Origin of the sequence: Pseudomonas sp. SWI7 (genome assembly GCF_006351945.1) — a bacterium.
GTDB lineage: Bacteria > Pseudomonadota > Gammaproteobacteria > Pseudomonadales > Pseudomonadaceae > Aquipseudomonas > Aquipseudomonas fulva.
In genome coordinates this window covers 3,373,141-3,487,352 of sequence record NZ_CP040930.1, presented here as the reverse complement: position 1 = coordinate 3,487,352, position 114,212 = coordinate 3,373,141, and the positions used below count along the sequence as shown (strand labels likewise).

The following is a 114,212-nucleotide window of genomic DNA, read 5'->3' as shown; positions in this document are numbered from 1 at the left end:
CGGCCTTTGCCCAGCCGGGCGAAGGTGGCGTCAAGCAGCTCGATGGAGGATTGGGCGCTGCGCGGCGGGGTGTCGCGGCCATCGAGGAAGGCGTGCAGGTAGATTTTTTCGGCACCACGCTGCGCAGCCAGCTCGGCCATGGCAACGAGGTGGTCCTGGTGGCTGTGAACGCCACCGTCGGACAGCAGGCCGAGAATGTGCACGGCCTTGCCAGCGCCCGCCGCCGCATCGACCGCACCCGTGAGCACCGGGTTGGTGAAGAACTCGCCGTCACGAATGGCCTTGGTGACGCGGGTGAAGTCCTGGTAAACGACGCGCCCGGCGCCCAGGTTCATGTGGCCGACCTCGGAGTTGCCCATCTGGCCATCCGGCAGGCCGACATCCATGCCCGAACCGGAAATCAGGCCGTGCGGCTGGGTAGCCTGCAAGCGGTCGTACACCGGCGTGTTGGCGGCGTGGATGGCATTGTATTCAGGGCTTTCGCTGTAACCGAAGCCGTCCAGGATGATCAGGACCAGGGGTTTGGGCGTGCTCGTCATCAATCAAACTCACGGTTGTTCAAAGATGATAAAGACACGCATTTTAGGGCAAATGCGCCGGGTATGGGCGAATAATCGTCCTCGAACCCGACCGGTGCACCCATGCGGCAATGTGTAACGGCGCTTGATCGGCGCTCCGGTCAGGCTTTGGTGGCACCGGGCTGGTGTGTATACTGGCCGGCATTTTCAATCGCGTGGAACACCCCAGATGGTTGCTAACCTGATTCAATTCGCGACAAACCACTACCTCCTGGTGGCGATCTTCGTCGTTCTGCTGGCGGCCTTGCTGGTCAACGAAATCCGCCGTGGCGGGCAGAGCCTGAGCAATGGGCAACTCACCGCCCTGGTCAACGCCGACAAAGGGCTGGTGATCGATATCCGCCCGGCCAAGGAATATGCTGCCGGTCACATCGTCGGTGCGCTCAGCATCCCCCAGGACAAGCTGGCCACCCGCATGACCGAGCTCGAAAAGCACAAGGACAAGACCCTGATCGTGGTGGACGCGATGGGTCAACATGCCGGCACCGTGTGCCGCGACCTGCTCAAGGCTGGTTACAACGCTGCCAAGCTCAGCGGTGGCGTTTCCAGCTGGAAAGCCGACAACCTGCCTTTGGTGAAGTGATATGAAGCCTGTCATCGTCTATTCCAGCGACTACTGCCCCTACTGCATGCGTGCCAAGTACCTGCTCCAAAGCAAGGGTGTGGCATTCCAGGAAATCAAGGTCGATGGCAAGCCGCAGGTTCGCGCTGAGATGACCCAGAAGGCCGGCCGCACCTCCGTGCCGCAGATCTGGATCGGCAGCACCCACGTCGGTGGCTGCGATGAACTGCATGCCCTGGAGGGCGCCGGTAAGCTCGACGCACTGCTGGCCGACTGATTTTTGCACTGCATTCCCAAACATTAGGATAAGGATCTGCCATGACTGACCAACAGACCACCGGCGCTGCTGCAGAAGACAACAGCCCTCAGTTCTCGATGCAGCGCATCTATGTGCGTGACTTGTCGTTCGAAGCCCCGAAAAGCCCGCAGATCTTCCGTCAAACCTGGGAGCCGAGCGTCGGGCTGGACCTGAACACCAAGCAGAAGGCCCTGGAAGGTGACTTCCACGAAGTGGTGCTGACCCTGTCGGTGACGGTCAAGAACGGTGACGAAGTCGCCTTCATCGCCGAAGTGCAACAGGCGGGTATCTTCCTGATCAAGAACCTGGATGCCGAGTCGATGAGCCACACCCTGGGTGCGTTCTGCCCGAACATCCTGTTCCCGTATGCTCGCGAAACCCTGGACAGCCTGGTGACCCGTGGTTCTTTCCCGGCCCTGATGCTGTCGCCGGTCAATTTCGACGCGCTGTATGCGCAAGAAATGCAGCGTATGCAGGAAGCCGGCGAAGCACCCACCGTGCAGTGATCGCCCGCTTCACCAAAAGCGCCCTCAGGGGCGCTTTTTGTTTGTCTGGCGTACAGCCCCACGCCGGCAGGCCCCGTAGGGCATTGCGCGGCTGCCTGACGCTAAGTCAGCTACCGGCAAACCCGTTCTGACGCCAGGCTTCGTATACCGTCACAGCTACCGTGTTGGACAGGTTCAGGCTCCGGCACCCGGGGCGCATGGGCAGTCGCAGTCGTTGTTCGGCGGGCAGGCTGTCCAGCACATCCGTCGGCAGGCCGCGGCTTTCGGGGCCAAACAGAAATGCGTCGCCAGGCTGGTAGGCCACTTCATGGAAAGGGTGCGAACCCTTGGTCGTGAAGGCGAAGAGCCTTGGCTGGCCCAGGCTTTCCAGGCAGTGCGCCAAGCTCGGGTGGCGCTTGAGCGTGGCATACTCGTGGTAATCGAGGCCTGCGCGGCGCAAGCGCTTGTCGTCCAGTTCGAAGCTGATGGGCTCGATCAAGTGCAGCGCGCATCCGCTGTTGGCGCACAGGCGAATGATGTTGCCCGTATTGGGTGGAATTTCGGGTTGAAAAAGGATGACGTGAAACATGCACGGCTCCAAGCATGAAGATGGTGAGAATTCTACCCCTGAACCGGACGTGCGATCGAAAGCCTTCCCCAGGGTGATGCTTTCACTGGCAATCGTGGGCGTGATGATCGGTTTGATGATTGGCCGTCTGACCGCGCCCGTGGAGCGCGAGCTGCAGCAGGTGAGCGTGGCGCAAGATGGGTTGGTGTTGTGGTTCAACGCAGAACCCAAGCTGCATGGGGAGAATGTGGAAGGTACCGTGGCGTTGCTGTTTCAGGCCAAGGGCCGCCCCCAGCGAGGGCAGTTGACCGTGCGTGGCAAGCCGGTCAGCTGGCGGGTGCAGGACAGCCAGGAGGGCCTGCTGTTGACGGTGGTGGCTGCGCGTACGCTGCAGGGCCACTGGTCCAGTGAAGAAGTGTCTGGACGCTGGCGGGTGCAGGTGGACCTGCGCGAATAAAAGAGGGGATTCCCGGCCTGCCTGTACCAAGGTCCCCGAAACGTGTGCGTGAGCGAATAAAAGAGGGGTCACCTGGCCTGCCTGTACCAGGGCCCCCGAAACGGATGTTATTTGTCCTGTTGCAGGTGCCGTGCCAACTTCTGAGCCCCGCTATAACAGGATGAAAAGGGGAAAACGGCCAGTGTTTGCGGCCATTTGTGCCTTCGGGCGGTGCGTCTGGCACAGAAACGGTGCAACCATGCGCCTAAATGAAAAAGGGCCGCGAAGCGGCCCTTTTCAGGTGTTCTGCAGTCGTCTACGCCTGGTGGTCTTCACCTTCCTCTTCATCACCACCGGCTACGTTCATGCCTAGTTCCTTGATCTTGCGCGTCAAAGTGTTGCGACCCCATCCCAGCAACAGTGCCGCATCTCGGCGCCGCCCGGCGGTGTGCTTGAGGGCCGTCTCGATCATGATGCGCTCGAAACTCGGAACGGCGCTGTCAAGCAGGCTGGTCTGCCCGCGCGCCAGTGCCTGGTCCGCCCACTGGCGCAGTGCTTGCTCCCAGTTGGTAACCGGTGCGGCATCCTGTGGCAGGTTCAACAACTCAGGTGGCAGGTCGCCGATCAATACCTCACGGCTCGAAGCCATTACCGTGATCCAGCGGCAGGTGTTTTCCATCTGTCGCACGTTGCCCGGCCATGGCAGGTTGCGGATGAACTCCTCGGTCTCTGGCTTGAGTACCTTGGGTTCTACCGATAGCTCCTGGGCCGCCCGGGCCAGGAAGTGGCGGGCAAGGGCGGGAATGTCTTCACGGCGGTCCGCCAACCGAGGGATATGAATGCGGATGACGTTCAGGCGATGGAACAAGTCCTCGCGGAACTTTCCGGCCTGCACCAGCGCTTCCAGGTTCTGATGGGTAGCAGCAATGATGCGCACGTCGACCTTGACCGGAATGTGGCCGCCTACGCGATAGAACTCGCCGTCGGCCAACACACGCAGCAGGCGCGTCTGGGTATCGGCCGGCATGTCGCCGATCTCATCGAGAAACAGCGTGCCGCCGTCCGCTTGTTCGAAGCGCCCTCGACGCAGGTTGGCCGCGCCGGTGAAAGCGCCTTTTTCATGGCCAAACAGCTCCGACTCCATCAGGTCCTTGGGGATCGCCGCCATGTTCAGGGCGATGAAGGGGGCGGCTGCGCGCGGGCTGTGCCGATGCAGCGCGTGGGCGACCAATTCCTTGCCCGTACCGGACTCGCCATTGATCAGCACGGTGATGTTGGAATGGCTCAGACGGCCGATGGCGCGGAACACCTCCTGCATCGCCGGTGCTTCACCGATGATTTCAGGGGTGCGCGCCAGGTTTTGTGGCACTTCCAACCCTTGCTGCTCCTGGGCGTGCTGGTTGGCACGCTTGACCAGGGCAACCGCTTCATCCACATCGAAAGGTTTGGGCAAGTACTCGAAAGCACCGCCCTGGTACGACGCCACGGCGCTGTCCAGGTCCGAGTGCGCGGTCATGATGATGACCGGCAGGCGCGGGTGCTGGTCGCGTATCTGCGCCAACAGCTCCAGGCCACTGGAGCCAGGCATGCGGATGTCGGAAATGATCACGTCAGGCTGCTGACGGGCCAGTCGGCCCATGACGCCCTCGGCGCTGTCGAAGCTCTGGGTGGTCATCCCTTCCTGTTGCAGGGCTTTTTCAAGGACCCAGCGAATGGAGCGATCATCGTCGACGATCCATACGGTTTCACTTCGGCTCATGAGGCGGTGGCTCCTTGTTCCAGGGGCAGATAGATAGAGAAGGCGGTGTGACCTGCGTGGCTTTCACACTCGATCAGCCCCTGGTGCTGACTGATGATGTTTTGGGTAATGGCCAGGCCCAGGCCGGTACCGTCCGGGCGACCACTGACCATGGGATAGAAAAGGGTGTCCTGCAGCTCGGCAGGGATGCCGGGGCCGTTGTCGATGATCTCGACGCGCGCCACCAGGCGATGGCGCACGTGACCGATGGTGAACTGGCGCAGTGCCCGGCTGCGCAAGGTGATGCGGCCCAGGCGCAGCTCATTTTGCGAGCTGATGGCCTGCATGGCGTTGCGCACGATGTTGAGCACAGCCTGGATCATCTGTTCGCGGTCGATCAGCACGTCCGGAAGGCTAGGGTCATAGTCACGCGCCAGGGTGATGCAGCCCTGGCTCTCGGCCTCCACCAGGCTGCATACCCGCTCCAGCACCTCATGGATGTTGGTCATGGCCAGCGACGGCAGCTTGTTCGAGCCCAGCATGCGATCGACCAGGTTACGCAGGCGGTCAGCTTCCTCGATGATCACGTTGGTGTAATCGCGCAAGCTCTCTTCGGGTAACTGACGCGCCAGCAATTGTGCTGCACCGCGGATGCCGCCCAAGGGGTTCTTGATCTCATGGGCCAAGCCGCGCACCAGCATCTTGGTGGTCTCCTGCTTGCTTAGCTGGGCTTCTTCCTTGGTGATGCGCAGGAGGCGATCGCGTGGGTGGACCTCCAGCAGCAGCAGGGTCTGGCTCAGGTGCAGGATCGGTGTAACGGCATAGTCCACCGTGATGGTCTGCCCCGTCAGCGAGGTCAACTGGGCTTCACGCTTGGTAAAGGGGTGTGCCTGCTCCACGGCCTGGCGCAGCGAGCTCAATGCTTCGGTGGATTCGGTGAACAGCTCGCTGATGAACTGCCCGTGGCTGCGCTGGCCACTGACGGCCAGCAGCATTTCGGCGGCCGGGTTCATGTATTCCAGCCGCAGCTCGGCGTTGAGCAGCAGCGTGGCCGTGGTCAGGTTGTCCAGAAGCAGACGGTGTTGCGCATCACTGATGGTCATGGTGCGGCGTCGACCTCTTTCGGTGCTTGCTGGCAAAGGAGCCGCGCTGTGCGCGACACATCCAGTGGTTGCTGTTGGTCTGGAAATGCAAGAAACAAACCAAGGCGCCGAAAAGAGGCAGATTCGACAGGATCCTGTAACTTTTCGCCCAGATTCGCACCAGAAGACGCTGCATTAACGTTTCAGGTGCTTCATTTTGGAATAAATAACGGTGCAACCAGGAAATTGCTGCACCATTTTGGAGCATAGGGCTTTTACGAGGGATCGCAAAGCTGGCCAGTTGCCCTGATCATGCCCTGCTTCATCAGCGGTGCATTTGGCCGGCTTGCAATAGCGCTAGCCACGCGCTGCGCACAGGCCCGCCCGTCCTGACGCCTGAATGCCGCAAGCTGTTCAAGCAATTGACTTTCGAGCCTGTCCAGCTGCGGGCGAATGACCGTTTGCAGGTCCTCCCGCAGGTGGTGCGGCGCTTGTCCTGCCAAGCGCCATTGGTGCAGCAGGGTGTACTGCACAAGCTTGTTGGCTTCCATCTGGTCGGCAAAAAAGGCTTCGGTATCGTGCGGGGCCAGGCCAAACACAGGTGCAGCCACCTGCACGCGCATCAGGACCTCTTGCTCGCGTTCAGTGGCTTGCACGGGTTGCCCTTTGTCCCACTTGTGCAAGGCAACGGCCTGCGCAATGGCCAGGCGCTGCTCAATGGTAGCTAACAACGGCTCAAGAGCAGGGTGTTGCGGTGCAGCAGCAGTGCAGCCAGTCAAGCTGAACGCTGTAAACAGACAAAGCAGTCGATTGCGCATACAGGGTGCCTCCTAGGGGTGGAGGTCTGATTCTGAGAGGGATGGGCAACGCACCGAGGTAGGTAACTTCCGAAATGCCTGAAGTCCAAAACGCAAACGGCCTCCCAAGGGAGGCCGTTTCGATCCAGTCATCGGCGCCAGGCGCCGATCAGATCAGCAGCTGTAGTACAGCTCGTATTCCAGCGGATGGACGAAGGTACGGACCTTGATTTCTTCTTCGCTCTTGAGCTCGATGAACGCGTCGATGAAATCATCGGAGAACACGCCGCCCTTGGTCAGGAACGCACGGCCCTTGTCCAGCTCTTCCAGGGCTTCCTTCAGGCTGCCGCACACCTGTGGGATGTCCTTGGCTTCTTCAGGCGGCAGGTCATACAGGTTTTTGTCGGCTGCATCGCCTGGGTGGATCTTGTTCTGGATGCCGTCCAGGCCAGCCATTAGCAAGGCCGCGAAGGCCAGGTACGGGTTAGCCGATGGGTCTGGGAAACGCGCCTCGATACGGCGGGCTTTCGGGCTGCCGACATAAGGGATACGGATCGAAGCCGAACGGTTGCGTGCCGAGTAGGCCAGCATCACGGGTGCCTCGAAACCTGGGACCAGACGCTTGTACGAGTTGGTCGACGGGTTGGTGAAGCCGTTCAGGGCCTTGCCGTGCTTGATGATGCCGCCGATGAAGTACAGGGCGGTGTCGGACAGGCCGGCATAGCCTTCACCTGCGAAGGTGTTCTTGCCGTCTTTCCAGATCGACATGTGCACGTGCATACCCGAGCCGTTGTCGCCGTACAGCGGCTTCGGCATGAAGGTAGCGGTGCGGCCGTAGGCGTCGGCAACGTTGTGCACGACGTACTTGAGGGCCTGGACTTCGTCGGCCTTCTTCACCAGGGTGTTGAACTTGACGCCGATTTCGTTCTGGCCGGCAGTGGCCACTTCATGGTGGTGCACTTCGACCAGCTGGCCCATCTCTTCCAGTGCGTTGCACATGGCAGTACGGATTTCGTGGTCGTGGTCGAATGGCGGTACTGGGAAGTAGCCACCTTTGACGCCTGGGCGGTGGCCTTTGTTGCCGCCTTCGATATCGGCACCGGTCATCCACGAGCCTTGCTCGGAGAAGATCTTGAACATCGAGCCGGAGATGTCCGACTGGAACTTCACTTCGTCGAAGATGAAGAACTCAGGCTCCGGGCCGGCGAACACGGTGTCACCGATGCCAGTGCTCTTGAGGTATTCCTCGGCGCGCTTGGCGATCGCACGTGGGTCACGGTCGTAGCCCTGCATGCTCGACGGGTCGACGATGTCACAGGTAATGATCAGCGTCGGCTCTTCGGTGAACGGGTCCAGAACGGCAGTCTCGTCTACCGGCATCAGGATCATGTCGGAGGCTTCGATGCCTTTCCAGCCAGCGATGGAGGAGCCGTCGAACATCTTGCCGACTTCGAAGAAGTCTTCGTCCAACGCATCACGCGCCGGCATGGTCACGTGGTGCTGAGTACCTTTGGTGTCCGTGAAACGCAGATCAATCCACTTGACGTCATGATCTTTGATGAGCTGAACCGACTTCGACATGTTGTCCTCCGGATGGTCTAGGGCACGGTTGGCCGCCGCCCTGGAAAAAGGGTGTTGCCGGGCGCGGATAGTCGGCCAAGCTTACCTGCCTCACAAGGGAGCAAATTGCATGCCAGTGCCCGAAAATGGCGAGGCCGGGACAGAAGGGGGCGTTTGTGGGCATCTGGCTGGGGCTGCAGGGAGAAATGTGCACCCTTACGATGCGATTTTTTTAATTGTCGCACCAATAAGGTGCATTGGGTCGAATGGCGTTGAATGGGATCGTACTCGACGTATGAGGCCGACTGGATGCAATGGGCCGTCTGTCCAAGATCGCGGATACCGCCTTCAAGCCCCGACGCGCGGTGTCTGAAGTTGGCTTCCTGCATTTTTCTGCAAGCTTCTGCTCAAAAGTTGGTCAAATCCTGAGCAATTTCCGATATAATTCGCGCCCCTCATTTTCGGCAGGCCCTGCGCGCGCTGTAAACCAATGAAACTTATCGTCAAAGTCTTCCCAGAGATCACCATCAAGAGCCGGCCGGTGCGCAAGCGCTTCATCCGTCAGCTCGCCAAGAACATCCGCAACGTGCTCAAGGATCTGGATCCTGAGCTCGTGGTCGATGGTGTCTGGGACAACCTCGAGGTAATCACCCGCATCGAGGACGAGAAGGTTCAGCGCGAGATCGTCGAGCGCCTGACCTGTACACCGGGTATTACCCACTTCCTGCAGGTCGAGGAGTACCCCCTGGGCGACTTCGACGACATCGTCGCCAAGTGCAAGCAGCACTTCGGCCACCTGCTGGCCGGCAAGCACTTTGCGGTGCGTTGCAAGCGCGGTGGGCACCACGACTTCACGTCGATGGACGTCGACCGCTACGTGGGCAGCCAGCTGCGCCAGCAGTGCGGTGCGGCCGGCATCACGTTGAAGAACCCGGAAGTGCTGGTACGCATCGAAATCCGCAACCAGCGCCTGTTCGTGATCCACAACCAGCACCAAGGGATTGGCGGCTACCCGCTGGGCGCCCTGGAGCAGACCCTGGTCCTGATGTCCGGCGGGTTCGACTCTACCGTGGCCGCCTACCAGATGATGCGTCGCGGCCTGATGACGCACTTCTGCTTCTTCAACCTCGGCGGACGTGCCCACGAACTGGGCGTGATGGAAGTGGCACACTTCCTTTGGAAGAAGTACGGCAGCAGCCAGCGCGTGCTGTTCATCAGCGTACCCTTCGAGGAAGTGGTCGGCGAGATCCTCAACAAGGTCGACAACAGCTACATGGGCGTCACCCTCAAGCGCATGATGCTCCGTGCCGCGGCGCGAATGGCCGAGCGCCTTGAGATCGACGCGCTGGTGACTGGCGAAGCCATATCCCAGGTATCCAGCCAGACCCTGCCGAACCTGTCGATCATCGACTCGGCCACCGACAAGCTGGTGCTGCGCCCTCTGCTGGCGACCCACAAGCAGGACATCATCGACCAGGCCAACGCCATCGGTACCGCCGATTTCGCCAAGCACATGCCCGAATACTGCGGCGTGATTTCGGTGAACCCGACTACCCATGCCAAGCGTCACCGCATGGAGCACGAAGAAAAGCAGTTCGAGATGCAGGTACTCGAGCGCGCCATCGAGCGCGCCAAGTTCATCTCCATCGACCATGTGATCGATGAGCTGGGCAAGGACATCGAGATCGAAGAAGTGGCCGAGGCATTGCCGGGCCAGATCGTCATCGATATCCGCCACCCCGACGCCCAGGAGGACGAGCCTCTGGCGATCGACGGTATCGAAGTCCAGGCGCTTCCGTTCTATGCCATCAACAGCAAGTTCAAGCACCTGGACCCCACGCGCCAGTACTTGCTGTATTGCGACAAAGGTGTGATGAGCCGTCTGCACGCACACCACCTGCTCAGTGAGGGACATGCCAATGTGCGTGTTTATCGTCCGGCATAAGACGCCAGGGCTGTATGGCGGCAGCATCCGCCATCGCCCTCCCGACCTGCGGGCCCGCTGAGCCTCAAACGTACTTATTCGCCGCCTACACTGGCGGCAACCGAATCCTCTGATCGAGATACAGTTGTGATCGAAAATCTGCGTAACATCGCCATCATCGCCCACGTTGACCATGGCAAAACCACCCTGGTAGACAAACTCCTGCGCCAGTCGGGCACGCTCGAGCGTAACGAGCTCAACGACGAGCGCGTGATGGACTCCAACGACCAGGAAAAAGAGCGCGGCATCACCATTCTGGCGAAGAACACCGCCATCAACTGGAACGGCTACCACATCAACATCGTCGACACCCCCGGCCACGCCGACTTCGGTGGCGAGGTTGAGCGTGTGATGTCGATGGTTGACTCCGTGCTGCTGCTGGTCGATGCCCAGGACGGCCCGATGCCACAGACCCGCTTCGTGACCAAGAAGGCCTTCGAAGCTGGCCTCAAGCCAATCGTGGTCATCAACAAGGTCGACCGCCCGGGCGCGCGTCCTGACTGGGTTCTGGACCAGATCTTCGATCTGTTCGACAACCTGGGCGCCACCGATGAGCAGCTGGACTTCAAAGTCGTCTACGCCTCGGCCCTGAACGGCATTGCCGGCCTGGACCACACCGACATGGCCGAAGACATGACCCCGCTGTACCAGTCGATCATCGACAACGTACCTGCGCCTTCGGTTGACCGTGACGGCCCGTTCCAGATGCAAATCTCGGCACTGGACTACAACAGCTTCCTGGGTGTGATCGGCGTTGGCCGCATCGCCCGTGGTCGCGTCAAGCCGAACACCCCGGTTGTCGCCATCGACACCAATGGCAAGAAGCGTAACGGCCGTATCCTCAAGCTGATGGGCCACCACGGTCTGCACCGCGTCGACGTTGAAGAAGCCCAGGCTGGCGACATCGTCTGCATCAGCGGTTTCGACGAGCTGTTCATCTCCGACACCCTGTGCGACCCAACCGCCGTCGAAGCGATGAAGCCACTGACCGTTGACGAGCCAACCGTGTCCATGACCTTCCAGGTCAACGACTCGCCGTTCTGCGGCAAGGAAGGCAAGTTCGTCACCAGCCGGAACATCAAGGACCGTCTGGACAAGGAACTGCTGTACAACGTAGCCCTGCGCGTTCAGGAAACCGATTCTCCTGACAAGTTCAAGGTATCGGGCCGTGGCGAGCTGCACCTGTCGGTGCTGATCGAAACCATGCGTCGCGAAGGCTTCGAGATGGCCGTGGGCCGTCCGGAAGTGATCATTCGTGAAGTCGACGGCGTCAAGCAAGAGCCGTTCGAAAACGTCACCATCGACATCCCTGAAGAATCCCAGGGCAAGGTCATGGAAGAGATGGGCCTGCGTAAGGGCGACCTGACCAACATGGTTCCGGATGGCAAGGGCCGTGTGCGCCTTGAGTACAACATCCCGGCCCGTGGCCTGATCGGCTTCCGTAACCAGTTCCTGACCCTGACCAACGGTGCAGGCATCCTGACCTCGATCTTCGATCGCTACGACACCATGAAGTCGGGCCAGATGTCCGGCCGTCTGAACGGTGTACTGGTGTCGGTCGAAACCGGCAAGGCCCTGACCTACTCCCTGGAAACCCTGCAAGCGCGCGGCAAGCTGTTCGTCGAGCACGGTCAGGAAATCTACGGTGGTCAGATCATCGGCCTGAACAGCCGCGACAACGACCTGGGTGTGAACCCGACCAAAGGCAAGAAGCTCGACAACATGCGTGCTTCGGGCAAAGACGAAGTCATCGCCCTGGTACCGCCAGTGCGTCACACCCTGGAACAGGCCCTGGAATTCATCCAGGACGACGAGCTGTGCGAAGTCACGCCGAAGTCGATCCGTCTGCGCAAAAAGATCCTGGACGAAGGCGAGCGTACCCGCGCTGCCAAGAAAGCCAAGAACTGAGTTAGCTCAGGCTGAATGAAAACGCCCCCGGTCGAAAGGCCGGGGGCGTTTTTGTTTGTCTGGCGACTCGTTGTCCTGTCGGTGGCCAGCTAGGCTCCAGCGGTATGCAAATACCGACAGGTTATCGACCCCATTGGGTCTTAGCGCCCAACCACCTTCGGCTTGTACGCACAATACCCCGGCCGTGGCCCGACCTTCGGATGGTTGCGGCAGGTGTCGGGGCGCTTGTCATAAATGGTGCACAGGCGGCTCTTACGATCCAGGTACATGCAATCGTCGTTGCTCATGCGCGTCAGGGTGAAGATGCCCGACTTCTGGTTGAAGCGCTCGATGATGCCTTCTTTCTGCAAACGCTTGGCCACGTTTTTAGGCGGCTCGTCTTTTTCGAATTCATCCACCACGCCGATGCGGATCAGGTCCTTGATCTTGACCTCCACCGGCAAGGTGCAGCAAGTTGAATGGCAGCCGCCGCACATGTGGCTGGCATAGCGCTGCCAAGTCTCCAGGCGGTCGACTTCGGCAGCGGCGATCAGGGTCGTTTTCATCGTTTTATGAGGCGGATCACGGTATAGGGCGCGCGATGATACCGGAATTGCTCAATTTATGAACAATTTTATGACCGGTTGCATGCGGCCACGCAAATACTCGAACACTGGTGATTGCGGCCGGTCGAAGCGTCTAGGCTCAACATTTGCTTTCTGCTCTTGTCCATTTGCCCCGAGGATGACGCATGTCCCAGGAACCCAAAGCGCGTGACGCTGAAGTCGCGGATTTTCGCGCTGCAGTGCTGGATAAACTTACCTATGCCGTCGGCAAGGACCCGGAGCATGCTTTCGACCATGACTGGTTCGAAGCCATCGCCCTGGCTGCGCGCGACCATATGGTCGATCACTGGATGGACCATACCCGGCAATCCTACCGACGCAGTCAGAAGCGGGTGTATTACCTCTCCCTGGAGTTCCTGATCGGTCGGCTGCTGTATGACAGCCTGAGCAACCTGGGCTTGCTGGACATCGCGCGCGACGCGCTGGATGGCCTGGACGTGGACCTGGAGCGCATTCGCCTGCTTGAGCCCGACGCGGCGCTGGGCAACGGCGGTTTGGGCCGGTTGGCAGCGTGCTTCATGGAAAGCATGTCAACGCTGGGCATTGCCGCGCATGGTTACGGTATCCGCTACGAGCACGGGCTGTTCCGGCAGGCCATGGTGGACGGTTGGCAGCAGGAACAGACGGAAAACTGGCTGGATTTCGGCAACCCGTGGGAATTCGAGCGGGCCGAAGTCATCTACCCCATCAGTTTTGGTGGCAGCGTCGAAACGGTCAGCGACACGCATGGCAACCAGCGCCAGGTGTGGTCTCCCAGCGAAACCGTCCGGGCGGTGGCGTACGACACGCCGGTCGTTGGCTGGAGAGGCTCCAGCGTCAATACCTTGCGCCTGTGGCGTGCACGGGCGCTGGAGGAACTGCACCTGGAGCGCTTCAACGCAGGGGACCACCTGGGCGCCGTTGCCGAGGTGGCGCGCGCCGAAAGCATCTCCCGCGTACTGTACCCGGCCGACAGTACCGAGGCTGGCCAGGAGCTGCGCCTGCGCCAGGAGTACTTCTTCGTGTCGGCATCGCTGCAAGACCTGCTGCGTCGGCACCTGAACATGCACGATAACTTGCTCAACCTGCCCGATGCGGCGGCTATCCAACTCAACGACACCCACCCCTCCATCGCCGTGGCCGAGCTGATGCGGTTGCTGGTCGACGAACATCAAATCCCCTGGGACACCGCCTGGGAAGTGACCGTGGGCACCTTGGCCTACACCAACCACACCTTGCTGCCCGAGGCCCTGGAAACCTGGCCGGTGGCCCTGATGGAGCGCATGCTGCCCAGGCACATGCAGATCATCTACCTGATCAACGCCTACCATATCGATTCGTTGCGTGCCAAAGGCATGCATGATTTCGACCTGCTGCGTGCCGTGTCCTTGATCGAAGAAGACAACGGCCGGCGGGTGCGCATGGGCAACCTGGCGTTCCTGGGCTCGCACAGCGTCAATGGCGTATCGGCGCTGCACAGCCAGTTGATGAAAAGCACGGTCTTTTCCGAGCTGCACAAGCTGTACCCCCAGCGGATCAACAACAAGACCAACGGCATCACCTTCCGCCGCTGGCTCTATCAGTCCAACCCCCAACTGACCGGCATGCTGGTGGAGGCGTTGGGCCCCGAGCTGCTGGACGACCCTGAGCGCCTGCTGACCGGGCTGGTTCCGTTCGCCGACAAAGCCAGTTTCTGCAAGCAGTTCGCAGCGCAGCGGCTGCACAGCAAGCGTGCATTGGCGAGCATCATCCAGGATCGCGTGGGCGTTACGGTGAACCCGGAAGCGATGTTCGACGTGCAGGTCAAGCGTATCCACGAGTACAAGCGGCAACTGCTCAACCTGCTGCACACCGTAGCGTTGTACCAGGCTATTCGCCACGACCCGGGTACGCACTGGGTACCCCGGGTCAAGATCTTCGCGGGCAAGGCAGCGGCCAGCTACCATCAGGCCAAACTCATCATCAAGCTGACCAACGACATCGCCCGGGTGGTCAACAACGATCCCACCGTGCGCGGCCTGCTCAAGGTCGTGTTCCTGCCCAATTACAACGTAAGCCTGGCCGAAAGCATCATCCCGGCGGCGGACCTTTCCGAGCAGATATCCACGGCCGGCTACGAGGCCTCGGGTACCAGCAACATGAAGTTCGGCCTCAATGGCGCCCTGACCATCGGCACCCTCGATGGCGCGAACGTGGAGATGAGCGAGCAGGTCGGCCCCGACAACATGTTCATCTTCGGCTTGACGGCGCAGCAAGTGGAAGCGCGCAAGCGCGCCGGCGATTTCGGCGCCTCGGCTGCCATCGCGGCCTCCGGGCGCTTGAACGACGTGTTGCAGGCCATCCGCAGTGGTGTGTTTTCCTCGGACGACCCTTCGCGTTACACCGGTCTGATCGATGGCCTGATTGGCTACGACCGCTTCATGGTCTGTGCCGATTTCGATGCCTACTGGGACGCTCAGCAGCGGGTGGAAGACCTGTGGCACAAGCCGCAGCAGTGGTGGCGCATGGCGGTGCTGAACACGGCACGCATGGGCTGGTTCTCATCGGACAGGACCATCCGCGAGTACGCGACCGAGATCTGGAAGGCGCTGGACTGACACAGGGCAGGCCAGGTGGGCACCGCCACCTGGCTCGTCGACGTTGCCAGCAGCAGCGATCACAGGCCGCCCGGCGCCAGCATGGGGCCGGGCAGCCCTGTGCCGACCGTCGGCCTGGCGAGCGCTGAACTCCCGATCCATTGTGCCGTCTGACAGCCGTGGCGAGTCTCATCGCTCGCTAGCCCGCCGCTCTCCCTGTAAACTGCGTGGGTTTTCCATCCCCAATCCTGTTGGAGCCATACATGTCCCGCGTTACCCTGAGTCGCTATCTGATTGAGCAGACCCGCAGCAACAATACCCCTGCCGATCTGCGCTTCCTGATCGAAGTGGTGGCGCGTGCGTGCAAGGAAATCAGCCATCACGTGTCCAAGGGCGCCCTTGGCGGTGTGCTGGGCAGCATGGGCACCGAAAACGTCCAGGGCGAAGTCCAGAAGAAGCTGGACGTCATCTCCAACGACATCCTGCTCGAAGCCAACGAATGGGGCGGTCACCTGGCCGGCATGGCGTCCGAGGAAATGGACAACGCCTACCAGATTCCGGGTCGCTACCCCAAAGGTGCCTACCTGCTGGTCTTCGACCCTCTCGACGGCTCCTCCAACATCGACGTCAACGTGTCGGTCGGTACCATCTTCTCGGTACTGCGTTGCCCTAACGAGTACCTGAGCCAGAACGAAACCCTGAACGAAAATGCCTTCCTGCAGCCGGGTACCGAGCAGGTTGCGGCCGGCTACGCCATCTATGGCCCGCAGACCATGCTGATTCTGACCCTGGGCAACGGCGTCAAGGGCTTCACCCTGGACCGCGAACTGGGTAGCTTCGTGCTGACCCACGAGAACATCAGCATTCCGGAAACCACCGCCGAATTCGCCATCAACATGTCCAACCAGCGTCACTGGGAAGCCCCGGTACAGCGCTACGTGGGCGAGCTGCTGGCAGGCGAGACCGGCCCGCTGAAAAAGAACTACAACATGCGTTGGATCGCCTCGATGGTGGCCGACGTACACCGTATCCTCACCCGTGGCGGCCTGTTCATGTACCCGCGCGATGCCCGTGAGCCGAGCAAGCCGGGCAAGCTGCGCCTGATGTACGAAGCCAACCCGATGTCGTTCATCATCGAACAGGCCGGTGGCGCGTCCACCAACGGCTACGACCGCATCCTCGACATTCAGCCAGAGAGCCTGCACCAGCGTGTGTCGGTGATCCTGGGCTCGAAGGAAGAGGTTGAGCGCGTCACCGCCTACCACAAGGAGTAAGTCATGCTCGCACCTTGGCAGCCTTTGCTGGAATGGTGGTTCGGTTGGGGCACCAGCGCCCAGGCCGTGGCTGACGAGAAGAGCGCCCAATGGTTCGGCAAGCATCACGACGCCGAGGCCCAGGCGCTGTTCGGTGAGCTTGTCGACCAGGCCTTGGCAGGTGGGCTCGACGAGTGGCAGCAGAGCCCTCAGGGCTGGCTTGGGCTTCTGCTACTGCTCGATCAGCTGCCACGCATGATCTACCGCGACACGCCACGTGCGTTCGAGGGTGATCGGCGTGCGCAAGTGGTCGCCCTGCAGGGGTTGCAGAAGGACTGGGATTATCAGTTGCTCCCGATCCAGCGGGTATTCGTGCTGCTGGTGCTCGAGCATGCCGAAGTGCTGGACTGGCAGAACATGTCCGTCGAGCGCTACCAGGTGCTGCTTGACGAGCAACCTGAAGCCAACCGTCGGTTGTTCGAAGGCTTCCTGGATTATGCCCAGCAACACCAGCGGGTAATCGAGCGGTTTGGCCGGTTCCCGCACCGCAACCTCGTGCTGGACCGGCCCAGTACCAGTGAAGAGATGGATTTTCTGCTCGAGCCGGGTTCCAGGTTCTGAAGCAGCGCTCTACGTCCAATGACTGAGGCCGCCCTCCATGGGCTAATGCGATTGACTTGACACCATTGGGACCGCACAGCGGCCCCATTAGTGTCTGCTGTTTCAGACCCGGCCCAGGCACCTAAAACCCCATATTGAACACACCAAGCCCCGGGCGGCTCATTCGAATAAGCCATTTTCCCGATCAGCGGTAGCGGTCTTGGGCAGGTCCAACAGGGAACCTGGGAGGCATTTTCCCGTCGAAGGGCACTGCAGGCCACTCGCCTGCTCCCTCGTTCAGGAGTGTCTTCATGTCGTTGCGTTCCCTCGCCCTGTTGTCGCTGTGTGTCGTGCTCGCCGCCTGCAGCAAGATCAATCAGGAAAACTATTCCAAACTCAAAGCCGGCATGAGCAAGGCCGAGGTCGAGCAATTGCTCGGCACGCCGACCGAGTGTTCTGGCGCCTTGGGCATGAGCAGTTGCACGTGGGGGGACGAGCGGAGCTTCATCAGCGTGCAGTACGCGTCGGACAAGGTCTTGATGTATTCGGGGCAGGGTCTCAAATGAGGGCTGCCGGGCTACTGTTGGGCCTGTGCCTGACCCTCTTGCTCGGCGGGTGCGCGGGGTCGATGAACGACCCGCTTGCACCGAAGACCGCGGGGCAGGTGGATCTCAAGCGTTACCAGGGCAAGTGGTACGAGCTTGCACGCTTGCCCATGCGCTATCAGGCCGGCTGCGAACAGTCGGAGGCCCATTACAACCTCAAACCCGACGGGTCATTCGGTTTGCTGAACCGCTGCCGCACCCTGGGTGACGAGTGGCTGCGTGCCGAAGGCCGTGCCTACATCGAGGCGCCAGGGCATACCGACAGGCTGTGGGTGGAATTCGACAACTGGTTCACACGCCTGGTCCCTGGCGTTGCCAGGGGCGAATACTGGATCTTGTATGTGGACGAGCGCTACCGCACCGCGGTTGTCGGCAGCCCGGACCGCAAGTACTTGTGGATTCTGTCACGCACGCCCAGCTTGCCGGCCTGGGAGCGCGAACACTTGCTGGCCAAGGCCCGCCAGCAGGGCTACGACACCAGCCGGTTGATCTGGCGAGCTTCCGACCAGCAGATCGTCAAGATGCACTGAGTGGGTTGCAGGCGTGGTGGGCGGAAGCGAACGTCATGCCTACCCGGGGCCTGCTGTAGCGCCTCAGCTCGAATCGCGGCCGCCGCTAAGCGGCCTTGATAGGGTCATCCCAAAAGCTGCCGCAGTACCTGAGCGAATGCCGCGCGGCTTTGCTCCTCTTGCAGATGATGGCCTTGGCGTACCACCCATTGGCCATTGACCATCACGTCGCGAACCTGCCGGTCACCGCCGGCAAACAGCCACCGATTGAGAATGCCATCACCGTCGGCCATGGCGATGTAGGGGTCCTGATCATCAAGCACCAGCCAGTCGGCGCGCTTGCCTACAGCCAGTTCGCCAATGGGCTGACCCAGCGCCTGTGCACCCCCTGCCCACGCAGCGTCGAGCAAGGTGCGCCCGACCATCGGTTGGTCGCGGCGATGCAAGCGGTTGCGTCGCTGGTCGCGCAGGCGCTGGCCGTACTCCAGCCAGCGCAGCTCTTCAACCACGCTTAGCGAGACATGGCTGTCCGAACCAATCCCCAGGCGCCCGCCCTGTGCCAGGTAGTCTGTGGCCGGGAAAATGCCGTCGCCCAGGTTGGCTTCGGTCGTCAGGCACAATCCCGCCACGGCGCCGCTGCGGGCCATGGCTGTCACTTCGTCCGGCTGGGCGTGTGTGGCGTGCACCAGGCACCAGCGCTCATCCACGGCCACGTGCTCATACAGCCATTGCAAGGGTCGCAGGCCGCTCCAGGCCAGGCAGTCATCGACTTCCCGTTGCTGCTCGGCAATATGAATGTGCACCGGGCATTTGCCGTCACTGGCCGCCAATACCTCGGCGATCTGCCCAGGCGTCACGGCCCGCAGCGAGTGAAAGCACAAGCCCAGCCCCTGCGCCGGTTGCGCGGCCAGCAGCGGCGCCAATTGCGCCTGCAAACGCAGGTAGTGATCGGTGGACTGGATGAACCGGCGCTGGCCATCGCTTGGCGTTTGGCCGCCAAACCCTGCATGGCTGTAGAGTACCGGCAGCAGGGTCAGGCCGATGCCGCTCTGCGTGGCCGCTGCGCTGATCCGACGAGACAACTCGGTCGGGTCTGCATACGCATTGCCTGCCTGGTCATGGTGCACGTAATGGAATTCCGCCACCGCGGTATAGCCCGCTTTGAGCATCTCGATGTAGAGCTGGCGGGCGATGACCTGCAGCTGCTCAGGCGTGATCTGCCCGACCAGCCGGTACATGAGGTCGCGCCAGGTCCAGAAGCTGTCATTGGGGTCGCCGACGACCTCGGCAAGCCCGGCCATGGCCCGCTGGAACGCGTGGGAGTGCACATTCGGCATACCGGGAAGTAGGGGGCCCGCCAGACGCTCTGCGCCGTCGGCGCAAGCGCCAGCTTCAATGCGTGTCAGGAACCCGTCCGTACCGACGTCTAAGCGCACGTCTCGGGCCCACCCCGTAGGCAACAAGGCGCGTTGGGCAAAATAGGCGGGCATTGCAGGCTCCTGTTCTTGTTAGCTTGTATATACATATACAGGCGTTTGCCTGCCGGGTAAACTCCGGCAAGCTAACGCTCATTTCTTATGCACAAGGATTTCTGGCCGTGCCGACACCTCCTGCCAACGCGCTGGTTGCCCCCATGGGCGAAGGCCCGGCGCCGCTGTACGCGCGGGTCAAACAGATGATCAAGCAGCACATCGACGACGGTAGCTGGCCGCCGCATCACCGTGTGCCCTCGGAAAGCGAACTGGTCAGCCAACTGGGCTTCAGCCGCATGACCATCAATCGCGCCCTGCGCGAGCTCACAGCCGAGGGGCTGTTGGTGCGCATGCAAGGTGTCGGCACCTTCGTAGCCGAGCCCAAAGGCCGCTCGGCGCTGTTCGAAGTGAACAACATCGCCGACGAAATCGCCGCACGCGGGCACCGGCATAGCTGTCAGGTCGTGGTGCTTGCCGAGGAAGCTGCAGGTTCCGAGCGAGCGCTGGCCTTGAACATGCGCGAAGGTCAGCGGGTATTTCATTCGCTGATCGTGCATTTCGAGAACGATACCCCGGTGCAGATCGAAGATCGATACGTCAATGCGGCCGTGGCGCCCGAATACCTTCTGCAGGACTTCACCCGTCAGACGCCTTATGCCTATCTGTCCCAGGTAGCTCCGCTGACAGAGGGCGAGCATGTGGTCGAGGCGATCCTGGCAGAGCCTGAAGAATGCCAGCTCCTGCAAATCGAACGCGGCGAGCCATGCCTGCTGATCCGCCGCCGTACCTGGTCCGGGCGCCAGCCGGTCACGGCCGCGCGCCTGATTCACCCCGGTTCGCGCCATCGCCTGGAAGGACGTTTTGGCAAATGAGCCGATTGCATGTGTTGCAGGCGCGGGACTATCCGCGCATGCCCTGGAAAAACGGCGCTGGCTTCACCGAGGAAATCGCCCGTGACCACGGCAAGGGCCTGGACGGTTTTGGCTGGCGCTTGTCGATTGCCGATATCCAGGCGTCGGGCGCCTTTTCGAGCTTCGCCGGCTACCAGCGGATCATCACCGTGCTGCAGGGCGATGGCATGCGTCTGTGGGTAGACGGCCAACTCAGCCGGCCGCTGCTGCCATTCGACGGGTTTGCCTTCGACGGCGCAAGCGAGGTCGATTGCCACCTTATCGGCGGGCCGATTCGTGATTTCAACCTCATCTATGCACCGCAGCGCTATCGGGCGCGCTTGCAGTGGCTGGAGGGTGTCAGCCGTCTGCACACCTCGGCCTCGACCGTACTGCTGTTTGCCGCCAGCCAAGCGGTAGAAGTGGCGGCGGGGCACCAGGTCCTGCAATTGGGGCGTCATGACTGCCTGCAACTGGAAGGTAACGAAGCGTTGCTGGCGTTGGACGTACAGGGGCAGTGCTGCCTGATCGAACTCGATCCCCGTTGAGCTGACCCTGGGCTGGCATCGCTTGCGGCGTCAAGGTCTGCGAATTTCACTTGTCCATGCTTGTACATACAAGTAAAGATGTGTTTGTATTGTTTCACGACACATCTGCTGCAGCCGACCGCAAAGGACATTCCCGTGACCGACAACAACAAATACCGTGACGTTGAAATCCGTGCCCCGCGTGGCAATACGCTCACTGCCAAAAGCTGGCTGACCGAAGCGCCACTGCGCATGTTGATGAACAACCTCGACCCGCAGGTCGCCGAGAACCCCAAGGAACTGGTGGTGTACGGTGGCATCGGCCGGGCCGCGCGCAACTGGGACTGCTACGACAAGATCGTCGAAACCCTGACCCGTCTGGAAGACGACGAAACCCTGCTGGTCCAGTCCGGCAAGCCGGTCGGCGTGTTCAAGACTCACAGCAACGCACCACGCGTGCTGATCGCCAACTCGAACTTGGTCCCTCACTGGGCCAGCTGGGAGCACTTCAACGAGCTGGACGCCAAAGGCCTGGCCATGTATGGCCAGATGACCGCTGGCAGCTGGATCTACATCGGCAGCCAGGGCATCGTCCAAGGCACTTACGAAACCTTCGTCGAGGCGGGTCGCCAGCACTACGGCGGCAGCCTCAAGGGCAAGTGGGTGCTGACCGCAGGTCTGGGTGGCATGGGTGGGGCCCAGCCACTGGCCGCGACCTTGGCCGGGGCTTGTTCGCTGAACATCGAGTGCCAGCAAAGCCGTATCGATTTCCGCCTGCAAACCCGCTACGTCGATGAGCAGGCCACTGACCTGGACGATGCCCTGGCGCGCATCGCCCGTTACACCGCCGAAGGCAAGGCCATTTCCATTGCCTTGCATGGCAATGCGGCCGACGTGTTGCCTGAGTTGGTCAGGCGCGGGGTGCGGCCAGACATGGTCACCGACCAGACCAGCGCGCATGACCCGCTCAATGGCTACCTGCCCGCCGGCTGGACGTGGGAGCAGTACCGCGACCGCGCCCAGACCGACCCGGTGGCCGTGGTCAAGGCTGCCAAGCAGTCGATGGCCGTGCATGTACAGGCCATGCTCGATTTTCAGCAGCAGGGCGTGCCCACCTTCGACTACGGCAACAACATTCGCCAGATGGCCAAGGAAGAAGGCGTGGCCAATGCGTTCGATTTCCCAGGTTTCGTGCCGGCTTACATCCGTCCACTGTTCTGCCGGGGCATCGGCCCCTTCCGCTGGGCAGCGTTGTCCGGCGAAGCCGAAGACATCTACAAGACCGATGCCAAGGTCAAGGAATTGATCCCCGACGACGCCCACCTGCACCGCTGGCTGGACATGGCCCGCGAGCGCATCAGCTTCCAAGGCTTGCCGGCCCGCATCTGTTGGGTAGGGCTGGGGCTGCGGGCCAAGCTGGGCCTGGCGTTCAACGAAATGGTGCGCAGTGGCGAGCTGTCGGCACCGATCGTGATCGGGCGCGACCATCTCGATTCGGGCTCGGTCGCCAGCCCCAACCGCGAAACCGAGGCCATGCGCGATGGCTCCGATGCGGTCTCCGACTGGCCATTGCTCAATGCCCTGCTCAATACCGCCAGCGGTGCCACCTGGGTGTCGCTGCACCATGGCGGCGGTGTCGGCATGGGCTTCTCCCAGCACTCGGGCATGGTCATCGTCTGTGACGGCAGCGACGAGGCGGCGGCTCGTATCGCTCGCGTGCTGGCCAATGACCCAGGCACCGGTGTCATGCGTCACGCCGATGCCGGTTACGCTATCGCCATTGAGTGCGCGCAAGCGCAGGGGCTGGACCTGCCGATGATCACCGGCTGATCACGCCCCTCTGCAACGCACCCCACAAGGGTGATACTCGACAACAAGAAGAGGCGGGCTGGCGCTGCCGGTCATGCCTCGCGAACTGGAGTAGCAACGTGACCGAACTTACCCTCAAGCCCGGCTGCCTGACCCTGGCGCAACTGCGCACTGTGCATGCAGGCCCTGTACGGCTTCAACTCGACGCCAGCGCCGGCCCGGCCATCGATGCCAGCGTGGCCTGCGTCGAGCAGATCATCGCGCAGGACCGTACCGCCTACGGCATCAACACCGGTTTCGGACTGCTGGCGTCGACCCGTATCGCCAGCCACGACCTGGAAAACCTGCAGCGTTCGCTGGTGCTGTCGCATGCCGCCGGGATCGGTGCGCCGCTCGATGACGCGCTGGTCCGATTGATCATGGTGCTGAAGATCAACAGCCTGAGCCGCGGCTTCTCCGGTATTCGCCGCAAGGTCATCGACGCGCTGATCGCGCTGGTCAACGCCGAGGTCTATCCCCACATCCCCCTCAAAGGCTCGGTCGGCGCCTCCGGTGACCTCGCGCCGCTGGCCCACATGTCCCTGGTACTGCTGGGCGAGGGCAAGGCGCGCTACAAGGGCCAGTGGCTTGCGGCTACCGAGGCCCTGGCCATCGCCGGTCTTGAGCCGTTGACCCTGGCCGCCAAAGAGGGGCTCGCCCTGCTCAATGGTACCCAGGCCTCCACGGCCTATGCCCTGCGCGGGCTGTTCCATGGCGAAGACCTGTTCGCCGCCGCGGTCACCTGCGGCGCGCTCAGCGTGGAAGCCGCCCTTGGTTCGCGCTCGCCCTTCGATGCCCGTATCCATGCGGTGCGCGGCCAGCGCGGACAGATCGACACCGCTGCCTGCTTCAGGGCCCTGCTGGGGGACACCAGCGAGGTATCGCTTTCGCACCAGAACTGCGACAAGGTCCAGGATCCTTACTCGCTGCGCTGCCAGCCACAAGTGATGGGCGCTTGCCTCACCCAACTGCGCCAGGCTGCCGAGGTACTCGGCGTCGAGGCCAATGCCGTGTCGGACAACCCTTTGGTGTTCGCCGCCGAAGGCGACGTGGTTTCCGGCGGTAACTTCCATGCCGAGCCGGTGGCGATGGCCGCCGACAACATCGCCCTGGCCATCGCCGAAATGGGCGCGTTGAGCGAGCGCCGCATCTCGCTGATGATGGACAAGCACATGTCCCAGTTGCCGCCCTTCCTGGTGGAGAACGGTGGGGTCAACTCGGGCTTCATGATCGCCCAGGTCACCGCCGCCGCACTGGCCAGCGAGAACAAGGCCCTGTCCCACCCGCACAGCGTCGACAGCCTGCCGACCTCCGCCAACCAGGAGGACCATGTCTCAATGGCCCCGGCTGCCGGCAAGCGCCTATGGGAAATGGCTGAAAATACCCGGGGCGTGCTGGCGATCGAGTGGTTGGGCGCCTGCCAGGGCCTGGACCTGCGCAAGGGGCTCAAGACCTCCGCCAGGCTCGAACAGGCGCGCCAGGCATTACGCCGTGAAGTGCCGCACTACGACCGCGACCGGTTCTTTGCACCGGACATCGAAAAGGCCGTGCACCTGCTGGCCGAAGGCAGCCTGACCGCGCTGTTGCCAGCGGGCGTGCTACCAAGTCTGTAATGCGCTCGGGGGCCTTTGGTGGCGGCCCCCGTATCTCACGACCACAAAAACAATTCAAGGACGTGACATGCAACCTGCACAAGGTCTCAAGCGCGGGCTGACTGCCCGCCACATTCGTTTCATGGCCCTCGGCTCTGCCATCGGTACCGGCCTGTTCTACGGCTCGGCATCGGCCATCCAGATGGCCGGCCCGGCGGTATTGCTGGCCTATCTGATCGGCGGCGCTGCGGTATTCATGGTCATGCGGGCATTGGGCGAAATGGCCGTACACAACCCCGTGGCCGGCTCATTCGGTCACTACGCCAGCACCTACCTGGGCCCCATGGCCGGCTTTATCCTCGGCTGGACCTATGCGTTCGAGATGGTCATCGTCGCCATCGCCGATGTGACGGCGTTCGGCATCTACATGGGCTTCTGGTTCCCAGAGGTCGCCCGTTGGACATGGGTGCTGGGCATCGTCTTGGTCATCGGTGCGCTCAACCTGTGCAACGTCAAGGTATTCGGCGAACTGGAATTCTGGCTGTCCTTGCTCAAGGTGGGCGCGATCGTGGCCATGATCCTGGCGGGCCTTGGCATCATGGTCTTCGGCTTCAGCCAGGTGGGCAGCGGGCAGGCCGTGGGCGTGGGCAACCTGTTCGAGCATGGCGGTTTCATGCCTAACGGTGTCGCCGGGTTGATCGCCTCGTTTGCCGTGGTCATGTTCGCCTTTGGCGGCATCGAGATCATCGGGGTGACCGCAGGCGAGGCCAAGGATCCGCAACGGGTAATTCCCAAGGCGATCAACGCCGTGCCCCTGCGCATCCTGCTGTTCTATGTGCTCACCCTGTTCGTGCTGATGTGCCTGTACCCCTGGCCGCAGATTGGCAGCCAGGGCAGCCCCTTCGTGCAGATCTTCAGCAATCTGGGGATCGGCTCTGCGGCTGCGGTGCTGAACGTGGTGGTGATCTCTGCGGCCGTTTCTGCCATCAACAGCGATATCTTCGGTGCGGGCCGCATGATGTATGGTCTGGCCCAGCAGGGGCATGCCCCCAAGGGCTTCAGCCGGCTGTCCAGGCATGGCGTGCCGTGGATGACGGTGGTGGTGATGGGGGCAGCACTGCTGGTCGGGGTACTGCTCAATTACCTGATCCCTGAAAACGTGTTTCTGCTGATCGCCTCGATCGCTACCTTCGCCACCGTCTGGGTCTGGCTGATGATCCTCATCACTCAGGTGGCGATGCGGCGGCGCATGAGCCGTGAGCAGATGGCCGAGCTCAAGTTCCCGGTACCGTTCTGGCCCTGGGGCCCGGCATTGGCCATCGCCTTCATGGTCTTCGTCTTCGGTGTGCTTGGCTATTTCCCGGACACCCAGGCGGCGTTGTTGGTCGGCATGGTCTGGCTGGTCTTTCTGGTGGCGTCCTACCTGTTGTGGTGCAAGCCGCGCACAGGGCAGGGCGCGTCGGTGGCCGAAGCCGCCGAGTTGCATCGCTAGCAAAGGAGAACCTGCATGAAAACCCTCTGGCAACACTGCCACGTGGCAACCATGGCCCAAGGCCGTTATTCGATCATCGAAGACGCCGCCATCGTGACCGGTGGTGGGCGGATCCTGTGGATCGGCCCACGTGCCGACTGGCAAGTCGAAGGGACCGAGCAGACGGTGGACCTGGGCGGCACTTGGGTGACCCCCGGGCTGATCGATTGCCACACGCACGCGGTATTCGGCGGCAACCGCAGCGGCGAGTTCGAACAGCGGCTGCAAGGTGTGAGCTATGCCGAGATCGCCGCGCAGGGCGGGGGCATTGCCAGCACCGTGAGGGCCACCCGCGCCGCCAGTGAAGACATGCTGTTCGCCAGCGCCCGGCAGCGCGTCCGGGCGTTGATGCGCGACGGTGTGACCACCCTGGAAATCAAGTCCGGTTACGGCCTGGACTTGGTCAACGAGCGCAAGATGCTGCGTGTAGCCCGGCGTCTGGGTGACGAGCTGGGTATCACGGTTCGGGCCACGTGCCTGGCGGCTCACGCCTTGCCGCCGGAATACGCCGAACGCAGCGACGACTTCATTGCCCACATCTGTGATGACATGCTGCCGGCATTGGCAGCAGAAGGGCTGGTGGATGCGGTGGACGCCTTCTGCGAACACCTGGCCTTCTCACCCGTCCAGGTTGAACGCCTGTTCATCAAGGCACAGCAACTGGGTTTGCCGGTCAAGCTGCACGCTGAACAATTGTCTTCCTTGCACGGCTCCAGCTTGGCCGCCCGCTACCAGGCACTGTCGGCCGATCACCTGGAATTCATGACAGAAGAAGATGCCGTGGCCATGGCAACGGCTGGCACCGTGGCCGTCTTGCTGCCCGGCGCGTTCTACTTTCTGCGCGAGACCCAAGTTCCGCCGATGGAGGCCCTGCGTCGGCACGGCGTGAAAATCGCCCTGGCCAGCGACCTGAACCCGGGCACCTCACCGGGCCTGTCACTGCGGCTGATGCTGAACATGGGCTGCACCTTGTTCCGCATGACGCCGGAAGAGGCCCTCGCCGGTGTCACCACCCATGCGGCGCAAGCGCTGGGCATGGGAAGCAGCCATGGCACTCTTGAAGCGGGCAAGGCCGCCGACTTCGTTGCCTGGCAAATAGAACGCCCTGCCGACCTGGCCTACTGGCTTGGCGGCGACCTGCCCAAGCGCGTCGTGCGCGGCGGCCATGAACTGGATATCTGAGCGAGGCGAGATGGACAAGGTACTGAGCTTTCACCAGGGTCAATTGCCGCTGTTGATCAGCATTCCCCATGCGGGCCTGAAGCTGACCCCGGCAGTGGCCGATGGCCTGGTCGATCAGGCGCGCAGCTTGCCCGACACGGACTGGCACATTCCCCGTCTGTACGATTTCGCCCAGGCGCTGGGCGCCAGTGTACTGACGGCCGAGTATTCGCGCTTCGTCATCGACCTCAATCGCCCAGAGGACGACAAGCCGCTGTATGCCGGGGCCACCACGGGGCTTTATCCGGACACGCTCTTTGAAGGTGAACCTTTGTTCAAGGAGGGGCTGGCGCCAAGCCCGGCAGAGCGCAAGCATTACCTTGAGCACATCTGGCACCCTTATCACAGGGCAATCAGGCATGAGCTGGCACGTTTGCGTGAGACGTTCGGCTATGCCCTGCTCTGGGACGCCCATTCCATCCGCTCGCACATTCCTCGGTTGTTCGACGGCAAGCTACCGGACTTCAACCTCGGGACCTTCAATGATGCGAGTTGCGACCCCAGCCTGGCCCAGCGGCTAACGCACGTCTGTCAACAGGCGCACGGTTACGATCATGCGCTCAATGGGCGCTTCAAGGGCGGGCACATCACCCGTCATTACGGCAACCCAGCCGCGCACGTTCACGCCGTCCAGCTCGAGCTTGCGCAAAGCACCTACATGCTAGAGCGTGAACCTTTCAGCTACCGTGAAGATTTGGCAGGCCCCACCCAGACGGTGCTCAAGCAGCTTCTGCAAGCACTGCTAGCCTGGGGTCAGGCGCATTATCGCAACTGAAGGCAATCGGCCAGGCAGCGCGGGGTATGCGCGCCGCCCGGTCAATCGTCAGCCTTTGGCGACCTCCTTGAGCGTGAGTTCGCGCAGCAGTGCCTGCTCCTCGAGTTCCCGATCCATCTGCAAGCCTTGTTGCAAGATGACCTCTTCCTGCAGCGGATGGCTGGTGTTGGCCAGTTCCAGTACCCGCTGGCGGTACCGGTTTTCAACCTCCTCGAACCGCTCGGCGTATTCACCGCGAAGGCGCTGGGTCCAGTCCTGGCTGGACAGCAGATAGTCGATGAACGCTTCGCTGTGTTCGCGCTTGCGCACGTGTTCGAGCACGCTCGAAAGCTCATCGGCCGCCAGGTTGGCAGCACTTCGGAAACGCATGCGGTCGGCGATGGGCAGCTCGAGTTCCTTGGCCAGTTCGCGGCGATAAGCCAGGCGCACCGAAACCAGATCCCCCGGTATCGAGCGGTGCTGGGCAAGGTGTTCGAGTTCCTCTACCCGGAACAGCTGCAACAGCCTTTGGCGCATCTGCTGCAGGCTATCTCCTGCATCGATCACGACACGTTGATGCATCAGGTACAACTCGATGTTGTTGAACGCCTGAAGCGCGCCGTCATGACAGGTTTGTGCGCCATTTTCGTCAGGCAGCGCCGCTACAGCGATGCTTTCCAGCAATGGCCGCTCGGTCGGGTTGCTGACCGCCGCGACCAGCATCAGTCGCACCCGTTCGCAGAACCTGCCCCGAGTAGCGGGCTCCACGTAAGGGGCTGCGTTTTGCAGACGGCCCACCAGGCGCAGCAAGTCACTGCCTGCAAGCGCGTCCCAGCATACCTGCAGGGATTCATTTTGCAGTGCATTTCCCAACATCCACGATTCCATCCGTGGGGTATCGTCACCGGACACCGGAAAGTGCGGGTGGTCCAGAGAGCCATCACTGGAACCATCGGTGAGCAGGTCGGTGGGAATGTCCAAGGCGAAGGAGAAGCTGTGATGGCTGTCGGAAAACGTGCGGACCCGCTGGATGGTTTCGGCTGGCAGCGGGTTGTCCAACAGGGACACAGAAGAAATCGGGATGGTGCTATCCAGGTTCGACAGGACACGGTCCGGCAGTTCGGTGATGTTGTTCGAACTGAGGTCGAGCAACTCGAGCGGCAGCAACAGGTCGCACCAGTGCGGCCAGCCCTGCAGGTCCATGTTGCTCAGCACCAGGGACTGGAGATTCGCTGCAAGCTGTGCAGGAACACGATTGATGGTGCCCACCCGGTTGCCCGAAAGGTCCAGCGAAGTAAGGTGGTTCAGGCGGCCAAAAATCTCGAACATAGGCTCATCGATTTCCAAACCCATGTTGCGCAACTCCAGGTACTCCAGCTCCGGCAAGCGCAGCAAGGCGGTAGGCAGTGTCGATTGCGGCGCTTGATGACCGTCTATGGTCAGGCGCGTGATACCCGGAAACCGACTGAGCAGCTCATCAAGCTGCGCAGTCGTGCCTCGCAAGCGGGTCAAGGCCAGGGCGCGAACACGCTCGCCAAAGAAGGGGGGCAGGCGCCTCGGGAAGTGCTCGATCGACACGTCTTCCAGATGCAGCCTGAGGTATCGATGGCCCTGTTCCTGATATGTCCAGAAATCATTGATCGCCGTTTCAATGCGTTGACGCTCGGCCAGGGCGGTTTGTGTCAGGGGGTTGCTGGAACTCGATGCCTGCGCCCAGCCCTCCAGCGCTTCTCGTACCTGCGAGCGCTCGGTGCGCAGGCGCGTGATTCCCTCGATAAGCGACGGCGGCTGGTCCACGCGAATACCAGAAGTGTCCAGCTGCTCGTTCATGAGCAAACGCTGCACGTGAATTTCGTTGATCGGGTTGCCTTCAAGGTTGATGACCGGCGGGAGTCGCAGTGATTCGGCTTCGTGCAGCAGGAACGATGGCAGCGTGAGCAGGTTATTGGCGCGCAGGGACAGCTCACCGATGCGGCTCAAGGCATCGCTGTCGATGCCCATCGGCCATTGCGACAGATGCATGCGGTCGAGCCCGAGGTAATCGAGTGTGAGCGCGTGGAAGCTCGGACGGTTGCCTTGTGCCAAGCGATTTCCGGAAAGGTCCAGATGACGCAGCTGCCGGGCACCGGTCAGCATGTCCAGGTCACTGGAGGACAAGGCAATGTTCTGGTTGGTCAGTACCAAGCGCTGCAGCTGTGGCAGGTTTTCCAGAATGGTGGGAATGCTGAATATGAATGCCGAGGGTGTTGCCCGCGGTGTGTAGGGCCGGTCAATTTCCAATGCCTGGAGTTGCGGCATCTGACGGAGCAGGCGTTGCAGCAAACGCTCGTTCTGCGCCCAGCTGGCCATCGCGCCTGAGGGCAGGTCATAGAGGGTCAGGCTGCGCACTCGCTGGTAGAAGAACTCGGGTAAGTTCAACGGAATATCGGCCAGAGAGATCAGCGCCAGGCGTAACACGGACGTGCTCCGGTCGCCTTCGTCCAACGCCGTGTCATACCAGAACTGCACGATAGCCTCGCGCAACGCATCGTAGTTGCGTGCTGCCGCATCGGTCGACGGCGAAATGGCCTCGCTCCAGTCATCGAGCCTGCTTTGCAGTTCGGTGCGCTGCTCGGCCAAACGTTGCAGGTGTTCGAAAATCTGCAGGCGCGTGCGGCCGCTGCTGGCCAGCGTATTGATCACCTGATCGGCAGAGCGGCCGGTACGCTGCGCCAGCTCCAATGCCTCGACCTCTGCAAGGAGCTGCGAATAAGAGACCGCATGGGCTTGCGGGCCACCGCCGCTCAGCGGATACCCCAGGCGGCCCTCGGCAAGGCGCATGGGTGACCGATAGCCGGGGCGCACCGGTCGCATGCCCAGGGCCCTGCGCAAGGCTGGGCGAGGCAGCAACGGACTTTCCTGCATCAGGTGCCGCAGGGCCGCAGCGTCAGCCGCGCCGAGTTGTGCCATGACGTCTGGCAGCGCCTCGTGAAGCGCGGTAAAGAGGTCCGGGTGTGCCGTTACCAACCGAGATGACTCGGCTTGATCCTGGACGATGTACCCTGCAGGGGCATGGATGATGGTTACGCAGGGGTTACCTTGCTTGGGGCCGATTGCCTCGGCTTGAGTGGGCCAGAACCCACCTCGCAGGATTTGTAGCCTGGTACCGGTAGGCCATTGCCTGAGTGTCGGCAAGGTATGCAGTACGAGTCGATCGCTGTCCCAGCTCTGAGCCCCTACCAGAAACAGCCCCTCGTAAGCCCGCGCCAGACGGACCTGTTGCAGATAAACACGAATTTCCTCGCTCAGGCGTAGCGGTACCCTACCGCTTGCCAGCAGGCCCCGTTCGTTGGCAGTCGCGCTGCGTACCAGCTCGTCGGCAATGGCGGCTGGAAGACCGGGGTATGCCCGCATGACCGGTTCGGCGTCGGGCAGCTGGGCCGATGCCATGCGCCTGTAGGCTCTGAAAAATTCGGTTGAGCGGTCTGCCGTGACGGGCAACTGGCTGATCGACTGGTCAAGCTTGAACCGCTGGAGGGTGTCTTGCAGCAACGCCGGCAATCGCTCGCTCTCCACCAGCGCCCTGCGCAAGGTATCTTCGTCCGTGTCACTGATCTGCAGCATCCGTTGCAGCGTCGGCTCATCGAAGTCAGCACTCAGGTGCCCCATTCGTTGCAACAAGGTCGAACCTGTCCAGGTAGCGGGGCGGTCGGTGACCTGTATCCACGCGCCAGCGCCGTTGTAGCGCAGCGGTGGCTGATAGCGATGCTCGCCCCGTGGGTGCTGCAGCCGGTATTGGCCAGTGTCGGCGTCTGACACGACCTGATACTGGCGACCCTGCAGCACCAGCCGTTGCTGACCCTCATGCAACAACAGGCCCTGCTCATCCGGTGCCAATGACTGTGGCAGTGGGTCCTGGATTTGATAGGGCGTCAGGTCAGGTTTCCACAGGCTAACCTGCCCATCAGGCATGTCCACGTCTTCCAGCTCTTCGATGAATGACGGGGTCTCGACGGGAATGCGCGCATCACCCGATTCGTCGTCGGGTTCTTCGACGATGGGTTCGTCGCCCCCTGGGATTTGCGGCGCGCCTTTGAGCGCATGGCCGGCAGCTGTCAGCGCAGCCATGACCGCCACGTTCTCGACGACATCGATCAGGTAGTCGTAAGCTGTGTCGCGCTCGTCTGCCTCCCAGGCTTCGATCCCCTCATACACCTCATGGGCCAGCTGGACGATGCCCACCAAAAGCATGGCCTCCCCAAGGCCAGGCACGAAGAAGCCGGCGATGTTCAATGCCAGCAACGCGCGCCCGGCAATGAGCTCGCGGTGAGCCTGGGCCGTACGCCGGTCCACGATCTGGGTTGGGACAGCGTGGAAGAGCACGTCCTGTTCATGACGTTCCACCTTGCGAAAGGCCATGAGCCCCTGGAACGCGTGGGTGAAAGGCGTTTGAACGGGGTAGAGCCTGGCATGTGGATCGCGTACGGGCTCGTGCAGGCCGCGGGTACTCCAGCCCGGTGGTGTCAGACGCGCTTGCAGGCGCTGTCTAACCATCCCCTTGTCGCGCTCGGGCACATGCTTGTCCAGGTAGCCCATGTCAGCCTGGAGCCGATCCCGCAGTGCGTCATGCATGGCCTGCGTATCGGCGAACGCCTTGAGGGGTGTTTCCTCGTCGTCGGGGATATACAGCGCAATGCGGCTATCGGCACCCGATTGCCTCTCGATGACCACTACTCCCGTCAGTACGCAGCCCCAGAGTTGCAGCTCGCTGAACCTGAACCCCGATGCGAGAGGATCCAGCTTTTGATCGAGCGGTACTTCCAGCGCGGCGGTGTAGAACGTCTCGCTGATATCGCCCTTCAAGCGAGCGTAGTGCAGGGACTGTCGCCAAGCCGATTCCTCCGCCCGCCCCAGTGTTTGATACACCTCCAGGGCCACCTCGTCCGCACTGCGGTCAGCCGTTGCGGCCGGGTAGTAGATCGCGTGTATCAGGTCGTGATATTTCCCACCAATGTCCAACGTCCGACACAGGTCGGCGAAGGCTTCTGCCGGGATGTCCAGTGCATTGGTGATAGGCACGGTGCCCATGAAACGCCGGTGGTCGAGAATCACCGATTTTTTCAGGAGCCCATCGGGTGCATCCATGCCACCTTCAACGGCGGCGGACGCCTCGAAGTTATGCAGGGCTGCCTGAAGCAGTGAACGGGTCGCCCGCTCCACGGCCTGCCGCCCGTCCAGGGCGTTGTGCTCCTCGATCAGGCGCGCGTCCACCAGGTAGCTCTTGTCGACATCGACCTGTAGACCAAAGCGTTCGGCAATGGCTTCGGTCAACGCCTTTCTGGCATAGATCTCCAGCTCTGCAACCTGCTCGAACAGCGCCGCGACCTGCGCTTGGTGCTGACGGTGCTGTGCGTGTTCGATGCTCCAGGCACGCGCGACGGCCGGTTGCTCCGTGATCGCTGACGCCAGCCAGGCAGGTGCCTGCCGCCAATTGCGCATGGCCTGGTGCGTGTGGGTCGGGCTTTTTTTCAGCCACTGGGGGATGCGCTTGGCAATGGTGGAGTAATGGACACCTTGTGAGGGTAGGGTGTCGCTGGTGGGTGTTGGCATTTAGCAGTCCTCTGCACGATGAGGTGAAGGACTCTGTAGGGCCGGGGAAGGAGAAAGGAGGTAGATATATCTGCCCGGCAACTGTACCGGGCCAGGCATGGAGTTGATGTACAAGCATGCTCTGCGCTCAATTCAGGTTTATGATGGCTCACGGTCGAACAACCTTCACACGGAGTGCGCAATGCAGACCCTCTACCCGCAGATCAAACCCTACGCCCGGCACGATCTGGCCGTGGAAGCGCCACACGTGCTGTACGTCGATGAAAGCGGCTCACCCGAAGGTTTGCCAGTGGTCTTCATTCACGGCGGCCCGGGTGCAGGCTGCGACGCCCAGAGCCGGTGCTATTTCGATCCCACCCTGTACCGCATTATCACCTTCGACCAGCGCGGCTGTGGCCGCTCCACCCCCCATGCCAGCCTGGAAAACAACACCACCTGGCACCTGGTGGAGGACATGGAGCGCATCCGTGAACACCTGGGTATCGACAAGTGGGTACTGTTCGGCGGCTCATGGGGCTCCACGCTCGCGCTGGCCTATGCCCAGACTCACCCCGAACGCGTGCATGGTCTGATCCTGCGCGGCATCTTCCTGTGCAGGCCCCAGGAGATACAGTGGTTCTACCAGGAAGGTGCCAGCCGCCTGTTCCCCGACTACTGGCAGGACTACATTGCGCCCATCCCACCGGAGGAGCGCGGCGATATGGTCAGCGCGTTCCACAAGCGCCTGACCGGCTCCGACCAGATTGCCCAGATGCACGCGGCCAAGGCATGGTCCACTTGGGAGGGCCGCACGGCCACACTGCGGCCCAACCCCCTGGTAGTGGACCGGTTCTCCGAGCCGCAGCGGGCCTTGTCCATCGCCCGCATCGAATGCCACTACTTCATGAACAACGCCTTCCTGGAGCCGAACCAGCTGGTGCGCGACCTGCCCAGCATCGCCCACCTGCCGGCGGTGATCGTGCACGGGCGCTACGACGTGATCTGCCCACTGGACAACGCTTGGGAACTGCACCAGGCGTGGCCGAACAGTGAACTGAAGGTCATTCGCGATGCCGGGCATGCCGCATCCGAGCCGGGCATTACCGATGCTCTGGTGCGCGCAGCCGACCAGATGGCCAGGCGCCTGCTCGACTTGCCACTGGAAGAAGCATGAAGGGCCTGTTGCAACGGGTGCGCAACGCGCGGGTGGAAGTGCAGGGCCAGGTCATCGGCGCTGTCGAGCAAGGCCTGCTGGTGCTGGTGGCCGTGGAGCCGGACGACACCCGCGAGCATGCTGACAAGCTGCTGCACAAGCTGTTGAACTACCGCGTGTTCAGCGATGAGCAGGGCAAGATGAACCTGTCGTTGAAAGAAGTGGGGGGCGGGCTGCTGCTGGTCTCGCAGTTCACATTGGCGGCCGACACCCGCAACGGCATGCGCCCCAGCTTTTCCACGGCGGCGCCGCCGGCCTTGGGCGCCGAGCTGTTCGACTACCTGGTGACGCAAGCCAGAGACCGCCACGCCGACGTCGCTACCGGTCAGTTCGGTGCCGACATGCAGGTCCACCTGGTCAATGATGGCCCTGTAACATTGCTGTTACAAATTTAAGGTTAAAAAAAGCCGCTTTCTTGAATAAATAAGCGGTTCTATACCATAAATAGTTGTTGCAGCCTGATGCGTTGTCACGCGACCTGCTGGATAATCGCGCGCTGCATGAGGCCTGCGTTCGCAGGTCCGTTTCACTCTGACTCGAGCATTGTCCGTAGCCGTTTGGGGAATCATTACGCCCTTACGGGGTCCGAACAGTGCTCGCCAACCCGGCATTTGTCGCTGGCCGTTGGTTTCATGATCTGTTTTCGGCGAGGGTTGCTCGTGATTGTTAGTCCCCAAAAAGCATCAAGAATCCCCGGCGTCAGGCTGCGCAAGGCGCTGATGGCCAGCATGGCAATCGTTGGCCTGATGAGCGCGGGCCAGCTGTGGGCATTCAATCTTGACGATGTTGCAGCCAAGGCAAAGGATCTGGCCGGCCAGAAGTACGAAGCGCCCAAAAGCAACCTGCCGGCCGTGTTCCGCGACATGAAGTTCGCGGACTACCAGAAGATCCACTTCCTGCAGGAAAAGGCCGAGTGGGCCAACGACAAGACACCGTTCAAGCTGTCGTTCTACCACCAGGGCATGCACTTCGATACGCCGGTGAAAATCAACGAAGTCACCGCCACCAAGGTCCAGGAAATCAAGTACGACCCGAGCCGCTTCGAGTTCGGCGACGTGCCGCATGATGCCGATGCCACCAAGAACCTGGGCTATGCGGGCTTCCGCGTGCTGTACCCGATCAACAAGGCCGACAAGCAGGACGAAATCATGACCCTGCTTGGCGCCAGTTATTTCCGCGTCGTGGGCAAGGGCCATGTGTATGGCCTGTCGGCCCGTGGCCTGGCCATCGACACGGCGCTGCCTTCGGGCGAAGAATTCCCACGGTTCACCGAGTTCTGGGTCGAGAAGCCGCAGCCGGCCGACAAGCACCTGGTGATCTACGCGCTGCTGGACTCCCCGCGCTCAACCGGCGCCTACAAGCTCACCCTGCGTCCGGGCAACGACACGGTCGTTGACGTGCAGTCGCGCGTGTACCTGCGCGATCATGTCAGCCGCCTGGGTGTCGCGCCGCTGACCAGCATGTACCTGTTCGGCCCGAACCAGCCGTCCAAGGTCCTCAACTACCGTCCTGCGCTGCACGATTCCGAAGGCCTGTCCATCCATGCCGGCAACGGCGAGTGGCTGTGGCGCCCGCTGAATAACCCCAAGCACCTGTCGGTCAGCAATTTCAGCGTCGAGAACCCGCGCGGCTTCGGTCTGATGCAGCGCCAGCGCGCCTTCAGCGACTATGAAGACCTGGATGATAACTACCAGAAGCGCCCAAGTGCCTGGATCGAACCCAAAGGCGACTGGGGCAAGGGCTCCGTCGACCTGGTGGAAATCCCGACGGCCGACGAAACCAACGACAACATCGTTGCTTTCTGGAGCCCGGAAAAGCTGCCCGAGCCTGGCGAGGCGGCCGAGTTCGCCTACCGCCTGCATTGGACCATCGACGAACCCAAGTTCCAGGCGCCTGAGTTGGGCTGGGTCAAGCAGACCCTGCGCTCCACTGGCGACGTCAAGCAGTCCAACCTGATCCGCCAGCCTGATGGCAGCGTGGCTTTCCTGGTCGACTTCGCGGGCCCGGCACTTGCCGCCCTGCCTGAAGACACCCCGGTGCGCAGCCAGATCAGCGTGGGCGACAACGGTGAGGTGGTCGAGAACAACCTGCGCTACAACCCTGAAACCAAGGGCTGGCGCCTGACGCTGCGTCTGAAGGTCAAAGAAGCCAACAAGTCTACCGAAATGCGTGCAGCGCTGGTGCGCGATGTGCCCGTAAAGGCTCCAGCGCCTGCCACGGACGCCAAGCAGGACAAGGCGTCTGCCAAGCATGCCAAGGCCGAGAAAACTGCCAAGGCCGAACAACCTGCCGCCGACGCGGCGCCCACCGCCGAGGCTGCGGCCACCACCGAAAAGGTGCTGACCGAAACCTGGACCTATCAGTTGCCTGCCGATGAGTAACTCGAGCCCAAAGCCGGTATCGCTTGGCGAGTACCTGGCCCACCTTCCAATGAGCGATGAGCAGCGCGCGGAACTGGCCAATTGCGCATCGTTCAGTGAGCTGCACCAGCGCCTGGCGGCCAACTCGCACGCCAGCCCAGCCGAGGCCGTGCAGGCCTCGGTGGGCTCGCGCCTGACGGTCGGCACCGCGGGTGAACTGGAAGAGGCCGAGATGCTCGGGGTGGACGGTAACGGGCGCCTGTGCCTGAAGATCGCGCCGCCCATCACGCGTACCAAGGTCGTTCCCGAGCCATGGCGTACCAACCTGCTGGTGCGGGTATGGCGGCGCCTGACCGGGCGTACCAACGCACCGCAGCCACCCAAGCGTGAGTTGCCGGCGGCCCGCTGGCGCACTGTCGGCTCGATCCGCCGATACATCCTGCTGGCGCTGATGATCGGGCAGACACTGGTCGCTGGCTGGTACATGAAGAGCATCCTGCCCTACCAGGGCTGGTCGTTCGTCGATCTGGACGAAATCTTCGCTCAGCCGATCTGGGATACGGTGGTGCAGGTATGGCCGTACGCCTTGCAGACGTCCATCCTGATTCTCTTCGGGATTCTGTTCTGCTGGGTGTCGGCCGGCTTCTGGACTGCCCTGATGGGCTTCCTTGAGCTGCTGACCGGGCGCGACAAGTACAAGATTTCCGGCAGCAGTGCCGGCAACGAACCCATCGCGCCCGATGCACGTACTGCGCTGGTCATGCCGATCTGCAACGAAGACGTGCCGCGGGTGTTTGCAGGCCTGCGTGCAACGTTCGAGTCGGTAGCAGCCAGCGGTAACCTGGACCGTTTCGACTTCTTTGTGCTCAGCGACACCAACGACACCGACATTGCCGTTGCCGAGCAGCAGGCATGGCTGGACGTGTGCCGTGAAACCAAGGGGTTCGGCCGTATCTTCTACCGCCGTCGCCGGCGTCGGGTGAAGCGCAAGAGTGGTAACCTCGACGACTTCTGCCGCCGCTGGGGCAGCGAATACAAGTACATGGTGGTGCTGGACGCCGACAGCGTCATGAGCGGCGAATGCCTGAGCAGCCTGGTGCGCCTGATGGAGGCCAACCCTGATGCCGGCATCATCCAGACCGGGCCCAAGGCGTCGGGCATGGATACCCTGTATGCGCGCATGCAGCAGTTCGCCACGCGCGTATACGGCCCATTGTTCACGGCCGGCCTGCACTTCTGGCAGCTGGGTGAGTCGCACTACTGGGGGCACAATGCGATCATTCGCATGAAGCCGTTCATCGAACACTGCGCATTGGCGCCATTGCCAGGCAAGGGTGCGTTCGCTGGGGCCATTCTTTCCCACGACTTCGTCGAAGCCGCGCTCATGCGCCGCGCCGGTTGGGGCGTATGGATCGCCTATGACTTGCCGGGCAGCTACGAAGAACTGCCGCCCAACCTGCTCGACGAACTCAAGCGCGACCGTCGCTGGTGCCATGGCAACCTGATGAACTTCCGGCTGTTCCTGGTCAAGGGCATGCACCCGGTGCACCGTGCCGTGTTCCTGACGGGTGTCATGTCCTACCTGTCTGCGCCGTTGTGGTTCCTGTTCCTGGTGCTGTCCACGGCGTTGCTGGCGACCAACACCCTGATGGAGCCCCAGTACTTCATCGAGCCGTACCAGCTGTATCCGCTGTGGCCTCAATGGCACCCGGAAAAAGCCGTGGCGTTGTTCTCCACCACCATCGTGCTGCTGTTCCTGCCCAAATTGCTCAGCGTCATCCTGATCTGGGCCAAGGGCGCAGTTGAGTACGGCGGGCGGATCAAGGTCACCTTGTCGATGCTCATGGAAATGCTGTTCTCCATGTTGCTGGCGCCGGTGCGCATGATCTTCCACACCCGCTTCGTGCTGGCCGCGTTCCTGGGCTGGGCCGCCACCTGGAACTCCCCGCAGCGCGACGACGATTCCACACCCTGGAGCGAAGCGGTCAAGCGTCATGGTCCGCAGACCTTGCTGGGCGTGGCATGGGCAGGTCTGGTAGCCTGGCTGAACCCCAGTTTCCTGTGGTGGCTGACGCCGATCGTGGGCTCGTTGATGCTGTCCATTCCGGTCTCGGTCATTTCCAGCCGTACCCGCCTGGGTCTGGCCGCCAAGGACGAGAAGCTGTTCCTGATTCCTGAGGAATACGCCACACCGCAGGAGCTGCTGGCCACGGACCAGTACACCCACGAGAATCGCTGGCACGCCCTGCGCGACGGTTTTGTGCGCGCGGTAGTGGACCCGCGGCAGAATGCTCTGGCGTGTGCCATGGCCACTGCCCGGCACGGTCAGGCAGCGCCCATCGAGGCCATGCGTGCCGAACGCATCGTCAAAGCTCTGGAAGTTGGCCCCCATGGACTCGACCTGGGCACGCGCCTGGCATTGCTGAGCGACCCCGTGGCGCTGACCCGCCTGCACGAGCAGGTATGGTCGCAGCAGCACGCGGCATGGATCGATGCCTGGCGCGCCTCGATCAAGGGCGACCCGCATTCACCGTTGTTGCCGCTGCATCCTGAACATGAGGGTCAACCGGCACTCGCAGGCTCCTGACCTGCGCCATTGGCGGGCCAGCCCGTTCCGACCTACCCTGCAGCCGACGTTTGCAGGGTAGCGCCGGACCGGGTTGGCCCGCGACGCTTTTGCCCTTCGGGCCGATTTAGGCCAACAAAGTCCCCCCCGATGCTATATCGCCAGCGCGCCATGCGTTAGCATCCCTCTCCGATAGCTCATGGCGGCCCGCACGGCCGTACCAATAAGAAAACGCGCTACTTCTACTTTCAGGGGACTTGGTGATGTTCAAGAAATACCTTTCGCGGCTGCTGGTGGGCATGACCGCTCTGGTGGCGGTGTCCGCCGCCCAGGCCGGGGCCATCGACGAGGCCGTCAAGCGTGGCACGCTGCGTGTGGGCATGGACCCGACCTACATGCCGTTCCAGATGACCAACAAGCGTGGCGAGATCATTGGTTTTGAGGTCGACATCCTCAAGGCCATGGCCAAGTCGATGGGCGTCAAGTTCGAAGCGGTATCCACCGCCTACGACGGCATCATCCCCGCCCTGCTGACTGACAAGTTCGACATGATCGGCAGCGGCATGACCTTGACCCAGGAGCGCAACCTGCGCCTGAACTTCAGCGAGCCTTTCATCGTCGTGGGCCAGACCCTGCTGATCCGCAAGGACCTGGCCGGCGAGATCAAGTCGTACAAGGACCTGAACAACGAGAAGTACCGCCTGACCTCCAAGCTGGGTACCACCGGCGAGATGGTGTCCAAGAAGCTGATCGGCAAAGCCAAGTACCACGGCTATGACAATGAGCAGGAAGCGGTCATGGATGTGGTCAACGGCAAGGCAGACGCCTTCGTCTATGACGCGCCGTACAACGTAGTGGCCGTTGAGAAGGCCGGTGCTGGCAAGCTGCTGTTCCTCGAAGAACCCTTCACCTACGAGCCGCTGGCCTTCGGCCTGAAGAAAGGCGACTACGACAGCATCAACTTCATCAACAATTTCCTGCACCAGATCAAGCATGACGGGACCTACGATCGTATTCACGACAAGTGGTTCAAGAACAAGGACTGGCTCAAGGACATGGAATAAAAGGCAACTTCAGGCCGCAAGCTGCAGGCCGTAGCCAGTGACCGACCTTGTGGGGTCGGCTACAGGCTGCGGCTTGTGGCTTGCGGCCTGCCGTTTTCCGGAGTATCCAAAGTGATCAAACACAAGAAGGCCCAGTGGCCCTGGCATGGGCTGACTGCACTGGTCCTGATAGGCCTGGCCGTCAGCCTGTACATGGCGACCTCGATGATTTCCTACGAGTGGCGCTGGAACCGCGTCCCTCAGTATTTCGCTTACCAAGCCGAAGACGTACAGCGCGCGACCGACTATGGCACCGTGCAGGAAATCGTCATCTCCGGTGATGAAGCCCGCGTCACCCTGAAGGATGAAAGCGGGGAGCTTCAGGTCCTGGACGTGGCCAAGGACAGCCTGCAACTGAGCCGCGGCGACGACGTGGCCGAAGGGGACCAGATTGGCGTGACCCGGCACTGGGCCGCAGGTCCACTGGCCTGGGGGTTGTGGACCACCCTGTGGATTTCGGTGGTGTCCGGTGCGCTGGGGCTGGTGATCGGGCTGGTGGCCGGCCTGTGCCGGTTGTCGACCAACCCGACGCTGCATGACCTGTCGACCGTGTATGTCGAACTGGTGCGCGGTACGCCGTTGCTGGTTCAGATCTTCATCTTCTACTTCTTCATCGGCACGGTCCTGAACCTGTCCCGCGAGTTCGCCGGTGTCGCCGCCCTGGCGCTGTTCACAGGCGCCTATGTGGCCGAAATCGTGCGTGCTGGCGTGCAGTCCATCGCCAAGGGGCAGAACGAAGCGGCGCGCTCGCTGGGCCTCAATGCCGGCCAGTCGATGCGTCACGTGATACTGCCCCAGGCATTCAAGCGTGTACTGCCGCCGCTGGCCGGTCAGTTCATCAGCCTGGTCAAGGACACGTCGCTGGTGTCGGTGATCGCCATTACCGAACTGACGAAAAGCGGACGGGAAGCCATCACCACCTCGTTCTCGACCTTCGAGATCTGGTTCTGCGTGGCAGGTTTGTACCTGCTGATCAACCTGCCGCTGTCGCACATTGCCAGCCGGCTCGAGCGGAGGCTTGCGCAAAGTGATTGAAGTCCGTGACCTGCTCAAGGTATTCGACACCCGTGGCCATGTGGTACGGGCGGTCGACAACGTCACCACGCACGTGGCAAAAGGCGAAGTGGTCGTGGTCCTCGGCCCTTCGGGCTCTGGCAAGTCGACCTTCTTGCGTTGCCTCAACGGCCTGGAGCATTTCGACGAGGGCCATGTGGCCATCGCCGGCCTGGATCTGGCGCACCCCAAGACCGACATCAACGCCTATCGCCGCGAAGTCGGCATGGTGTTCCAGCATTTCAACCTGTTCCCGCACATGACCGTGCTGGAAAACCTGTGCCTGGCGCAGAAGGTAGTGCGCAAGCGCAGCAAGGCCGACCGCGAGGCCAAGGCTCGGGCCTTGTTGCAAAAGGTGGGGATCGCGGAGAAAGCCAACGAGTATCCGTCACGGTTGTCGGGCGGTCAGCAGCAACGGGTCGCGATTGCCCGCGCGTTGGCCATGGACCCGAAAGTGATGCTGTTCGACGAGCCCACCTCGGCGCTGGACCCGGAAATGGTAGGGGAGGTGCTGGATGTGATGAAGACCCTGGCCCTGGAAGGCATGACCATGGTCTGCGTCACCCATGAAATGGGCTTTGCACGAGAAGTGGCCGACCGCGTGCTGTTCTTCGACCATGGCAAGCTGCTGGAAGACTCGCCGCCCGCGGAATTCTTTGCCGCACCGAAAGACCCACGTGCGCAGGCGTTTTTGCGGCAAGTGCTCTGAAAGTGAAGGCTACCCTCGCGCAGTGGGTAGCCTTCGGATTGTGCGCTACAGGGCTCCCAAACCAAGCGCTCAGATGTTGAACCGCCTTACCATCCCCCGCAGTTGCTGCCCCAACTGCTCCAGCTCACCACTCGATGCTGCAGTCTGTTCGCTGGCTGCACTGGTCTGATCGGACGCATCACGCACATTCAGCACGCTGCGATTGATCTGTTCGGCCACCACGCTCTGCTGTTCGCTGGCCGTGGCAATCTGCTGGTTCATGCCTTGGATGCTCGAGACCGTCCCTGTGATCTGGCTCAGCGCATCGCCTGCCCTGCGGCTTAACTCCACGCTTTGCTCTGTGAGGTTCTTGCTGCTGTCCAGCAAGCGCGTGACTTCGTCGGTGCCGTTGTGCAGGCTGTCGATCAGTTGACCGATTTCTTCGGTGGCGGTGGAAGTGCGCTGGGCCAGGCCGCGCACTTCATCGGCCACTACCGCGAAGCCCCGCCCGGCTTCACCCGCCCGCGCCGCCTCGATCGCGGCGTTGAGTGCCAGCAGGTTGGTCTGTTCGGAGACCGACTTGATCACGTCCAGAATACTGCCGATGCGCTGACTCTCGCCGGCCAGATGCTGCATGGCTGCCAGGCAATGGTCCATCTGCCCGGACAACTGTTCAATGCGGCCAATCGCTTCGGTCACCACCTGATCGCCCACCTGCGCCTGTTGGTCGGCATTGGTGGCGGCCATCGATGCCTGCTCTGCGTTCTGCGCCACCTCCTGGACCGTGGCGCTCATCTGGTTCATGGCAGTGGCAACCTGGTCGGTTTCTTCTCGCTGCTGGCTGATGCGCACCTTGGTGTCTTCGCTGCTGGAGGCCAGTTGCGACGCGGCTTGCGAGAGTTGCCCGACACCGTGGTCGATGCCGCCGATCAGTTCGCGCAAACTTATCGTCATCTCACGCATGCTGGCCTGGAGCTTGCCCATCTCGTCGCGGCGCTGCACCGGTTCGACCTGGCTCAGGTCCCCTTTGGCGATACGTGCCGCCACATCCAGGGTCTGGCGCAGCGGTTGGGTGATCTGCAATGTGATCAGCCACCCGGCGATCACACCGACCACTAGCGCCAGCAGCGCCACGGTGGTCAACAGCGAGCGGGCGGCCAGTGCTTCCCTGTCGCGTTGTTCGACTTTGCGCTTGCCAAGCTCCAGGCTCACCGAGCGCAACTCGTCTCCGCGGCGCTCCATCGTGTTTTGCAGTTGCTCGGCCTTGACGGCGACCTGGCGGTACTGGTCCAGGGTCGCGCGGTATCGGGCCAATTCGGTGCCTGGTTGCTCGATCACCGTGCGCGGCAGCCCGAGAGGCGCCAGGCCCTTGACCAGTTGAGCCAGGCTGGTACTTGCGGCCTCCAAGGCGCTTTCACCGACTTTGGCGAAGTCTTCGACAGGGGAGAAGGTGTAGGCCGGTACCAGGCTTTGCTGGTTGGCGCTCTCCACATGCCGGCTCAGTGTGTCCATCATGCCCAGCACGTTGGTCTGCTGCCCATCGGCAGGCATCTTCAACAGGGCCTGGGTTTCAAGTTCATCGATGGCCGTGCTGAGTTTCTGCCCCTGAACGAGCAGGGCCTGGCGCAAGGTGGTGCGGCTGTTGGCAGTGCGCTGCAGTTCGGCGAAGTCATCGCGCAATTGCTGCAGCAAACCCAGTTTTTCGGTCAGCATCTGCCGTGACTCTTCGACATTGCTGCGCTGCTGCAGCGTAGTCAGCATGTTGCTCAATTGCTCGAGGATGCGGCCGATCCGAGTCTTGCTCTGCTCATCGTCGAGCACACGGTACGTGATGCGCTCAGCGCGCAGGTCCTTGGTCAGGTCATTGATTTCGCCAATTTCACTCAGTTGCTGCGAACGAACGATGGCGCCGTCCAGGGCGCGCCAGCCACTGATCGTGGTGACCAGCGTGAGCAGCAGGACCACGGCGAAACCGAGGGCCAACTTGGCGGCGACGCTGATGTTGCCGAGCTTGCGGTTGAGGTAACCGAGCATGGGGATTCTCCGTGCAAGTGGAAGGAATGAAGAGCACGCGCAATGCGTGCAAGCCATCCCTGCCCATCGGCGGAGGACCTGTAGGACTTGACCTGAAACCCGCGTAGGAAAATTCGGACCATATGGTCAGATCTTTTACGGTTACATAAGCCTTTCGAGCGCAACCGCACGTCTTTCAAAGAGGCTGCGTGGCAGCCTCAGTCTGAATGCGCCGATTGACCGGCACTGTCATTGGTCGTGTCGACAGGCCTGCCCGTCAGAGCTTGAAACGCCTCACCAAACCCTGCAAATGAGTGCCTAGGCGTGCCAGCTCAACACTGGAGCTGGCAGTCTGTTCGCTGGCCGCCGAGGTCTGGTCGGAAATGTCCCGTACGTTGATCACGCTGCGGTTGATCTCTTCGGCCACCGCCGTCTGCTCCTCGGCTGCCGTGGCGATCTGCTGGTTCATCGCCTGGATGGAGGAGACGGTGCGGGTGATGTTTTCCAGCGAACTACCTGCACGGCGGGTCAGTTCGACGGTGCTGTCGGTGAGTTGCCGGCTGCTGTCCATCACGCTCGCTGCGCGCTGTGTGCCGCTTTGCAAACCGGCGATCAGTTCCTCGATCTCCTCGGTGGATTGCTGTGTGCGTTGTGCCAGGCTGCGCACCTCGTCAGCCACCACTGCAAACCCGCGCCCGGCTTCGCCTGCACGGGCCGCTTCGATCGCCGCGTTGAGCGCCAGCAGGTTGGTCTGCTGGGCCACCGACTTGATCACATCCAGTACGCTGCCGATCTTGTCGCTTTCACCCTTGAGCTGGCTCATGGCCTCGCTGGAGTTGGCCACCTCGCTGGCCAGCCGCTCAATCTGCGCCACCGCTTCGCTGACCACACGATCGCCCTCACGGGCCTGCTGGTCGGCCATGACGGCTGCTTCCGAGGCCTGCTCGGCGTTGCGTGCCACGTCGTGAACGGTCGCTGTCATCTGGTTCATCGCCGTGGCAACCTGGTCTGTCTCGACTTTCTGGTTGGTAACGCCTGCGCTGGTCTGCTCGGTCACCGCCGAGAGCTCTTCGGCGGCACTGGCAATCTGGGTTACACCATCGCCGATGCCGCCAATCAGCTCGCGCAGGCCTTGGGTCATGCGCTGCATGCTGGCCTGCAACTGGCCAAGCTCGTCTTTACGCAACGAAGGTTCATGCAGGGTGAGGTCGCCGTTGGCCACCCGTTCGGCTCCACGCAGCGCCTCGCGCAGCGGCAGGATGATCTGACGGGTGATCACCCAGGCCGCCAGCAGGCCCAGCAAGACGGCCAGGCCAGTGGCCAACCCCAGCAACGCTTTTGCCTGGGCAGCGGCGGTGTCACGCACCTGGGTCTGCGATGTGGTCATGGCCTGGCTGGTCTGCATCAAGGTCACGCCTTGATCGGCCATTTGCTGCAACGCCTGGGCGCTGGCGCTCTGCGCTTCGCCGAACTGCATCACGGCGTCGCGGTAGCCGCCCATGGCGGTACTGGCGTCGGTCAGGCCGGCGGCGAATTCGGCAGGCAGCTTGGCGGGCAGCCCTCGCAACTCGTCCAGCGCCTGGTCGATGGCCTTGAGTGCGGTCTGCTGATAATCGGCATTACCGCTGTAGGTGTAACCACGCACCTGGAATCGCGCTTGCTGGAGCAGGCTGTTGACGGTGACGGCATATTGGTACTGGGTGATATCGCCCGCTTGAAGCAGGCGCTGCTGAACGCGTCCTACCAGTTCGACTGCCTTGTCCGCGCTGTCCCCCAGCACGCCGCGGCTGGCCTCGCGTCGCACATTCGTCTGCTTGAGCTGCGCGAAGGCCTGCTGGTAGGCCGCTACTGCATCGCGCTGCTGTTCGAGTCGCTGGTGATCGGCGGGTTCGTCGATCTGGCCGAGCATCAGCTGAACCTGACGATCCAGAGTGCCAAGCGCCTTCTCCATCTCACCGATCGAGGCGTCGTCGCGCTGGCGCTCATAATGCTGACGTGCAATGCGCAGCTCCTGGGCGTACTGCTGGATGACCGAGATGTTGCCCAGCTTGTCACCCCTGGCTGTGATGCTGTTCATGCCGTGCCAACCGGTCAGGGTGATGATCAGCGTCAGCAGCAGTACCAGGCCAAAGCCCAGCGCCAGTTTGCGGGTTACACTCACGTTGCCCAAAAGCTGGGCTAACCATCGATTCATAGAAACTCCCTGGCGGCTTGGCAGCACGATTCGTTGTTGTTGCCAATGCCATCGGCCAGGGAAGCGGAAACTTGATGGGGAAAAGCTGACCAGGTCGTCAGAATATGCGTGAGAGCAAGGCCGTGACGGCCGTTTCCACACGCAGGATGCGCGCACCTAGCTGCACCGGGGCCAAACCCGCCTTGCCCAGCAGATCGACCTCGTAGGGGATCCACCCGCCTTCCGGGCCAATGGCCAAGGTGACTGGCTGTTCTACAGCGCGAGGGCAGGCAGGATAATCACCTGGGTGACCAACCAGCCCAAGGGTGCCTTCAGCGATGGCGGGCAGACGGTCCTCGACGAACGGCTTGAAGCGTTTTTCGATGATGACTTCCGGCAGCACCGTGTCACGTGCCTGCTCCAGCCCCAATATCAGGTTTTCACGGATGACGTCGGGCTGAAGGAAGGGGGTCTGCCAGAAGCTCTTTTCCACCTTGTAGCTGTTGAGCAGGATCAGGCGAGGCACCCCAAGGGTGGCGACGGTCTGGAACAGCCTGCGCAGCATCTTGGGCCGTGGCACCGCCAGCACCAGGGTCAACGGCAGCTTGGCCGGTGGCGCCTGGTCGAAGCTGACGTGAAGCTCGGCTTCATGACGCTCCAGGCGCTGCACCGTCGCCAGGCCCATTAGGCCGTTGATGCGGCCTACGCGCAGGGTGTCGCCGACGGCGACCCCGTGCACATCCTGCATATGGACGAAGCGCCGATCAGCCAATACGACGCGGTCGGCCGCGATGAAATCGGCCTCCTCCAGCAGCAGCAGGTTCACGACTGCGTCGCGGGTGGTTGGTCTTGATCATCGGCAGGCTGTTCGTCGCTGCCACGCTTGCGAATCAGGCTGCCGCACAGCACGCCGACCTCGAACAGCAGCCACATGGGGACGGCCAACAGGGTCTGGGAGAAGATGTCCGGAGGCGTCAGCACCATGCCGACCACGAAGCAGCCAATGATCACGTAGGGGCGGATCTTCTTCAGGTACTTCACATCGACCACGCCAATCCAGACCAACAGCACCACGGCCACCGGAATCTCGAAGGCCACGCCGAAGGCGAAGAACAGCGTCATCACGAAGTCCAGATAGCTGGCGATGTCGGTCATCATCGAGACGCCCTCGGGCGTTGCGCTGGCGAAGAAGCCGAAGATCAACGGGAAGACCAGGAAATAGGCAAAGGCCATGCCGGCGTAGAACAGCACGATGCTCGACATCAGCAGCGGTATGGCGATGCGCTTTTCATGGCGGTACAGGCCCGGCGCGATGAAACCCCAGATCTGCTGCAGAATGAAGGGGATCGCCAGGAACAGCGAAACGATCATGGTCAGCTTGAACGGCGTCAGGAAGGGCGAGGCCACGTCGGTGGCAATCATGGTCGCATTGGCGGGCAGATGATCACGCAGCGGCGCCGAGACCAGGGTGTAGATCTGCTGGGCGAAGGAAAACAGCCCGGCAAAGATCAGGAAGATGACGGCAACGCAACGCAGCAAGCGGGTGCGCAGTTCGGTCAAGTGCGAAACCAGCGGCATGGGCTGGTCGTGTTCCGGATTCTCGCTCATGGGGCTCGCGGCGGCTCGGGCGGTACGGGAGTAGGGTGCGCAGTGGCATCGGTTTCGGCTGATGTGGCTGGCAGGCCGGCAGGCGGCTGCACGGTTGCCGTGGTCACCGGAGGCTGGGCAGGCGGCGCATTGGGGTTGAGGATGCGCTTGGCCTGCTCTTCCATGTGCATGATGTGCTCGTTGTGCAGCTGGCGGCGGATGTCATCGGCGCCGATTTCACGCTCGACTTCCATCTTGATGCTGTTGAAGCTGCGTTTGAGCCGACCGATCCACAAGCCTGCCGTGCGGGCGGCGCCCGGCAGGCGCTCGGGGCCGAGCACCAGCAGGGCGACGAGGCCGACGAGCAGCAGCTCGCTGAAACTGATGCCGAACATAAGTCAGTCTTTCCGCTGCGGCTCTTGGACCGGTTGGGCCTGGCCTTCGATGGTGTGGCCCTGGCTGGCTTGGGCGGTGGTGTGCACCGGTTGCACAGGGGGTACGGGCTGGGCCGGAGGAGGGGTAGGTTCAGCTGGCTTGGTTTCCTCTTCGTTCATGGCCTTGCGAAAGCCCTTGATCGATTCGCCCAGGTCGCTGCCCAGGTTCTTCAGCTTCTTGGTGCCGAACACCAGCACGACCACGACCAGCAGGACGATCCAGTGTTTCCAGTCAAAGATACCCATTTCGTACTCCCGAAAATTGTGTGAAGGTCACCGGGCGTCAGCCCTGAACATACATCAGGCCGAAGGCTGGCGGGCGGCTTTTTCGTCATGGCCCGACAACCCGAAGCGCCGGTCGAGTTCATCGAGCACGGCCTGCGGGTGCTGACCCAGGGCGCTGAGCATCACCAGGCTGTGAAACCACAGGTCGGCCGTCTCATAGATGACGTCGCTGCAGTCCTTGCTAAGCGCAGCATCCTTGGCGGCAATGATGGTTTCGACCGACTCTTCGCCGAGCTTTTCCAGAATCTTGTTGAGGCCCTTGTGGTACAGACTGGCCACATAGGAGCTGTCCGGCGCTGCCTGCTTGCGTTCTTCGAGCACGGCGGCCAGCCGGTTGAGGGTGTCGCTCATGTCAGTGTCCTGCGTCGTAGATGGCGTGCGGGTCTTTCAGAACCGGGTCGACGGTGGCCCATTGGCCATTCGAATAGACGCGGTAGAAGCAGCTTTCCCGGCCGGTATGGCAGGCAATGTGGCCCACCTGTTCGACCATGAGGATGATCACGTCGGCGTCGCAGTCCAGGCGCATTTCGTGAAGCTTTTGCACATGGCCCGACTCCTCGCCCTTGCGCCACAGTTTGCCACGCGAGCGCGACCAATAGATGGCGCGTTGCTCAGCAGCGGTCAACGCCAGTGCTTCACGGTTCATCCACGCCATCATCAGCACGCGTCCGGTCTTGTGGTCCTGGGCGATGGCAGGCACCAGGCCATCGCTGTTCCACTTGATCTCGTCCAGCCAGTCTTTCATCGTCGACTCCAAAACGGGCCCGTCTGCGTCGCGGGCCTTTTGCGCTAGTGTGCCAGCCACGGGCGCGGCTGGCTATTGGCGCACGATCAGGTAAAGGCCTGCGGCCAGCATCAACCAGGCCGGCCACGCAGTGGCTGCCGCCAGGCTACCGGCCTGCAGGGCGACACCGCCCAGGATCACGCCCCCGCCCAGCAAGCCGGCACCGAGCAGGCGCAGGGCCCAATGATCGCCATGTCGGCGCTCGGGCATCTTGGGGTCGTGCAGGTGCGGTTGCGACAGGCGTTCGAGCAAGTCCCGGGTCATGTTGGCCAGGTGAGGCAACTGCTCAGCCTGGCTGTGCAGGTTGCCCAGCAACGCCTTGGGGCTCATGCGCTGACGCATCCAGCGCTCAAGATAAGGCTTGGCCGTGCTCCACAGGTCCAGCTCGGGGTACAGCTGACGCCCCAGGCCTTCGATGTTGAGCAGGGTCTTCTGCAGCAGCACCAGTTGAGGTTGCACTTCCATGTTGAAGCGGCGCGCGGTCTGGAACAGGCGCATCAGCACCTGGCCGAAGGAAATGTCCTTGAGGGGTTTTTCGAAGATCGGCTCGCACACGGTGCGAATGGCCGCTTCGAACTCATTGACCTTGGTATTGGCCGGCACCCAGCCCGAGTCGATGTGCAGCTGGGCGACGCGGCGATAGTCGCGCTTGAAGAAGGCAATCAGGTTGCGCGCGAGGTAATCCTGGTCTTCATCGGTAAGGCTGCCGACGATGCCGCAGTCGATGGCAATGTATTTGGGGCTCCACGGCTTGACCGTGCTCACGAAGATGTTGCCCGGGTGCATGTCGGCGTGGAAGAAGCTGTCGCGAAACACCTGCATGAAGAACACTTCGACGCCGCGTTCGGCCAGCATCTTCATGTCGGTGCGCTGATCGGCGAGGGTGGCCATGTCGGTCACCGGTACGCCATAGATACGCTCCATCACCAGCACTTTCGGCCGGCACCAGTCCCAGTAGACCTGGGGCACGTACATCAGCTCGGAATCCTCGAAATTGCGCCGCAGCTGGCTGGCATTGGCCGCCTCGCGAAGCAGGTCGAGTTCGTCGTAGATGGTTTTTTCGTAATCGCCGACAACGTCCACCGGGTGCAGGCGGCGTGCATCGGCAGAGATGCGTTCGGCGCCCTTGGCGATCAGGAACAGCCAGGCGATGTCGGCAGCGATGATCGGCTTGAGCCCCGGTCGGACCACCTTGACCACCACTTCTTCACCGCTTTTCAGGCGTGCAGCGTGCACTTGCGCCACCGATGCGGAGGCCAGGGGCTCCACGTCGAAGCGGCTGAACACCTCACTCACCTTGGCCCCAAGCTGGGCTTCGATCAGCGCCACGGCCTTCTGCGGATCGAACGGCGGTACGCGGTCCTGCAGCAGCATCAGTTCGTCGGCAATATCGGTGGGCAGCAAGTCGCGCCGGGTAGACAGCAGCTGGCCGAACTTGATGAAGATAGGCCCCAGGTCCTGCAGCGCCATGCGCAACCGCGCACCGCGGCTCAGCTCGGAGGCCCGACGCGGCAGCCAGCGCCACGGCAACAGCAGGCGCAGGCTCATCAACCACCAGGGCAGAGGGTAGTCGAACAGCAGGTCATCGAGCCGGTAGCGGATGACGACGCGCTGGATGCGGAAAAGGCGGCGGAAGGCGAGCAGCTTCATGCGTTATCGCTGGAATCAAGGGATCGGGAAAGGCGCAGGATGCGCGCCTCGAGGCGTTCTGTATCGACCTTCATGGCATCGAGTTCGCTGAAGGCGGCCTCGGCTTCGCGCTTGCCTACCAGCGTACGCGATTCTTCCGCCAGGTACTCGGACAGGCTCTGGCTCAAGCGCGCCAGGCCTTGGCGGGTCCAGCGGGTGCGCAGGCGAATGTGCCCTGCGATCAGGGACGTGGGCACCGGGCCCAGCCACTTCTGCAGCTCATGCTCCCAGTCCAGCTCGAGGTCCTGGAGAATGCCGAACAGATCGAGCAGGGCCGCGGTGTCGCCATGCAATTGCACCTGTGGGCTGTGCAGGACTGCTGTCTTGTCCCGCGACAACGCCAGGTGCGCCAGGCTCGCTGCCGGTGCACGCAGCCGACAGTCGACCTCGCCTTCCCAGGCACTGGCCAGCATCAGGCCCTGTTCGTCGGGCAGGATGAAGACCTGCATGGCCGGTTGGCGGCAGTCGATCTCGATGACCTTGCCTTCCAGCGCCGCCAGCCTTGGCAATGCCGTGCTGTCCATGCGCAGGACGCGGTTCAGGCCATGTTCGGCGCTGGCGAGCAGACCGGCCATGAGCATCAGGGCTTGATCCCCCGGTGCACGGCCACGATGCCGCTGGTCATGTTGTGGTAGGTCACCCGGTCGAACCCGGCTTGCACCATCATGGCCTTGAGGGTTTCCTGGTCAGGGTGCATGCGGATCGATTCGGCCAGGTAGCGGTAGCTCTCGGAGTCGTTGGTGATGAGCTTGCCGGCCAGGGGCATGAAGGCGAACGAATAGGCGTCGTAGGCCTTGGACATCAGCTTGTTGGTCGGCTTGGAGAACTCCAGCACCAGCAGGCGGCCGCCCGGCTTGAGCACGCGCAGCATGGAACGAATGGCGTCTTCCTTGTGGGTGACGTTGCGCAGGCCGAAGGCGATGGTCACGCAATCGAAATGGTTGTCCGGAAACGGCAGCTTCTCAGCGTCGGCCTGGACGAACTCGATGTTGCCGGCCACGCCACGGTCCAGCAGGCGGTCGCGGCCGACCTTGAGCATGGACTCGTTGATGTCGGCCAGCACCACGTGCCCGGTCGGGCCCACCAGGCGCGCGAACTTGGCTGCCAGGTCGCCCGTGCCGCCGGCGATGTCGAGCACACGGTTGCCGCTGCGAACGCCCGACAGCTCGATGGTGAAGCGCTTCCACAGGCGGTGCATGCCGCCGGACAGCACGTCGTTCATCAGGTCGTATTTGGCCGCCACCGAGTGGAACACTTCGGCGACTTTGCGCGCCTTCTGGCTCTCAGGCACGTCCTGGTAGCCAAAATGGGTCGTGGGTTCGGCGTGGTCGCCTTTGCGCTGGTCGTTCATATCGCTTCACCGAAATTAATTGACGCCATTCTAGGGCGAACGAGCGGATTTGTCTTGGCGGGGTGTACCGCCAGGCGGGGGCGGGCATAATGTCGATTATGTCTACATGTTCAGGAACACCCGCATGACCCAGATCAGCGTCGAACGCAAACACACCCTTGGGCGCGACGCCGCCCGTGCCAAGGCCCAGGCGCTGGTGGATCGCCTCAGCCGCGAGTATGACCTCAAGGCCTCATGGGATGGCGACCGCGTCGATGTGGCACGCAGCGGTGCGAACGGCAGCGTGCACATCGGCCAGGACAGCATCCGTGTCGATCTCAAGCTCGGCATGATGATGTCGATGATGAGCGGCACCATCAAGGGCGAAATCGAACGGGCGCTGGACAAGGCGCTTGCCTGAATCTGGACACCGGCCATTCGGCCCGGTTCGCCGGGTGATGGCGAACGGGGCGTTTCAGGTGGGCTCGGCAAGAAATTTCATGATGACCGGCGCGATGGCGTGCGGCCGGGTGATCAGAAACAGATGACCATCATCGATGATGTGCAGCTGCGCGTTGGGAATACGCCAGGCCAGCAGACGCATGTTCACCAGCGGAATCAACGGATCGTCATCCCCGGCCAGCACCAGGGTGGGCTGGCGGAGCTTGTGCAGCCAGTGGATGCTGGTCCAGCCAACTGCTGCGAACAGTTGCCAGTAATAACCCAGCTTGCCAGCCGAGCGTGCCGTGGCCGCGTGCTTTAGCGCCAGGTGCGGATCCCGGCGAAACCCGCCGCCATACACCAGCGGTGCGATGCGCATGACATGCGCCGGGTCTACGTACCGGCGGGGGCTGGCCATGCTCCACAGCACCTTGGGCTTGCCAGGCACCATCACCGCCCCTGCCGCCGTGGCGGCCAGGATGAGTTTTCGGCAGCGCTGCGGGTAGTCATGGGCGAATTGCTGAGCCAGCCCACCTCCCCACGACACACCGATGACGTTGACCTGGCCGTAATTTAGCGCGTCGAGCAGCCGAGCGGCGAGCCGGGCAAGCCCTGAAAACCGATAGGGCCGCTGCGGCGTGGATGAACCGCCCACACCCGGGGCATCGAAGGCGATGACCTGCAGGTCGGGGTCCAGTGCCTCGATGAACGGAAATATCAGCTCGAAGTTGGCCCCGATGCCGTTGAAGATCAGCAAGGGCGCCAGGGTCGACTGACCTGGCCGCACGACGGTACGGATGGACAGGCCATCGAGCTCGACCGTTTTGAACACGTAGGGTGACGGCATGCGCATGGCTCCTGGAGCAGGTAAACGCCTTGGCACCGCGCAGGTGGCCACGGCGCAGGGGTTCAACGCTGGTGCACGTAGCGGCCTGGCGCAGACTCGGCTGCAGGATGACTGGGGCACCCCAGGTGGCCCGGCGCCTCGATCAATGCCCCGGCCCGCTCGACCAGCCAGCCCTGCCAGTGCAGCCACCATGAATCGACATGCCTGACGGCGTCCTCTTGCCACGCCAGCGGATCGTCATGCTGGCCACCGCCGGCCTGAAAGCGCGCCTTCGGGTTGCCTGGCGGGTTGATGATGCTCTGGATGTGCCCGCTGTTGGAGAGCACGAACTCGACCTTGCCGCCGAACAGTCGCGCCGAGCGGTAGCAAGCCTGCCAGGGCGTAATATGGTCGGCATTGCCCGCCACGCTGAAGAGATCGCACTTGACCTGCTTGAGGTCGATGGCGGTACCGCAAACGGTGATGCCACCGGGACGGGTGAGCGGATTGCCCCTGTACATCTCGATCAGGTCGGCATGGAATGCGGCGGGCAAGCGCGTGGTGTCGTTGTTCCAGTACAGGATGTCGAACGCTGGCGGCTCGTTGCCGAGCAGGTAATTGTTGACCCAGTAGTTCCAGATCAGGTCGTTGGGACGCATCCAGGCAAACAGCCGGGCCAGATCGCTGCCCTCGAGCACCCCCGCCTGCTGGGATTGACGCTTGGCCGCATCCAGCGCCTGGTCGTCGACGAACAACGCCAGCGCGTTGTCGAGCGTGGCGTCCAGCACGCTGACCAGCAAGGTCAAGGCATTGACCTTGGTTTCATGGCGCGCCGCAAGGTGGCCCAGCAGCGCGGTGCAGGTGATGCCCCCTGAGCATGCACCGAGCATGTTCAGGGTCGCACTGCCGGTGATGCTCAGCACGGCGTCCACTGCCTCGCCCAGTGCTCGCACATAGGTGGACAAGTCCCAATCGCGCTGCGCCCTGGTCGGGTTGCGCCAGCTGACCATGAAGGTCTGTTGGCGGGCGTCCAGGCAGAAGCGCATCAGGCTTTTTTGCGGGCACAGATCAAAGATGTAGAACTTGTTGATCTGTGGGGGCACCACCAGTAATGGCCGTTCATGCACCTGCTCGGTGAGGGGGCTGTACTGGATCAATTCCAGCACCTCGTTACGGTACACGACCGCGCCGCGACTGCTGCCCAGGTCCTTGCCCACCTCGAAAGCATCCATGTTCACCTGGCGGGGCATGCCGCCGTTGTGGACCACATCCCTGGCCAGGTTCGACAGGCCATCAAGCACGCTTTTGCCGCCGGTCTCGAAGAAACGCTTGAGTGCGGCAGGATTGGACAGGTTGTTGGTAGGCGCCAATGCTTCGGTCATGAGCTGGATGACGAACTGCCCACGGCTGATGTCCTCAGGGGGCAGGTCACTGCTGCTGATCCACGCCTGGAGTTCGTTACGCCATGCCAGGTAGCCTTGCAGGTAGCGTCGGTAAAGCGGGTTCTGTGACCAGGTCGGGTCGCTGAAGCGGCGGTCATCGCTGGCAGGGGCGAGGCTCGATTTGCCCAGCACCACATTCTTCAGTTCGAGCCCGAAGGCAAGCGCGTGCTTGGCACTGTGCAAGGGCTGGCGTACGGCCTGGCGCAGCACGGTCTGGGCCGTGCCCAACAGGTCCTTGCGTTGAACGCCGACCATCGGGTTCAGGCCCGCGGCGCGTTGCGGGGCCTGCTGCTGATCTTCATTGTTTTTGTTACTCATCCGCGACGCTCCGTTGTCTGAGACGAGTACCGGCTGCCGAGGGGTGCACCGACGTGTCCCCGATACCGCTACTCGGGTAATCCGTGACCACGTCCTGCACTGCTACGGGCGATCAGGCGCCTGCCGCGCCATGCTGGTAAATGGCCACCTCTACTGGTTACCCGAGTTTCAGGCGCGAAGCAACCTGGCGCTGTCGTATGTTCCTTATCACTGTCAGTTGGGTCGGCATGGCGGGCGAAGGCGTTTGCCAGGAGAACAGTTAAAGCATCAGCTTGACCACGGATTCCGAAGGGTCTCGCGTCTTGCCGGCCTTGTGCAGTGCCTCAAGGTATTCGGCCCACAAGACGTCCTGACGCAGACACAACTGTTCCAGGTATTCCCAGGTGAACAGACCACTGTCATGGCCATCGTCGAAGGTGAGTTTCAGGGCGTATTGCCCAGCCGGTTCCAGCCCGACGAGGCCGACGTTGACCTTGCCAAACTGCAGGATGGGGTTGCCGTGCCCCTGGACTTCGGCCGAGGGGGAGTGCACGCGCAGGAATTCGGCGGGCAGGTGGTAGACCTCATCGGGCCCATAGGTGAGGCGCAGGGTCTTGGAGGCTTTGTGCAGGTTGATGGCGGTAGGCATGCGAGCCATGGGCGTGATCTCTGTTTGAGTTACACACCGCACGCTACCCGCTGCACGAAATGCTCGCCAGCTTCTTGAGCAAAAAACCTGTTTCGCCAGGCTGCAAGCGTCGCACGGGGCGCTTGCAGCCTGGCGCGGGCCCGTTACAGGATGTAGCGGGACAGGTCTTCGTTCTGGGCCAGCTCGCCCAGGTGGCTGTTCACATAGGCTGCGTCGATCTGGATCGGCGCTTCGTCATGGGCACTGGCCAGGTCGCCGGCGCTGAACGACACCTCTTCGAGCAGGCGCTCAAGCAAGGTGTGCAGGCGACGGGCACCGATGTTCTCGGTTTTCTCGTTGACCTGGTAGGCGATTTCGGCCAAACGCTTGATGCCATCCTCGACGAACTCGATGTTCAGCCCTTCGGTCTTGAGCAGTGCCTGGTACTGTTCGGTCAGCGAGGCATGCGGCTCGCGCAGGATGCGCTGGAAGTCTTCCGGGGTCAGGGCCTTGAGTTCCACGCGGATCGGCAGACGACCTTGCAGCTCAGGCACCAGGTCGCTCGGCTTGCTCAAGTGGAACGCGCCCGAGGCGATGAACAGGATGTGGTCGGTCTTGACCATGCCCAGCTTGGTGTTGACCGTGCAGCCTTCGATTAGCGGCAGCAGGTCGCGCTGTACACCCTCACGGGAGACATCGGCGCCGCCGACATTGCCGCGCTTAGCGACCTTGTCGATCTCATCGATGAACACGATGCCGTGCTGTTCGACCGCTTCCAGCGCCTTGGCCTTGAGCTCTTCTTCATTGACCAGGCGACCGGCTTCTTCGTCGCGCACCATTTTCAGCGCTTCGCGAACCTTCAGCTTGCGCGACTTGCGTTTGCCCTTGCCCATATTGGCGAACAGGCTCTGCAACTGGTTGGTCATTTCTTCCATGCCAGGGGGGGCGGCGATTTCGACGCCCACGGCATCGGCCACCTCGATTTCGATTTCCTTGTCGTCCAGCTGGCCTTCGCGCAGGCGCTTGCGGAACAGCTGGCGGGTATTGGAATCGGAACTGGTCTGGGCGGCTTCCTCGCTGAAGCTGCTGGCCCGTGCCGGTGGCAGCAGGGCGTCGAGGATGCGCTCTTCGGCGGCATCCTCGGCGCGGTGGCGCACACGGATGATTTCCTGCTCACGCAGCATCTTCAGAGCAGCGTCGGCCAGGTCGCGGATGATGGATTCCACATCGCGGCCCACATAGCCCACTTCAGTGAACTTGGTGGCTTCGACCTTGAGAAACGGGGCATTGGCCAGCTTGGCCAGGCGCCGGGCGATCTCGGTCTTGCCCACGCCGGTGGGGCCGATCATCAGGATGTTCTTGGGCGTCACTTCGGCGCGCAGCTCGGCAGGGAGCTGCATACGGCGCCAGCGGTTGCGCAGGGCGATGGCCACGGCGCGCTTGGCGTCGTCCTGGCCGATGATGTGACGGTTGAGCTCGTGGACGATCTCGCGGGGGGTCATGGACATGATCAATAGGGTCCTCGTACGAATGATTCAGCGTGGAAAAGCCCCGTCACCGAGACGGGGCGCCAAAGCAGCTGATCACTCGGCCAGGTCCTGCTCCTCGATGGTCAGGTTGTGGTTGGTGAACACGCAGATGTCACCGGCGATGTTCAGCGCGGTCTCGGCGATTTCGCGGGCCGAGAGGTCGGTCTTGTTCAGCAGTGCACGGGCTGCGGCCTGGGCGTAGGCGCCGCCGGAACCCATGGCGATCAGGCCGTCTTCGGGCTCGACCACGTCACCGTTGCCGGTGATGATCAGCGAGGCATCCTTGTTGGCCACCGCCAGCATGGCTTCGAGGCGGCTCAGGGAGCGGTCGGTACGCCATTCCTTGGCCAGTTCCACGGCCGCGCGGATCAGGTGGCCCTGGTGTTTCTCCAGTTGGCCTTCGAAGCGTTCGAACAGGGTGAAGGCATCGGCAGTGGCGCCGGCAAAGCCCGCGATGACCTGACCGTGGTACAGGCGACGCACTTTCTTGGCGTTGCCTTTCATCACGGTGTTGCCGAGGGATACCTGGCCGTCGCCGCCCATGACGACTTTGCCATTGCGGCGGACTGAAACGATGGTGGTCAAGGGAGAGTCTCCACGCAGCGGGGCGAAAATGCCTGTTGCAAACTCATATGGGGGTGCAGGACGGGATTTCAACCGCGGGGGATGAACGGTTCGAGGGGGGGCGGGTGCGGGATCAGTGACGGAGTATTGCCCAAATTCTGAGGAAACACTTTAGATGGGGTACGCAGCAGCCCAGGATTTAGGTTTCGTAGCCATTATCGTTGGGGCCGCTGCGTGGCCCTTAACAGCACGCTTTCAACGCCCCCCGATTGTAGGGGTGGTTTCGGTTGGTAAACGTGAACATGGCGGGGTTTATCGAACGGCTCAAAGCGTTAGGTCAGGCTCCGCTGCAACGCCTCGATAAACACCTCCTCAGCCCGGCTCAACCGCTGGTCCCGGTTCCACAACACGTGGATATCCACATCGGCAATTCCCTCCTCTGGCGGCAGCTTCCACAGCAACCCAGCCGCCACATCCGGCGCCACCACATGCTCGGGCAGGCAGCCGATGCCAAAGCCGGCGATCACCAATCGGCGCACCTCCTCCAAACTCGGCGATGACGCCACGATCCGCCCGGAAAATCCCTGCTGGTCGCGGAAGATGGTTAGCGGCGAGAGCATGCCGCCAATCTGGTCACTGGTGAAGCTGACGAAGTTCTCCCGCTGCAGATCGCCCTCGGTCTGACCGAAAAGGGCATGGTGCTTGCCGCAGAAAAACGCATAGCGCTGACGCAGGAACGGCCGTTGCTCCAGCCGTGGCTGTGGCCGGCGATTAAGGCTCAGACCTGCCGTAGCGGTCTTTTCCTGCAAGGCGGCAATGATGTCCGAGCTGCGCATTACGTCGATTTCCAGGTCCACCCGCGGGTGCTGACGGTGGAAGTCCGCGAGTAAGTGATCGAAGCGTTCGCTGACGATGCGGCTGATCATCAGCAAGCGCACCTTGCCCACCAGTTCGTCCGCCGGCTGCTCTAGCAGGCCGCCGATCTGTGACATCTGCCCATACACCTCGCCGGCCAGCTGGAACAGCTGTTCGCCCATGTCGGTGAGCACGAAACGCGGCCCGCGGCGAGCGATCAGCTGGCGGCCAAGCTGCTCCTCAAGACGCTTGAGCGCCTGGCTTACGGCCGGTTGGGTCAGGTGCAGGCGTGCGGCGGCGCGGCTGATGGACAACTCCTGGCCAATCACCCGGAAGGTGCGCAGCAGGTTCCAGTCGAGGCGGTCGTTGAGCAGGCGATCGGACATGGCAGGCTCGATGATAAGCAAGGCTAATAGTTCGAATAATAAATAGAAAATTGACTAATCATAGCCCCCAGACGATAAATCGCAGTCATCGAGACCTGTAGCACCGATAAAAAGCCAAGCGCCACAAGAGCGCCGCCGTGACCATCAACTCCTGCCATAAAAACAAGCAAAGGAGCCCCCCATGAAGCCCACCGCTTCGCCCCAGCCGCGCCGTGCCGCCGCCGCCGCGTTCATCGGCACCATGATCGAGTGGTACGACTTCTATATCTATGCCACCGCCGCCGCCTTGGTGTTCGGTGCCTTGTTCTTCCCCTCCGACGACAACCTGTTCAGCACCATGGCCGCGTTCGGTACCTTCGCCGTGGGCTTTTTCGCCCGGCCGCTGGGTGGCATCGTCTTTGGCCATGTGGGCGACCGCATCGGGCGCAAGAAGTCGCTGGTCATCACCCTGTTAATGATGGGTATCGTCACCGTGTGCATCGGCCTGCTGCCGACTTACGCGCAGATTGGTGCCGCCGCGCCGGTGCTGCTGATCATCCTGCGGGTGATCCAGGGCATCGCCGTGGGTGGCGAGTGGGGTGGCGCGGTGCTGATGGCCGGTGAACATGCGCCCAAGGGCCGGCGCAATTTCTTCGCCTCGTTCGCCCAGCTGGGCAGCCCGGCAGGCCTGATCCTGTCGCTGCTGGCCTTTGGCGCAGTGACCCGCCTACCCGAAGAAGACCTGATGAGCTGGGGCTGGCGCGTGCCGTTCCTGGCCAGCGCGCTGTTGCTGCTGGTGGGCCTGGCGATTCGCCTGGGGGTCAACGAGTCGCCCGAATTCCTCGCCAGCCGCGAGCAGGCGGCGAGGGCTCAGCGCAAGGAGCAGACGCCGGTACTGGAAGTGCTTCGCACCGCCTGGCGCCCGCTGCTGCTGTGCATCGGCGCCAACACCCTGGGCATTGCCGGGGTCTATTTCACCAACACTTTCATGATCAGCTACACCACCCAGCAACTGCACTTGGAGCGCTCGCTGATCCTCGAATGCCTGTTCTTCGTGGCGATCATTCAGTTCTGCGTGCAGCCGCTGGCGGCGTGGCTGTCGGAAAAGCTCGGCGCCACCCGCTTCCTGGCCTTGGTCGCGCTGCTGGCGATGGCCTCGCCGTACCCAATGTTCGTGCTGGTCAGCTCTGGCCAAGGCCCAATGATAGTGCTCGGCATCGCCTTGGCGGCGGCCTGCATGGCCTCGTTCTACGCGGTGATCGCGGGCTACGTCAGCGGCATGTTCGACACCCGCGTGCGTTACACCGCGATTTCCCTGGCCTACCAAGTGTGCGGCGCCCTCGCGGGTGGCCTGACACCGCTGATCGGCACCTGGCTGGCCCACACCTTTACCGGCCAATGGTGGCCGATGGCGGTGTTCTACAGCCTCATCGCCAGCATTTCGCTGGTCTGCGTGCTGGCCCTGGCACGCCAGTACGCCCGAAGTCAGCGCCTGGAACTGGCCTGATCGATTCCTCTGATTGTGGAGTACCCGCACATGTTGAAAAGCGATGGCGAACGCCTGTGGGCGAGCCTGATGGCCATGGCCGAAATCGGCGCCACCGCCCGCGGCGGCAGCTGCCGCCTGGCCCTGAGCGACGAAGACAAGGCAGGCCGTGAACTGTTCAGCCACTGGTGCCGCGAGGCCGGCCTGACGCTGAGCGGGGATGCCATCGGCAACCTGTTCGCCCGCCGCGCCGGTAGCGATCCGGCTGCTGCTCCGGTGATGATGGGCAGCCACCTCGACACTCAGCCCGAAGGCGGCCGCTTCGATGGCGTCTATGGCGTGCTGGCCGGCCTGGAGGTGGTGCGCCGCCTCAACGACCTGAACATTCAAACCCGCAAGCCGCTGGAGATTGCCGTCTGGACCAACGAGGAGGGCGCCCGCTTCACCCCGGCCATGTTCGGCTCGGCGGTGTTCACCGGCACCCTTGCGCTGGACCAGGCCCTAGCCATCCTTGATGCCGATGGCGTCAGTGTCGCCGACGAACTGCGGCGCACCGGCTACGCCGGCCAGCGCCCGCTGGGTGGCCAAGTGGATGCCTACTTCGAGGCGCATATCGAGCAAGGCCCGATCCTGGAAGACAACGCCAAGGCCATCGGCGTGGTTAGCGGTGGCCAGGCCATCCGCTGGCTGGATGTCACCGTCGAGGGCCTGGCCGCCCACGCTGGCACCACGCCGATGCCGCTGCGCAAGGACGCCCTGTACGGCGCTGCGCAGATGATCCAGGCGGTCGAGCAACTGGCTGCCGACTTCGCCCCGCAAGGCCTGACCACCGTCGGTGAACTGTCGATCGCCAAGTCCTCGCGCAACACCATCCCTGGCGTGCTGCGCTTCACCGTCGACCTGCGGCACCACCGCGACGAATCCATCGAGGCCATGGAGCGCGACCTGACCGTAAAGCTGCAGGCCATCGCCAGCCAGCGCGGCCTGCAGGTGCGCATCGAGCGCCATTGGGTCAGCCCTGCCACGCCATTCGACGCCGACTGTGTGGCGGCCGTGCAGCAGGCGGTGGACGGCCTTGGCTATGCCCAGCAATCCATCGTCAGCGGCGCCGGCCATGACGCCATCCTGCTGGCCCGCTACTGCCCGACAGCGATGGTGTTCATCCCCTGTGTCGGCGGCCTGAGCCACAACGAAGCTGAAGACGTGCTGCCCGAGGATGCCCGCCAGGGCGTTGATGTACTGCTCAATGCCGTGCTGGCCCGCGCCGGCCAAGTCGAACAAGGAGAAGCCTGATGCGTTGTTACTTCCACCCCGAACAGCTGCTGCACCATCCGCGCAGCTACTACTCGCGCGGTGCCATGCGCACCCCGCAGGAAGTCCCCGAACGTGCCCAGCGCCTCCTGCAGGCCGCCAAGGATCTTGGCTTCGACATCCGCCAGCCCGCCGATGCTGGCCTGGCGCCACTCAAGGCCGTGCATGGCGAGGCCTACCTGGCGTTCCTCGAAGAGGCCCACGCACGCTGGAAGGAGGTACCCGAGGACTGGGGCGACGAGGTCATGTCGAACATCTTCGTGCGTGAACCCAACGCCCTGCGCGGCATCCTCGCCCAGGCCGGGCGCTACCTGGCCGACGGTAGCTGCCCGGTGGGCGAGAACACTTGGCGCTCGGCGTACTGGTCGGCACAGAGTGCAGTGGCCGGGGCCCAGGCCATTCTCGATGGTGAGCCGGCGGCCTATGCGCTGTGCCGGCCGCCGGGGCACCATGCCCGGTTCGATGCGGCCGGTGGGTTCTGTTACATCAACAATGCTGCCGTGGCCGCCCAGGCCTTGCGCAGCCGTTACAGCCGGGTGGCGATTCTCGATACCGACATGCACCACGGGCAGGGGATTCAGGAAATCTTCTACGAGCGTAACGATGTGTTGTACGTGTCGACCCACGGTGACCCGACCAACTTCTATCCAGGGGTGGCCGGGTTCGAGGACGAGCGCGGAAGTGGCGCGGGGGAGGGGTACAACCTCAACCTGCCGATTGCCCATGGGGCCAGCGAGGCGGACTTCATGGCGCAGCTGGAGGTAGCGCTGGATGCGGTGAAGGGCTTTGGTGCCGAAGTGTTGGTGCTGTCGCTCGGGGTCGATATCTACGAGCTGGATCCGCAGAGCAAGGTGGCGGTGACGACTGAAGGGTTTGCCGCGTTGGGTGAGCGGATTCGGTCACTGCGGTTGCCGTGCCTGATTGTGCAGGAGGGGGGATATCACCTGGAGAGCCTGGAGGCGAATGCGCAGGCGTTTTTTGCGGGCACGGTTGACTGGCGGTAAGGATCAGCAGGGGCGTGGGCGCTGGCATGAGCGGCGTTACACCGGTAAAGGTATCGAGGCTACCTTCCGAAAAGCCATGTGGGTGAGTGCCCTGCATGGCGGCTTTTGCAGTTGTTGTAGAAACGGGGAGTTTTGTCCATGCATCAGCCCGTCTAGGTTTGACCGCGTCAGCAGTCAGCAAACAAGTGTCCAAGCTTGAGAACACCCTTTCAATTCGATTGCTGAAACGCAGTGCGCGTAGGTTGAAGGTTAATGCCGAGGGTGCGCGAAATATATTCGCACTGAAAAGAGTTGCTGGAATCTTCGGCCACTGTATTTAGGTTGAAGGAAAGCTTTCTCGAAAGCCCGCAAGGGCTTATTCGTATCGCGGTGTCCCGCTCATTGCATGGAAGATGTCATCAACCAATCCCGTGGTTTCTAGCGCAATCTCCGGATGTCAATGTTCAGCTCATTTCCAATGTGGGCGCGTCGGACTTCTTCTGTCCCTCAGGAGCGGTGAGCCATAACGGCTGTGCCAACGATACAAGCTGCGAAGCTGAAGCCCTAAACCGCCCCGCAGCCCGTTGACCGGCCTACCTCGCTCACGCCTCGTGACAGACGCGCCCATCGACCAACGTATAGCGCACAGCACCCGGCAGGCAGTGCCCGATGAACGGGCAGTTGTCGCCACGGGAGTACCAATGCTCACCCGCCACGGTCGAGGCCTGTGGATCGAATACCACCAGGTCAGCCGCTGCCCCCACCTGCAACTGGCCAGCCGGCAGCCGCATCGCTCCAGCAGGACCGCAGGTCAGGCGCGCCAGCAACGTGGGCAGGTCGAGCAAGCCATCCTGTACCAGCGTCATGGCCAATGGCAGCAACACTTCCACGCTGCTGATACCCGGCTCCGTGGCGCCGAACGGGGCCAGCTTGGCATCGCGCTCATGAGGCTGGTGATGGCTGGCGATCGCCTGGATCACGCCGGTTTTCACCGCCTCGCGCAGGCCATCGCGGTCGGCAGCGCTACGCAGTGGCGGTTGCACGTGGTACAGGCTGGAAAATTCACGCAGCGATTCGTCGGTCAGGATCAGCTGGTACAACGCGACATCGGCAGTCACCGGCAGGCCAAGGCTTTGCGCCTGGGCGATCAACCGGGCGCCACGGGCGCTGGTGATCTGGGTGAAGTGAGCGCGAACACCTGTCTGCTCCACCAGCAGCAGGTTGCGCGCCAAGGCCACGGTTTCGGCAGTTTCAGGGATGCCGGGCAAACCCAGGAAGCTGGCCATGGCCCCTTCGTGGGCAAGGCCGCCCTGGGCCAGGTCGCGGTCCTGGGAGTGGAACACCACCGTCAGGTCGAACGTGGCGGCGTACTCCAGCGCACGGGCCAAAGTGCGGTTGTTGGGTATTTCCTTAAGGCCATTGCCAAAAGCGACGCAGCCGGTGTCGCGCAGGCCTACCAGTTCGGCCAGCTGCTCCCCCTCCAGGCCCTTGGTCAGCGCACCGATCGGGTAGACCTTGCTGTTGCCCGCCTCGCGGGCGCGGTCCAGGATCAGCTCGGCCACTGCCGAGGTGTCCAGGGCCGGGCGGGTCTGCGGCGGGCAGCACAGGCTGGTCACGCCACCGGCCACGGCCGCGCGGGTCTCGCTGGCGATGGTGCCTTTGCGGCTGTAGCCGGGCTCGCGCAGCGACACGCCCAGGTCCACCAGGCCAGGGGCGACGACCAGGCCATCGGCCTGAAGGGTGCGGCTAGCAGCAAAGCCAGCGGGCGCGGCGCCCATGGCGGCAATGCGGCCACCCTCCAGGTGCAGGTCGGTGACCTGGTCAAGGCCGCTTTGAGGGTCGATGACCCGGGCGCCAAGAATGCTGATGCTCACTGGGCGATCTCCTGGTCGAGTTGACGTTGTACGTTTTGCCCGCTCATGGCCATGGACAACACGGCCATGCGCACGGCGATCCCGTAGGTAACCTGGTTCAGGATCACCGAATGCTTGCCATCGGCCACGGCCGATTCGATTTCCACCCCACGGTTGATCGGGCCGGGATGCATGACGATGGCGTCCGGCTTGGCGCCTGCCAGGCGGGCGGTGGTCAGGCCGAACAGACGGTAGAACTCGCCTTCGCTGGGCAGCAGGCCACCGGTCATGCGCTCACGTTGCAGGCGTAGCATGATCACCACGTCCACATCCTTGAGGCCTTCTGCCAGGTCGGTGTACACCTTCACGCCATACTGCTCGATGCCGACGGGGATCAGGGTTTTGGGGCCGATCACGCGAATGTCCGGGCAACCCAGCGCCTTGAGCGCCAGCATGTCCGAACGCGCCACGCGCGAATGAAGGATATCGCCGACGATGGCAACCGATAGGTTCTCGAAGCCGCCCTTGTGACGGCGAATGGTGAGCATGTCGAGCATGCCCTGGGTCGGGTGCGCATGGCGGCCATCACCGCCGTTGATCACGGCAACCTCCGGGCACACGTGCTCGGCAATGAAGTGCGCCGCGCCCGAATCCGAGTGGCGCACCACGAACATGTCGGCCGCCATGGCTTCAAGGTTGCGCAAGGTATCGAACAGCGTCTCGCCCTTGCTGGTCGAGGAGGTCGACACGTTCAGGCTGATCACGTCGGCCGACAGGCGCTGGGCGGCCAGCTCGAACGTGGTCCGGGTTCGGGTCGAGTTCTCGAAGAAGACGTTGCACACCGTCTTGCCACGCAGCAGCGGCACTTTCTTCACGGCGCGGGCGCCGACTTCCAGGAAGGAATCGGCAGTGTCGAGAATTTCGGTCAGCAGTTCGCGGGGCAAACCGTCAAGCGAAAGGAAATGGCGCAGCTGGCCCTGATCATTGAGCTGCAGCGGGCGCTTGGCGTCGATTGGCGTCATCGCGGGGGACTCTTAAAGGGCGGTAGCGGGGGCGAGGTCCTGGCGCTCGAGGGCGAGCGGCGTGGGTCCGGTCAATTTTACCCGTTCATGGGCCGCCAATGACAAGGTGGCGCCGAGCACATTCGGGCGGATGGGCAGCTCGCCTGCATCCAGGTCCAGCAGGCAGACCAGGGTGACGCTGGCCGGACGGCCATAGTCGAACAGTTCGTTGAGGGCGGCACGAATGGTTCGACCGCTCATCAGCACGTCGTCTACCAGCACCAGGTGCTGGCCTTCGATTTCGAACGGCAGCTCCGAGGGGCGCACCTGCGGGTGCAGGCCATTCTGGCTGAAGTCGTCTCGATAGAACGACACGTCAAGCGTACCCATGGGGCTGGTGTCGTCCATGGCCTGTTGCAACGCCTGGGCCACCCACACACCGCCGGTGCGAATGCCGATGTAGCGTGGCTCGGCGATGGCGCGGCGGGCCAGATGGGCGCGAAGGTCGACAGCCATCTGCCGGATCAGCGCGGCAGGATCAGGTAGGCTCATTGCAGGTTCCTCGGAAGGGTGCGCCGGAGGCATCCGGCCGCGAAGATGATCAGGTATTGGCCTCCAGCCAGCTTTGCAGCAGCAGGGCGGCGGCGATAGCGTCGACCGGGTTGTCCCGGTACGTGCCGCGCTGGCCGCCACGGGCCATGCGCTCACCCTTGGCCTCGAACGTGGTCAGGCGTTCGTCATGGGTATGCACCGGCAGGTTGAAGCGCCCATTGAGGCGGCGGGCGAATTTTTCGGCGCGGGCGCTCATGTCGCTGGGGGTGCCGTCCATGTTCAGCGGCAGGCCGACGACAATGGCGTCAGGTTTCCATTCGGCGATCAGGCGCTCGACCTGGGCCCAATCCGGCACGCCATTCTGGGCGCGCAGCGTACACAGTTCACGGGCCTGGCCGGTGACCGCCTGGCCGACGGCAACGCCAATCTGCTTGGTGCCATAGTCGAAGCCCAGCAGCAGCCGGGGTGCGGCAAGTGCGTCGGCCATCAGGCGTGGCCCGCTTGGCTGGTCAGCAGGTGAAGGTTGATGCCAAGGCTTGCGGCCGCCGCTTCCAGGCGCAGCTCGCTGGTCATGGCAAACAGGATATCCGGGTCGAACGCACAGTTGAGCCAGGCGTTATCGGCCAGTTCGGCCTCCAGCTGGCCCGCTTCCCAGCCGGCGTAGCCCAAGGTGATCAGGCTCTTTTCCGGGCCCACGCCTTCCGCGATGGCGAACAGCACGTCCTGGGACGTGGAGAGCGAGAGGCCCTGGAGTTCCACCGTGGCCTGGTAGCTGCACTCGCTGGTGTGCAGCACGAAGCCGCGGTCGGTCTGCACCGGGCCGCCTTGGTAGATGGGCACCTGCAGGGTGCTGGCCGACGGGGTTTCGTCCGGGCGCAACTGCTCGAGGATGTCGGCCAGGTTCAGTTCCTGCGGCTTGTTCACCACAAGCCCCATCGCGCCATGAGCATTGTGCTCGACGATGTACGTGAGGGTCTGGGCGAAGTTCGGGTCGGCCATGTGCGGCATGGCGATCAGGAACTGGTGCTTGAGGTAGCTCGGCGTGAGGTTCTTCATGGGGGATAGTGTGGCGCCACCCGGCCACAGCTGCAAGCGTGCCGGCTCAGTTGCTGGACAACCGATCGCCTCTGGCGAAGCGCCAGGTGCGGATGATTTCCAACCGGTCGTACTCGGCCAGGTCACCGGTGAACGGTGCGAACGGTGCAGCCAGGCGCACAATGCGCTGGGCCGCCTGGTCCAGCACGGGCTGACCGGAGGATTCGAGCACCAGCACTTCGTAGAGTGACCCGTCGCGGTTGATCGAGACCATCATGCGCAGGTTGCCGTAGATCTGCTGCCGGCGTGCCTCGTCCGGGTAGTTCAGGTTGCCCACGCGTTCGACTTTCTTGCGCCACTCCTCCTTGTACCAGGCGCCCTTGTCGCGCATGGTCGAGGCCGCATTCAGGCGATGGATACGCGGGCGCTTGGCATATTGCTGCTGCTCATTGGCAAGCTCGGCTTCAAGGCTGGCGATCTGGCTGGACAGCTGCGAGCTGTCGAACTCCCGCACGGGCGTGCTCGGCTTGGGCTGGGGCTTGCTTTCCCGGGGCTTGGGCTCGACCTTCTGGGCCTTGGGGGCCTTGGTCGCGACCGCCGACTTCTGTGGAGGCGGCGGTACCTCGGGCCTGGCGGCAGGAGGCGGCGTGATCTTGTTGATCTTGGTGTCCTGGAAAGGCGCAAGCTCGGTGGTCTTGGGCACGGCCTTCTTGTCCAGGGTGCCGCTGCCTTGCTGGTTGTCCTGCGCCTGGAAATCAGCCTTTTCCGGCGGCTTTTCGCTCTTGAACGTGGCCAGGGTGATGTCCATGGTGCGGCTGATCTGCGCCGGCTTGACCACGGTAAAGCCCACTCCGAGGATCAACGCCAGGTGCACCAGCGCCGCCAGAAACAGCGTGAAGCCCAGCCTGTCCACCGGGCGAACGCGGGGCGGCAACAGGTCGGCGGGGATGTCAGCGGGCAGCGTCATCAGGTATCCAGGGGCATCGTCGAGCTACAAACGGCACGCGACAGTCAGCAGAAGCACGGGGCGGCCGTGCCGGGCTTGCAGCCTGTCGCTTGCGGGTGAGCATGATACCCCACGCCAGCCCGTTACCGAATGTCCGTGGTCAACGCGCCTTGAGCTGGCGATCAATGGCATCCATCAGCTGGCCGCCGATGTCGGTGCCGTAGGCGGCGTCGATTTCGCGGATGCAGGTGGGGCTGGTCACGTTGATTTCGGTGAGGTAGTCGCCGATCACGTCCAGGCCGACGAACAGCAGGCCTTTCTCGCGCAGTGTCGGGCCCACCTGGGCCGCGATCCAGCGGTCGCGCTCGCTCAAGGGGCGTGCCTCGCCGCGACCACCGGCTGCCAGGTTGCCACGGGTTTCGCCGCTGGCCGGAATACGGGCCAGGCAGTAGTCGATCGGCTCGCCGTCGATCATCAGGATGCGTTTGTCACCGTCCTTGATCGCCGGCAGGTAGGCCTGGGCCATGATCTGTTGAGTGCCCAGCAGGGTCAGGGTTTCGAGGATCACCGACAGGTTTGGGTCGCCCGCCCGGTGACGGAAGATCGACGTGCCGCCCATGCCATCCAGGGGCTTGAGGATCACATCGCCATGCTCGGCGGCGAATGCGCGGATGATGTCCGGGCGGCGGCTGACCAGGGTAGGCGGGGTGCACTGCGGGAACAGCGTGGCGAACAGCTTTTCGTTGCAGTCACGCAGGCTCTGGGGGCGGTTGACCACCAGCACGCCTTCGCTTTCGGCCTGTTCGAGCAGGTAGGTGCTGTAGACGAATTCCAGGTCGAAAGGCGGGTCCTTGCGCATCAGGATCACGTCCAGTTCGGCCAGGGCGCTGTCCTGCTCCTCGCCCAGCTCGAACCAGCGGGCCGGGTCTGCGAACACCGTCAATGGGCGCATGCGCGCACGGGCCTTGCCTTCGCCTTGATACAGGTCGCGCTGCTCCATGTAGAACAGGCTCCAGCCGCGTGCCTGGGCAGCCAGCAGCATGGCCAGCGAACTGTCCTTCTTGTAGGAGATGGACGCAATAGGGTCCATGACAATGCCGAGGCGAACGCTCATGGGGTGGTTCCTCTTGGCGGCGTGGCCGCGATGGATCGAAAGAAAAGTGGCTCAGGGTGGCGCCGCCAACGCCGCCGGTCAAGGGGCGCGGCAGATGGAATGGCTACCCGGACTGTGCTAAAAATGCAGCTTCAAGCCTTTGGCTACACGCCTCAAGCGAAAAGCGGCCATGGGCCCATGGGGCTTTCCTGTCGCGTGCCGCTTGCACCATGCAGCTCAATTCCCCCGGGTAGGCGTCTATGGAACAACCCCTGAAAGTGATGGTGATCGACGATTCACGCACCATTCGCCGCACGGCGCAGATGCTGCTCAGTGAGGTGGGCTGCGAGGTCATCACTGCCAGCGATGGCTTCGATGCCCTGGCCAAGATCGTCGATCACAACCCGGCCGTGATCTTCGTCGATGTCTTGATGCCGCGCCTGGACGGCTACCAGACGTGCGCGGTGATCAAGCAGAACAGCACCTTCAAGGACGTCCCGGTGATTCTGTTGTCGTCGCGCGACGGTTTGTTCGACAAGGCCCGCGGGCGTGTGGTCGGTTCTGATCAGTTTCTGACCAAGCCGTTTACCAAGGAAGAACTGATCGAGGCAATACAGGCCCATGTGCCTGGGTTTGCCACAGCCCAACAAACAGCACCCTGACCGTGCCCTGCCCTGGCACGGTCTTACGAATCCTGATGGGGAACCAGTATGGCCCGCGTTCTGATTGTCGACGATTCGCCGACAGAAATGTATAAGTTGACCCAATGGCTGGAAAAGCACGGGCACGAGGTACTCAAGGCCAATAACGGCGCCGATGGCGTGGCCCTTGCCCGGCAAGAGAAGCCGGATGCAGTGCTCATGGACATCGTGATGCCAGGCATGAACGGCTTCCAGGCCACTCGCCAGCTCAGCAAGGACCCGGAGACCAAGGCCATTCCGGTCATTGTGGTGACCACCAAGGACCAGGAGACCGACCGCATCTGGGCGACGCGCCAGGGCGCACGTGACTTCCTGACCAAGCCCGTGGAAGAAGATGCGCTGGTGCAAAAGCTCCAAGAGGTGCTGGGGGCTTGACCACACGCCCGCAGGGGGCGTCGCTGACCGCCTTCGAACTGTTGCTGGATATCGATCGCCGCTGCCGGCTGCTGGTGGCCGACCAGCCAGCTTCGGGTGACAGGTTGCAGCAGTGGAGCGGCATCGGTTTTCGTGTAGCCGGGCAATGGTTCGTCGCCCCCATGGGCGAGGTGGCCGAAGTGCTGCGTGAGCCCCGCAGTAGCCGAGTACCCGGTGTACAACCCTGGGTATGCGGGGTGGCCAATCTGCGTGGCCGGCTACTGCCCGTGATGGACCTGGGCCGTTTCCTCGGCCTGGGCAGTGCCGTGCCAGGCAAGCAGCGCCGCGTCCTGGTGCTCGATCACGAGGCGCTTTTCGTTGGTCTGCTGGTGGACGAAGTGGTGGGCCTGCAGCACTTTGCTATCGACAGCCTGCAACCTGCGCTGCCAGTGACCGATGCTGCCGGGCCCTTCGTTCAGGGGCGCTTCGAACGCGACCACGACTACTGGGCGATCTTCAGCCCCTTTGCCCTGGCCCAGGCACCGGGCTTTCTCGATGTGGCGTTATAGGACCTTGCAAACGTGAACCAGCCTGCTCCCCCCGTCACCGCCACCACCGTGAGCCCCCGCACCCGCAGCATTGCGCAGATCACCGTGCTGTTCCTGATCCTGATCCTCTCGATCATTCTGCTGTTCGCCAATTTCGCCTACCTCAACACCCAGTCCAACTACGACAAGCAGTACATCGGCCATGCCGGCGAGCTGCGCGTGCTGTCCCAGCGCATTGCCAAGAACGCCACTGAAGCGGCTGCCGGCAAGGGTGTGGCCTTCAGGCTGCTGTCCGATGCGCGCAACGACTTCGAGCGTCGCTGGGGCTACCTGCGCGAAGGCGACAAGGCCACTGGCCTGCCCGCAGCGCCACCCTCGGTGCGCGAAGAAATGGAAGCGGTGCGCGATGACTGGGAGAGCCTGCGCAAGAGCACCGACACCATCCTGGCCAGCGAACAGACCGTGCTGTCCTTGCACCAGGTGGCGGCAACCCTGGCCGAAACCGTCCCGCAGTTGCAGGTCGAATACGAAAAAGTGGTCGAAATTCTGCTGCAAAGTGGCGCCCCGGCCAGCCAGGTCGCCGTGGCTCAGCGCCAACTGCTGTTGGCCGAACGTATCCTGGGGTCGGTCAATACCGTACTGGCCGGCGATGCGGCGGCGGCGCAGGCCGCCGATGCCTTCGGCCGTGATGCCGGCCGCTTCGGCCAGGTGCTCGAGGGCATGCTCAAGGGCGACGCTGGCATTGGCGTTACCCGTGTCGAGGACGCCGATGCCAGGGCGCGGCTGGCGGAAATCGCCGAGCTGTTCCAGTTCGTGGCCGGCTCGGTCGATGAAATTCTCGAAACCTCGCCGGAGCTGTTCCGGGTGCGGGAGGCGGCCGGCAGCATCTTCAGCCTGTCGCAGACCTTGCTCGAGGAAGCCTCGCACCTGGCCAACGGGTTCGAAAACCTGGCCAGCGGGCGCACGCTCGATACCGTTGGGGGGTATGCACTGGGCTTGTTGGCGCTGGCCTCGATCATCCTCATCGGCCTGGTCATGGTGCGCACCACCAACCGTCAGTTGCGTGAGACCGCCGAAAAGAACGAACGCAACCAGCAGGCGATCATGCGCCTGCTCGATGAAATCGAAGAGTTGGCAGATGGCGACCTGACGGTGACCGTGTCGGTGACCGAAGACTTCACCGGCGCCATTGCCGACTCCATCAACTATTCCGTTGACCAATTGCGCGACCTGGTCGCCACCATCAACCACAGCGCGGTGCAGGTCGCCTCGGCGGTGCAGGATACGCAGAACACGGCCCGCCAGTTGGCCAAGGCATCCGAGCAACAGGCCGAGCAGATCAGCGAGGCCTCCGAGGCAGTCGGGGACATGGTCGAGTCGATCGACCGTGTTTCGGCCCATGCCTACGAGTCGGCCAAGGTCGCCGAGCGGTCCGTGGCCATTGCCAACAAGGGCAATGAGGTGGTGCACAACACCATCGATGGCATGAACAACATTCGCGAGCAGATCCAGGACACCGCCAAGCGCATCAAGCGCCTGGGCGAATCGTCCCAGGAGATCGGCGATATCGTGAGCCTGATCGACGACATTGCCGACCAGACCAATATCCTGGCCTTGAACGCCGCGATCCAGGCCTCGCTGGCGGGTGAGGCAGGGCGGGGGTTCGCCGTGGTCGCGGACGAGGTCCAGCGCCTGGCCGAGCGCTCGTCCTCTGCCACGCGGCAGATCGAAGCCCTGGTGCGGACCATTCAGGCCGACACCAACGAAGCGGTCATTTCCATGGAACAGACCACGGCCGAAGTCGTGCGCGGCGCCAGGCTGGCGCAGGACGCCGGCGTGGCGCTGGCTGAGATCGAAGGGGTTTCGCAGAACCTTGCCGACCTTATCCACAGCATTTCCGATGCGGCCCAATTGCAGACGTCCTCGGCGGGGCAGATCTCACACACCATGGCCGTCATCCAGCAGATCACCGCCCAGACGTCCGCAGGTTCCAGCGCCACCGCCGACAGCATTCGTCACCTTGCGCGCATGGCCAGCGAGATGCGCCGTTCGGTCTCCGGATTCACCCTGCCGGCACCTGCCGAGCCCCATTGAGAAATGCCCATGTCCACGCCCATGCCCGGCCCCATTGCTGGCCCTGCCCGCCACGATACCGTGGGCCTGGCCTGGACCAAGGCTGCCCTGCTCGATTGCCTGGGGCAGGGGCGCCAGGCGCTGGAACGTTTTGCCGGCGAGCCTGAAGACCTGTCGTTACTCACCTTCGTGGCGGACAACCTGCACCAGGTACACGGTTGCCTGGTGATGCTGGAGTTGCCTGGGGCAACGCGCCTTGCCCAGGAGCTGGAGATGCTCGTGACCGACCTGGCCAACGGTAAGGTCACCCCGCGAGGCGACTGCCTGGGGGCGCTGTTCAAGGGCCTGGAGCTGTTGCCTTCCTACCTGGAACGTCTGCGCGGTGCACGCCATGACTTGCCACTGGTGATGTTGCCGCTCCTGAACCAGCTGCGTGCCTGCCGGGGCGCGGAACCGGTGGTTCATGGCCGCCTGCTCGGCAATGCAGGCCAGCGTCTGGCAGGTGCCCAGGACCTGGCGAACCTTGACGTGTCATTGGGCAACTGGCGCGAGCAGTTGCAGGCTGGGGAGGGCCGCGACGCGCTAAGGTCGGTAGTGGCGGCATTGTGTGACGACCTCATGCGCATCAAGGACCGCCTGGACCAGTTCGTGCGCAGCGACCGGCAGCACAATGAACAACTGGAGGTGTTGCTCGCGCCCCTGCGCCACGTGGCCGATACCCTGGCCGTGCTGGGTTTCCAGCAGCCGCGTCGGGTCATCATCGATCAAGTGATGACGCTGCAAGGGCTGGCCGAGGGCGATCGGGCCGTGGATGACGCGGTGCTGATGGATGTGGCGGGGGCCTTGTTGTACGTGGAAGCCACGCTCAACGGCATGGTCGGGCCACTCGAAGAAGGGGGGGAGCCAGGCCTGCCGGGCGCCGATGTCGCCGAGATTCGCCTGGTCGTGCTGCGAGAGTCGCTGAACGTGTTGCAGCAGGCCAAGGACCTGATGGGCGATTGCCTGGAGTCGGGCTGGCCCCGTCAGCACCTGCAGGCCTTGCCAGGCTTGCTCCAGCAGGTGCGCGGCGCCCTGGCCATGCTGATGTTGCCGGCCGCTGCCGAGGTGTTCGCGCGCTGCACGGTGTTTGTCCAGGGCTGGGTACAACAGGCGCAGGCCGACCCCTCGTCCGAGGAACTGACGCTGCTGGCCGAAGCCTTGAGCGCTGGCGAATGCTATCTACAATGGCGCGTGGCCGACCCACTGGCCGACGCTCAGCGCTTCATCGTCATGGCTCGCGAGCGCCTGGGGGCGTTGGGCGTGCACTGTTCCACCGTTGAAGAGCATGCCGATCTGGAAGAGGCGGATGGCCTTCAGGACGAATTGCGTGGCGTATTCATCGAAGAAGCCCAAGCATTGCTTCAGGACATTGAGCGGCACTGGTTGACTTGGCGTGCCGACCACCAGCAGCACAACGCGCTGATCGAAGTGCATAGGGCATTGCATACGCTCAAGGGCGCAGGCCGCCTGGTGCATGCCCAGGCGTTGGCAGAGCTGGCCTGGGCCGCCGAGCACTTGCTCAACCGTGTGCTTGCCGGCCGCAACGTGCTTGGTGCGGACGGGCAGATGGCGCTTGAGCAAGCGTTCGCGCAACTGCCCGAGGTGCTCGCCGACTTCGCCGCGGGGCACCTGCCGCATGTGAGCGCCGTACAGCAACTGGTGGGCCACCTGCATGCCCTTGCCGAGCGCGACCTGCCAGCCGCGGCCAGCGCGCAGGGGCTCGACCCGCAGTTACTGGACATCTTCCGTGGCGAGGCCCAAGGCCACCTGGCCAGCCTCGACGGGTTCCTGGCAAATGCCCAGCACGGCGTCCCTGTAGACGACGCCCTGCAGCGGGCCTTGCACACCCTCAAGGGCAGTGCGGCCATGGCCGGAGTTGTGCCCATCGCCGAACTTGCCACCGTGTTCGACCGACTGGTGCGCGAGTACAAGGCGCACGACCTGCTGCTCGATGAAACGGAGCTGCACTGGCTCAAGTCCGCCGCCTCGATGTTCGGGCAGGGCCTGGCGCAGTTATCCACCACCCCGTTCGAGCCACTGCCTGGTGCGGCCCAATTGATCGAGCAGGTCGAGTTGGCCATCGATACGCGCATCGCCGCCCTGGGCGGCGATGCGCATGCCTCGACCGGCAACGCCCGCGACCCGCAACAGGTCGCAGCTTTCCTGTCGCAAGCCATGGATCGTTTGCTGGACGCCGAGTCGTTGCTGGCCGACTGGCAGCGGCGCCCGGCTCAACGGGCGGCCTTGGAGACACTGCTCGATGACATGACCGAGCTTGCCCATGCCGCCCATTCGGCCGATCTGTGGCAGGTCGATGAGGTGTGCGAAGCCTTGCTGGACCTGTACGGTGCAGTGGAGGAGGGCAGCCTGCCTGCCGATGCGCAGTTCTTCACCCATGCCCAGCACGCCCACGAGGCGCTGCTGGACATGCTCGACGAGCTGGCTGCCGGCCAGGACGTCGTCCCGCGTACGCCGCTGGTGGCTCGCCTGCGCGAACTTCAGGGGCAAGGGCTTGCACCCGATGCCACCGGGCGCGTGGGCCTCGACAGCGTCACACCGCTGCACCCGGACATGGACGTGCAACTGATCGACACGCCAGCCCCAGACCTGGCCCTCGACCCCGCGCCAGTGCCGCCGTCACAAGCTCCGGAAAGCGCCGGGGAAGAGCTGATGGAGGTTTTCCTCGAAGAAAGCTCGGACATCGTCGAGAGCGCCGCTGCAGCGCTGGCGCGATGGCAGGCCGACCCGCGCAGCACGGTGGAGGTGGACAACCTGATGCGCGACCTGCACACCCTCAAAGGGGTGGCACGCATGGTCGAAATCGGCCCCATCGGTGACCTGGCCCATGAGCTGGAATTTTTGTACGAGTTGCTCGCGGCAGGGCGCCTGCCACCGAGCGGGGCCCTGTTCTCGCTGTTGCAGAACTGCCACGACCGCCTGGCGCACATGCTCGATGCGGTGCGCCTGGGGCAACCGCTGCACGCCGCCACGGCGCTGATCGATTACATCCGCAACTTCAGCAGCGCAGGCCTGACCGACAGCGCGGCCGGCACCAGCCCGGTCGAAACTGCCGCCAGCGAAGGTCCGGCAGTAACCCCCGAGCGAGTGCCGGGGGACATGGTCAAGGTCGATGCCGAATTGCTGGACGACCTGGGCAACCTGGCCGGTGAGCACTCGATCATCCGTGGACGCATCGAGCAGCAGGTCAATGACGCCCAGTTCACCCTCAACGAAATGGAAACCACGCTCGAGCGCATGCGTGACCAGCTGCTGCGCCTGGATATCGAAACTCAGGGGCGGATCTCCAGCCGCCAGCAGCTGGAAGGCGATGTCTATGAAGACTTCGACCCACTGGAAATGGACCGTCACTCCCAGCTGCAGCAGTTGTCGCGGGCGCTGTTCGAGTCGGCCTCGGACCTGCTGGACCTGAAGGAAACCATGGCCCAGCGCGCCCAGGAAGCCTACGGCCTGCTCCAGCAGCAGGCGCGGGTCAACAGCCAGTTGCAGGAGGGCCTGACGGCAACGTTGATGGTGCCTTTCGAACGCCTGGTGCCGCGCTTGCAGCGCGTGGTGCGGCAGGTGGCGAGCGAGCTGGGCAAGCAGGTCGAGCTGGTGGTGGGCAACGCCGAGGGCGAGCTGGACCGCAGTGTGCTGGAACGCATGGTGGCGCCGCTTGAACACATGTTGCGCAATGCCGTCGACCATGGCCTGGAAAGCCGCGAAGCCCGATTGGCTGCGGGTAAGCCTGAGCAGGGCACGATCCACCTGAACCTGCTGCACGAGGGGGCGGACATCGTCATCGAGATGACCGACGATGGCGCCGGCGTACCCCTACAAGCCGTCCGACTCAAGGCGATCAAGCGCGGCCTGCTCGACCCGCAGGCACAGCTGAGCGACCACGAGATACTGCAGTTCATCCTCAGGCCGGGCTTTTCCACGGCCGAAAAGATCACGCAGATCTCAGGGCGAGGCCTGGGCATGGACGTGGTCCACGAGGAGGTCAAGCAGTTGGGCGGCTCGATGACCATCGAGTCGGCCCAGGGCAAAGGGGCGCGTTTTCAGATTCGCCTGCCGTTCACGGTGTCGATCAACCGCGCGCTGATGGTGCACCTGGGCGACGAGCAGTACGCCATCCCGCTCAACACCATCGAAGGCATCGTGAGGGTACCGCCCGCTGAGCTGGCAGGTTGCTACGAGCAGGAGCCGCCGCGCTACACCTACGCAGGCCATCAGTACCAGCTGCGCTACCTGGGCGAGCTGGTGCAGGGCGCGCCGCGTCCTACGCTGCTGGGCCAGAGCGTGCCGCTGCCCTTGTTGCTGGTGCATTCACAGGAGCAGTCGTTCGCCATTCAGGTCGACAGCCTGTCGCCCAGCCGGGAGATCGTGGTCAAAAGCCTGGGCCCGCAGTTTGCGGCCGTTGCCGGCCTGTCGGGTGCAACGCTGCTGGGGGATGGGCGCGTCGTGTTGATTCTCGACCTGTTGGGGCAATTGCGTGGCCAGCAACGGCGGCTTGCTCGTTTGCCTGGAGGCACGCCGCGTGGGTTGCTGCCGGCAGCGACCCCGGACCGCACCTTGCTGGTGATGGTGGTAGACGATTCGGTCACGGTGCGCAAGGTCACCAGCCGCCTGCTTGAGCGCCATGGCATGAGCGTGATCACCGCCAAGGACGGGGTGGATGCCATGGCGGTGCTGGAAGGGCACCGGCCCGATGTGTTGCTGCTGGATATCGAAATGCCGCGCATGGACGGTTTCGAAGTGGCGACCCGCATTCGTCAGGACGCCCGCCTCAAGGCGCTGCCCATCATCATGATCACCTCGCGTACGGGGCACAAGCACCGCGACCGAGCCATGGCCATCGGGGTCAACGAATACCTCGGCAAGCCTTATCAGGAGTCGGTCTTGCTGCACAGCATACTCCGGTGGAGCCAGTCCCATGCTTGAACTGATAGCCGGGCAGCGCAGCAGCCTTACCGGGCTGTTGCTGCCATTGGGCGACCGTACGTTGGTGCTGCCCAATGTGGCCGTAGCCGAACTCAGTGGGCTGCGCAATGTAGCGTGTCAGCGCGGTGACCTGCCCTGGCACCTGGGCTGGGTCGACTGGCGCCAGCAGCGCTTGCCCCTGATCGGCTTCGAAGCGGCCTGTGACAGCCATACGCCCTGTGGAGAACGGGCCCGTGTGGTGGTGCTCAACGCACTGGGCGACACGGGGTTGCGTTACCTGGCCTTGTTGCTGCAAGACATACCGCGCTCGTGCAAGCTCGACAGCCAGCTCAACTACGTTGACGTGGCGTTGGCACCCCTTGAGTTGGCCGCTGTCCAGGTAGGGGATCAGGTGGCGCGCGTGCCTGACCTGGTCGGGCTCGAGCGCCTGGTCAGGGACGCACAGCGCAGCGGCAGGCTGCAAACGCCGGGTTAGAGCGTGCCGCCGGTACGCGTCGAGTGTCGTGGCTGAAACTAGCTGGGTTTCGAAAGGTCTTTAAGTGCATGTATTACGGTGAACGCTTCAATGCCTGGACCCACTTGGTGGGTGCGTTGCTGGCAGGCCTCGGTGCCCTCTGGCTGATCATCGGCGCCATCTTGCAGGGGGACCCCTGGAAGATCGTCAGTTTCTCCATCTACGGTGGCACGCTGCTGTTGCTGTACAGCATTTCCACGCTGTATCACAGCACGCGAGGGCGGGCGAAGGTGATCATGCGCAAGCTCGATCACCTCTCCATCTACCTGCTGATCGCCGGGAGCTACACGCCCTTCTGCCTGATCAGCCTGCGCGGGCCCTGGGGCTGGAGCCTGTTCGGCATCGTCTGGGGGCTGGCCGTACTGGGCATGTTGCAGGAAATCAAGCCCCGCTCCGAAGCACGCGTCTTGTCCATCGTGATCTACGCCGTGATGGGCTGGATCGTGCTGGTCGCGGTCAACCCGTTGCTGGAGGCGCTGGGTACGGCCGGTTTTGCCTGGTTGGCCGCAGGGGGCGTGTTCTACACCGTGGGCATCATATTTTTCGCATTCGACCGGCGCTTTCGCCACTGGCATGGCATCTGGCACCTGTTCGTGATTGCCGGCAGCCTGATGCATTTCGTGGCAGTGTCGCACTACGTGCGCTGATGAACCCAGCCTGTGAGCAGCCTCTGCTCCCCTGAGAAGGCTTAGAAATCGCCCCAGAGCTGTTGCGCCACCGAAAGGGCTACCACCGGCGCAGTTTCAGTGCGCAATACCCGCGGGCCAAGGCGCGCTGCATGAAAGCCCGCTGCCTTGGCCTGTTCGACCTCGGGTTCGCTCAAGCCGCCTTCGGGACCGATCAGAAAAGCCAGGCTTGCCGGTCTGGCATGGCTGACCAGCGGTTCGGCCACCGGGTGCAACACCAGCTTGAGCTGCGCCTGGGTTGCGGCCAGCCACTCAGTCAAGGTGATGGGTGGGTGGATGATCGGCAGGCTGGAGCGGCCACACTGTTCGCAGGCGCTGATCGCCACTTGCCGCCAGTGGGCCAGGCGTTTGTCGGCACGCTCGTCCTTCAGGCGCACCTCGCACCGCTCGCTGACGATCGGGGTGATTTCATTGGCGCCCAGCTCAGTGGCTTTCTGGATGGCCCAGTCCATACGCTCGCCCCGCGACAGCCCTTGACCCAGGTGCACCTGCAGGGGGGAATCGGCCTGGCCAGCGAATGCCTGGTCCAGGCTCACACGCACGGCCTTCTTGCCCACCTCCAGCAACTGCCCACGGTATTCCTGGCCGCTGCCGTCGAACAGCTGCACGGGGTCACCCGCCGCCATGCGCAATACGCGGCCGATGTAGTGGGCCTGTGCCTCGGGCAGGTCGTGTTCCCCAAGGCTCAGGGTAGCGTCGATGAAAAAGCGGGACAGTCTCATGGGTAAGCTCTGAAAAGGTAAGGACAACCGGAAGGCCCGCGCTGGCATGACGCATGCGCAGCGCAGGTTCCGGCGCGGTCGAAGGCCTGGCCTTCGCCCCGTAATCAGCCCGGATCGCGAAAATCCGGGTGGAAGGTGCTGGGCACCGTCACGCAGGTGCTGTCGCGGGTGGCGATGTCGATGCCTTCGCTGGCCACTTCGGCCAGGAAGTCGATCTGTTCGGGCGTGATGATATACGGTGGCAGGAAATACACCACACTGCCCAGCGGACGCAGCAGCGCGCCACGGGTCAGGGCATGCTCGAACACTTTAAGGCCGCGTCGCGCCTGCCAGGGGTAGGGCACTTTGCCGGCTTTGTCCTGGACCATTTCGATGGCCAGGACCATGCCGGTCTGGCGAATCTCGGCCACGTGGGCATGGTCGGCCAGATGCGCGGTGGCGGTGGCCATGCGCGTGGCCAGCGCCTTGTTGGCCTCGATCACGTTATCCTGCTCGAAGATGTCGAGGGTGGCCAATGCGGCCGCGCACGCCAGTGGGTTACCCGTGTAGCTGTGCGAATGCAGGAACGCGCGCAAGGTGCGGTAGTCGTCATAGAACGCCTGGTACACCTTGTCGGTGGTCAGGCAGGCGGCCAGGGGCAGATACCCCCCGGTCAGGGCCTTGGACAGGCACAGGAAGTCCGGGCGAATACCTGCCTGCTCGCAGGCGAACATCGTGCCCGTACGACCGAAGCCAACCGCGATCTCGTCATGGATCAGGTGCACGTCGTAGCGATCGCAGGCTTCGCGCAAAAGCTTGAGATAGACCGGATGGTACATGCGCATGCCGCCGGCGCCCTGGATCAACGGCTCGATGATGACCGCGCTGATCGAGGCATGATGCTCGGCCAAGGTCTGCTCCATGACTTGGAACAAGGTGCGCGAATGCGCCTCCCAACTGACGCCCTCCGGACGCAGGTAGCAATCGGGGCTTGGGACTTTCAGGGTGTCGAGCAGCAACGCCTTGTAGGTTTCGGTGAACAGCGGGACATCACCGACGGACATGGCCGCGATGGTTTCACCGTGATAGCTGTTGGTCAGGGTGACGAACCGCTTCTTGTCCGGCTTGCCGACGTTCTGCCAGTAGTGGAAGCTCATCTTCAGCGCCACTTCGATGCACGAGGAGCCATTGTCGGCGTAGAACACCCGGTCGAGCCCAGCCGGTGTCATGGCCACCAGGCGTTCGGACAGTTCGATCACAGGCTGGTGGCTAAAGCCTGCCAGAATCACGTGCTCAAGCTGGTCGACCTGCTCCTTGATGCGCTGATTGATACGCGGGTTGGCATGGCCGAACACGTTGACCCACCAGCTGCTCACGGCATCCAGGTAGCGCCGGCCCTCGAAATCCTCGAGCCACACGCCTTCCCCGCGCTTGATCGGTATCAGCGGCAGTTGCTCGTGGTCTTTCATCTGGGTGCAGGGGTGCCAGAGGACCTTGAGGTCGCGCTGCATCCACTGATCATTGAGGCCCATGAGCATTTCTCCTGGCTTGGCGGCGTGGGGGCGTAAGCCTAAGCAATGGCACGGGTGAGAACAACCCGCCAGAAAATGTCATTTAGCCAGACCACTTGATGTCACTACGCTGGCAGCCCTGGCAGCGGTGACGTATTCTAGCGCCTCTCTCGGGGCATCCCGCCTCTCTCTGTTTTCTGCAACCTTTGACTCGGAGTTCGCCAACATGGCTGCTGCTTGGGTGCGCCTGTGCGCGTTGGTATTGATTGGTGTTTCCAGCGGTGCCGCGCTGGCGAGTGACAAGATGCCCACGGCAATCGTCGTGGGTGGCGGCATGGCAGGCCTGACCGCAGCTTATGAGCTGCAGAACAAGGGCTGGCAGGTGACCTTGCTCGAAGCCAAGGCAGGCATGGGCGGCCGCTCGGGCCTGGCCACCAGCGAATGGATCGGCAATACCAAGGCGCAGCCTGTACTCAACCAGTACGTTGATCGCTTCAAGCTCGACACGCTGCCAGCGCCGGAATTCGTGCGCACCCCTGGCTACCTGATCGATGGCGAGTATTTCAGCGCCGCAGACCTGGCCCTCAAGCAGCAGGCCACGGCCGAAGCCCTCAAGCGCTACGAGAAAACCCTGGACGACCTGGCCCGTTCGATCGACGATCCGCTCAACCCCCAGGCGACCAGCACCCTGTTCGCCCTGGACCAGATCAACGTGTCCTCTTGGCTGGACAAGTTGCAGCTGCCTGCCACCGCCCGTCAGCTGGTCAACCAGCAGATCCGCAGCCGCTACGACGAGCCATCGCGCTTGTCGCTGTTGTATTTCGCCCAGCAGAACCGCGTCTACCGTGACGTGAGCGACCGTGACCTGCGTGCAGCGCGGCTTCCTGGCGGCAGCCCGGTGTTGGCGCAGGCATTCGTCAAGCAACTGAAGACCATCAAGACCGACTCGCCGGTAAGTGCAATCGTTCAGGACAAGGATGGCGTCACCGTGAAAGTCGGCAGCGTGGGTTATCGCGCCGATTACGTGGTGATGGCCGTGCCCCTGCGCGCACTGGCCAAGATCCAGATGACACCTGGCCTGGATAACCAGCATGTGGCGGCGCTCAAGGGCACCAACTACGGCTGGCGCGACCAGGTCATGCTCAAGTTCAAGAAACCGGTGTGGGAAAGCCGGGCGCGCATGTCGGGCGAGATCTTCAGCAATACCGGCCTGGGCATGTTGTGGATCGAGCCGGCCCTCAAGGGCGGTGCCAATGTGGTGATCAACCTTTCCGGCGACAACGCCCGCCTGCTGCAGGCCTTTGGCGACAAGCAAATGGTCGACCAGGTGCTCATTCGCCTGCACACCTTCTATCCTCAGGCCCGCGGCGCCTTCACTGGCTATGAAGTCAAGCGCTACAGCGCCGATGCCGGCACCGGGGGTGCCTACCTGGCCTATGGACCTGGCCAGATCAGCAAGTACTGGCGTCTTTGGGAGCGCCCGGTGCAACGCATCGCGTTTGCCGGTGAGCACACCGATGCCCTGTACCCAGGCACGCTTGAAGGCGCACTGCGTAGCGGTCAACGGGCTGCCGGCCAAGTGCAGGACCTGCTGGCCGGCAAGTCGTTCGACCCAGTCAAGGCCGTGCCGGCTGCCGCGACAGCCGCAGCAGGTGCGGCAGCGGCCAAGAGCAAGGGCAATTTCTTCACCAACCTCTTTGGCGGCGCGTCCAACAAAGACAAGGCAGGCGACCAAGCGCCGGCCAAGCCTGAGGCCCAATCGACCGACGCGACGGGTCAGAAGAAGCCAGGGTTCTTCGCTCGGCTGTTCGGCGCCAAGGAAACCCCAGCGCCAGAGCCTCAACCGGCGGCAAAGGCCGCTGACGTAGCACCTGTAGCACCCCCCGTCGCGCAGCCTGCAGCGCAAGCGCCACAACAGGCACCGGCCAGCCCGGCGCCCGCCGTCAAGGCAGCACCCACCAAGGCAGCAGCCACCAAGGCCGCCCCGGTCAAGCAGGCGCCGGCCCACAAGCCAGCGGCCAAATCGGCCCACAAGCCAGCTCACAAGCCTGCCGACAGCAAAAAAGCGGCTACCAAGCCGGCGCCAGCCAAGAAGCCTTTGACCGATAGCCAGGCCAAAGCGAGCTGATACCGCCGGCCTGCCCGGCACCGCCCCGGCGGCGCCTAACCGCAGGGCTCAGCCACTCGACTGAGCCCTGTGCCATGCGCATTGATCGAAGCGCTCGCTGCCTGATATCGGCGTTAACGTTTCCTTAATAGCCTTCTATGAAAATTGCTATCGGATTTGTTGATAATCCAAAGCAAGTTTTTCCGCTTTTATTCGATACGTTTGACGCTAGTCTTTGCATAGCTTTCACGGGGAAGAACGCCAACATGCAAGTGCGCAATTCATCTTCACGTTACGGCGCTGTCAGCATTCTCATGCACTGGGGCGTGGCGCTGACCGTCTTCAGTCTTTTCGGCCTCGGGTTGTGGATGGTCGGGCTCGACTACTATGACCCATGGCGCAAGGCCGGCCCAGACCTGCATAAAAGCATTGGTCTGATGCTGCTGGCGGTGATGCTGTTGCGCGTGCTGTGGCGTTTTGTGAGCCCGCCGCCGCCGGCACTTGCCAGTTATGGCCCGCTCACCCGATTGGGTGCCAAGCTGGGGCATCTGGCCCTGTACCTGGGGTTGTTCGCCGTGATGATTGCCGGTTACCTGATTTCCACCGCCGACGGCGTGGGGATCCCGGTGTTTGGCCTGTTCGAGGTGCCTGCCCTGGTCAGCAATCTGCCAGACCAGGCGGATCTGGCCGGTGTCATCCACCTGTGGCTGGCGTGGGGGGTGGCGGTTTTTGCGGGGTTGCATGCCCTGGCCGCACTCAAGCACCATTTCATCGACCGTGACGCGACCCTCATGCGTATGCTGGGCCGCAAAGCTTGACGCTCAACCTCAATCGCAAAGGAAGGAAGTAACGATGTTGAAAAAGACTTTTGCCGCTCTGGCGCTCGGTACTGCTCTGTTCTCCGCTGGCCAGGCCATGGCAGCCGAGTACAAGATCGACAAGGAAGGCCAGCACGCTTTCGTGGACTGGAAGATCAGCCACCTGGGCTACAGCTTCATTCACGGTACGTTCAAGGATTTCGACGGTAACTTCACGTGGGACAGTGCCAAGCCTGAAGCCAGCAAGATCAGTGTCGACCTGAAAACCGCCAGCCTGTGGTCGAACCACGCCGAGCGTGACAAGCACATTGCCAGCCCCGACTTCCTGGACGTTAAGAAGTATCCGGATGCCAAGTTCGTGTCCACCAGCGTCAAGTCCACCGGTGACAAGACCGCTGACGTCATGGGTGACCTGACCCTGCACGGCGTGACCAAGCCGGTGACTTTCAAGGCCACCTTCAACGGTGAAGGCAAGGACCCATGGGGCGGTGAGCGCGCTGGCTTCAATGCCACCACCACCTTGAACCTGAATGACTTCGGCATCAAAGGCCCAGGCCCAACCTCGCAGACGCTGGATCTGGATATCAGTGTCGAAGGCGTGAAGCAGAAGTAATACGTGTCAGCCGAATGAAAAACGGGGCCGCTTGCGGCCCCGTTTTCGTTTACGACCCCTTGCGGGTCAGCAGTGCCGGGCGTTCGCCCCGCGGACGGCTTGGTAGATCGTCCAACTGCTCGGGGGTCGGATAACGGTCCAGCTTGGATTCCTTGCGGATGATCACAGGCTGATGCTGTGGCTGGCGCGTGTTGCCTACGGCCGGTTCCTGGCGGGCAGCTGCGTCACGCGGTGGGCGACCACCACGCGCGCCGCCGTCACGACGAGCAGTGCCGCCATTATTGGCACGAGGCGGGCGTTTCTCACCACCGCCAGTACGGGGTTGACCGTTGTTGCGGCCTTGACCACCGGCATTGGTACGCGGCGTACCTCCTTGCGGTTGACTACCATTACCGGCTGGGCGACGGTTGCGGCCTTGGCCCTTGCCATTCTGGTACGGGCTCACGTAGTCAGCCCGGTTACCGAAGTTATCCACATCGTCATCCAGAAACTCTTCCGGATCGCGGTTGGGCTGCATGGCCGGAGGGGTCGCGTTGCTGGCCTGTTGCTGACGAGGCTTCTTGTCACGTGGCTTGCGCGGCTGTTGCTGCCTGTCGCCGGACTTTTCCTTGTCAGCGGGTTTGTCCGCAGCCTGCTGGCGGGTTTTGCCCTTGTCCTTGCCCTTATCCTTGCGGCCACCGTTGGCGTCCTTGCTGCCCTCGCCGCGGGCCTGCTGACCACGACCGCCACGGCCATTGGGCTGCTGGCGTTCGCGGACTTCAGGCTTCTCGGCCTCGACCTGGCTGGCATCGAAGCCCATCAGGTCGCCGTCAGCGATCTTCTGACGGGTCACGCGCTCGATACTCTTGAGCAGTTTCTCCTCGTCAGGTGCCACCAGGGAAATGGCCTCGCCAGAGCGACCGGCGCGGCCAGTACGGCCAATGCGGTGCACGTAATCTTCTTCGACGTTGGGCAGCTCGAAGTTGACGACGTGGGGCAGTTGGTCGATGTCCAGGCCACGGGCGGCGATGTCGGTGGCGACCAGCACGCGAATGTTGTTGGCCTTGAAGTCAGCCAAGGCCTTGGTGCGTGCGTTCTGGCTCTTGTTGCCATGGATGGCTGCGGCAGTCAGGCCGTGCTTTTCCAGGTACTCGGCCAGGCGGTTGGCGCCATGCTTGGTACGGGTGAAGACCAGTACCTGCTCCCACGCACCCAGGGTGATCAAGTGCGCCAGCAGGGCACGCTTGTGGCTGGCCGGCAGGCGGTAGACACGCTGCTCGATGCGCTCGACGGTGGTGTTTGGCGGGGTGACCTCGATGCGCTCCGGGTTGTGCAGGAGCTTGTCGGCAAGGTCAGTGATGTCCTTGGAGAACGTGGCCGAGAACAACAGGTTCTGGCGTTTGGCAGGCAGGCGGGCCAGCACTTTCTTTACGTCGTGGATGAAGCCCATGTCGAGCATGCGGTCAGCTTCATCCAATACCAGAATTTCTACATGGGCCAGGTCGACCTTGCCTTGACCGGCCAGATCGAGCAGGCGACCAGGGCAGGCAACCAGGACGTCGACGCCCTTGGCAATGGCCTGCACCTGCGGGTTCATGCCGACGCCGCCGAAGACGCACGCACTGACCAGCGGCAGGTCGCGGGCATACAGCTTGAAGCTGTCGTGCACCTGGGCCGCCAGTTCGCGGGTAGGGGTCAGTACCAGGACCCGTGGCTGACGGGGGCCATGGCGCTGGGATTTGTCCGGGTGACCTGCCGGGAACAGACGTTCGAGAATCGGCAGGGCGAAACCGCCGGTCTTACCGGTACCGGTCTGTGCGGCGACCATCAGGTCGCGGCCTTGCAACACGGCGGGAACTGCCCGCTGTTGCACGGGGGTCGGCTGGGTATAGCCCGCGGCTTCAATGGCGCGGACAAGAGCCTCGGAGAGACCGAGGGAAGCAAAGGACATGGGCAATCCTGTTCTCGTGTGGGCTGGGCCCGTAGGGATGTTCTGCCTGGCGCGACGGGCATCGGCATGATGCGATCGCGTCCGGTCCAGCTGGGCTTTCACTGCACATCCGGGAAACGGAGGGCTGACGCCAGAGTGCGTCGATGCCGATCGGGATGCCTGTTGCGAGGCCGAGCGTCCGGGCGTGAGCCGGGCGGGAAGGCCCGAGTATAACAGAGCTAGCGCGCTGTGCTGCTTTCCTGCTGCTCAACGGCGTTCGCAAGGTGCTCAGGGTCGTGTGTGTAGTGGTCCATGATGGCCGCGTAGGCCGGTTCCTGCTTGAATCGCCGCAGTTCCTCGGCAAAGGCCTGGGCCAGTACCTCACGCCCAGGCTTGCGGGCCAGGCCCAGGTACTGGGGCTGGCGACTGACGACAAGCGGCAAGGCTTCGATCTGCTGCTCCAGACCCATGAGCCGGATGACATGCAGGCCGACCCTGCGGTCGGTAATCGCAAGGTCTATGCGCCCCAGCGCCAGCTTGCCAAAGTTCGCTTCATGGGTCGGCGCCGCTTCGCGCTTGAAGAAGGTAGCCTCATTGAACGCCGCACTGTAGTTGTAGCCTGGCGAGGTGCCCACGGTCAGGCCGGCCAGCGCATCCAGGCTCGATACCTCATGGCGGCGAGCCTTGGTCTGGAACAGGATCAACTCGGCCGTGGACATGGGTTCCGGGACATACAGCAAATAAGGGTGGCGGGACTCGACCTGGAAGACATCCATGATGCCGTCGGCCTGGCCCTGCTCGATCATTGCCAGGCACCGCTTGAAGGGCATGAACTGCCATTGGACCTCGTACCCAAGACGACGCAATACCTCGGTCGTGACCTCGTAGTCGATGCCACGCGGCTGGCCGTTTTGCTGGTAGACATAGGGTGCCCAGTCATCGCTTACCAGGCGCAAGCGCTCGCCCAGCGCGAACGGGCTGAGGCAAAAAAGCAGCAGGATCCAGATCAGACGGGCGGAGATTGGCATGCCCGGAGATTACGCGCTCGGCCAGGTCAAGACCAGTGCCGGATTGGGCGAGGCAGGGCGCCGCAGGTGGGGCCTGCGACACGTGCGTATGAACCAGGCGCCGGTCAGCTACCAGCACGTGGTCCATCGGGCTTCAACGAGACGGCTGGAGGTTGTTCCAGATCGCCATGCTCGGTTCTGCCTGGTTCAAGGTGTAGAAGTGCAGGCTCGGTGCACCGCCTTGCAGCAGCTCCTCGCACATGCGGGTGATGACTTCTTCACCGAAGGCCTGGATGCTGGCCGTATCGTCCGCATAGGCTTCGAGCTGTTTGCGAATCCAGCGTGGAATTTCGGCGCCGCAAGCGTCGGAGAAACGCGCCAGCTTGCTGTAGTTGGTGATCGGCATGATGCCGGGCACCACGGGGATGTCCACGCCCAGCTTCTGGGCTCGCTCGACGAAGTAGAAGTAGCTGTCGGCGTTGAAGAAGTACTGGGTGATGGCGCTGTCGGCACCGGCCTTGACCTTGTGCGCGAAATTGGCCAGATCGGCTTCGAAGTTGCGTGCCTGTGGATGCATCTCGGGGTAGGCGGCGACTTCGAGGTGGAAATGGTCACCCGTTTCCTGACGGATGAACTCGACCAGGTCACTGGCATAACGCAGCTCGCCACTGGCCATGCCCATGCCCGAAGGCAGGTCACCGCGCAGTGCGACGATACGCTTGATGCCGACTTGCTTGTACTCGGCCAGCAGCGCGCGCAACTCGGCCTTGGTATCGCCTACGCACGAGAGGTGGGGCGCAGCCGGCACCTGCACTTGGCTTTCCAGCTGCAATACCGTGTTGAGCGTGCGGTCGCGGGTGGAACCGCCGGCGCCGTAGGTGCAGGAGAAGAAGTCAGGGTTGCAGGCGGCCAACTGGCGCGCCACGCCCATCAGCTTTTCATGACCTGCGTCGGTTTTGGTCGGGAAGAACTCGAAACTGTAACGGCGTTCTTGTGACATCACTCGTTCCTCTAACAGCAAGCCCAAAGCTGCAAGCTGCAAGTAGAAGCCAGGTCGGTGATGGCCGACCTGGCCTGGCATCGTTCACGTTTCTTTCAGGCGTGCACTTCAAGCGGCAATGCCACGGTCTGGCACTGCCTGGCGCTTGAAGCGTACCGATCAGTAACGGTAGGCGTCTGGCTTGAACGGGCCTTCAACGGTTACGCCGATGTAGTCGGCCTGCTGCTTGGTCAACTGGGTGACCACGCCGCCGAAACCGCGGACCATTTCCAGGGCCACTTCTTCGTCGAGCTTCTTGGGCAGCACTTCGACCGTCAGGCGCTCGGCTTTCTTCTCGGCCGACAGGTCGGCGTACTTCTGCTCGAACAGGAAGATCTGTGCCAGGACCTGGTTGGCGAAGGAGCCATCCATGATGCGGCTTGGGTGGCCAGTGGCATTGCCCAGGTTGACCAGGCGGCCTTCGGCCAGCAGGATCAGGTAGTCGTCGTTCTGAGGATCGAAGCTGCCGGCGCCGGTACGGTGGATCTTGTGCACCTGCGGCTTGACCTCTTCCCATGCCCAGTTCTTGCGCATGAAGGCCGTGTCGATTTCGTTGTCGAAGTGACCGATGTTGCAGACAACGGCACGCTTTTTCAGGGCCTTGAGCATGTTGGCGTCGCAGACGTTCACGTTACCGGTGGTGGTGACGATCAGGTCGATCTTGCCCAGCAGCGCCTTGTCGACACTGGCTTCGGTGCCATCGTTCAGGCCATCGAGGAAGGGCGATACCACTTCGAAACCGTCCATGCACGCCTGCATCGCGCAGATGGGGTCGACTTCGGTGACCTTGACGATCATGCCTTCCTGACGCAGCGACTGAGCCGAGCCCTTGCCCACGTCACCGTAGCCGATCACCAGGGCCTGCTTGCCCGACAGCAGGTGGTCGGTACCGCGCTTGATGGCATCGTTCAGGCTGTGACGGCAGCCGTACTTGTTGTCGTTCTTGCTCTTGGTGACCGAGTCGTTGACGTTGATGGCCGGAACCTTCAGCTCGCCTTTGGCCAGCATGTCCAGCAGGCGGTGCACGCCGGTGGTGGTTTCTTCGGTCACGCCGTGGACGCGCTCGAGCACCTGTGGGTACTTCTTGTGCAGCAGTTCGGTCAGGTCGCCACCGTCGTCCAGGACCATGTTGGCGTCCCAGGGCTGGCCGTCCTTGAGGATGGTCTGCTCCAGGCACCATTCGTATTCCTGCTCGGTTTCACCCTTCCAGGCGAAGACCGGGATACCGGCGGCTGCGATGGAGGCGGCGGCCTGGTCCTGGGTGGAGAAGATGTTGCACGACGACCAGCGCACTTCGGCACCCAGGGCGACCAGGGTTTCGATCAGCACGGCAGTCTGGATGGTCATGTGGATGCAGCCCAGGATCTTGGCACCCTTGAGCGGTTGCTCGGCTTGGTACTTGCGGCGCAGGCCCATCAGCGCAGGCATTTCCGATTCGGCGATGATGGTTTCGCGACGGCCCCAGGCGGCCAGGGAGATGTCGGCAACTTTGAAATCGGTAAAACCAGCAGGCATGTTTGCAGCGCTCATCAGAGCCTCCATTCGTAGTGTGCGAATGGGCGCCGTTGTGCGTTGAGCGTCCGCGGGAGCGGACAACGCCCCATCCGAGCCTGACAGGTCGAGCCTGCTGCAGCGCCCCTCGGACAGGTGGCGGGCATGGCGCCGCTGTGGACGGCCATGTAAAACGGCCACGATTATAGCCGGGTGCGGCACCATCCCCAAGGTTTTCTGTCGATTAATCGAGACGATAGTCGATGTTGGGTGGAGCGGCGCTGGCCGCTCTGCCATCATCGTTTTACGCAAGCCAGGATGCTCAGGAGTCCCGATGAACTTCCACACCCGCAAATGGGTTAAACCCGAAGACCTCAACCCCAACGGCACGCTGTTCGGTGGCAGCCTGCTGCGCTGGATCGACGAGGAAGCGGCCATCTATGCCATCGTGCAGCTGGGCAACCAGCGCGTGGTGACCAAGTACATGTCCGAAATCAATTTCGTCAGTGCCTCGCGCAAGGGCGACATCATCGAACTGGGCATCACCGCCACCGAGTTCGGCCGCACCTCGATCACGCTGCGCTGCGAAGTGCGCAACAAGATCACGCGCAAGAGCATCCTGACCGTCGAACGCATGGTCTTCGTGAACCTGGGCGAGGACGGGCTGCCTGCGCCCCACGGGCGTACCGAAATCAAGTACGTGCAGGACCAGTTCCCCGACTCCGCCGTGGAGTGACGGTCTGGGGGCTGCAGGGTGCAGCCCCGCTTCTTTCAGGGTTGTACGCTGACCCTGCGTACCACCTTGCCGATGCTCAGGCCCTGCACCAGGATCGAGGACAGCACCACGATGTAGGTGATCGACAGCAGCAGGTCACGCTCTTCACCCAAAGGCAACGACAGCGCCAGGGCTACCGATACTCCACCACGCAGGCCACCCCAGGTCAGCACCCGCACCGTGCCCTTGGGCACCGGGCGCCAACGCCGCAGCAACACGATGGCCGGCGCCACGGTCAGCAGGCGCGAGAGCAGCACGGCCAGCGCCAATACACTGCCGGCGGCCATGTGCAGCCAGTTGAAAGGCAGCAACAGCAGCTCCAGGCCGATCAACGCGAACAGCAGCGCGTTGAGCATATCGTCGATCAACTCCCAGAAACCGTCCATGTAGCGACGGGTCATGTCGTTCATCGCCAGGTTGCGCCCCAGGTTGCCGATGATCAGGCCCGCCACCACCATCGCGATAGGGGCCGAGACGTGCAACTCATAGCACATCGCCGAGCCACCGATCACCAGCGCCAGGGTCAGCATGACCTCGACCTGGTATTGCTCCACACTCTTGATCATGCGGTAGGTGGCGTAGCCGATCACACCGCCAAACAACACGCCACCGATGGCCTCGCGAACGAACAGCAGCGCCGTGTCGGCGACACTCGGGGTTTCACCGAGCTGGATGATGCCAAGCAGCACGGTGAAGACCACAACGGCAGTACCGTCGTTGAACAGCGACTCGCCGACGATGGTGGTCTTCAGGGGTTTAGGAGCATTGGCCGTACGCAGGGCGCCCAACACCGCAATCGGGTCGGTCGGCGAGATGAGCGCGCCGAACAGCAGGCAGTAGATCAGCGGCACCTGCCAGCCGAACATCGCGAACACCCAGTGCGACAGGTAGCCGATGACCACGGTGGCGATCAGCACGCCCACGGTCGCCAGCAGGCCGATGGGCCAGCGGTAGCTGCGCAGGTCGGACAAGTTCACGTGCAAGGCACCGGCGAACAGCAGGAACGCCAGCATCCAGTGCATCAGCAGGTCATTGAAGTCGATCTGGTTCATCAGCGCTTCGACGCGGGCTTCCAGGCCAGGAAAGCCGATCAGGCTCAATGCCTGAAGCATGAGCGAGAACAGCAAGGCCGTGACCATCACGCCGATCGCAGGTGGCAGGCCGATGAATCGGTAGTTCACATAGGTGAGAAGGGTGGTAAGGCAGATAAACGCGGCAACTAATTCAAGCATCCCGATTCCTGTAACAGTGGCTTCCAAGTCGTCACCCGAATGACTCGGGCAGCTCTTTGATGACCTGACGAGGGGTTCGGGGCACAGGGTTTGACCGATTTTGCATTAATCGTTCCCATTAGCGCCCTGCCAAAGGCGGTGGGCGGGCTGTAACAGGGGGTGGCGAGGCCGCTTCGTGATTGACGCGCTCACCTGGCCAGGGCTTATAGTCTGCGTCCGGTAACCCCTTGAGGACCCACCGCGTGTTGGCCACGTCTCTGGTGCTGATCGCTGCCTTGCTTCATGCGACCTGGAACACCCTGATCAAATTCAGCGGCGAGCGCCTGCTGGTCATTGCCAGCATGGACACGGTGGCCCTGGCCCTGGTGATGCCTGCGGTGGCTTTCGTGGACATCCCGCCTGCCGGTATCTGGCCCTGGTTGCTGGCTTCGGCGTTTGCCGAGCAGCTGTACCGCTGGCTGCTGATCAAGGCGTACTGCGTGGGTGACCTGGGCCTGGTCTACCCGCTGATGCGTGGGCTGTCGCCTCTGGTCGTACTGGCGCTGACCCTGGCGTTTGCCGGAGAACCCCTGAGCCAGCAGCAGATCATCGGCATTCTGCTGATTCCCTGTGGCATGGCCTGCCTGTTGTGGCAGGGCGGTGGCGGAGACCGGCTGCCGTGGTCGATGTTGCCGGTGGTGGCCCTGATCGGGCTGTGCATCGGGTGCTATACCTGGTTCGACGGTCAGGCCGTGCGCGAATGGGGCAAGCCATGGGACTACTTGGTGTGGCTGACGCTGCTCAGTGCCTGGCAATTCCCCGCGCTGGCCGCAGTGGCGCGACGGGCACCGTTCGTGCTGTTCTGGAAAACCCAGTGGCGGCTGGGCCTGGCCGTCGGCCTGTGCGTGCTGTTCAGTTATGCCCTGGTGCTCTGGGCGATGCACCTGGGGTCGGTGGCCGAGGCAGCGGCGCTGCGCGAGCTGAGCGTGATCCTTGTGGTGTTGCTGGGGATGCGCTACCTCAAAGAACCTTTCGGCGGGCCAAGACTCCTAGCTTGCGGGCTGGTACTGGCAGGTATGCTGGTAATGAAGCTCTGACCGACTGACAAACGAGGAATCCTGTCCATGACCGTTGCCCTGTGGTGCATCCTGATCGCGCTGATCCTGCCGCCGCTCTGTGCGCTGATCGCCAAGCTGGCGAGCGGCCGGTTCGGCTTGAAGCACAACCATGACCCGCGCGCCTTCCTCGATACCCTGTCGGGGCTGCCGCGCCGCGCGCACTCAGCCCAGCAGAACGGTTACGAAGCCTTTCCGGCATTCGCCGCCGCTGTGCTGGTGGCAGACATCGTCGGCAACGCCGAACAGGTGACCCAGGATGTGCTGGGTGTGATGTACATCACCAGTCGGCTGCTCTACATCATCTGCTACCTCGCCGACTGGGCGGCACTGCGCTCTCTGGTCTGGTTCGCTGGCCTTGCAATCATCGTGGCGTTCTTCGTGGTCTCGGCCTGACCGCATCGCCCGGTGCCGAGGCCCCCGTCACGGGACCTTGGGCACTTCAGGCAGCGGTTGGCCCTTGGGCCACAGCATCCAGATCTGGCCCTGCTGCTTCATGTTCCCGGCCAGGTCTCCGGCTGCCTGGCCGGTCCCCCAGAACAGGTCGGCGCGAACCTCGCCTGCGATAGCGCCCCCAGTGTCCTGGGCCGCGACCGGGCGCACAACGGGGCTGCCGTCCGGTCGGGTGGTCGATAGCCACAGCAGGCTGCCAAGCGGGATGACCTTGCGGTCGATAGCCACGCTGTAGCCCGCCGTCAGTGGAACGTTGAGCGAGCCACGTGGCCCTTCGTTGCTGTCGGGGCGCGTGCTGAAGAACACGTAGCTGGGGTTGCTGGCCAGCAATTCGGGAACCCGTGAAGGGTTGGACTGGGCCCACGCATGAATGGCGCCCATGCTCACGTCTTCTTTTTTCAGCTGCCCTTGCTCGACCAGCCAGCGCCCAATCGGACGATACGGATGACCGTTCTGGTCAGCGTAACCCAGGCGCAGCTGGCGCCCGTCCTCCAATTGGACGCGACCAGAGCCCTGGATCTGCAGGAACTGCAAGTCCATCGGGTCGGTCAGCCAGGCCAGTACCGGGGCCTTGGCGCCGTTGCGGTTGATGACCTCAGCAGTGTCGTAGGGCTTGAGCACGCGCCCTTCGAGGCGACCACGCAGGCGCTTGCCCTTGAGTTCGGGGTACACGCTGGCCAGGTCCACCGTGATCATGTCTTCGGGAGGGCCGTAGACCGCCACATCATAGGTGGCAGAGGGGGTCAGGCTGCCAGGGTAGACAGGTTCGTAATAGCCGGTGATCAAGCCGTTGGCACTGTTGTCAGCCGAACGCAGGCCATAGACCTCAAGGTTCTGCTCGAGAAAGATGCGCACCTGTGCAGCGCTTGCCGGCTGGCTCCCAGCGGCTTCACAGGTGGCCGCCCAGACCGGGTCGCGCTTGAGCTTTTCGCAGCCGCTGCGCCAGGCATAGAAACCGGCGAGCAGGTCTTCGTCGCTGACCGTGGGCAGGTCTTTCCAGGTACCAGGCGCGTAGGTTGCGATGGCGTGGGGCTCGGGCTTTGCCGTCTGGTCGTTGTCGCAGCCGGCCAGCAAGGCCAGTAGCGGGAGTGTCCAGGCCAGGTGGCGCAAGGCATGTTTCATCGGTGTATTCCTGTCATGGACGAACACGCGGTTCACCCTTGTTTTTTATGTGGCTATTGGTCTTTCGCCCATTGGCAGCGATACTGGCCGGCCCTTTTTCCAGGCATGGGTAGGCGAGATGTTTAAGCGGTTGGGCGTTGTGGTGCTTGCAGCATTGACCTTGGGTAGTGGCCTGACAGGTTGCGGGGGCGTTGACCCCAACTCGCCACTGGGCAAGCGCAAGGCCATCTTCAAGGACATGCTCAAGACAAGCGAGGACCTGGGCGGCATGTTGCGTGGTCGACTGCCGTTCGACGCCGGTCGCTTCGCCCAAGGGGCGGACACCCTGGATACGCTGTCTCACCAACCCTGGCAGCACTTTGCGCAGGTACCCGAGGGCGAAGGCAGCGCGGCGCGCCCCGAGGTGTGGCAACGGCAGGCCCGCTTTCAAGACCTGGCCCGGCAGCTGGAGGCAGCCACCGGAGCGCTGGTGCAAGCGACCCGCCAGCCGTCGCTGGACGCTGCGCAGTTGAAGGCACCCATGGACAAGGTCGAAAACGCATGCCGGGCGTGCCACAGCGAATTTCGTAACCATTGAATGACGCGGCAGGCGGCGGCTGGCCCGTGCGCCGCCTCAGGCGCTGGCCTCAGCGGTCAAGGTCGTCTACCGCGTCCTGCAGTTCCTTGCGGGACTCGGCGAGCTTGTCCTTGCGCTTGTTGATTTTTTCGGCGTCGCCTTTCTTCTCGGCCTTTTTCAGGTCCTTCTCCCGCTGGGCCACCTCATGGCGCGCATCGAGCACCTTCTGTTCACGCTCTTTGCGCAGGCTGGCCTCGGTGCAGTTGGCCACGCCACGCAAGGCCTCCTCCAGCCCGGCCGCCTGCGCGGCATTGCCGTGCTCACGGGCGATCTTGAGCTGGTTCTCGATCGCGCTGCGCTTGGCATCGCAACCGGTCAGGCCGGCATCGGGCGCGGCGGCCTGTGCAGCGCCTGCGCCCAGGCCCAAGGCCGCGAGCAGAAAAAGGGAAGAAAAGCGTTTCATGAAAAGCCTCCTGGACGGGGCAGGGCAACGAGAAAAATTCTGGATGGAAATCCTGCCTTGGTTTTGGCCATTTAGGAACCCTTGATAAGACTGGGCCGCTAAATCTCCGGCTTTTCCTACAGTTTTTTTGGTAAATAATCATTGCTCAGGCCTGAGCGGCTGCTCCGAGAACCCGTCTACACCTTGCCCGGCCAGATGTGACCCAATGGCTTGCACCTCGGCGCTGGCGAAGAATCGCGCAAGTTCGTCCGCCCGTTTCGAGCCGATGCCAGGCTGGGCTTGCCACTGCCCACGCGTCTGGGCAACCACCGTCGGCCAGTCACCGGGCAGCGCCACCCCCTTGCCGATAGGTGTCCCGATACCGCGAACCCATTGTGTGAATGGACGCAAGCGGGCCTGTTCGAAGGCGGCCAGCAACTGGGCTGCCCTCAGGGTGCTGATGCTTGGCACCTGTTGCAGGCGCCCGGCATCGAGCTCCAGCCAGTCGGTCATCGTCGAAACCAGGCCTGCCTCGACCAGTCGTCGCCAGGTGCCTGGGCCCGTTCCTGGCAGGGCCAGGCCTTGTTTGCCGGCCAGCCAGCTGAGGCGAGCGATGAACTGCTCATTACAGCCTTCTCCGGCACGCCAGCAGCTGTGGGCATGGTATTGGTCGACTGCCGGTGCAGTGACTGGCTGGCGCTCGACCGAGTAATGCACGATCTGGTCGAAACGGGGGATGGTCAGCCCTGCCAGGCTGATGGCTATCTGGTCGCCTGGACGAACGTCCAATGCCTGCCAGCGTGACAGCGAGCCCAGGCTGACACGGGTCACGCGTCGGTCATCGAGGGTCACCGGCTCGACGTGAACGATGGGGGTGACCTTACCTGTGCGTCCGATTTGGAAGCGCACCTCGCGCACCTGCGCCAATTTTTGTGCGTAGGGGTATTTCCAGGCTGCGATCCAGTACGGCGCCTTGGCCTGCCAGCGTTGGGCAGGCGGGCGTTCGCCCTGGCGCAGGATCACCCCATCGCTGGCGAAGGGTAGCGGCGTGCCGAACCAGTGGTCCCGCCACCGCGCAGCTTCTTCGGGGGTGTTTATCGCAACGCTGTAGCGCTGACTGTCCGCAAAGCCCAGTTGGGCCAGCTGCGACAGGCGCTCGGTTTGCTGTTCAGGCCCCTTGGGCCACTCCCAGACGAACAGACCGAGGCGGGCGCCTTGTTCCTCGTCGATCTGGTGGCGAGCGAGCAGGCCGGCGACCGTGCCACGGGCATTGAGGCCCCCTGCGCTTGCCTGTATGTGGCCTTCAAGGCGCAAGTAGAGCTCGCCTTGCAGCGACAGATCGAGCGGGCGGGGCAGCTGCCGGACAATCCCTTCGAGTTGTGGGATATGGCGGCTCCAATCGTGCCCCCGGACCCCGTCGCCTCGGCTGATCAACTGGGTCAGCCGGCCCTGGCGGTAGATCAGTGACACCGCCACGCCATCGACCTTTGGCTGTACCCACAGGTCGGTCTTGCCAGTCATCCAGCCGGCAACCCGCTGGAAGTCGGCCAGCTTCTGCACGCCGGTGTGCGGCACGGGATGGACGACCGGACCGCCCGCCCTGGCCAGCGGCGAGGCCTCGGTCGCAAGGCCAACGCAGCGCTGCAACATGGCCAGGTGATCGCGGCTCTGGTCATACAGCTCATCGGCCACCAGTGCCACGCCGTCACGGTGATAACGTTCGTCCCAATGGGCGAGCGTTGCGCTCAGTTGGGCGATCTGTGCGTGTGAGCGTGCCGGTGTCCAGTCCGGGCACGGGTTGGCCCAGGTCGGCGGCAGGTGCAACACCACCATGATCAGCAGCAATACGATTGGCATGGCCCGCTTCCTTGCGTGGCTTGAAGTGTGCCGAGCCTATGGGGTTTTCACGGTGTTCGCCTCGGGCGGTTTGTCAGGCGATATGTCACAAAAAAGCCCCTGCCGATTGCTCGGCAGGGGCTTTCGCTCAGCGCTGTAGGAAATTACAGGCCGGCAGCGTCACGCAGCGCTTCAGCGCGGTCAGTGCGTTCCCAAGTGAAGGTGGTGAAGGTGTCGTCACCCACGGTTTTCTGCTGCGGGGTGCGACCGAAGTGGCCGTAAGCAGCGGTTTCCTGGTACATCGGGTGCAGCAGGTCGAGCATGGTCGTAATGGCGTATGGACGCAGATCGAAGCACTCGCGCACCAGCTGGATGATCTTCTCGTCCGACACCTTGCCAGTGCCGAAGGTATTGATCGAGATGGAGGTCGGTTGGGCCACGCCGATGGCATACGAGACCTGGATCTCGCAGCGCTCGGCCAGGCCGGCGGCGACGATGTTCTTGGCCACGTAGCGGCCGGCATAGGCGGCGGAACGGTCGACCTTGGACGGGTCCTTGCCCGAGAACGCGCCGCCGCCGTGGCGGGCCATGCCACCGTAGGAGTCGACGATGATTTTGCGACCGGTCAGGCCGCAGTCACCGACCGGGCCGCCGATGATGAAGTTGCCCGTCGGGTTGATGTGGTACTGGGTACCTTTGTGCAGCAGTTCGGCAGGCAGCGTGTGCTTGACGATCAGCTCCATGACCGCTTCCTGCAGGTCTTTCTGCGACACCTCGGGGTTATGCTGGGTGGACAGCACCACCGCATCGATACCCACGACCTTGCCACCTTCGTAACGGCAGGTGACCTGCGACTTGGCATCCGGGCGCAGCCAGGGCAGCAGGCCGGACTTGCGTGCTTCGGCCTGACGCTCGACCAGGCGATGCGAGAAGCAGATCGGCGCTGGCATCAGCACTTCGGTCTCGTTGCTGGCGTAGCCGAACATCAGGCCCTGGTCACCGGCGCCTTGGTCTTCTGGCTTGGAACGGTCGACGCCTTGGGCAATGTCCACCGACTGCTTGCCGATGATGTTCATCACGGCGCAGGTGGCACCGTCAAAGCCGACGTCGGAGCTGTTGTAGCCGATGTCGATGATGACCTTGCGTACCAGGTCCTCGAGGTCGACCCAGGCCGAGGTGCTCACCTCGCCGGCAATGATCGCCACGCCGGTCTTGACCAGCGTTTCACAGGCGACGCGGGCGTACTTGTCCTGGGCGATGATCGCGTCCAGCACGGCGTCCGAAATCTGGTCGGCGATTTTGTCCGGATGCCCTTCGGACACGGACTCGGAGGTGAAAAGGGAGTATTCGCTCATCTCGAAGGTTCCTGAAATTTACCGATGGTGTATGTCGCCAGCCGTCCGCTGGAAATGGCGGACCTGGATCTGGAAACCGTTACGCAGGCCTACGTACAGGCTATCCCCGTGGGACAGGCCTGCCGCGTTGGCCCAGCGGGCCAAGTCGTCCTGTTCGAAGCCGAGCCACAGGTCGCCGCAGGCTTCCCGCGCCCACCCCTGGTCATGGCTGCACAATTCGGTGATCAACAGGCTGCCGCCTGCCTTCACCCGTTTGGCCAGCTGGCACAACGCCAGGGCCGGATCGCTGAAATGATGCAGGACCATGTTCAGCACAACGCAGTCGGCGACCACATCCGTTGCACCCAGTGCATCGGCCAACTGCAGGTTCACGTTGTCCAGCCCTTCGCGCTGACAGACCTGGCGGGCGAGTTCGAGCATGGTCGGGCTGTTGTCAAGCGCGGTAACCTGCGCAAAACGCCGAGCCAGGTCCGGAAGGAACCCCCCATCGCCGGGGCCGACCTCAAGCGCGCTGGCGCTTGGGTCGAAATGCAGCTTGTCGAGCAGCGCCAGCAGGCTCTCGCGATATTGCGGCAAGCCTGCGATCAGGTCCTGCTGGGCGCGAAAGCGCTCTTCCACGCGCAGGAAGAAGTCCTGGCTGGTTGCCGCGCGGCGCTGCTGCACCTGGGCGATGCGGCCTTGCACCTCGGCGGGCAAGGCCAGGTCATCGACCTCGTCGAGCAGCGCGGCGTGCAAGCGTCCGCCCAAGCGCAAGCTGTCGGGCAGGGCGCGGCGATAGAAAATGGCGTTGCCTTCCCGACGGGTGGCTACCAGGTCGGCCTGGGCCAGCACCTTGAGGTGGTGGCTCATGCCCGACTGGCCGATGTCGAAGATCTGCGCCAGCTCCAGCACGCCGAAGGAATCGTTGGCCAGGGCGCGCAGCACATTCAGGCGCAACTCGTCGCCACTGGCCTTGCACAGGGCGGCCAGTGCCTCGCGTTGTTCCGGTATTGCTTGCGCACGAAGGTTCATGGTGCGGGAGTCTAGACAGGCATCGTTGCCCTAGCAAGGCCTATATCAAAAAGTTTTGATATTGCAGGTCCGTTGCCCATTAGCCATTACCCTTGTGTTGCCATTGCGGTCGATGATCGGACCAATGCACGCCGCCTGCTGCTTAAATGTTTGCCCCAAGCGCCCCAGTGGGCGAAAATGGACGCCTTTTTCGTATCACCACCTATTCAAGCCCCCAGGAGATCAGCGATGCCCAGCCGTCGTGAACGTGCCAACGCCATTCGTGCCCTTAGCATGGATGCCGTGCAAAAGGCCAACAGCGGCCACCCCGGTGCCCCCATGGGCATGGCGGATATCGCCGAGGTTCTTTGGCGCGACTACCTCAAGCACAACCCGAGCAACCCGGCATTTCCCGATCGCGACCGCTTCGTGCTGTCCAACGGCCACGGTTCGATGCTTATCTATTCGCTGCTTCACCTGACCGGCTACGACCTGTCGATCGACGACCTCAAGAGCTTCCGTCAACTGCACAGCCGTACCCCTGGCCACCCGGAGCACGGTTACACCCCTGGCGTCGAGACCACCACCGGCCCGCTCGGCCAAGGCATCGCCAACGCCGTGGGCTTCGCCCTGGCCGAAAAAGTCATGGCGGCCCAGTTCAACCGTGACGGCCACACCATCGTCGACCACAACACCTATGTGTTCCTGGGCGATGGCTGCATGATGGAAGGCATTTCTCACGAAGTGGCCTCGCTGGCCGGTACCTTGGGGCTGAACAAGCTGGTTGCCTTCTACGACGACAACGGCATTTCCATCGACGGTGAAGTGCATGGCTGGTTCACCGACAACACCCCGGCGCGCTTCGAAGCCTACAACTGGCAGGTGATCCGCAACGTCAACGGCCACGACGCCGAAGAGATCAAGACGGCCATCGAGACCGCCCGCAAGAGCGACCGTCCGACCCTGATCTGCTGCAAGACCACCATCGGTTTCGGCTCGCCGAACAAGCAGGGCAAGGAAGAGTCCCACGGCGCGCCGCTGGGCAACGACGAAATTGCCCTTACCCGTCAGGCACTGGGCTGGAACCACGGTCCGTTCGAAATCCCCGCCGACATCTATGCCGAGTGGGACGCCAAGCAAGCCGGTGCCAAGGCCGAAGCCGAGTGGAACCAGCGTTTCGACGCCTACGCTCTGGCGCACCCGGAGCTGGCCGCAGAGTTCAAGCGCCGCATGGCCGGTGACCTGCCTGCCGATTTCAGCGAAAAGGCCCAGGCCTACATCGAGGAAGTGGCGGCCAAGGGCGAAACCATCGCCAGCCGCAAGGCCAGCCAGAATGCCCTGAACGCCTATGGCCCGATGTTGCCCGAGTTCCTCGGCGGTTCGGCGGACCTGGCCGGTTCCAACCTGACCCTGTGGAAGGGCTGCAAGGGCGTGGAAGCTGGCGATGCCAGCGGCAACTACGTGTTCTACGGCGTGCGTGAATTCGGCATGACCGCCATCATGAACGGCGTGGCCCTGCACGGCGGCCTGGTGCCTTACGGCGCGACGTTCCTGATGTTCATGGAATACGCCCGCAACGCCGTGCGCATGTCGGCGCTGATGAAGCAGCGCGTGATCCATGTCTACACCCACGACTCCATTGGCCTGGGCGAAGACGGCCCGACCCACCAGCCGATCGAGCAGCTGACCAGCCTGCGCACCACGCCGAACCTGGACACCTGGCGCCCGGCGGATGCCGTTGAGTCGGCCGTGGCCTGGAAGAACGCTCTGGAGCGCAAGGATGGTCCATCGGCGCTGATCTTCTCGCGCCAGAACCTGCAGCACCAGGCCCGCGATGCGCAGCAACTCGCTGCCATCAGCCGTGGCGGCTACGTGCTCAAGGATTGCGCTGGCGAGCCTGAGCTGATCCTGATCGCCACCGGCTCCGAAGTGGGCCTGGCCGTTCAGGCCTACGACAAGCTGACCGAGCAAGGCCGCAATGTACGCGTGGTGTCCATGCCGTCGACCAGCGTGTTCGATGCCCAGGATGCTGCCTACAAGCAGTCGGTGCTGCCACTGGAAGTCAGTGCCCGTATCGCCATCGAAGCGGCACATGCCGACTTCTGGTACAAGTACGTCGGCCTCGAAGGCCGCGTCATCGGCATGACCACCTACGGTGAGTCGGCGCCGGCCTCGGCACTGTTCGAAGAATTCGGCTTCACCCTGGAGAACATCCTCGGTACCGCCGAAGAGCTGCTGGAAGACTGATGTATCAGGGAGGGCAGGATGCCCTCCTGGTCGTGCGAGGGGAGGGCGTCGCCCTCCATCGCGCCATGAGGCCGCTTCCACAGGTACTGTCGCCAGCCACGGCGTAGTACCTGTGGAAGCGGCCTTGTGCCGCGATAGGCCGCCATGCGGCCTCGAAGCCATCACGCTTAGCGAGTCAACGAATGTCCCACTTGCGTCCCTATAAAGTTGCACTCAACGGTTATGGCCGTATCGGCCGCTGTGTTCTGCGCGCGCTGTTCGAGCGGGGCAGCAGGGCCGATTTCGAGATCGTCGCACTCAACGACTTGGCCGACCAGGCCAGCCTGGAATACCTCACCCGCTTCGACTCCACCCATGGGCGCTTTCCCGGCGAGGTCAAGGTCGATGGCGATTGCCTGCACATCAATGGCGATTGCGTGAAGGTGATGCGCAGCGCCACGCCCGAAGGCATCGACTGGGCGGCCCTGGACGTGGACCTGGTCCTGGAGTGTTCCGGCGCCTACAACACCCGTGCCGATGGCCAGCGCTTTCTCGAGGCCGGTGCGCCAAGGGTGCTGTTCTCCCAGCCCATGGCCAGCGAGGCTGACGTCGATGCCACGGTGGTGTACGGCATCAACCAGCACTGCCTGACCGGCATTGAGCGGCTGGTCTCCAATGCTTCGTGCACCACCAACTGCGGTGTACCGCTGCTGCGGGTGCTGGATCAGGCATTTGGCATCGACTATGTACAGATCACCACCATTCACTCGGCCATGAACGACCAGCCAGTGATCGACGCCTATCACCATGAAGACCTGCGCCGTACCCGTTCGGCGTTCCAGTCGGTGATTCCGGTGTCCACCGGCCTTGCGCGCGGCATCGAGCGTCTGCTCCCGGAACTTGCCGGGCGAATCCAGGCCAAAGCGGTACGCGTGCCGACGGTCAACGTCTCGTGCCTGGACATCACCTTGCAGACCGCTCGCGACACCACCGCAGCCGAGGTCAACAGGGTACTGCGCGAGGCGGCGCTGACCGGGCCGCTCAAGGGGCTGCTGGCCTACACCGAGCTGCCCCACGCCAGTTGTGATTTCAACCACGACCCGCATTCGGCCATCGTCGATGCCAGCCAGACCCGTGTATCAGGCCCGCGCCTGGTCAACCTGCTGGCCTGGTTCGACAACGAATGGGGGTTTGCAAACCGTATGCTCGACGTTGCCGGACATTTTCTGCACGTCGTCCACCCAACCCGCAACAAACAGCCCTGAAGGACCGCATTCATGACCGTGTTGAAGATGACCGACCTCGACCTGCAAGGTAAGCGCGTACTGATTCGCGAAGACCTGAACGTGCCTGTCAAGGACGGTGTGGTGACCAGCGATGCGCGCATCCAGGCAGCGCTGCCGACCATCAAGCTGGCCCTGGAGAAGGGTGCGGCGGTGATGGTCTGCTCGCACCTGGGCCGCCCCACCGAAGGTGAATTCTCTGCCGAGAACAGCCTTGAGCCGGTTGCCAAGTACCTGAGCAAGGCGCTGGGCCGCGACGTGCCGCTGGTGGGTGACTACCTGGGTGGCGTCGAGGTCAAGGCAGGCGAGCTGGTGCTGTTCGAGAACGTGCGCTTCAACAAGGGCGAGAAGAAGAACGCCGATGAGCTGGCCCAGCAGTACGCGGCGCTGTGCGATGTGTTCGTGATGGACGCCTTCGGCACGGCTCACCGCGCCGAGGGTTCCACCCACGGCGTTGCCAAGTTCGCCAAGGTCGCGGCGGCTGGCCCGTTGCTGGCAGCTGAGCTGGATGCCCTGGGCAAGGCGCTGAAGGCCCCGGCCAAGCCAATGGCCGCCATCGTCGCCGGCTCCAAGGTGTCCACCAAGCTGGACGTGCTCAACAGCCTGAGCTCGGTATGCGATCAGCTGATCGTCGGTGGCGGCATCGCCAACACCTTCCTGGCGGCTGCCGGGCACCCGGTCGGTAAGTCGCTGTACGAGCCCGATCTGGTCGAAACGGCCAAGGCCATTGCCGCCAAGGTCAGCGTGCCGCTGCCTGTCGATGTGGTGGTTGCCAAGGCCTTCGCCGAAGACGCCGAAGCGACCGTCAAGGCCATTGCCGATGTTGCGACCGACGACATGATCCTGGACATCGGTCCGCAGACCGCCGCCCAGTTCGCCGACTTGCTCAAGTCCTCCAAGACCATCCTGTGGAATGGCCCGGTTGGTGTATTCGAGTTCGATCAGTTCGGCAATGGCACCCAGGTGCTGGCCAAGGCAATCGCCGACAGCGCCGCGTTCTCCATCGCCGGTGGCGGTGATACCCTGGCAGCCATCGACAAATATGGCGTCAGCCAGGATATCTCCTACATTTCTACCGGTGGCGGCGCCTTCCTCGAGTTCGTCGAAGGCAAGGTTCTGCCAGCGGTGGCCATGCTCGAAGAGCGGGCCAAAGCCTGATGAACACGGCGCCTGGCAAAAGGAGTGGCCTGATGGCCAAGCAGTTGCCTGTGTTGCTGCTGGTCGGGCTGCTGAGCGCCTGCGCCGGCAGCCCGGATGCTCAGGACGACCCGGCGCAACCGCCCAAGGGCGGTTGCTATCAGTCCGAATGGCAAGCCGAAACCGTGCCAGTGATCAGCAAGCGCGTAGGCCCGGAAGGGCTGGAAAAGTACGACGAAGAGCACCAGCGCAAGGCGCCCGGCTGCCCTTGATCGGGCCGCTGGCAACCTGCAGGCCGGTTTGTGGTCTTGGAGAAGGGCCGTGTGCTGCCCATCGAGGTAACTGAATGAAAGCGCTCTTGGCCGTAATGGCCCTGGCGACACTGGCAGGATGTTCACTGCTGCAACCGGCGCAGACCGCGCCGGCGGACAACTGGACCCGGTGGGTCTGCGACACCCAGGCCGAAGTGCTGTGGCGGTTTGCCGACCCCCAGCGTGACCAGGTTGACGTACGCCTTGGCGGCGGCGACCAGGTGTACCGGCTCAAGGCCGAGCCCGGCGCCTCCGGCGCGCTGTACAGCGACGGCATGCTGGCGTTTCACACCAAGGGCGAAGAGGGCCTGGTGTACTGGGTGGCGACCAACGATCTGATAGGGCGGGGCTGCAAGGCACCGTGACTGGCCGGGCCGCTAGGTGGCCCACACTACTTGAACAGCAACTGCCCCTGCGGCAGGCTTGCACGAAACAACGACGCTTGTCGGGAGAGAGATACACAATGGCACTCATTAGCATGCGCCAGATGCTGGACCACGCCGCCGAGTTCGGTTATGGCGTACCGGCTTTCAACGTCAACAACCTTGAGCAGATGCGCGCCATCATGGAAGCGGCTGACAAGACCGACTCCCCTGTGATCGTCCAGGCCTCGGCCGGTGCGCGCAAGTACGCAGGTGCGCCGTTCCTGCGTCACCTGATCCTGGCGGCCATCGAAGAATTCCCGCACATCCCGGTGTGCATGCACCAGGACCACGGCACCAGCCCGGATGTCTGCCAGCGCTCCATCCAGCTGGGCTTCAGCTCGGTCATGATGGACGGCTCGCTCGGCGAAGACGGCAAGACCCCGACCGATTACGAATACAACGTGCGCGTCACCCAGCAGACCGTTGCCATGGCCCATGCCTGTGGTGTGTCGGTAGAAGGCGAACTGGGCTGCCTGGGCTCGCTGGAAACCGGCATGGCCGGTGAGGAAGACGGTATCGGTGCCGAAGGCGTGCTCGACCACAGCCAGATGCTGACCGACCCTGAAGAAGCTGCCGACTTCGTCAAGAAGACCCAGGTCGATGCCCTGGCCATCGCCATCGGCACCAGCCACGGTGCTTACAAGTTCACCAAGCCGCCTACCGGTGACGTGCTGGCCATCGACCGCATCAAGGAAATCCACAAGCGCATTCCCGACACCCACCTGGTGATGCACGGCTCCTCCTCGGTACCGCAGGAGTGGCTGGCGATCATCAACCAGTACGGCGGCGACATCAAGGAAACCTACGGTGTGCCGGTCGAGGAAATCGTCGAAGGCATCAAGTACGGCGTGCGCAAGGTCAACATCGACACCGACCTGCGTCTGGCGTCCACCGGTGCCATCCGTCGTCACATGGCCATGAACCCGAGCGAGTTCGACCCGCGCAAGTTCTTCGCTGAAACCGTAAAAGCCATGCGCGACGTGTGCATCGCCCGTTACGAAGCATTCGGCACTGCCGGCCATGCCTCGAAGATCAAGCCGATCTCCCTGGAAAGCATGTTCCAGCGCTACGCCAAAGGCGAGCTGGCCGCAAAAGTCAACTAAGCAAACCGGCCCCCGGAAAACCCGCAGCGATGCGGGTTTTTCGTTTCTGGCGGTGGCTGCGAAAGCGTTCTGCCATTGCATGTCACAGAATGTCAGCGAAACCGCGATCGGTCGGCTACCTTCAGTCAGTGGCTGATGGTTTTTGGCTTGTGATGCGTGCTATCAGCTCATGCCTGGGGTAAAACTGGATCCAACGGCCAGTTTGTAGTCGGTCATATAACAGAGATGCAGCATGGATGGCGCTCACCTTCAACTCATGCCACAGGATGGCAGCTCGGTGCTTCTGGTAGTCGACGATTACCCAGAGAACCTCATCAGTATGCAAGCCTTGTTGTCGCGCCAGGATTGGCTGGTGCTGACGGCAAGTTCGGGCCGAGAAGCCCTGAGCGCATTGCTGGAAAACGATGTCGACCTGGTTTTACTGGATGTGCACATGCCTGAGATGGACGGCTTCGAAGTCGCTCGCCTGATGCGCGGCAGCCAGCGAACCCAACTCACGCCCATCATCTTCCTGACAGCCAACGAGCAGTCCCAGGCCGCCGTGTTGAAAGGCTACGCCAACGGCGCCGTGGACTACATGTTCAAGCCGTTCGACCCGCGGATTCTCAAGCCCAAGGTGCAGGCCCTGCTCGACCAGCAGCGCAATCGGCGGCGCCTGCAGGCGCTGACCCGTGAACTCGACGAGGCCCGCGCCTTCAATGCATCGATTCTGGACAATGCGGCCGAGGGTATTCTGGTGGTGGATGCCGGGGGCATCATCCGCTTCGCCAACCCGGCTATCTGCTCCCTGCTGGCAACGCCTATCGAACAGTTGCAGAACGTCGATCTGCTGGGGCTGTTGCAGCTGAGCACGCCGAGTACGTGGCAGGATTCGACGTTCCACCAAAGCTATCTGGCCAGGCGCATCCACCGCATGCATGACGCCCAGTTGCGTCGCCCGAGCGGCGAGCTGCTGCCGGTGGCCCTGTCATGTGCGCCCCTGCCTGCCGAGCAACAGGCGATGGTGGTAACCGTGCTGGACATGTCGGCGGTGCACAACCTGCACCAACAGCTCGAATACCAAGCCATTACCGACCCGCTCACCGGTCTGCTCAATCGCCGTGGGTTCTACCAGGCGGCCGAAGGGGCGTTGCTGCGCAATGAGCGTTCGGACCGGGCGCAGGCCTTGATGTACATGGACCTCGATGGCTTCAAGCGTATCAACGACTCCCTTGGTCATGATGCCGGTGACCGGGTCCTGCGCTGGGTGGCCGAGCAACTCAAGGATTGCCTGGGCAGTGAAGCGCTGTTGGCACGCATGGGCGGGGACGAATTCACCGCGCTGTTCGACGGCTTGCCCTATGCCGAGCAAGCCGGGCGCTACGCCGAGCGGCTGCTCGAGCGCATTGCCATCAGCCATCAGATCGATGGGCTGGACGTGTGCCTGGGCGTGAGCATCGGTATCGCCACGTACCCTGACTGCGGTGGCAACGTAGAAGGCTTGCTGCGCGCAGCCGATGCGGCCATGTACGCTGCCAAGCAGGCAGGGCGCCAGCAGTATCGCTTCTACGACCAGGAGCTCAATGGCCGCGCCCGCTCCCGCCTGATGCTCGAAGACGGCGTGCGTACAGCCATCGAGCAGCAGGATTTCACCCTGGTGTACCAGCCGCAAGTGGCCTTCGCCGATGGTCGCCTGCGCGGCTTCGAAGCCCTGCTGCGTTGGCAGCACCCCAGCGTTGGCGATGTGCCGCCAGGCCTGTTCATCCCCCTGCTCGAGGAGGCGCGGCTGATCAACCGCCTGGCCGGCTGGATCTACGGTCAGAGTGCTGCCCAGCGCCAGGCCTGGTATCAACGCTTTGCGACCGACATCGTGTTGGGCATCAGCCTGAGCCGGGCCCAGTTCGTCTCGCCAAGCCTGGTCGAGGAGCTGCAACGGGTCATCCAGCGCTATGGCCTGCAGCCGGCGCACCTGGAAGTGGAAGTGGCCGAAACCTCGCTCATGTACAACATCGATGCGGCGGTCAAGCAGGTCGACCGGTTGCGTGCGCTGGGTGTGCGGGTGGCGTTGGACGATTTCGGCGCCGGTGACTGTTCGCTGCGCATGCTGCGCGATTTGCCCATCGACACCCTGAAACTCGATCGCCACCTGGTGGCGCGCTTGCCGGACGCGTCGACCGATGCGGCGCTGGCACGCAGCGTCATCGGGCTGTGTGCCGATTACGGGATCACCGTGATTGCCGAGGGCGTTGAAACCCAGGCTCAGGCTCAATGGCTTAAAGCCGCAGGCTGCGAATACGTTCAGGGCTTTCTGGTAGCGCACCCCATGACAGCTGCCGATGCCGGCAACTTCCCGGCAATTTTCCCCTGGCCTGATCCGCTGGCGGGTTAGAATTGGCGCTCGTTACGCCGACCGTACTGCCATGACCGTCCTACGCTACCTGCAAGCCTACCCACCGCACCTGCAACAGCAAGTGCGGCAGATGATCGACAGCGACCGCCTTGGCGAGTACCTGCACAAGCGCTATCCAGAGCGCCACGAGGTACAAAGCGACAAGGCCCTGTACGGCTACGTCCAGGAACTGCGCCAGCGTTTTCTGCGCAGTGCACCGCCGCTGGACAAGGTGCTGTTCGACAACCGCCTGGACCTGACCCACCGGGCGCTGGGCCTGAACACTGCTGTCTCTCGCGTGCAGGGCGGCAAACTCAAGGCCAAGAAGGAGATCCGCATCGCCTCGCTGTTCAAGGAGGCCGCGCCGCAATTTCTACGCATGATCGTGGTGCACGAGTTGGCGCATTTGCGCGAGCGTGACCACAACAAGGCGTTCTACCAGCTCTGTCAGCACATGGAGCCGGACTACCATCAACTGGAATTCGACCTGCGCGTCTACCTGACCTATCGGGAATTGCCGGGCAACGCTTGAGGACCCCGCAGCATGGAAGTGAGCAAGACAAAAAGCAGTTTCTACCGCCGTCTTTACGTCGCCTGGCTGATCGACAGCCAGACCGCTACCAGCGTGCCTGCGCTGATGCAGGCTACGGGCATGCCCCGGCGCACGGCCCAGGACACCCTTGCGGCGCTGGCCGATCTGGACATCGTCTGCACCTTCGAGCAGCAGGAAGGCGCGCGCAATCACGCAGGTCACTACCGTATACAGGACTGGGGGGCCATCGACCGGCAGTGGATCGAGCTTCACCTGAATCAGGTACGCCAGGTACTGGGTTATCCCTGACCTGTACCCGCTAAGGCCGCTGCAATAAAAATCGCAGGTTCGGCCAGAATAGAGGCTAGATGACACTATTGGCCGCTGCCCCGGCCAGAGCCTTTGTGTAAGCTCATTCGCAGTGTACGTTTCTTCACCGCACAAGGGCTTGGGCATGCGGCTGATGCTTTGTGTTCTCGGGTTACTGGCCACTGTCATGGTGCCCCCGGCCGCAGCCGCCGCCAAGCTGCGGCTGGTATCGGACCATTGGCCGCCCTTCACTGACGCCAGCATGCCTGGCGGCGGTTTGGCCATCAGCATCGTGACCACGGCGCTGACGCGGGCGGGCTACAGCAGCAGCTTCGAGGAGGCACCCTGGGCGCGGGCCCTGGCAGGCGTCGGTGACGGCCGTTACGACATACTGATCAACGCCTGGCACAACGACGCGCGCGCACGCATCGGGCAGTTTTCCAGCGCCTACCTGAGCAACCGCATCCGCCTGCTGCAGCGCAAGGACGCGGGCCTGCATTACGAGCACCTCTCGGACCTGTACCCCTACAGCATCGCCGTGGTGCGTGATTACGCCTACTCGAGCGCGTTCGACGGCAATACCCGCTTGCACAAGGTTGCGGTCAGTACCTTTTCGTCCGCCGTGCGCATGCTGGCGGCGGGGCGTGTAAGCCTGGCCGTGGAGGACGAGTACGTGGCCCGCTATCACCTGCAGCGCGAGCCGGACAATGTGCGTGACAAGGTAGAGCTGATGGAGCCTGTACTGGGCGAGAACCCGCTGCACATCCTGGTCAGCCTGAAGCATCCGGACCACCAGTCGATCGTCGCGCGCTTCGATGCGGCCATCGCCGCCATGAAGGCCGATGGCAGTTATGACCGGTTATTGCATCAGTATGGGTTCTAGGCGAGCGGGGTGGCGTTCCCAGGCGCCGGCTTGGCAGTGGCTTCGGATTTCAGCTTCGCAGCTGATCATGGCCGGTCCGCAGCGCCTGGAGATTTGCCCGTCTTCGTAGGCAAAGCAGGCTATTTACCCTCGCGCCAGACCTAATGCGAGGCGTCACCTGCCGAAGCATCCTTCTTGATCAAATGCGCCGCCAACGTGCGCAAAGGGGCCAACTGGCGGCAGATCAATGCCAGTTGCGTCTGTACCAGGCGCTGATGTTCATCCACCTCCTCGGGCATCTGTTCAAGAGCGGTGGCGAGCGCTTCTTCGGCATCACTGTGAATCGCTACCGGTGAACGCGCCGCCAGGCCATTGGCTATCTCCTCAAGGCTGTTCGCCAGGCGGCTGCCCGCATCCTCGATCAAGTGCTCCCGTGCCTCGGCCGGTAGGGCCGTGTCGCGGTGGGCGCCCAGTCCCGACAGGTAGCTGAGCAGGGTGTGCGACAGCACCAGGAAGCGGAAGCCCACATCGGCCTCCTTGCGAAAGTGGCCAGGCTCCATGAGCATGTTGGCCAGGGTCGTCGACAGCGCTGCATCGGCATTGTGGGCATTGCGCCGCGCCAGGCGATAGGCCAGGTCGTCGCGCTTGCCGTAGGCGTATTGCTGCATGATCTGGCGCAGGTATTCGCTGGCGCAGATCAGCGTGTTGGCCAGCGCCTTGTTCAAGCGACGGCCTTGCCAGTCGGGCAGGAACAGGAACACGGCAAGGATGGCGATCAGGCTCCCGATCAGGGTATCGAACAGCCTTGGCAGGAACAGCCCGTAGCCATCGCCGATCTGGTTGAAACAGAACAGCACCATCAGTGTGATCGCGGCCGTGGCCAGGGTGTAGCGCGTGGTCCGGTTGACGAAGAACACCACCCCCGCCACGACCGCGAACAGCGACTGGATGACCGGGTTGGGGAACAGGTCGAACAGCGCCCAGCCAACGGTCAGGCCTACGGCGGTGCCGATGATGCGCTGCACCAGTTTACGCCGGGTCGCCCCGTAGTTGGGTTGGCACACGAACAGGGTGGTGAGGATGATCCAGTAGCCCTGGGTTGGGTGGATCAGGTGCACCATGCCGTAACCGATGGACAGGGCCAGCGGCAGGCGCAGAGCATGGCGGAACAGCAGCGAGGTGGGCGTCAATTGCGTGCGCAGGCGCTTGCCCATGTCCTTGAGCGAGCGCGGCGAGCGGTCCAGCAGGCTGCTGTCGCTGGCATCGGCCAGGCTGTCGGGATTGCTTGCAGCACCGAGCAGGCGATCGAGCGTGGCCAGGTTGGCCGCCAGTGCACGCAATGAGCGCAGCAGCCCGCGCCAGGCCGGGTTGTTCTGGCCGCGCAGGTGTTCGAGCGAAGCGTTGAGGTCTTCGAGTGCCTCGGTAAAGCCGCTGGCCAGCACGAAAGGTTGTCGCAGCCGAATCGAGCGTGCCAGCTCCTGGCACGAGGCGCCTTGCTTGCGCAGCAGGCGCTGGCACCGGAACATCACATCGCTGTGGAAGAAGGCTTCGGCCAGTGCATTGTAGGGGTAGTGGGAGGCGCTGACCCGCTCATGGATATCCTGGGCCAGGAAGTAGAGTTTCAGGTAGCGGCTGACCTTGGAGTTGGGTTGGCTGTTGCCCACCCGGTGCAGGATGATTTCCTTCGCCGCATTGAGGGCCGCCACCACCTTGCCATTTTGCTGGGCCAGTTCAAGCCGACGTGCCTCGACGTCCAGGGTGCGGACAGGCTCGAACAGGCTGGCCTTGAGCTTGAGGTAGCTGCCCAGTTCGAAGAACAGTTTCGCCAGGCTTTGCTGCACCGGCTGGTTGGAAAACAATGCCTGCCACAGCACCGAGAGCAGCCCATACCAGGCCGCACCCGCCACCAGCAGCATGGGTTCGTGCCAGAAGTCCGTCACCTGCCCGCCGCGCTGGTCCACACCGATCATCGTGTACACCGCTGTGATCAGCGTTGCCGATGCGATGGCGCCGTAGCGCTCGCCCAAAGCGCCCAGCATGGTCAAGGCAAACGCTGCCAGGGCCAGGGCGCAGACGAAGATCAGGGGGTAGGGGAACAGCAGTTCGACCGCGAGCGCCGCGATGGCAAAACACACCAGGGTGACCGCCAGGGCGCTGAGGCGGCCTTGCCAGCTGTCATCGGTTTCAGCCAGGGCACTGGCGATGATGCCCAGAAACAGCGGGATCAACAGGGCCATTTCGTTCTGGTGCCAGCACAGGGCAAGGCTGCCGGTAAGGGCAATGGTCACCCGGATGCTGTAGCTGAACTTGTCCTGGCCCCACAGGCGACGCAATGAATGACGTAACGAGCTCGATGACATGATGGCCTGCCGGGCAGTGATCGTAGAAATACCGTAGCGATGAGCGGGCAGCCAGATGCCCCGCCACCCGCTATTGAGCACGTGCCAGCAAGAAGCGTTCCGTGCTGCGCGTTGGATTCTACCCTAGACGAACTGCGCCGCGGCGTTGGCCGATGCCCAGGCCCACTGGAAGTTGAAGCCGCCAAGGTGCCCCGTCACGTCCAGCACTTCACCGATGAAGTAAAGCCCCGGGCTCTTGAGCGACTCCATCGTCTTGGACGAGACCTCACGGGTGTCCACGCCGCCCAGGGTCACTTCGGCGGTGCGGTAGCCTTCGGTGCCGGCAGGCACCAGTTGCCAGCGTGCCAGCTTGTCGGCGATCAGGGCCAGTTCGGCCGG

General features: G+C 62.9%; 101 protein-coding genes, 2 pseudogenes and 1 riboswitch (2 of these 104 only partly in view). Of the genes and pseudogenes, 54 read left to right on the top strand and 49 right to left on the bottom strand.

From position 1 onward, the window contains the following. Window positions 1-539, bottom strand: the 5' end (the start) of a protein-coding gene (gpmI, locus tag FH041_RS15965) for a 2,3-bisphosphoglycerate-independent phosphoglycerate mutase (protein WP_027914078.1). The gene continues 997 nt to the left of window position 1, outside the view; only the first 539 of its 1,536 coding nucleotides appear in the window; it begins with the start codon at window positions 537-539; the stop codon falls past the left edge of the window. 208 nt (window positions 540-747) lie between these two features. Here gpmI and FH041_RS15960 point away from each other — a divergent pair, with 208 nt between their 5' ends. Genes FH041_RS15960 through secB form a run of 3 tightly spaced genes read left to right on the top strand, consistent with a single transcriptional unit; the run spans window position 748 to window position 1,944 of the window. After that, window positions 748-1,161, top strand: a complete 414-nt coding sequence (locus FH041_RS15960; RefSeq protein WP_023532978.1) for a rhodanese-like domain-containing protein — start codon at window positions 748-750, stop codon at window positions 1,159-1,161. A gap of 1 nt (window position 1,162) precedes the next feature. Further along, window positions 1,163-1,417 (top strand): glutaredoxin 3, encoded by a 255-nt coding sequence (gene grxC, locus FH041_RS15955; RefSeq protein WP_027914077.1) that lies wholly within the window; start codon window positions 1,163-1,165, stop codon window positions 1,415-1,417. A 41-nt stretch (window positions 1,418-1,458) separates the two neighbouring features. Continuing rightward, window positions 1,459-1,944, top strand: a complete 486-nt coding sequence (secB, locus tag FH041_RS15950; protein WP_023532907.1) for a protein-export chaperone SecB — start codon at window positions 1,459-1,461, stop codon at window positions 1,942-1,944. A 106-nt stretch (window positions 1,945-2,050) separates the two neighbouring features. On the opposite strand, the gene trmL is transcribed toward secB, so the two are convergent. Next, window positions 2,051-2,512 carry a tRNA (uridine(34)/cytosine(34)/5-carboxymethylaminomethyluridine(34)-2'-O)-methyltransferase TrmL gene (trmL, locus tag FH041_RS15945; RefSeq protein WP_027914076.1) on the bottom strand — a complete coding sequence of 154 codons (462 nt, stop codon included), beginning with the start codon at window positions 2,510-2,512 and terminating at the stop codon, window positions 2,051-2,053. On the opposite strand from trmL, the gene FH041_RS15940 reads away from it, so the two are divergent. Beyond that, a complete protein-coding gene (locus tag FH041_RS15940; RefSeq protein ID WP_140174846.1) occupies window positions 2,511-2,948 on the top strand; it encodes a hypothetical protein in 438 nt (145 codons plus the stop codon). The two genes, trmL and FH041_RS15940, sit on opposite strands and share 2 nt — an antisense overlap. A gap of 295 nt (window positions 2,949-3,243) precedes the next feature. Here the strand turns inward: FH041_RS15940 and ntrC are convergent, their stop codons facing one another. The 4 genes from ntrC to glnA form a co-directional block, all read right to left on the bottom strand. Continuing rightward, entirely contained in the window at window positions 3,244-4,686 is a 1,443-nt protein-coding gene (gene ntrC, locus FH041_RS15935) for a nitrogen regulation protein NR(I) (protein ID WP_027914074.1), read from the bottom strand. After that, window positions 4,683-5,768: a nitrogen regulation protein NR(II) gene (gene glnL, locus FH041_RS15930; RefSeq protein ID WP_027914073.1), complete on the bottom strand. Its 1,086-nt coding sequence runs from the start codon at window positions 5,766-5,768 to the stop codon at window positions 4,683-4,685. Before glnL ends, ntrC begins: the two co-directional genes overlap by 4 nt. A 254-nt stretch (window positions 5,769-6,022) precedes the next feature. Next, entirely contained in the window at window positions 6,023-6,565 is a 543-nt protein-coding gene (locus tag FH041_RS15925; RefSeq protein ID WP_140174844.1) for a chorismate mutase, read from the bottom strand. 153 nt (window positions 6,566-6,718) lie between these two features. Further along, window positions 6,719-8,125 carry a type I glutamate--ammonia ligase gene (gene glnA, locus FH041_RS15920; RefSeq protein WP_023532915.1) on the bottom strand — a complete coding sequence of 469 codons (1,407 nt, stop codon included), beginning with the start codon at window positions 8,123-8,125 and terminating at the stop codon, window positions 6,719-6,721. A 469-nt stretch (window positions 8,126-8,594) separates the two neighbouring features. On the opposite strand from glnA, the gene thiI reads away from it, so the two are divergent. Both thiI and typA read left to right on the top strand, forming a co-directional pair. Next, a complete protein-coding gene (thiI, locus tag FH041_RS15915; RefSeq protein ID WP_027914071.1) occupies window positions 8,595-10,049 on the top strand; it encodes a tRNA uracil 4-sulfurtransferase ThiI in 1,455 nt (484 codons plus the stop codon). Between the two features lie 126 nt (window positions 10,050-10,175). Beyond that, entirely contained in the window at window positions 10,176-11,996 is a 1,821-nt protein-coding gene (gene typA, locus FH041_RS15910) for a translational GTPase TypA (protein ID WP_023532979.1), read from the top strand. A 140-nt stretch (window positions 11,997-12,136) separates the two neighbouring features. Here typA and FH041_RS15905 read toward each other — a convergent pair whose 3' ends face one another. Beyond that, a complete protein-coding gene (locus FH041_RS15905; protein WP_016712459.1) occupies window positions 12,137-12,541 on the bottom strand; it encodes a YkgJ family cysteine cluster protein in 405 nt (134 codons plus the stop codon). Window positions 12,542-12,726: 185 nt separating this feature from the next. On the opposite strand from FH041_RS15905, the gene FH041_RS15900 reads away from it, so the two are divergent. The 5 genes from FH041_RS15900 (at window position 12,727) to FH041_RS15880 (ending at window position 18,144) form a co-directional block, all read left to right on the top strand. Beyond that, window positions 12,727-15,177 carry a glycogen/starch/alpha-glucan phosphorylase gene (locus FH041_RS15900; RefSeq protein WP_027914070.1) on the top strand — a complete coding sequence of 817 codons (2,451 nt, stop codon included), beginning with the start codon at window positions 12,727-12,729 and terminating at the stop codon, window positions 15,175-15,177. Window positions 15,178-15,419: 242 nt separating this feature from the next. Further along, a complete protein-coding gene (locus FH041_RS15895; RefSeq protein ID WP_023532920.1) occupies window positions 15,420-16,430 on the top strand; it encodes a class 1 fructose-bisphosphatase in 1,011 nt (336 codons plus the stop codon). 3 nt (window positions 16,431-16,433) lie between these two features. Beyond that, the gene (locus FH041_RS15890; protein WP_027914069.1) at window positions 16,434-17,030 is read left to right on the top strand and encodes a DUF924 family protein; all 597 of its coding nucleotides are present in this window, start codon (window positions 16,434-16,436) and stop codon (window positions 17,028-17,030) included. A gap of 290 nt (window positions 17,031-17,320) precedes the next feature. After that, window positions 17,321-17,575 carry an outer membrane protein assembly factor BamE gene (bamE, locus tag FH041_RS15885; RefSeq protein WP_027914068.1) on the top strand — a complete coding sequence of 85 codons (255 nt, stop codon included), beginning with the start codon at window positions 17,321-17,323 and terminating at the stop codon, window positions 17,573-17,575. Then, window positions 17,572-18,144: a lipocalin family protein gene (locus FH041_RS15880; RefSeq protein WP_027914067.1), complete on the top strand. Its 573-nt coding sequence runs from the start codon at window positions 17,572-17,574 to the stop codon at window positions 18,142-18,144. The genes bamE and FH041_RS15880 overlap by 4 nt, the downstream gene beginning before the upstream one ends. A gap of 104 nt (window positions 18,145-18,248) precedes the next feature. On the opposite strand, the gene FH041_RS15875 is transcribed toward FH041_RS15880, so the two are convergent. After that, entirely contained in the window at window positions 18,249-19,613 is a 1,365-nt protein-coding gene (locus FH041_RS15875; RefSeq protein WP_104925717.1) for a formimidoylglutamate deiminase, read from the bottom strand. 143 nt (window positions 19,614-19,756) lie between these two features. Between FH041_RS15875 and hutC the strand changes: the two genes are divergently transcribed. From hutC to hutG, 7 genes are all read left to right on the top strand, one after another. Then, entirely contained in the window at window positions 19,757-20,467 is a 711-nt protein-coding gene (gene hutC / locus FH041_RS15870) for a histidine utilization repressor (RefSeq protein ID WP_173645899.1), read from the top strand. Beyond that, the gene (locus FH041_RS15865; RefSeq protein ID WP_104925718.1) at window positions 20,464-21,033 is read left to right on the top strand and encodes a HutD family protein; all 570 of its coding nucleotides are present in this window, start codon (window positions 20,464-20,466) and stop codon (window positions 21,031-21,033) included. Before hutC ends, FH041_RS15865 begins: the two co-directional genes overlap by 4 nt. Before the next feature lie 135 nt (window positions 21,034-21,168). Next, on the top strand, window positions 21,169-22,842 hold the full coding sequence (hutU, locus tag FH041_RS15860) for a urocanate hydratase (RefSeq protein ID WP_027914063.1): 1,674 nt from the start codon (window positions 21,169-21,171) through the stop codon (window positions 22,840-22,842). 98 nt (window positions 22,843-22,940) lie between these two features. Further along, a complete protein-coding gene (gene hutH / locus FH041_RS15855) occupies window positions 22,941-24,473 on the top strand; it encodes a histidine ammonia-lyase (RefSeq protein ID WP_049696738.1) in 1,533 nt (510 codons plus the stop codon). Window positions 24,474-24,540: 67 nt separating this feature from the next. After that, entirely contained in the window at window positions 24,541-25,944 is a 1,404-nt protein-coding gene (locus tag FH041_RS15850) for an amino acid permease (protein WP_028687268.1), read from the top strand. Between the two features lie 15 nt (window positions 25,945-25,959). Next, window positions 25,960-27,165: an imidazolonepropionase gene (gene hutI, locus FH041_RS15845; RefSeq protein ID WP_049696736.1), complete on the top strand. Its 1,206-nt coding sequence runs from the start codon at window positions 25,960-25,962 to the stop codon at window positions 27,163-27,165. A gap of 10 nt (window positions 27,166-27,175) precedes the next feature. Continuing rightward, window positions 27,176-27,979 carry an N-formylglutamate deformylase gene (hutG, locus tag FH041_RS15840; protein ID WP_027914059.1) on the top strand — a complete coding sequence of 268 codons (804 nt, stop codon included), beginning with the start codon at window positions 27,176-27,178 and terminating at the stop codon, window positions 27,977-27,979. 48 nt (window positions 27,980-28,027) lie between these two features. Here hutG and FH041_RS15835 read toward each other — a convergent pair whose 3' ends face one another. Continuing rightward, a complete protein-coding gene (locus tag FH041_RS15835) occupies window positions 28,028-33,547 on the bottom strand; it encodes a dermonecrotic toxin domain-containing protein (protein ID WP_257225202.1) in 5,520 nt (1,839 codons plus the stop codon). Between the two features lie 181 nt (window positions 33,548-33,728). Between FH041_RS15835 and pip the strand changes: the two genes are divergently transcribed. The 7 genes from pip to FH041_RS15800 all read left to right on the top strand — a co-directional run bounded on the left by pip (window position 33,729) and on the right by FH041_RS15800 (window position 42,530). After that, a complete protein-coding gene (gene pip, locus FH041_RS15830) occupies window positions 33,729-34,700 on the top strand; it encodes a prolyl aminopeptidase (protein WP_027914057.1) in 972 nt (323 codons plus the stop codon). Further along, window positions 34,697-35,134, top strand: a complete 438-nt coding sequence (dtd, locus tag FH041_RS15825; protein WP_028687265.1) for a D-aminoacyl-tRNA deacylase — start codon at window positions 34,697-34,699, stop codon at window positions 35,132-35,134. The genes pip and dtd overlap by 4 nt, the downstream gene beginning before the upstream one ends. Window positions 35,135-35,398: 264 nt before the next feature. Next, entirely contained in the window at window positions 35,399-37,120 is a 1,722-nt protein-coding gene (locus tag FH041_RS15820) for a glucan biosynthesis protein G (RefSeq protein WP_218938939.1), read from the top strand. Next, complete coding sequence (mdoH, locus tag FH041_RS15815; protein ID WP_027914054.1) at window positions 37,113-39,686, top strand: glucans biosynthesis glucosyltransferase MdoH; 2,574 nt, start codon at window positions 37,113-37,115, stop codon at window positions 39,684-39,686. Before FH041_RS15820 ends, mdoH begins: the two co-directional genes overlap by 8 nt. A 242-nt stretch (window positions 39,687-39,928) precedes the next feature. Continuing rightward, on the top strand, window positions 39,929-40,729 hold the full coding sequence (locus tag FH041_RS15810) for a transporter substrate-binding domain-containing protein (protein ID WP_023533017.1): 801 nt from the start codon (window positions 39,929-39,931) through the stop codon (window positions 40,727-40,729). 111 nt (window positions 40,730-40,840) lie between these two features. Continuing rightward, the gene (locus FH041_RS15805; RefSeq protein WP_049696735.1) at window positions 40,841-41,803 is read left to right on the top strand and encodes an amino acid ABC transporter permease; all 963 of its coding nucleotides are present in this window, start codon (window positions 40,841-40,843) and stop codon (window positions 41,801-41,803) included. Then, window positions 41,796-42,530: an amino acid ABC transporter ATP-binding protein gene (locus FH041_RS15800; protein WP_027914052.1), complete on the top strand. Its 735-nt coding sequence runs from the start codon at window positions 41,796-41,798 to the stop codon at window positions 42,528-42,530. The genes FH041_RS15805 and FH041_RS15800 overlap by 8 nt, the downstream gene beginning before the upstream one ends. Window positions 42,531-42,599: 69 nt before the next feature. Here the strand turns inward: FH041_RS15800 and FH041_RS23290 are convergent, their stop codons facing one another. From FH041_RS23290 to ubiE, 13 genes and pseudogenes are all read right to left on the bottom strand, one after another. Next, entirely contained in the window at window positions 42,600-43,304 is a 705-nt protein-coding gene (locus tag FH041_RS23290; RefSeq protein WP_371259662.1) for a methyl-accepting chemotaxis protein, read from the bottom strand. A gap of 198 nt (window positions 43,305-43,502) precedes the next feature. Further along, window positions 43,503-44,543 (bottom strand): annotated as a pseudogene (locus FH041_RS23285) (methyl-accepting chemotaxis protein); the annotation flags it as partial. Window positions 44,544-44,799: 256 nt separating this feature from the next. Continuing rightward, entirely contained in the window at window positions 44,800-45,504 is a 705-nt protein-coding gene (locus FH041_RS23280; RefSeq protein ID WP_373682151.1) for a methyl-accepting chemotaxis protein, read from the bottom strand. A gap of 198 nt (window positions 45,505-45,702) precedes the next feature. Then, window positions 45,703-46,599 (bottom strand): annotated as a pseudogene (locus FH041_RS23275) (methyl-accepting chemotaxis protein); the annotation flags it as partial. Window positions 46,600-46,813: 214 nt separating this feature from the next. Then, window positions 46,814-47,521, bottom strand: a complete 708-nt coding sequence (locus FH041_RS15785; protein WP_028687261.1) for a 16S rRNA (uracil(1498)-N(3))-methyltransferase — start codon at window positions 47,519-47,521, stop codon at window positions 46,814-46,816. Further along, the gene (gene tatC / locus FH041_RS15780) at window positions 47,518-48,303 is read right to left on the bottom strand and encodes a twin-arginine translocase subunit TatC (protein WP_027914048.1); all 786 of its coding nucleotides are present in this window, start codon (window positions 48,301-48,303) and stop codon (window positions 47,518-47,520) included. Before tatC ends, FH041_RS15785 begins: the two co-directional genes overlap by 4 nt. Continuing rightward, on the bottom strand, window positions 48,300-48,677 hold the full coding sequence (gene tatB, locus FH041_RS15775) for a Sec-independent protein translocase protein TatB (RefSeq protein ID WP_027914047.1): 378 nt from the start codon (window positions 48,675-48,677) through the stop codon (window positions 48,300-48,302). Before tatB ends, tatC begins: the two co-directional genes overlap by 4 nt. Before the next feature lie 3 nt (window positions 48,678-48,680). Then, window positions 48,681-48,962, bottom strand: a complete 282-nt coding sequence (locus FH041_RS15770) for a twin-arginine translocase TatA/TatE family subunit (RefSeq protein ID WP_027914046.1) — start codon at window positions 48,960-48,962, stop codon at window positions 48,681-48,683. A gap of 54 nt (window positions 48,963-49,016) precedes the next feature. Continuing rightward, window positions 49,017-49,352, bottom strand: coding sequence for a phosphoribosyl-ATP diphosphatase (locus FH041_RS15765; protein ID WP_023532983.1), 336 nt, complete (start codon window positions 49,350-49,352; stop codon window positions 49,017-49,019). A gap of 1 nt (window position 49,353) precedes the next feature. Continuing rightward, entirely contained in the window at window positions 49,354-49,746 is a 393-nt protein-coding gene (gene hisI / locus FH041_RS15760; RefSeq protein ID WP_023533064.1) for a phosphoribosyl-AMP cyclohydrolase, read from the bottom strand. 72 nt (window positions 49,747-49,818) lie between these two features. Further along, window positions 49,819-51,435 (bottom strand): ubiquinone biosynthesis regulatory protein kinase UbiB, encoded by a 1,617-nt coding sequence (gene ubiB / locus FH041_RS15755; protein ID WP_027914045.1) that lies wholly within the window; start codon window positions 51,433-51,435, stop codon window positions 49,819-49,821. Beyond that, window positions 51,432-52,055, bottom strand: a complete 624-nt coding sequence (locus FH041_RS15750) for an SCP2 domain-containing protein (protein ID WP_027914044.1) — start codon at window positions 52,053-52,055, stop codon at window positions 51,432-51,434. Before FH041_RS15750 ends, ubiB begins: the two co-directional genes overlap by 4 nt. Beyond that, a complete protein-coding gene (gene ubiE, locus FH041_RS15745; RefSeq protein ID WP_027914043.1) occupies window positions 52,055-52,825 on the bottom strand; it encodes a bifunctional demethylmenaquinone methyltransferase/2-methoxy-6-polyprenyl-1,4-benzoquinol methylase UbiE in 771 nt (256 codons plus the stop codon). The genes FH041_RS15750 and ubiE overlap by 1 nt, the downstream gene beginning before the upstream one ends. 124 nt (window positions 52,826-52,949) lie before the next feature. Here ubiE and FH041_RS15740 point away from each other — a divergent pair, with 124 nt between their 5' ends. Then, a complete protein-coding gene (locus FH041_RS15740; RefSeq protein ID WP_023533042.1) occupies window positions 52,950-53,225 on the top strand; it encodes a polyhydroxyalkanoic acid system family protein in 276 nt (91 codons plus the stop codon). A gap of 54 nt (window positions 53,226-53,279) precedes the next feature. Here the strand turns inward: FH041_RS15740 and phaZ are convergent, their stop codons facing one another. From phaZ to FH041_RS15710, 6 genes are all read right to left on the bottom strand, one after another. Continuing rightward, a complete protein-coding gene (gene phaZ, locus FH041_RS15735) occupies window positions 53,280-54,092 on the bottom strand; it encodes a poly(3-hydroxyalkanoate) depolymerase (RefSeq protein WP_042139516.1) in 813 nt (270 codons plus the stop codon). Window positions 54,093-54,154: 62 nt separating this feature from the next. Continuing rightward, complete coding sequence (gene phaC, locus FH041_RS15730) at window positions 54,155-55,831, bottom strand: class II poly(R)-hydroxyalkanoic acid synthase (protein ID WP_027914042.1); 1,677 nt, start codon at window positions 55,829-55,831, stop codon at window positions 54,155-54,157. A 259-nt stretch (window positions 55,832-56,090) separates the two neighbouring features. After that, window positions 56,091-56,468, bottom strand: coding sequence for a gamma-butyrobetaine hydroxylase-like domain-containing protein (locus FH041_RS15725; protein ID WP_023532890.1), 378 nt, complete (start codon window positions 56,466-56,468; stop codon window positions 56,091-56,093). A gap of 134 nt (window positions 56,469-56,602) precedes the next feature. After that, window positions 56,603-57,946: an ATP-dependent protease ATPase subunit HslU gene (hslU, locus tag FH041_RS15720; protein WP_023533050.1), complete on the bottom strand. Its 1,344-nt coding sequence runs from the start codon at window positions 57,944-57,946 to the stop codon at window positions 56,603-56,605. 75 nt (window positions 57,947-58,021) lie between these two features. After that, complete coding sequence (hslV, locus tag FH041_RS15715) at window positions 58,022-58,552, bottom strand: ATP-dependent protease subunit HslV (protein ID WP_023533032.1); 531 nt, start codon at window positions 58,550-58,552, stop codon at window positions 58,022-58,024. Window positions 58,553-58,863: 311 nt separating this feature from the next. Then, window positions 58,864-59,772, bottom strand: coding sequence for a LysR family transcriptional regulator (locus FH041_RS15710; RefSeq protein WP_049696732.1), 909 nt, complete (start codon window positions 59,770-59,772; stop codon window positions 58,864-58,866). 181 nt (window positions 59,773-59,953) lie between these two features. Here FH041_RS15710 and FH041_RS15705 point away from each other — a divergent pair, with 181 nt between their 5' ends. The 4 genes from FH041_RS15705 to FH041_RS23270 all read left to right on the top strand — a co-directional run bounded on the left by FH041_RS15705 (window position 59,954) and on the right by FH041_RS23270 (window position 63,872). Next, window positions 59,954-61,258: an MFS transporter gene (locus tag FH041_RS15705; RefSeq protein ID WP_049696731.1), complete on the top strand. Its 1,305-nt coding sequence runs from the start codon at window positions 59,954-59,956 to the stop codon at window positions 61,256-61,258. Window positions 61,259-61,288: 30 nt separating this feature from the next. Continuing rightward, window positions 61,289-62,530, top strand: a complete 1,242-nt coding sequence (locus tag FH041_RS15700; RefSeq protein ID WP_049696730.1) for a Zn-dependent hydrolase — start codon at window positions 61,289-61,291, stop codon at window positions 62,528-62,530. After that, window positions 62,530-63,552, top strand: coding sequence for a histone deacetylase family protein (locus tag FH041_RS15695; RefSeq protein WP_140174840.1), 1,023 nt, complete (start codon window positions 62,530-62,532; stop codon window positions 63,550-63,552). The genes FH041_RS15700 and FH041_RS15695 overlap by 1 nt, the downstream gene beginning before the upstream one ends. 95 nt (window positions 63,553-63,647) lie before the next feature. Continuing rightward, window positions 63,648-63,872: a LysR family transcriptional regulator gene (locus tag FH041_RS23270; RefSeq protein ID WP_080992926.1), complete on the top strand. Its 225-nt coding sequence runs from the start codon at window positions 63,648-63,650 to the stop codon at window positions 63,870-63,872. A 261-nt stretch (window positions 63,873-64,133) separates the two neighbouring features. Here the strand turns inward: FH041_RS23270 and FH041_RS15685 are convergent, their stop codons facing one another. From FH041_RS15685 to gshB, 7 genes are all read right to left on the bottom strand, one after another. Further along, window positions 64,134-65,405 carry a dihydroorotase gene (locus FH041_RS15685; protein ID WP_027914041.1) on the bottom strand — a complete coding sequence of 424 codons (1,272 nt, stop codon included), beginning with the start codon at window positions 65,403-65,405 and terminating at the stop codon, window positions 64,134-64,136. Then, complete coding sequence (locus tag FH041_RS15680; RefSeq protein ID WP_027914040.1) at window positions 65,402-66,406, bottom strand: aspartate carbamoyltransferase catalytic subunit; 1,005 nt, start codon at window positions 66,404-66,406, stop codon at window positions 65,402-65,404. The genes FH041_RS15685 and FH041_RS15680 overlap by 4 nt, the downstream gene beginning before the upstream one ends. Before the next feature lie 12 nt (window positions 66,407-66,418). After that, a complete protein-coding gene (pyrR, locus tag FH041_RS15675; protein ID WP_023533003.1) occupies window positions 66,419-66,937 on the bottom strand; it encodes a bifunctional pyr operon transcriptional regulator/uracil phosphoribosyltransferase PyrR in 519 nt (172 codons plus the stop codon). Window positions 66,938-66,986: 49 nt separating this feature from the next. Continuing rightward, window positions 66,987-67,424 (bottom strand): Holliday junction resolvase RuvX, encoded by a 438-nt coding sequence (ruvX, locus tag FH041_RS15670; protein ID WP_028687253.1) that lies wholly within the window; start codon window positions 67,422-67,424, stop codon window positions 66,987-66,989. Continuing rightward, on the bottom strand, window positions 67,424-67,993 hold the full coding sequence (locus FH041_RS15665; RefSeq protein WP_027914039.1) for a YqgE/AlgH family protein: 570 nt from the start codon (window positions 67,991-67,993) through the stop codon (window positions 67,424-67,426). Before FH041_RS15665 ends, ruvX begins: the two co-directional genes overlap by 1 nt. Before the next feature lie 46 nt (window positions 67,994-68,039). Continuing rightward, window positions 68,040-68,939: an energy transducer TonB gene (locus tag FH041_RS15660; protein ID WP_027914038.1), complete on the bottom strand. Its 900-nt coding sequence runs from the start codon at window positions 68,937-68,939 to the stop codon at window positions 68,040-68,042. A 139-nt stretch (window positions 68,940-69,078) separates the two neighbouring features. Beyond that, window positions 69,079-70,032, bottom strand: a complete 954-nt coding sequence (gene gshB / locus FH041_RS15655; protein WP_027914037.1) for a glutathione synthase — start codon at window positions 70,030-70,032, stop codon at window positions 69,079-69,081. Window positions 70,033-70,271: 239 nt separating this feature from the next. Here gshB and FH041_RS15650 point away from each other — a divergent pair, with 239 nt between their 5' ends. The 7 genes from FH041_RS15650 to FH041_RS15620 all read left to right on the top strand — a co-directional run bounded on the left by FH041_RS15650 (window position 70,272) and on the right by FH041_RS15620 (window position 79,828). Continuing rightward, a complete protein-coding gene (locus tag FH041_RS15650; protein WP_027914036.1) occupies window positions 70,272-70,673 on the top strand; it encodes a PleD family two-component system response regulator in 402 nt (133 codons plus the stop codon). Between the two features lie 48 nt (window positions 70,674-70,721). Further along, window positions 70,722-71,087 (top strand): twitching motility response regulator PilH, encoded by a 366-nt coding sequence (gene pilH, locus FH041_RS15645; protein ID WP_027914035.1) that lies wholly within the window; start codon window positions 70,722-70,724, stop codon window positions 71,085-71,087. After that, window positions 71,084-71,635 carry a chemotaxis protein CheW gene (locus FH041_RS15640; RefSeq protein ID WP_027914034.1) on the top strand — a complete coding sequence of 184 codons (552 nt, stop codon included), beginning with the start codon at window positions 71,084-71,086 and terminating at the stop codon, window positions 71,633-71,635. The genes pilH and FH041_RS15640 overlap by 4 nt, the downstream gene beginning before the upstream one ends. 48 nt (window positions 71,636-71,683) lie before the next feature. Beyond that, window positions 71,684-73,708 (top strand): methyl-accepting chemotaxis protein, encoded by a 2,025-nt coding sequence (locus FH041_RS15635; protein ID WP_225806697.1) that lies wholly within the window; start codon window positions 71,684-71,686, stop codon window positions 73,706-73,708. A gap of 9 nt (window positions 73,709-73,717) precedes the next feature. Beyond that, on the top strand, window positions 73,718-78,667 hold the full coding sequence (locus tag FH041_RS15630) for an Hpt domain-containing protein (RefSeq protein WP_225806668.1): 4,950 nt from the start codon (window positions 73,718-73,720) through the stop codon (window positions 78,665-78,667). Beyond that, entirely contained in the window at window positions 78,660-79,142 is a 483-nt protein-coding gene (locus FH041_RS15625; protein WP_023532942.1) for a chemotaxis protein CheW, read from the top strand. Before FH041_RS15630 ends, FH041_RS15625 begins: the two co-directional genes overlap by 8 nt. Before the next feature lie 68 nt (window positions 79,143-79,210). Then, window positions 79,211-79,828: a hemolysin III family protein gene (locus FH041_RS15620; protein ID WP_027914031.1), complete on the top strand. Its 618-nt coding sequence runs from the start codon at window positions 79,211-79,213 to the stop codon at window positions 79,826-79,828. Window positions 79,829-79,869: 41 nt separating this feature from the next. On the opposite strand, the gene FH041_RS15615 is transcribed toward FH041_RS15620, so the two are convergent. Then, complete coding sequence (locus tag FH041_RS15615) at window positions 79,870-80,589, bottom strand: 16S rRNA (uracil(1498)-N(3))-methyltransferase (protein ID WP_027914030.1); 720 nt, start codon at window positions 80,587-80,589, stop codon at window positions 79,870-79,872. A 104-nt stretch (window positions 80,590-80,693) separates the two neighbouring features. Next, window positions 80,694-82,100: an adenosylmethionine--8-amino-7-oxononanoate transaminase gene (locus FH041_RS15610; RefSeq protein WP_028687250.1), complete on the bottom strand. Its 1,407-nt coding sequence runs from the start codon at window positions 82,098-82,100 to the stop codon at window positions 80,694-80,696. A gap of 205 nt (window positions 82,101-82,305) precedes the next feature. Here FH041_RS15610 and FH041_RS15605 point away from each other — a divergent pair, with 205 nt between their 5' ends. The 3 genes from FH041_RS15605 to FH041_RS15595 all read left to right on the top strand — a co-directional run bounded on the left by FH041_RS15605 (window position 82,306) and on the right by FH041_RS15595 (window position 85,617). Beyond that, window positions 82,306-84,207 (top strand): flavin monoamine oxidase family protein, encoded by a 1,902-nt coding sequence (locus FH041_RS15605; RefSeq protein WP_140174839.1) that lies wholly within the window; start codon window positions 82,306-82,308, stop codon window positions 84,205-84,207. Between the two features lie 245 nt (window positions 84,208-84,452). Next, window positions 84,453-85,004 carry a cytochrome b gene (locus FH041_RS15600; protein ID WP_125922207.1) on the top strand — a complete coding sequence of 184 codons (552 nt, stop codon included), beginning with the start codon at window positions 84,453-84,455 and terminating at the stop codon, window positions 85,002-85,004. 34 nt (window positions 85,005-85,038) lie between these two features. Beyond that, on the top strand, window positions 85,039-85,617 hold the full coding sequence (locus FH041_RS15595; protein WP_027914026.1) for a YceI family protein: 579 nt from the start codon (window positions 85,039-85,041) through the stop codon (window positions 85,615-85,617). A gap of 49 nt (window positions 85,618-85,666) precedes the next feature. Here the strand turns inward: FH041_RS15595 and FH041_RS15590 are convergent, their stop codons facing one another. The 4 genes from FH041_RS15590 to ahcY form a co-directional block, all read right to left on the bottom strand. Beyond that, a complete protein-coding gene (locus FH041_RS15590) occupies window positions 85,667-87,547 on the bottom strand; it encodes a DEAD/DEAH box helicase (RefSeq protein WP_027914025.1) in 1,881 nt (626 codons plus the stop codon). A 218-nt stretch (window positions 87,548-87,765) separates the two neighbouring features. Further along, window positions 87,766-88,554, bottom strand: coding sequence for an ABC transporter substrate-binding protein (locus FH041_RS15585; protein WP_140174837.1), 789 nt, complete (start codon window positions 88,552-88,554; stop codon window positions 87,766-87,768). A 133-nt stretch (window positions 88,555-88,687) separates the two neighbouring features. Then, complete coding sequence (gene metF, locus FH041_RS15580; RefSeq protein ID WP_027914023.1) at window positions 88,688-89,533, bottom strand: methylenetetrahydrofolate reductase [NAD(P)H]; 846 nt, start codon at window positions 89,531-89,533, stop codon at window positions 88,688-88,690. Between the two features lie 159 nt (window positions 89,534-89,692). Continuing rightward, window positions 89,693-91,102 carry an adenosylhomocysteinase gene (gene ahcY, locus FH041_RS15575; protein ID WP_027914022.1) on the bottom strand — a complete coding sequence of 470 codons (1,410 nt, stop codon included), beginning with the start codon at window positions 91,100-91,102 and terminating at the stop codon, window positions 89,693-89,695. A gap of 20 nt (window positions 91,103-91,122) precedes the next feature. Continuing rightward, a riboswitch (S-adenosyl-L-homocysteine riboswitch) is annotated at window positions 91,123-91,219 on the bottom strand. Between the two features lie 178 nt (window positions 91,220-91,397). Here ahcY and FH041_RS15570 point away from each other — a divergent pair. After that, a complete protein-coding gene (locus FH041_RS15570; protein WP_023533000.1) occupies window positions 91,398-91,799 on the top strand; it encodes an acyl-CoA thioesterase in 402 nt (133 codons plus the stop codon). Window positions 91,800-91,834: 35 nt separating this feature from the next. Here the strand turns inward: FH041_RS15570 and FH041_RS15565 are convergent, their stop codons facing one another. Then, window positions 91,835-93,070: a sodium:proton antiporter gene (locus FH041_RS15565; protein ID WP_049696726.1), complete on the bottom strand. Its 1,236-nt coding sequence runs from the start codon at window positions 93,068-93,070 to the stop codon at window positions 91,835-91,837. Between the two features lie 242 nt (window positions 93,071-93,312). On the opposite strand from FH041_RS15565, the gene FH041_RS15560 reads away from it, so the two are divergent. Continuing rightward, complete coding sequence (locus FH041_RS15560; RefSeq protein WP_140174835.1) at window positions 93,313-94,146, top strand: DMT family transporter; 834 nt, start codon at window positions 93,313-93,315, stop codon at window positions 94,144-94,146. Between the two features lie 27 nt (window positions 94,147-94,173). Further along, window positions 94,174-94,560, top strand: a complete 387-nt coding sequence (locus FH041_RS15555) for an MAPEG family protein (RefSeq protein WP_023533046.1) — start codon at window positions 94,174-94,176, stop codon at window positions 94,558-94,560. Window positions 94,561-94,587: 27 nt separating this feature from the next. Here the strand turns inward: FH041_RS15555 and FH041_RS15550 are convergent, their stop codons facing one another. Next, window positions 94,588-95,739: a murein transglycosylase A gene (locus FH041_RS15550; RefSeq protein WP_125922200.1), complete on the bottom strand. Its 1,152-nt coding sequence runs from the start codon at window positions 95,737-95,739 to the stop codon at window positions 94,588-94,590. Window positions 95,740-95,857: 118 nt separating this feature from the next. On the opposite strand from FH041_RS15550, the gene FH041_RS15545 reads away from it, so the two are divergent. Continuing rightward, complete coding sequence (locus FH041_RS15545; RefSeq protein WP_027914018.1) at window positions 95,858-96,316, top strand: cytochrome c; 459 nt, start codon at window positions 95,858-95,860, stop codon at window positions 96,314-96,316. Between the two features lie 49 nt (window positions 96,317-96,365). Here FH041_RS15545 and FH041_RS15540 read toward each other — a convergent pair whose 3' ends face one another. From FH041_RS15540 to FH041_RS15525, 4 genes are all read right to left on the bottom strand, one after another. Beyond that, complete coding sequence (locus FH041_RS15540; RefSeq protein ID WP_027914017.1) at window positions 96,366-96,758, bottom strand: DUF1090 domain-containing protein; 393 nt, start codon at window positions 96,756-96,758, stop codon at window positions 96,366-96,368. 138 nt (window positions 96,759-96,896) lie between these two features. Continuing rightward, the gene (gene ligB, locus FH041_RS15535; RefSeq protein WP_140174833.1) at window positions 96,897-98,594 is read right to left on the bottom strand and encodes an NAD-dependent DNA ligase LigB; all 1,698 of its coding nucleotides are present in this window, start codon (window positions 98,592-98,594) and stop codon (window positions 96,897-96,899) included. 143 nt (window positions 98,595-98,737) lie between these two features. Further along, complete coding sequence (gene metK / locus FH041_RS15530) at window positions 98,738-99,928, bottom strand: methionine adenosyltransferase (RefSeq protein WP_023532964.1); 1,191 nt, start codon at window positions 99,926-99,928, stop codon at window positions 98,738-98,740. A gap of 18 nt (window positions 99,929-99,946) precedes the next feature. After that, window positions 99,947-100,939 (bottom strand): metalloregulator ArsR/SmtB family transcription factor, encoded by a 993-nt coding sequence (locus FH041_RS15525; protein ID WP_027914015.1) that lies wholly within the window; start codon window positions 100,937-100,939, stop codon window positions 99,947-99,949. A gap of 228 nt (window positions 100,940-101,167) precedes the next feature. Here FH041_RS15525 and tkt point away from each other — a divergent pair, with 228 nt between their 5' ends. From tkt to FH041_RS15475, 10 genes are all read left to right on the top strand, one after another. Further along, window positions 101,168-103,165: a transketolase gene (tkt, locus tag FH041_RS15520; RefSeq protein WP_140174831.1), complete on the top strand. Its 1,998-nt coding sequence runs from the start codon at window positions 101,168-101,170 to the stop codon at window positions 103,163-103,165. Window positions 103,166-103,347: 182 nt separating this feature from the next. Beyond that, complete coding sequence (epd, locus tag FH041_RS15515) at window positions 103,348-104,409, top strand: erythrose-4-phosphate dehydrogenase (RefSeq protein ID WP_140174829.1); 1,062 nt, start codon at window positions 103,348-103,350, stop codon at window positions 104,407-104,409. Window positions 104,410-104,421: 12 nt separating this feature from the next. Further along, window positions 104,422-105,585 carry a phosphoglycerate kinase gene (locus tag FH041_RS15510; RefSeq protein ID WP_140174827.1) on the top strand — a complete coding sequence of 388 codons (1,164 nt, stop codon included), beginning with the start codon at window positions 104,422-104,424 and terminating at the stop codon, window positions 105,583-105,585. Next, window positions 105,585-105,836 (top strand): hypothetical protein, encoded by a 252-nt coding sequence (locus FH041_RS15505; protein ID WP_027914011.1) that lies wholly within the window; start codon window positions 105,585-105,587, stop codon window positions 105,834-105,836. The genes FH041_RS15510 and FH041_RS15505 overlap by 1 nt, the downstream gene beginning before the upstream one ends. 74 nt (window positions 105,837-105,910) lie before the next feature. After that, entirely contained in the window at window positions 105,911-106,240 is a 330-nt protein-coding gene (locus FH041_RS15500; RefSeq protein WP_027914010.1) for an MliC family protein, read from the top strand. Window positions 106,241-106,338: 98 nt separating this feature from the next. Beyond that, on the top strand, window positions 106,339-107,403 hold the full coding sequence (gene fba / locus FH041_RS15495) for a class II fructose-bisphosphate aldolase (RefSeq protein ID WP_027914009.1): 1,065 nt from the start codon (window positions 106,339-106,341) through the stop codon (window positions 107,401-107,403). A gap of 232 nt (window positions 107,404-107,635) precedes the next feature. Continuing rightward, window positions 107,636-109,771, top strand: coding sequence for a bifunctional diguanylate cyclase/phosphodiesterase (locus FH041_RS15490; RefSeq protein WP_027914008.1), 2,136 nt, complete (start codon window positions 107,636-107,638; stop codon window positions 109,769-109,771). Window positions 109,772-109,802: 31 nt separating this feature from the next. Further along, the gene (locus FH041_RS15485; RefSeq protein ID WP_140174825.1) at window positions 109,803-110,303 is read left to right on the top strand and encodes a M48 family metallopeptidase; all 501 of its coding nucleotides are present in this window, start codon (window positions 109,803-109,805) and stop codon (window positions 110,301-110,303) included. 12 nt (window positions 110,304-110,315) lie between these two features. Beyond that, entirely contained in the window at window positions 110,316-110,612 is a 297-nt protein-coding gene (locus FH041_RS15480) for a helix-turn-helix domain-containing protein (RefSeq protein WP_027914007.1), read from the top strand. 145 nt (window positions 110,613-110,757) lie between these two features. Continuing rightward, window positions 110,758-111,495 carry an ABC transporter substrate-binding protein gene (locus tag FH041_RS15475; protein ID WP_027914006.1) on the top strand — a complete coding sequence of 246 codons (738 nt, stop codon included), beginning with the start codon at window positions 110,758-110,760 and terminating at the stop codon, window positions 111,493-111,495. Between the two features lie 140 nt (window positions 111,496-111,635). Here the strand turns inward: FH041_RS15475 and yccS are convergent, their stop codons facing one another. Both yccS and FH041_RS15465 read right to left on the bottom strand, forming a co-directional pair. After that, window positions 111,636-113,834, bottom strand: coding sequence for a YccS family putative transporter (gene yccS / locus FH041_RS15470; RefSeq protein ID WP_128610987.1), 2,199 nt, complete (start codon window positions 113,832-113,834; stop codon window positions 111,636-111,638). 123 nt (window positions 113,835-113,957) lie between these two features. After that, window positions 113,958-114,212: the 3' portion of an NAD(P)/FAD-dependent oxidoreductase gene (locus tag FH041_RS15465; RefSeq protein ID WP_140174823.1), read on the bottom strand. It continues 927 nt past the right edge of the window; only the last 255 of its 1,182 coding nucleotides appear in the window; its start codon lies off the right edge, out of view — the gene reads right to left on this strand; it ends in the stop codon at window positions 113,958-113,960.

What these genes read in the sequence shown, in the direction of transcription:
- FH041_RS15485 (WP_140174825.1), top strand. Translation starts at nt 109,803, where the DNA reads ATGACCGTCCTACGCTACCTGCAAGCCTACCCACCGCACCTGCAACAG.
- FH041_RS23270 (WP_080992926.1), top strand. Translation starts at nt 63,648, where the DNA reads ATGGCGGCTTTTGCAGTTGTTGTAGAAACGGGGAGTTTTGTCCATGCA.
- fba (WP_027914009.1), top strand. Translation starts at nt 106,339, where the DNA reads ATGGCACTCATTAGCATGCGCCAGATGCTGGACCACGCCGCCGAGTTC.
- FH041_RS15765 (WP_023532983.1), bottom strand. Translation starts at nt 49,352, where the DNA reads ATGAGCGACACCCTCAACCGGCTGGCCGCCGTGCTCGAAGAACGCAAG.
- ntrC (WP_027914074.1), bottom strand. Translation starts at nt 4,686, where the DNA reads ATGAGCCGAAGTGAAACCGTATGGATCGTCGACGATGATCGCTCCATT.
- metK (WP_023532964.1), bottom strand. Translation starts at nt 99,928, where the DNA reads ATGAGCGAATACTCCCTTTTCACCTCCGAGTCCGTGTCCGAAGGGCAT.
- FH041_RS15740 (WP_023533042.1), top strand. Translation starts at nt 52,950, where the DNA reads ATGACCCAGATCAGCGTCGAACGCAAACACACCCTTGGGCGCGACGCC.
- pip (WP_027914057.1), top strand. Translation starts at nt 33,729, where the DNA reads ATGCAGACCCTCTACCCGCAGATCAAACCCTACGCCCGGCACGATCTG.
- FH041_RS15810 (WP_023533017.1), top strand. Translation starts at nt 39,929, where the DNA reads ATGTTCAAGAAATACCTTTCGCGGCTGCTGGTGGGCATGACCGCTCTG.
- FH041_RS15695 (WP_140174840.1), top strand. Translation starts at nt 62,530, where the DNA reads ATGCGTTGTTACTTCCACCCCGAACAGCTGCTGCACCATCCGCGCAGC.
- hutG (WP_027914059.1), top strand. Translation starts at nt 27,176, where the DNA reads ATGGACAAGGTACTGAGCTTTCACCAGGGTCAATTGCCGCTGTTGATC.
- FH041_RS15540 (WP_027914017.1), bottom strand. Translation starts at nt 96,758, where the DNA reads ATGAAACGCTTTTCTTCCCTTTTTCTGCTCGCGGCCTTGGGCCTGGGC.
- FH041_RS15905 (WP_016712459.1), bottom strand. Translation starts at nt 12,541, where the DNA reads ATGAAAACGACCCTGATCGCCGCTGCCGAAGTCGACCGCCTGGAGACT.
- FH041_RS15600 (WP_125922207.1), top strand. Translation starts at nt 84,453, where the DNA reads ATGCAAGTGCGCAATTCATCTTCACGTTACGGCGCTGTCAGCATTCTC.
- FH041_RS15615 (WP_027914030.1), bottom strand. Translation starts at nt 80,589, where the DNA reads ATGAGACTGTCCCGCTTTTTCATCGACGCTACCCTGAGCCTTGGGGAA.
- FH041_RS15480 (WP_027914007.1), top strand. Translation starts at nt 110,316, where the DNA reads ATGGAAGTGAGCAAGACAAAAAGCAGTTTCTACCGCCGTCTTTACGTC.
- FH041_RS15570 (WP_023533000.1), top strand. Translation starts at nt 91,398, where the DNA reads ATGAACTTCCACACCCGCAAATGGGTTAAACCCGAAGACCTCAACCCC.
- FH041_RS15630 (WP_225806668.1), top strand. Translation starts at nt 73,718, where the DNA reads ATGTCCACGCCCATGCCCGGCCCCATTGCTGGCCCTGCCCGCCACGAT.
- trmL (WP_027914076.1), bottom strand. Translation starts at nt 2,512, where the DNA reads ATGTTTCACGTCATCCTTTTTCAACCCGAAATTCCACCCAATACGGGC.
- FH041_RS15620 (WP_027914031.1), top strand. Translation starts at nt 79,211, where the DNA reads ATGTATTACGGTGAACGCTTCAATGCCTGGACCCACTTGGTGGGTGCG.
- tkt (WP_140174831.1), top strand. Translation starts at nt 101,168, where the DNA reads ATGCCCAGCCGTCGTGAACGTGCCAACGCCATTCGTGCCCTTAGCATG.
- FH041_RS15585 (WP_140174837.1), bottom strand. Translation starts at nt 88,554, where the DNA reads ATGCCAATCTCCGCCCGTCTGATCTGGATCCTGCTGCTTTTTTGCCTC.
- FH041_RS15565 (WP_049696726.1), bottom strand. Translation starts at nt 93,070, where the DNA reads ATGCTTGAATTAGTTGCCGCGTTTATCTGCCTTACCACCCTTCTCACC.
- FH041_RS15940 (WP_140174846.1), top strand. Translation starts at nt 2,511, where the DNA reads ATGCACGGCTCCAAGCATGAAGATGGTGAGAATTCTACCCCTGAACCG.
- FH041_RS15665 (WP_027914039.1), bottom strand. Translation starts at nt 67,993, where the DNA reads ATGAAGAACCTCACGCCGAGCTACCTCAAGCACCAGTTCCTGATCGCC.
- secB (WP_023532907.1), top strand. Translation starts at nt 1,459, where the DNA reads ATGACTGACCAACAGACCACCGGCGCTGCTGCAGAAGACAACAGCCCT.
- FH041_RS15510 (WP_140174827.1), top strand. Translation starts at nt 104,422, where the DNA reads ATGACCGTGTTGAAGATGACCGACCTCGACCTGCAAGGTAAGCGCGTA.
- dtd (WP_028687265.1), top strand. Translation starts at nt 34,697, where the DNA reads ATGAAGGGCCTGTTGCAACGGGTGCGCAACGCGCGGGTGGAAGTGCAG.
- FH041_RS15900 (WP_027914070.1), top strand. Translation starts at nt 12,727, where the DNA reads ATGTCCCAGGAACCCAAAGCGCGTGACGCTGAAGTCGCGGATTTTCGC.
- FH041_RS15835 (WP_257225202.1), bottom strand. Translation starts at nt 33,547, where the DNA reads ATGCCAACACCCACCAGCGACACCCTACCCTCACAAGGTGTCCATTAC.
- ubiE (WP_027914043.1), bottom strand. Translation starts at nt 52,825, where the DNA reads ATGAACGACCAGCGCAAAGGCGACCACGCCGAACCCACGACCCATTTT.
- FH041_RS15680 (WP_027914040.1), bottom strand. Translation starts at nt 66,406, where the DNA reads ATGACGCCAATCGACGCCAAGCGCCCGCTGCAGCTCAATGATCAGGGC.
- FH041_RS15550 (WP_125922200.1), bottom strand. Translation starts at nt 95,739, where the DNA reads ATGAAACATGCCTTGCGCCACCTGGCCTGGACACTCCCGCTACTGGCC.
- FH041_RS15505 (WP_027914011.1), top strand. Translation starts at nt 105,585, where the DNA reads ATGAACACGGCGCCTGGCAAAAGGAGTGGCCTGATGGCCAAGCAGTTG.
- FH041_RS15555 (WP_023533046.1), top strand. Translation starts at nt 94,174, where the DNA reads ATGACCGTTGCCCTGTGGTGCATCCTGATCGCGCTGATCCTGCCGCCG.
- FH041_RS15710 (WP_049696732.1), bottom strand. Translation starts at nt 59,772, where the DNA reads ATGTCCGATCGCCTGCTCAACGACCGCCTCGACTGGAACCTGCTGCGC.
- hutC (WP_173645899.1), top strand. Translation starts at nt 19,757, where the DNA reads ATGGGCGAAGGCCCGGCGCCGCTGTACGCGCGGGTCAAACAGATGATC.
- hutI (WP_049696736.1), top strand. Translation starts at nt 25,960, where the DNA reads ATGAAAACCCTCTGGCAACACTGCCACGTGGCAACCATGGCCCAAGGC.
- ligB (WP_140174833.1), bottom strand. Translation starts at nt 98,594, where the DNA reads ATGCCAATCGTATTGCTGCTGATCATGGTGGTGTTGCACCTGCCGCCG.
- FH041_RS23280 (WP_373682151.1), bottom strand. Translation starts at nt 45,504, where the DNA reads ATGACAGCGACCGTTCACGACGTGGCACGCAACGCCGAGCAGGCCTCG.
- FH041_RS15700 (WP_049696730.1), top strand. Translation starts at nt 61,289, where the DNA reads ATGTTGAAAAGCGATGGCGAACGCCTGTGGGCGAGCCTGATGGCCATG.
- FH041_RS15650 (WP_027914036.1), top strand. Translation starts at nt 70,272, where the DNA reads ATGGAACAACCCCTGAAAGTGATGGTGATCGACGATTCACGCACCATT.
- FH041_RS15660 (WP_027914038.1), bottom strand. Translation starts at nt 68,939, where the DNA reads ATGACGCTGCCCGCTGACATCCCCGCCGACCTGTTGCCGCCCCGCGTT.
- FH041_RS15590 (WP_027914025.1), bottom strand. Translation starts at nt 87,547, where the DNA reads ATGTCCTTTGCTTCCCTCGGTCTCTCCGAGGCTCTTGTCCGCGCCATT.
- pyrR (WP_023533003.1), bottom strand. Translation starts at nt 66,937, where the DNA reads ATGAGCCTACCTGATCCTGCCGCGCTGATCCGGCAGATGGCTGTCGAC.
- FH041_RS15925 (WP_140174844.1), bottom strand. Translation starts at nt 6,565, where the DNA reads ATGCGCAATCGACTGCTTTGTCTGTTTACAGCGTTCAGCTTGACTGGC.
- FH041_RS15595 (WP_027914026.1), top strand. Translation starts at nt 85,039, where the DNA reads ATGTTGAAAAAGACTTTTGCCGCTCTGGCGCTCGGTACTGCTCTGTTC.
- FH041_RS15865 (WP_104925718.1), top strand. Translation starts at nt 20,464, where the DNA reads ATGAGCCGATTGCATGTGTTGCAGGCGCGGGACTATCCGCGCATGCCC.
- FH041_RS15890 (WP_027914069.1), top strand. Translation starts at nt 16,434, where the DNA reads ATGCTCGCACCTTGGCAGCCTTTGCTGGAATGGTGGTTCGGTTGGGGC.
- FH041_RS15875 (WP_104925717.1), bottom strand. Translation starts at nt 19,613, where the DNA reads ATGCCCGCCTATTTTGCCCAACGCGCCTTGTTGCCTACGGGGTGGGCC.
- hslU (WP_023533050.1), bottom strand. Translation starts at nt 57,946, where the DNA reads ATGTCCATGACCCCCCGCGAGATCGTCCACGAGCTCAACCGTCACATC.
- thiI (WP_027914071.1), top strand. Translation starts at nt 8,595, where the DNA reads ATGAAACTTATCGTCAAAGTCTTCCCAGAGATCACCATCAAGAGCCGG.
- metF (WP_027914023.1), bottom strand. Translation starts at nt 89,533, where the DNA reads ATGTCACAAGAACGCCGTTACAGTTTCGAGTTCTTCCCGACCAAAACC.
- hisI (WP_023533064.1), bottom strand. Translation starts at nt 49,746, where the DNA reads ATGAAAGACTGGCTGGACGAGATCAAGTGGAACAGCGATGGCCTGGTG.
- glnA (WP_023532915.1), bottom strand. Translation starts at nt 8,125, where the DNA reads ATGTCGAAGTCGGTTCAGCTCATCAAAGATCATGACGTCAAGTGGATT.
- glnL (WP_027914073.1), bottom strand. Translation starts at nt 5,768, where the DNA reads ATGACCATCAGTGATGCGCAACACCGTCTGCTTCTGGACAACCTGACC.
- epd (WP_140174829.1), top strand. Translation starts at nt 103,348, where the DNA reads ATGTCCCACTTGCGTCCCTATAAAGTTGCACTCAACGGTTATGGCCGT.
- yccS (WP_128610987.1), bottom strand. Translation starts at nt 113,834, where the DNA reads ATGTCATCGAGCTCGTTACGTCATTCATTGCGTCGCCTGTGGGGCCAG.
- grxC (WP_027914077.1), top strand. Translation starts at nt 1,163, where the DNA reads ATGAAGCCTGTCATCGTCTATTCCAGCGACTACTGCCCCTACTGCATG.
- FH041_RS15960 (WP_023532978.1), top strand. Translation starts at nt 748, where the DNA reads ATGGTTGCTAACCTGATTCAATTCGCGACAAACCACTACCTCCTGGTG.
- FH041_RS15770 (WP_027914046.1), bottom strand. Translation starts at nt 48,962, where the DNA reads ATGGGTATCTTTGACTGGAAACACTGGATCGTCCTGCTGGTCGTGGTC.
- gshB (WP_027914037.1), bottom strand. Translation starts at nt 70,032, where the DNA reads ATGAGCGTTCGCCTCGGCATTGTCATGGACCCTATTGCGTCCATCTCC.
- FH041_RS15725 (WP_023532890.1), bottom strand. Translation starts at nt 56,468, where the DNA reads ATGGCTCGCATGCCTACCGCCATCAACCTGCACAAAGCCTCCAAGACC.
- tatC (WP_027914048.1), bottom strand. Translation starts at nt 48,303, where the DNA reads ATGAGCGAGAATCCGGAACACGACCAGCCCATGCCGCTGGTTTCGCAC.
- FH041_RS15525 (WP_027914015.1), bottom strand. Translation starts at nt 100,939, where the DNA reads ATGAACCTTCGTGCGCAAGCAATACCGGAACAACGCGAGGCACTGGCC.
- FH041_RS15475 (WP_027914006.1), top strand. Translation starts at nt 110,758, where the DNA reads ATGCGGCTGATGCTTTGTGTTCTCGGGTTACTGGCCACTGTCATGGTG.
- FH041_RS15610 (WP_028687250.1), bottom strand. Translation starts at nt 82,100, where the DNA reads ATGGGCCTCAATGATCAGTGGATGCAGCGCGACCTCAAGGTCCTCTGG.
- FH041_RS15625 (WP_023532942.1), top strand. Translation starts at nt 78,660, where the DNA reads ATGCTTGAACTGATAGCCGGGCAGCGCAGCAGCCTTACCGGGCTGTTG.
- phaC (WP_027914042.1), bottom strand. Translation starts at nt 55,831, where the DNA reads ATGAGTAACAAAAACAATGAAGATCAGCAGCAGGCCCCGCAACGCGCC.
- pilH (WP_027914035.1), top strand. Translation starts at nt 70,722, where the DNA reads ATGGCCCGCGTTCTGATTGTCGACGATTCGCCGACAGAAATGTATAAG.
- tatB (WP_027914047.1), bottom strand. Translation starts at nt 48,677, where the DNA reads ATGTTCGGCATCAGTTTCAGCGAGCTGCTGCTCGTCGGCCTCGTCGCC.
- FH041_RS15500 (WP_027914010.1), top strand. Translation starts at nt 105,911, where the DNA reads ATGAAAGCGCTCTTGGCCGTAATGGCCCTGGCGACACTGGCAGGATGT.
- ubiB (WP_027914045.1), bottom strand. Translation starts at nt 51,435, where the DNA reads ATGAAGCTGCTCGCCTTCCGCCGCCTTTTCCGCATCCAGCGCGTCGTC.
- FH041_RS15605 (WP_140174839.1), top strand. Translation starts at nt 82,306, where the DNA reads ATGGCTGCTGCTTGGGTGCGCCTGTGCGCGTTGGTATTGATTGGTGTT.
- FH041_RS15545 (WP_027914018.1), top strand. Translation starts at nt 95,858, where the DNA reads ATGTTTAAGCGGTTGGGCGTTGTGGTGCTTGCAGCATTGACCTTGGGT.
- FH041_RS15850 (WP_028687268.1), top strand. Translation starts at nt 24,541, where the DNA reads ATGCAACCTGCACAAGGTCTCAAGCGCGGGCTGACTGCCCGCCACATT.
- mdoH (WP_027914054.1), top strand. Translation starts at nt 37,113, where the DNA reads ATGAGTAACTCGAGCCCAAAGCCGGTATCGCTTGGCGAGTACCTGGCC.
- FH041_RS23290 (WP_371259662.1), bottom strand. Translation starts at nt 43,304, where the DNA reads ATGAGCGCCACGGTCCAGGAGGTGGCGCAGAACGCAGAGCAGGCATCG.
- FH041_RS15880 (WP_027914067.1), top strand. Translation starts at nt 17,572, where the DNA reads ATGAGGGCTGCCGGGCTACTGTTGGGCCTGTGCCTGACCCTCTTGCTC.
- FH041_RS15750 (WP_027914044.1), bottom strand. Translation starts at nt 52,055, where the DNA reads ATGCTCATGGCCGGTCTGCTCGCCAGCGCCGAACATGGCCTGAACCGC.
- bamE (WP_027914068.1), top strand. Translation starts at nt 17,321, where the DNA reads ATGTCGTTGCGTTCCCTCGCCCTGTTGTCGCTGTGTGTCGTGCTCGCC.
- ahcY (WP_027914022.1), bottom strand. Translation starts at nt 91,102, where the DNA reads ATGAGCGCTGCAAACATGCCTGCTGGTTTTACCGATTTCAAAGTTGCC.
- phaZ (WP_042139516.1), bottom strand. Translation starts at nt 54,092, where the DNA reads ATGCCGTCACCCTACGTGTTCAAAACGGTCGAGCTCGATGGCCTGTCC.
- FH041_RS15895 (WP_023532920.1), top strand. Translation starts at nt 15,420, where the DNA reads ATGTCCCGCGTTACCCTGAGTCGCTATCTGATTGAGCAGACCCGCAGC.
- FH041_RS15490 (WP_027914008.1), top strand. Translation starts at nt 107,636, where the DNA reads ATGGATGGCGCTCACCTTCAACTCATGCCACAGGATGGCAGCTCGGTG.
- ruvX (WP_028687253.1), bottom strand. Translation starts at nt 67,424, where the DNA reads ATGGCCGACGCACTTGCCGCACCCCGGCTGCTGCTGGGCTTCGACTAT.
- FH041_RS15705 (WP_049696731.1), top strand. Translation starts at nt 59,954, where the DNA reads ATGAAGCCCACCGCTTCGCCCCAGCCGCGCCGTGCCGCCGCCGCCGCG.